The sequence below is a fragment of the Labrys sp. F242 genome, from assembly GCF_057813875.1.
In genome coordinates this window covers 729,781-845,123 of record NZ_JBVASG010000001.1, presented here as the reverse complement: position 1 = coordinate 845,123, position 115,343 = coordinate 729,781, and the positions used below count along the sequence as shown (strand labels likewise).

The following is a 115,343-nucleotide window of genomic DNA, read 5'->3' as shown; positions in this document are numbered from 1 at the left end:
GCCATCGGAAGCCTATTCGGTTTCGCCCAATGGCTTCAGCCTCCACCATCCGCCCGCCGAACCTTTCACGCTGGCCATCGAGACGCGCCTGGATCCGTCCGCCAATACCCAATTGATGGGGCTCTACCGATCCAATTCGGCCTATTGCACCCAATGCGAGGCCGAGGGCTTCCGGCGCATCACCTATTTCCTCGACAGGCCGGACGTATTGTCGGTCTACACCACAAGGATCGAGGCCTCGTTCCAGGAAGCGCCGGTACTGCTCGCCAACGGCAATCGGACCGAGCACGGCTCCTTGGCCGACGGCCGTCACTTTGCCGTCTGGCACGACCCCTTCCCCAAGCCCTCCTATCTCTTCGCCATGGTGGCGGGCGACCTTGCCATGGTGGCCGACAGCTTCACCACCCGTTCCGGACGGCAGGTCAGGCTGGAGATCTATGTCGAGCATGGCAAGGAGGATCGCTGCGCCTATGCCATGGATGCCCTCAAGCGCTCGATGCGCTGGGACGAAGAGGCCTTTGGCCGGGAATACGACCTCGACATCTTCATGGTCGTCGCCGTGTCCGACTTCAACATGGGCGCCATGGAGAACAAGGGCCTCAACATCTTCAACGACAAATATGTGCTGGCCCTGCCCCAGACGGCCACGGACGGCGACTTCGCGGCTGTCGAGGCCATCATCGCGCATGAATATTTCCACAACTGGACGGGCAATCGCATCACCTGCCGCGACTGGTTCCAGCTCTGCCTGAAGGAAGGCTTGACGGTCTTCCGCGACCAGGAATTCTCCTCCGACCAGCGCTCGCGGCCCGTCAAGCGCATCAATGACGTCAAGCTCCTTCGCAGCCAACAATTCTCCGAGGACGGCGGGCCGCTCGCCCATCCTGTCCGGCCTGAAATCTATAACGAGATCAATAATTTCTACACGGCCACGGTCTATGAGAAGGGTGCCGAGGTCGTGCGCATGCTCAAGACCCTGATCGGCGGGGAGGCCTTCGCCGCCGGCATGGATCTCTATTTCCAGCGCCATGACGGAGAGGCTGTCACCATCGAGGATTTCCTGACCTGTTTCGCCGAGGCAAGTCGGCGCGATCTCGGCCAGTTCATGCTCTGGTACAGGCAATCGGGTACACCGGAGATCCGCGCCGAAGGACGCTGGGACGAGCAGGCCGGCACCTATCACCTCAACCTGAAGCAGATCCTGCCGGCGACGCCGGGTCAGCCCAACAAGCAACCGATGCTGTTCCCGATCCGCCTCGGTCTGGTCGGCGAGGAGGGCGATCTTGCCGTCACGCTCGACGGCCAGCCTTTCGATGGCCTGGTGGCCCTGGCCGAATCCGAGCGCAATTTTGTGTTTGGCAATGTGCGCCAAGCGCCCGTCCCCTCGCTGCTGCGCGGCTTCTCGGCCCCGGTCAAGCTCACGGTCGCGCTCGACGAGGAAGCTCTGCTGACCCTGCTCAAGGCTGACAGCGACCCCTTCAACCGCTGGCAGGCGTCCCAGAGCTACGCACTCAAGCTGCTGTTGCGGCTGGTCAAGGATCCGGCGACCCCGGTCGATCCGCGCTTCGTCGCGGCTGTCCGTGGCCTCCTTGTCGAGGGGGCCGCCGATCCGGCCTTCACCGCGCTCTCCCTGGCCTTGCCCAGCGAAACGGATATCGCCCGTGAAATCGGCAATGACGTCGATCCGCAGGCGATTTATCAGGCCCGCTCGATTCTGCGGCAGACCTTGGCTCGGGAGTTGCAGGTCGACCTGCTGCGCACGATCGAGACCATGACGGTGGCGGGCCCCTATTCGCCCCAGGCCGCCGATGCCGGACGGCGTTCCCTGCGCAACGGCGCACTCGATCTGGCCTGTGCCGGAGGAACCGCACGAGCACTCGATGTCGCCGCGACGCAGTTCGACAAGGCCGACAACATGACCGACGAGATGGCGGCGCTCGCCACGCTAGCCCTGTCGGGCACGCCGGCCGGCGAACGAGCCTTGCGCAGCTTCCGGGAACGCTACGACAGCGATCCACTGGTCATCGACAAATGGATGGGCGTGCAGGCGATGCTGCCGCTTGAGGCCACGCTGGACCGCGTCAAGGAACTCATGCGCGATCCCGCTTTCTCCCTGCATAATCCCAACCGCGTCAGGGCCTTGATCGGCACCTTCTGTTCCGCCAACCAGACCCAGTTCAATCGCCCCGATGGCGAAGGCTACCGCTTCGTCGCCGACATCATCCTGGCGATCGACCCGAAGAATCCGCAATTGGCGGCCCGGCTCCTGGTCGCGTTCAAGACCTGGCGCTCGCTCGAGCCAGGCAGGCGCACCTTGGCGGCGGCGACGTTGCGCGATATCGCAAGGCGGCCGGGGTTATCGCGCGACGTTGCTGACATCGCGCAAAGATCGCTTGCATGAACCGGTTGTTGCAACTATGCGGTCATTTCTGGCGAGGCTGGCCATTGCAATCGAGAGTACTGGTGCCTCTAGGGAAGCATTCATAGGCTGCACCCGATGGAAAGCAGCCCCGCCCCACCACATCTTGTGGTATAGAGTTTTCAGCCCCATACATGTAGCCCAAGCATCAAGATTTCGTCTTGAATCGGGCGCGAATTCTTCGCTTTTCAGCCGCAAATGGACACAAATAATTAAAAAAGTGTTCACGCCGACTCTAGACAAATCACGTGAAGGTTGATTCTTATAGCCTTATCGATTCGGGGGCGGTGATGAACACCTGCTCTATCGCAAATTCTCAGATAAGGCTGGAAGGGCTTAGCAATGGCGCGTGCAAACGCGACACATGCGTCTTTGCGCGCGCCGGGCATCCGGGGCCTTGCCAAGACACTGGTCTGCCCAACCTATAGGCGACTGATCGGGCTTGAGCCGATCCTGCGCAAGGCCGTGCCCTTGCTGATCATTGCCTTCCTTGCCGTCATTGCACTCGCTGCCTTCATCCAGGCCCGCGACAGCCGCCAGCAAGCCATGCAGGATGCCGGCCGCAACCTCGATCTGATCGTCTCGGCCGCCGCCGCGCAACTGAGCGCGATCGTCGCCCAGAGCGGCCGCGTGCCGACCCGTGCCGCGATCACGGCTCCCGACCACGTCCTGCTTGCCGTGATCACGCCGCATGGCCGCCTGCTCAACGACAACGGCGACGTCGCCGGCCTGATCGGCGCGATCGGCGACCGCGTCAGCGGCCAGTTGACCGTCACGGTCGGTGGCACCGCCATGCTCGCTTCGATCGGCACCAGTGAGAGCCTGCGCATCGTCGCCGCCAAGCCCGTCGACGATATCCTGGAGGGCTGGTATGCCCTCAGCGGCCGTCTGCTCGTCTTCACCACCACCACCGGCGGCGTGCTGCTGATCCTGGGCTTTGCCTATTACTGGCAGGCTTCGCGGGCGCGCCGGGCCGACGATATCTACAACAATGTGCGCAACCGGCTGGAAACCGCGCTCAGCCGTGGGCGCTCCGGCCTGTGGGACTGGGATCTCGAGGCCGGACGGGTGTTCTGGTCGGATTCGATGTTCCATCTGCTCGGCTACGAGCCGCAGGATGATCTTCTGGTCCATAGCGACATCGATCGGCTGATCCATATCGACGACGGTGGCTTGCGCACCCTTTCCGCCGAACTGCTGGCCAAGGATCCGCCACTCGCAATCGACCGGCGTTTCCGCATGCGTTGCGCCAATGGCGAATGGATCTTCGTGCGCGTGCGCGGCGAACTGGTCTATGGCCCGCAAGGCAACAAGCGGCTGATCGGCATCGTCGTCGACGAAACCGAGGAGCGGCGCTTCGCCGAGCACACCAAGCGGGCCGATTTGCGCCTGCGCGACGCCATCGAGACCATCTCGGAGGCCTTCGTATTGTGGGACGCCGGCAACCGCCTAGTGATCTGCAATTCCAAGTTCCAGGCCTTGCACAATCTGCCGGATGGTCTCGTCCGCCCCGGCACCCATTACAGTGCCATCGTCGAGGCCGGCTCCCAGCCGGTGGTGCGCACCAACATGTCCGCCAACGCACCGATCGAGCGTGGCGCCCGCACCTTCGAGGCGCAGCTCCAGGACGGCCGCTGGCTCACCATCAACGAGCGGCGCACCAAGGATGGCGGCTATGTCTCCGTCGGCACCGACATCACCTCGCTGAAGGAGCAGCAGACCCGGCTGATGGACAGCGAGCGCAGCCTGATCGGCATGATCGCCGACCTCAAGCGTTCCCGGCAGGTGCTCGAACGCCAGACCCAGGAATTGGCCGAATTGGCTGAAAAATATGCCGAGGAGACGATCAAGGCCGAGTCCGCCAACCGGGCCAAGTCGGAATTCCTCGCCAATATGAGCCATGAGCTACGCACGCCGCTCAACGCCATCATCGGCTTTTCCGAATTGATGGAGAACGGCACCTTCGGCTCGCTCGGCCAGCCGCGCTATGTCGGCTATTGCAAGGACATCAACGACAGCGGGCGCTATCTCCTGAATTTCGTCGACGACATTCTCGAAATGTCGAAGATCGAAGCTGGCGAAGTCACGCTGCAACGCGAACTCGTGGCGGTCGACAGGCTGCTCGGCGACCTCCTGCGGTCGATCCGGCCCGAGACGGAAGCAAAGAAGCTCAGCCTCCACCCCTCCTGGAGCAATGGCGTGAACGTTCAGGCCGATCGCCGAGCCCTGCGCCTGATCATGAACAATCTTCTCTCCAATGCCATCAAGTTCACGCCGGAAGGCGGCAGGATCGGCGTGCGCATCCGCCAGCACGGCAACCGGGTTGCCCTCTATGTCGAGGATTCCGGCATCGGCATTCCGGCGGAAGCGATCGGCAAGCTCGGCCGCCCCTTCGAGCAGGTTCAGACCCAGTTCACCAAGACGCATAAAGGGTCGGGCCTCGGCCTTTCCATCGCCAAATCCCTGGCGGAATTGCATGGCGGCTCGATCCGTATCCGCTCCGCCGTGGGCGTCGGCACCGTCGTCATGGTGGTGCTGCCGGTCGAAGCCACGCGTCCGATGATCGAACCGGCCATCCCCGTCCTGATGCGCCCCGTGCCGAGACGGCCGGCATCGGCAGCCTTGCTGCACTGACGCCGGCGCAATCGCCTCGGCCACCTTTTGCGTGGTCAGGTTCGGCTCGTGCCCCCTTTACCGGTGTTTTCAGCACCATCCATCTGCTGTTGCAGCGCCGCCAGCCGCGCCTCCTGAGCGGCGATGCGGTCGGCCAGGAGGTCCTCGTTCGCGGCCCCGGAGGATGCCGCCGCCTGCTCCATCAATTGACGGATGTTCTCGCGAATGATCGCGATCTCGGCATCGTAGGATTGTATCGTGCGGGGCGTGTTCATTCTTCCGGCTCCGTGGTGAACAACAGGGGATAGCCCTGGCTGCGCGCCATCTCCGTCGCCCGCGTGGCCTTTGTCTCGGCGATGTCGTGCGCAAAGACAGCCACCACACAGACGCCTCTTTGATGGGCGGTAAGCATAACGCGATAGGCCTGTGACTCGTTCATACGGAATTCGGCCTTGAGCACCATCACCACGAATTCCCGGGGCGTATAGTCGTCATTGACCAGAATGACCTTGTGCAGCCGCGGCCGCTGGGTCTTGAGTTCGGTCTTGGTACGAGGGCGAAAGTCAGTGTCGCTCATTGGCAGAAATCTCCCAATGAAGGCTCCCGTCTGGAAGCGAGGATCAATCCCATTCTTCCACGTCCCGACGGCAAAATCGAGCCCGCTCGAAGGGTGTCGGCGAACGAGCGAGCCCGTCCCTGCGTGAGGCCTTACTTTCCGCCGACGATCTGCTTGAAGATATCCCGCACCTGGGTCTGCGTCACCCCGATGACGGCATTGAGCTCGTCGAAATCGCTGCATTCGGCCACATGGCTGAGCAGGATCTTGCCGGTCTCAGAGGTCTTGTCTGGATCGAGATTGCCGCCGACGCAAAAGCGGATCACCTGGGAAAGAGCGGTGTAGAGCCGCCAGGACTCGGTGAGGCGCCGATGCGCCGTCTTGGCCAGCACACCGGCCTCCATTGCCTTGTCGAGAGCCCGGCCGGTATTGACGTCGAGTATCGCCGGATGCTCGGCCGCATGCAGGAGCTGAAGCGTCTGGGCGATGAATTCGATGTCGACCAGGCCGCCCCGGGCATTCTTGAGGTCCCAGGACCCACGCCCACCTTTCTCGCTTTCGAGCAGGGCCCGCATTTCCGCGACATCCTTGAGTATCCTGCGGGGCTCGCGCTTCACGGTGAGGATCCCTGCGATCGTTTCCGCGACCAGCCGCCCGAACTCGGCATCTCCGGCGACGACGCGCGCGCGCGTCATCGCCATATGCTCCCAGGTCCAGGCTTCCTTGAGCTGATAGTCCCTGAACCCATCGATATGGATGGCGACCGGCCCCTTCTGACCGGAAGGGCGCAGCCGCATGTCGACGGAGAAGGCCGTCCCCTCCCCCGTCGGAGCCGAGAGGGCGGCGATCAGCCGCTGCGTCAGCCGGGCGAACCAGACCGAAGGCGCGATCGAACGTGGCCCGTCGGTTTCGACGGCATCGGGATCATGGTCATAGAGCACGATCAGGTCGAGGTCGGAGGAGGAGGTCAGTTCCCACCCGCCGAACTTGCCCATGGCGATGATGCCGACACGGGCGCCGGGGGGGCTGCCATGGGCCTGCTTCAACTCGGTGATGACGAGATCGAGCAAGGCCCTGACCACGGCCTGTGCCAAAACGGTGATCTGCTCGCCGACCAGCAGGGGATCGAGTTCCCCGGAAAGCAGGCGGGCGCCAAGCACGAAAATGCGTTCGCGCACGAAAATGCGCACGAGGTCGAGCTTGTCCTCGTAGCTCTCGCCCGTCGCGAGCGCGCCGGCGAGGCGACCGTCGATCCAGGCCTGTGCGTTGAACCCCTGAGCATCGCTTCCCTCCGTGCCATGATCGAGCAGGCCGTCGAGCGCATGAGGGCGCCGCACCAGCACCTCGGCCAGGCGCGGCGCTACGCCAACGATACGGGCGAGCACGGAAAACAGCTTGGCGTTGTTGCGCAGAATCGAGAAGAGCTGGTAGCCCGAGGGCATGCGGGCGAGCAGCCCGTCGAACACGAACAGGGCCTTGTCGGGCCTGCCCTCCTTGGCCAGTGCCTGCAGCAAGGCGGGCGTGAGCTCGGTAAGATCCTCGCGGGCCTTGGCCGAGCGCATGGCGGGGTAGCGCCCGTGATGCCAGCCGCGGATCATCTCCGCCACCTGCGAGGGCGAGGCATAGCCCAGGCGCTCCAATGTCTTCAGGGTCTCCGGGTCGTTCTCCTTGCCGGTGAAAACCAGGCTGCCGACGTCGCTGGCGAGCGGCGCCGATGCCTCGAACAAGCGGGCATAATGCTGCTGCACGGTTTCCAGGCGGGCGATCAGCGCCTTGGAAAAGGCGCCCACATCTGCATAGCCGGCAAAGCGGGCAAACTCCAGCAGAGCCGTCTTCTCCGTGGGCAGGCTGTGGGTCTGCTCGTCCGCCATCATCTGAAGACGATGTTCGAGCCCGCGCAGAAAATCATAGGCCTCGGTCAACTGGTCGCGCGCCTGCGGCGTGATCCAGCTGGCCTCCTGCAAGGCCGCAAGCATGGCAATGGTGCCGCGTCCCCGTAGATCGGGATTGCGGCCGCCGGCGATCAACTGCTGGGTCTGCACGAAGAACTCGATCTCGCGGATGCCACCGCGACCGAGCTTGAGATTATGCCCGGCCACGGCGATCGCCTCATGACCCTTATGGGCATGGATCTGCCGTTTCATGGCATGGACGTCGGCAATGGCGGCATAGTCGAGATGACGCCGCCAGATGAAGGGCACCAGCCCGGCGAGGAAGCGCTCACCCAGCGCGATGTCACCGGCGCAGGCGCGCGCCTTGATCATGGCCGCCCGTTCCCAGTTCTGCCCGACGCTTTCATAATAGCCATAGGCAGCGGGAAGCGAGATGGCGATCGCGGTGGCGCCCGGATCGGGGCGCAGGCGCAAGTCCACCCGGAAGACATAGCCGTCCGCCGTGCGTTCGGACAACAGCTTGACCAGCCCCTGGGTCAGACGCACGAAGAAGGGCGCCGGCTCCAGCCCTTCGCGCAAGGGCGCCGTTTCGGGATCGTAGAGGACGATCAGGTCGACATCGGATGAATAATTGAGTTCGAACGCCCCCTGCTTGCCCATAGCCAATGCCACCAGACCGCAATCCCTGTCCGGATTTTCAGGGTCGACGGGCAGGAAGCGGCCTGCGGCGGCCGCCTCGCGCAGCAGGAAACGCAAGGCCAGCGTCGCGCTTTCGTCGGCAACACGGGTCAAGGCCATCGTGACCTCGGCGAGACACCAGGCGCAACCGAGATCGGCGATGCCGATCAACAGGGCAGCCTCCTGCTTGAGCAGGCGCAACGCCCGCATGGCCTCGGCGATATCGGCCGCAGCGCTGCACTGGGCCCTGGCCCGCGCAATCGCCGCTTCGAGCACGGTCTCGGGTGCTCCGGCCAGGATACGCTCCAGCCGCACCGGATCAGCCAGAGCCAGCCCCCACAGGAAGGGCGAGGCCGTGGCAAGCCCGGCCAGCACGGCATGGTCCGGTCCGCCTTCCAGCGCCGCGGCCACGGCGGGCTGACCGACCGGATCCAGGGCCTCCGCCAGATCGGCGAAACGGGATTTGACACGACGTTTGTCTTCAATGGGAATCATGCCGCCGCCTCGCCACAATCTTTCGGTCTTTCTCGTTGTTCCTCGCGATAGCATTGACCCGGAAAAATCGCATGCGCAAATGGCTGGTATTGAGTGCTCTTGTCGTGGTTCTGTGCGGCACGGGCGCCTATGTCTTTCTGCGCGGCTTCGAATGGAAAGGCAGCCCTTGGGCGAACGGCACGGCGATCGCGAGCCTGGACGGTGTTGCCGTCTATGACAACGGCCCGATCTTCACCGTCTCCCATGGTCGCCATTATGCCGGCGACGGCACCTATTTTGGCCAGAAATGGCAGTGTGTCGAATTCATCAAGCGCTATCTCTACCAGGCTCGCGGCCATGTCATGCCCGATGGCATGGGCCACGCGATCAGTTTCTTCGACGAGGAGACCCCGCATGGGGCGCTCAATCTCAGGCGCGGCATGCTGCAGTTTCGCCAAGGCGAGACGGAGCCGCCGCGCAAGGGTGATCTGATCGTGTTTGCCGGCGCCAGCGGCTATGGCCATGTCGCCATCGTTGCCGCAACCGGCGACGATTTCGTCGAGATCGTGCAGCAGAATGCCAGCCCGGCCCGCCAGCGCCTGGTACTATCGCGCAGCAAGAATATCGGCGGCTTCCTGGTCGAGCACGCGTTGCCCACCCTGGGCTGGCTGCGCGTCCCTACCCTGCTTGCAGATGAGTTAGGGCCGCAGGCGAAGGCCGGGGCGGCGCAGGGCTAGCCTGGACTGAGCCGATTCTTCGGCGGGCTTGTCGGGCAATTCCAGCACCACACGTAGGCCTGGCTGATTGTCCTCCAGCCGGATACTGCCGCCATGCAGCTTCACCATGGCGGAGACGAGCGCCAGGCCAAGGCCGGAACCGGGACGCGTCCGGCTCGACTCCAGCCGGACAAAGCGTTCGAGCACCCTCTGCCGATCGGCCTGTGGAATGCCGGCGCCATGATCTGCCACACTGAGAATGATGCGGCCCTCCCGCTTCTCGGCCGCAATCGTCACGTCACCGGCTGGTCCGCCCTCCTCCTTGGGGCTGTATTTGAGGGCGTTGTCGATGAGATTGGCCAGCGCCTGGCTGACCAGTTCGCGATTGCCGCGCAGCGGTAGGGGCGACTGCGCCGCTACCACGATCCTGGCACCGCTCTCCTCGGCAACGGGTTCATAAAGTTCCGCCACCGCATGTACGGCCTCGGCGACGTCGAACTCGCTGAGCGCCCCGTCGATGCGGCCTCCTTCGGCCCGCGCGATCATCAAGAGCGCGTTGAAGGTACCGATCAGCTTGTCCGATTCCTCGATGGTACGATCGAGCGCGGTACGGTAGGCGTCCTCGTCCCTGGCCGTGCGCAAGGCTTCCTCGGCGTGGTTGCGCAGGCGCGTCAACGGCGTCTTGAGATCATGGGCGATGTTGTCGGAAACTTCCTTGAGGCCGGCCATCAACTCCTGGATGCGGTCCAGCATGGCGTTGGTCGTCGAAGCCAGCCTGTCGAATTCGTCATCCGTTCCCGCAACCTTGAGGCGCCGGGCAAGATCGCCATCGATGATGGAGCGGCTGGTGGCATTGATATCGTCGAGACGATGCAGAACGCGCCGCGCCACGAACCAGCCGCCCGCCACGCCAAGCAGCATGATCAGCCCGACCGACCACAGCGCCGCGTTGAACATGATCGCGCGCACGCGGCTCTGCTCGTCGAGATCGACGCCGACCAGCAGCTTGTAGCCGTCCTGCAGGGCGAAAACCCGCACCAAGGCCGTGCGGGGCCCGGCCTTGCCGCCATCGTCGCGACGATAGGGAATATTGCTGAGACCCGGCTTGTCGAGCACGCCGTCCGGCAGCTCGGTGACATTACCCGCAAGCGCTTCTCCCTGCGGCGTGGTGAGCAGATAAAGCAGCGACCCCGGCCTGCGGGTGCGAGCCTCGATGGTGGAGGCCAGCAGCATCACGCCGCCCTGGGCATATTCGTCGCTCAGACCGTTGATTTCGCTGTTGATCGAATTGCTGATCTGCGAGCCGAGCAGGCGCTGCGCATTCCAGAAGAAATAACCCAGCAGCGAGGCTGCAAACAGCGTGAACACCAGGAGATAGGCGGCCATCAGCTTGAAGGCCGTGGTTCGGATCAGTTTTCGCAGTCCGGTCACAGCCAGTCTTTCCGAGTCCGCCTCCGATGCGGTGTTCCTGGTGCTCACGCCTGAAAACTCTGCCGGGACAGCTTACTTGGCACTGTCGCGGATCATGTAGCCCGCCCCGCGGATGGTGTGCAGCAGAGGCTTCTCGAAACCCTTGTCGAGCTTGGAGCGCAGGCGCGAGACATGGACGTCGATGACGTTGGTACCGGGATCGAAGTGATAGTCCCAGACGTGCTCGAGCAGCATGGTGCGCGTCACCACCTGGCCGGCATTCTTCATGAGGTATTCCAGGAGCCGGAATTCGCGCGGCTGGAGGTCGATCTCTTCGCCTGCCCGCTTGACCACATGGGACAGACGGTCGAGCTCAAGATCGCCGACCCGATAGACCGTTTCCTCACCCTTGCCGGCCCGCCGGCGCGACAGCACCTCGACCCGGGCCAGAAGTTCCGAGAAGGCATAGGGCTTGGGCAGGTAGTCGTCCCCGCCAGCCCGCAGCCCCTTGACCCTGTCATCGACCTCACCGAGCGCCGACAGGATCAGGGCCGGCGTCTGCGTATCCTCGAGGCGCAGACGCGAGATCATGGAAAGACCGTCGAGCTTGGGCAGCATGCGATCGACGATCAGCACGTCATAGGGGCCATCCTTGGCCATCGCATAGCCGCTCAGACCATCCGCGGCATGGTCGGCAATATGTCCCGCTTCCGAGAAGGCCTTGACCAGGTAAGCAGCTGCGTCGCGGTCGTCCTCGACGATCAGAATACGCATTTTGGTTTCAGACTCAGTCACGTTTTGAGTTGAAGGCGTCTGAGACGAGCTTTGCCACATTTCCAGGTCACCTCATAGGGGCGCAATGACCTGCGCCCTGCAGCATTCACATTCATGTTCAAAAATGCAGCCCCCTCCTCACTCTCCTCCGACCGAAGGAGACGGGATGGGCCCCGCATGGGATCTGAACCGTAAATTGATCCGGTTGCCCATGCCGGGCAGCCGGATCAGTCTTCAGCGGTCGGATCAGACCTTGCCGATCGGCAGGGCGACGAAGTGCAGACCGTCATTGTTCTTCACGCGCAGCAGCACGGTGCGCTTGGAGTCGGCCTTGGCGCTCGAGAGGATCTCGCGAACCTCACGTACATTGCTCACCTGCTTGCCGGCAATGTCGAGAATGACATCACCCGGGCGCAGTGATTCGGAGGCAGGGCTGCCCGGATCGACGTCGGTCACCACCACGCCGGCCTTGCCGGCACCCGCCACGGCCGCGGCAGGAGCGAGTTCGACACCCAGACCGGCGAGCGAGCTCTTACCGCCTGTGTCGTCATCCTGCAGAGACCGCGCATCCGCCAACTGCTTGTCGCCCGGCAGCTTGCTGGTCTCGACCTTGATGCTCTGCTCCTTGCCATCACGCCAGACCGTCAGGTCGGCGGTCTCGCCGGGCTTCACATCGGCAATTGCACGGGCCAGCTCACGGGAATCGGCGATTTCCTTGCCGTTGACGGCCGTGATGGCGTCACCCGACTGCAGGCCGGCCTTGGCGGCGGGGCCATTCTTGGTCACGTCGGCGATCAGCGCACCCGCGGCCTTTTTCAGGCCGATCGAGTCGGCGATATCCTGGTTCACCGGCTGGATCTGCACCCCGATATAGCCGCGCGTCACCTGGCCGTCGGACTTCAGCTGCGAGACCACGCGAGAAACCGTCTCGGCGGGAATGGCGAAGCCGATACCGATCGAACCGCCGGACGGCGAGTAGATCGCGGTGTTCACACCGATCACGCGGCCGGAGAGGTCGAAGGTCGGCCCGCCCGAATTGCCGCGATTGACGGGAGCGTCGATCTGCAGGAAGTCGTTATAGGTCGAGTTGTTGAGGTCGCGGCCGCGGGCCGAGACGATGCCCGCCGTCACGGTGCCACCCAAGCCATAGGGATTGCCGACGGCCAGGACCCAGTCGCCCACGCGCGGCTCGTTCTGCATTTCGAGCTCGACAAAGGGGAATTTGACAGCGTCATCCTTGACCTTGAGCAGAGCCAGATCGGTCTTCGGATCGACGCCGATCACCTTGGCGGTATAGGTCTTGCCGGCATCGGTGACGACATCGACTTCCTTGGCATGGTCGACGACATGGTTGTTGGTCACGACATAGCCGTCAGCCGAAATGAAGAAACCGGACCCCAACGCCATGCCGAACTGCTTGCGAGGCCGGCCGGGCTGCATATTGCCGCCGCCACCCGGGCCATTGAAGAAGAACTCGAACGGATTGGGCGGCGCACCGTCATTCTCATCGTCCGAGACGTTGGCGTTGGTCTCGGTCTTCACCTTGATGGAAACGACGGCGGGACGCACCTTCTGCACGATGTCGGCAAAGCCGGGCTGGGCGACCTGGCTCTGGGTCTGCGCGAAAGCGGGTGTGACAGGCGGCATGACCACGAAGTTGCCGGCAACCGCGCCGGCGACGCCAAGGCCGAACACGGCAGCCATCAGGCGCGTGCGGCGCCGGGCGAGAATGCCGGATTTCGCCTGCACGTCCCTGGGCTTCATGTCATGATCAGATGAATTCATCGTGATAGGCTCCATAATGACTCGGCCTTCCGTTCGGAGAGGCCGGTCGCCTTTGCTTCAGCGCCCCCATTCAGCGCCGTTGCCGGTGACAATGCCCTGACCAACATTACGACTCTTTTTCCGTGGGATTACTCTTTAGTAAGTCGCCGCTTTTTTTCTTAAGGCGCCCATGGTGCCACGGGAGCACCCGTCTGCATCGCCTCCAAATGAACATGGATCATATGTCGCGCGAGTTCAGCGCCGCTTAGAACTCATCTAAATTATTGATGTTGCAGGGAAATTATTGATATAGTATCAGATCGCGACATCACTTGACGCGCATCGCTTGGATGAAGCGCGGCTTTCGCTTCCCTTCCCGATGCAGCGCCGATGACGACGATCACCTCGCCCGACACCCGTGACGACCTGATGTCGCTCTATCTACGCCAATGGAAGGCGTTGCGGGGCCTGTTGCGGAAGCGGAGCGGTTCCCACGATCTGGCCGAGGAGGCCGTGCAGGAGACCTGGCTGCGGCTGGCGGACATGAAAAATCCGCGTGCACCCATTCAGGATCCCCAGGCCTTCCTGCTGCGTGTCGCCGGCAACATTGCCATCGATCTCGCCCGCAAGGAGCGGCGGCACGCCGCCCACTGCATCAGCGACGAGATGATATTGGCGGCGGTCGCCGACAGCGCCCCCAGCCCCGAGACGATCACGATCGATTGCGATCAGTTGCGTTTCCTGGCGATCGGGCTATCGAAGCTGGCTCCCAAACCGCGGGCGGCGTTGCTGTTGAGCCGTTGCGAAGGGCTCTGCCATCGCGACATTGCAAGCCGTCTCGGTGTTTCCGAAAGCATGGTGGCGCGTTATCTGGTCCAGGCCTTGCGTAATTGCCGCGACCATTTCCGTGCCGCCATCTGAGCTTCCTCGTACGATGGCGTTGTAGAATGCGCCGCCGCGGAAAATCCCTAGAATCGCGACAGACAGATGGACCCAGGCACCACAAGACGGCAGGCGGATCTCGCGCTCAGCGATGCCGCGATAGATTGGCTGGTGAAGCTGCATTCCGGCCGGGCCGGCAAAGCCGACCATGAGGCTTTCGCGGCCTGGCGCAAGCAGAGCTCCGAGCACGAATTGGCCGCCCGCGAAGCCGAGACGATCTGGCATGGCATCGGCATTGCCGGGAAGAAGGTTCAGCGCAGTGCCCGCGCCAAACTGACAAGGCGGGCTGTGCTCGGCGGGGTGGCGATCGGCGGATTGGCCGTTGCCGGCTCCAGCCTTCTACGTCCGCATCTGTTCGCCGAACACAGCACCGGCGCCGGCGAGCGCTCAACCATAACGCTGCCGGACGGTTCCACCGCCCTTCTCAACGGCGACAGCGCACTGGACGTCGCCTTCGATGCCGGCCAGCGGCGCCTACAACTCCTCAATGGCCAGGCACTGTTTCAGGTCATGCCCGATGCCGGACGGCCTTTCATCGTGACCGCCAATGGCGGCCAGGCCCGGGCTGTCGGTACAGTCTTCGATGTCGACATCCGCTCGCACGAGGTGGTCGTCACCGTGGTGGAGGGACGGGTGGACGTGATGGCCGGCACCCGACCTGGCTCAGGCGTACTGGCGGCAGCCGATCAGCGGGTGCGTTATGGCGCCGACCGGCAGCCATCGCCAGCCGAGCCCGTCGACGCCGAATCCGAAACGGCCTGGCGCAGGGGCAAGCTCATCTTCAATCGGAGGCCCTTGGGGGATGTCGTGGTCGAGATTGAGCGCCAGCGCCGCGGCAGGATCATGATCGCCAGCGCCCGCTTGCAGTCTCTGGAGGTGACGGGAGTGTTCGATCTCGCCGATCCGGAGTCCATTCTCTCCACCATCGAGGCGACGCTTCCCGTCAAGGTCACGCGGCTGCCCTTCGTCACCATCCTGCATTGAGGCTGTCCAACGACGAGCGCCCGGAACGCCGCTTCGCCCGCCCTGCCGCATCATTTCGAAATTTTCTTCCCGATGCGGTGCAAGATCGCCTCGCTCGTTTCGTCCTCAAGATATGGGGTCTGGCAGGCGTTGCAGACAATGCACGCCCTCCTCCCTTTTGGTCAGCGGGACGGGATTGATGGGCGGCAGAAGATCAGGATATGACAAGGGGTGCGGCTTTGGCGGCTTCACCACAATTGCACTTTTGGGATCGGTATCGATCTGTCTGGTGCTGGGTTCGACGTTTGGTACAGGCGGCCACGCCTACGCCCAACCGTCGCAGCAGGGAAGCATTCGCCTCGACATCCCCCAACAGGGTCTCGGGTCGGCCCTCACCCGTTTCGCCGATCAAGCCGGACTGCGCCTGCTGTTCGCCTCGTCCCTGGTTGCCGACCGGACCAGTCCTGCCCTTTCCGGCAGCTACACCCGCGAACAGGCCCTTTCGCGCCTGCTCGCCGGCACGGGTCTCTCCTACAGTTTCACCAGCGTCAACACCGTGACCATCAGCGGGCGCGCCACCAGCACGGTGGGGCCCGTTGCCGATGACGGTTCGCTGGTGCTCGACGTCATCACCGTGACGGCCAGCAAGGGCGGCAATCCGCAGGAAGCTCCCTATGAGACGCCGGCACCCACCGCCTACATCTCGGAAAAGGCCATTGAGCGCTTCCGGGGGTCGAGTCCGGCCGACATATTCCGGGGCACGCCGGGCGTGACATCGGGCGAAGCGCGCAACGGCGCCGGCGCCATCGATGTGAATATCCGCGGCATGCAGGGCATGGGCCGCGTCGCGGTGACGGTCGACGGCGCCGAAAACGCGGTGACCGTCTATCAGGGCTATCAGGGCACCTCCAACCGCACCTTCGTGGATCCCGATCTTCTCGGTGGCATCGACATCACCAAGGGATCGGACGTCACCTCCAACGGCATTGCCGGCACCGTCGCCATGCGCACGCTGGACGCGGCCGACATCGTGGAGGACGGCAAGAATTACGGCGTGCGATTCCGCGGCGGGTTCGGCACTAACACCTCTTCGCCGAAGGCTGGCGCGGTCGCCGGCTACCAGTGGCCTTACGCCTCCTGGGCTCCGCCCGTCGCCACGCCTTCCCCGACCGGCATGAACAGCCCCGCCCTCCTGTCACCGACAAGCGGATCGGGCAGCGTCGTGGCAGCAGTCAAGCAAGAGAATTTCGACCTGCTCGCAGGCTATGCCTATCGCAAGCAGGGCAATTACCATGCGGGATCGAACGGCCCCTCGGCCTATCCCATCCATCTGGGGCCACGCCGCGTCTGTTCCAATCCCTCCTTCTGCGAGAACTACAAGGACTATATCGCGAATGGCGGCATCGCCAATTATCGCGCCGGCGAGGAGGTGCTGAACACCCAGCTGGAAACGCAATCATGGATCGTCAAGGGAACGATGCGTTTCGGCGACGGCCAGAGCATGGAGCTCGGCTATAACGGCTTTCGCAGCGAAGCTGGCGACCTCTTGGCATCGCGGCTTACCAATAACCGGGGACAGGCGGTCCAGCAGGCCCAGACCACCGGAACTTCGGTCGATACCGTCACGTTGCGCTACCGCTGGAAGCCCGAGGACAATGATCTCATCAATCTGAAGACCAATCTGTGGTGGAGCAAGCTGGAGATGCGCAATCCCCTGCGCGCCGGCTACAGGCCGCCCAAGCCGGGGGACTTCCGCTCCGGGTCCGACACGGACATGTGGGGCGCCGAGATCACCAACACCTCCAAGTTCCTGTTCGCCTATGGCTCGGCCGACCTGACCTATGGCGTCTCCTATCGGGGTGAGGACACCCGCCCTAGCCGCGGCACCAAGGAGGCGGAAACCTGGCTGGACCTGCGCGACGGCATCCGCCATGAAGCAGCCGGTTTCGCCAAGGTCGCCTGGAAGCCTGTCGACTGGCTCACCCTCAATGGGGGCCTGCGCTACCAGCATTTCTGGTCCGAGGACCGCAACGCCCCCGAGCAGGTGCGCCCCGACTACACCTACAATACCAGGCTGGCCAAGGGCGGCTTCAGCCCCTCGATCGGGGTAACGCTGGAGCCCATCGATGGCGCCCAGTTCTACGTCAACTATTCCAACGCAATGCGGCTGCCCAGCATCATGGAGTCGGTCTCGGCCTTCACCATGAACGTCAATTCCCAGCTGAAGCCCGAGCGTTCCAGCAATTGGGAGGTCGGCACCAATCTGCGCCGGGAAGGTCTTCTGTCGGCGCATGACAAAGGCATGCTGAAGCTGGGTTATTTCGACTGGACCGTCGACGACTACATCGCCCGCCAATGGTACGCATTCCCCAACGGCTCTTCGGGCATGCGCATCTTCAACATCGACCGCGCCCATTTTTCCGGCCTGGAACTGTCCGGACGCTATGAGCTCGGCGGCTTCACGGCGGACCTTGCGGCCAACTACTACACCAATGTCGAGTTCTGCCGCACCGCCGGAACCTGCGAGAACAAGTCGCTCTATGCCGACTATGCGACCAACCATATTCCGCCCCGCTATTCGCTGGCACTGACGTTGTCCCAGAAGCTGATGGACGACACGCTCACCATCGGCGGCCGGATTTCCCATGTCGGCGCCCGCGCCATCGGCCATGGCGACGTGACGGCGCAGGGCGCTTCCCAGTTCATCGCCCTGGTCGACTGGGAACGGCACACGCTGGTGGACGTGTTCGCCGAATACAAGTTCAGCAAGAACCTCACGGGCAGCGTCCGCGTCGAGAACCTGACCGACCAATATTACGTCGACCCCTTGAGCCTGGTGCAGCAACCGGGGCCCGGGCGCACCTTCTATGCCTCGCTGACCGCTAAATTCTGACGGCATCGGCCCGAACTCGGTTCGATCGACCGAGTTCGGGCCTTTTTCCAATGAGATGACCACACCTCCCAGCCTCGGAGCGGGCCCCGACATCCTGGCCGGGATGGGAGAGCAACAGGACGAAGATGTATCCCTACCTCCAGAACCGCTGCCGCCCATCCCTTGCCATCCGTCATAGCATCGTGGTGGCGTCGGTGCTGCTGCTCCCGCCAGGCGTTGCGCTGGCTCAGGCGCCGGCGTCAGCTCCCGGGTCTCCGGTCGAGCCCGGACAAGTGACACCGCCCGTGCCACCCCTTCCGGCATCCGCACCGGACGCGGCGCCGTCACCGGCGCCCGCCTTCCTCGAAGATCCGATCGGAGCCGTAGGTCACCTGTTCGAAGCGATGCCCGCATCGGGGCCAGGCCACGACCTCTCGCCCTGGGGCATGTTTCTGGCCGCCGATTGGGTGGTGAAGACAGTGATGCTCGGGCTTGCATTCGCCTCGCTGGTGACCTGGACGGTGTGGCTGGCCAAGACAGTCGAGATCGCCTGCGCCGCCGCTCGCGCCAAGCGAGCCCTTGCGGCAATCGCCGGATCGACGGACTTGTCGCAAGCCATGCACGCCCTCACCGGTCGTGGCGGGCCGGGAGCGGCCATGGTGCGCTCGGCGGAGGATGAATTGCGTCGGTCGCTGCCGGCCCTCGACCATGCCGGCAGCGACGGGGTGAAGGAGCGCGTCGCCTCCCGCCTCTCGCGCATCGAGGCGCAGGCGGGGCGCCGGCTGACCCGGGGCACCGGCATCCTGGCCACCATCGGCTCCACCGCACCCTTTGTCGGCCTGTTCGGCACGGTCTGGGGCATCATGAATGCCTTCATCGGCATCTCCCGCACCCAGACCACCAATCTCGCGGTGGTGGCGCCCGGCATTGCCGAGGCCCTGCTGGCGACCGCGATCGGCCTGGTTGCCGCCATACCCGCCGTCGTCATCTACAATCTCTTCGCTCGCGCCGTCGTCGGCTATCGGCAACGTCTGGCCGATGCCACGGCCGCGGTGGAGCGCCTGGTCAGCCTCGAACTGGACCTGCGCCGCATACCAATCCCCGACACCATGGCCGCAAGAGCCGCCATGGCGGCAGAGTGATCGCCATGGCGGGAGGATTGCGCGAAGACAGCGGAATTGAGCTTACCGAGAACCACGAGATCAACGTCACACCCTTTATCGACGTCATGCTGGTGCTATTGATCATCTTCATGGTGGCGGCACCCCTATCGACCGTGGATATCGCCGTCGACCTTCCGGTATCCACGGCCATGCCGGTGGAGCGCCCCGACAAACCGCTCTATCTGACGCTGAAATCCGACCTGTCGCTCGCACTCGGCAATGAGCCGGCCCAGCGCGAGACCCTCGCGGCCTCTCTCGACAATTTCACCGCCAATGACAGGCAGGCCCGCATCTTCCTGCGGGCCGACAAATCGGTGAGCTACGAGCAGCTGATGACTCTGATGAACCAGCTGCGCGAGGCCGGCTATCTCAAGATTGCGCTGGTCGGGCTGGAGAGTGTGCCGGAGGACGCGCGGCCGTGACCGATTGGGCCATTACGGATCATGGCAACCGCGCCGCCGATCTGGCGTTGTGGGTTGGCGCCGGCCTCCTCACGCTGGGAATCCATCTGGGGGCGGCGGTCTGGTACCTGCAGCCATCGCCAGCAGCGCCGGCAGCCGATGCGCCCCCGCCAGCGATCATGATCGAGTTCGCGCCGATGCCTGAGGCAAGGGAGACCCAGGCGAACGAGATTTCTCCCGATCTGCGCCCGGCGGAACCCCAGGCAGCAAGCGAGGCGGTCACGACACCCGAGGAAGCCGTGCCGCCCGAGCCCGTCAAGGAAGTCCCGGCTCCCGAACCGGTGACGGAGGCGGCCAAGCCCGAGCCGACGATGGAAACGACCCAGACGCCTGTCGAGCAGGCCGAGGTTGCGCTTCCCCAGGAGCGGCCCGTGCAAAAGCAGGCGAAGCAGGAGACCGCGCGCCGGGAAGAGCCAAAGAAGCCTCTCAAGCAAAAGCCGGCCAAGCCTCGTCGCCAACAGGCTCAGGAGGCCTCGAAAGCGGCCGTCGAGGCACAGGTCCAGGCCAGCCAGTCCAGCCGCAATGCCGCCCGGCAAACCAGCTCCAGCCAGGTGTCCGGCCCGGCGCCGGCGCAGTGGCGCTCACAGTTGATCGCGCATCTGGAACGGCGCAAGCGCTATCCCGCCGACGCCCGTTCGCGCGGAGAACGAGGCATCGCCTATGTACGCTTCCGGATCGATGATGCCGGCAACGTCCTCGCCGCCTCGCTCTACCGTTCCTCGGGTTTTGCGGAACTCGATCAGGAGGTGGTGTCCCTGGTCCGCCGCGCCTCGCCTGTTCCGCCTCCCCCAGCCGGCATGAACCGGACGATTACAGCGCCGGTTTTGTTTGATTCAAGATGAGATCGCGCACGAATAACCAAGCGGAGCAGAAAAGATGCCGGGCGGCACGATAGCCGACCAAGTCCGGTCCGCGATGAACCTTGTCGGCCAAGCGATGTTCTATGACGGCCGCCGCTTCCCGTCGCAGGATCCATTACGGATCGGCCGGAGGCGTAGCCACTTCATAGCAAGGGAAATTGCGTAATGGCCAAGGACAAGGCGAAAGCATTGAAGACGGCGGATCTGGGGGTCCCAACCGATCTAGGCTCCAATGCAACCAAGGACTTGTCAGGCGCGCTCACGACGCTGCTCGCCAACGTGTTCACCCTCTATCTGAAGACCAAGAACTTCCATTGGCATGTCTCGGGTCCACATTTTCGCGACTACCACCTGCTGCTGGACGAACAGGCCGAGCAGATCTTCGCCATGACCGACGAGATCGCGGAAAGGGTCCGCAAGATCGGCGATACCACGCTGCGTTCGGCCGGCCATATCGGACGGCTGCAGCGCCTGTCGGACAATGATGCCGATTTCGTCACGCCCGGCGACATGCTTGCCGAGTTGCTCGACGACAACAAACGCCTGATCGGCTTCCTGCGCGAGACCCACGATCTGTGCGACGAACACCGCGATGTCGCGACCGCCAGCCTGATCGAAAACTGTATCAGCGAGACCGAGCGCCGGACGTGGTTCCTGTTCGAGACCGGCCGATAGAGAATCCGCTCAGGCCGACGGACCCGCGATGGTCCCCGGCCTACCCTTCCCGCTTCAGGATATCGTCGATCCTGGCCTGCTCGTCCGGGCTGAGCGGCGCAGGAGCGGCAGCCTGCCGCCGCCGTGTCGACAGGAAGATGGCGATGCCGCCCAGCAGCAATAATATGGGCGGTCCCGACCACAGCGCCAAGGTGCGCCATTCCAGCGGCGGCTTCAGCAGGATGAAATCGCCATAGCGGGCAACCAGGAAGTCCTTGACCGCCGTGTCGCTGTCGCCGGCCTTCAAGCGCTCGCGCACAAGGATGCGCAGATCCTTGGCGAGCGAGGCATTCGAATCGTCGATCGATTCATTCTGGCAAACCATGCAGCGCAACTGCGCCGACAGCGCACGCGCGCGCGCCTCGAGGGCCGGATCAGGCAGAACCTCATCCGGTTGCACGGCCAGGGCCGGCAGCACCATGAGGCCGAGAAAGCAGGCAAGGAGGACGCGCTTCAACATCGTCTACTCGGCCGGCTGCATGGTCTGGGCGACACGACGCGCCGGCTTGGGAGCGCCGACGCGCAGGCGGCGGTCGGATAGCGACAGCAGGCCGCCAAACGCCATGATTAGGCAGCCCAGCCAGATCAGGGTGATCAGCGGTTTGTCATAGAGCCGCGCCGCAATGGCTCCGTCCGGCATGGTATCCCCGAGTCCGATATAGATCTGGTCGAAACCATGGGTACTGATGCCCGTTTCCGTCACCGGCATCTGGCGTGCCGGGTAGAAGCGCTTGGAAGAGGCGATCTGGCCAACCTCGACGCCATCGCGACGGATCACGAATCTCGCCTCGGTGGCTGTGTAGTTCGAGCCGCGCTTGGGCACCGAGCCGACATAGGTGGCCTGGAAGCGGCCGAAAGTGGCGGTATCGCCCGGCTTCATCGCCACGATGGTCTCCGACTGCCAGGCCGAGGCGGCGACGATGCCCATCAGCGTGACGCCGACGCCGAAATGGGCAAAGGCCGTACCGAAGGCCGAGCGTGGCAGGCCGGCCCCCCGGCGCAGGCTCGATCCCAGTGGTTCACGGAACAGCTTGATACGCCCGGCGATCTCGACCACCGCCCCTGCCATGATGAAGAAGGCGAGGCCTGCGCCGAGCGGTGCCAGCACCGGCCCGCCCTGCTTGAGCCACAGCGTCACCAACGCAGCCAGGATGGCGAGCCCGATCGCGGCGCCCAGGCGCTGCATGGCGCCCGCCAGATCACCGCGCTTCCAGGCAAGAAGCGGTCCGAACGGCATCACCATCAGCACCGCCAGCATCAGCGGCCCGAAGGTCAGGTCGAAAAAGGGCGGGCCGACCGACACCTTGCCGCCGGTCAGGGCTTCCAGCGCCAGGGGATAGAGCGTGCCGATGAACACGGCAAAGCAGCTTACCGTCAGCAGGAGATTGTTGAGGATCAGCGCGCCCTCGCGGGAGATCGGCGCGAAGATGCCGCCCTGCTTCAGGGCAGACGCACGCCAGGCGAACAGGCTGAGGCCGCCGCCGATGAACAGCACCAGGATCGCCAACATGAACACGCCGCGCTTGGGATCGGTGGCAAAGGCGTGCACGGAGGTGAGCACGCCCGAGCGCACCAGGAAGGTACCGAGCAATGAGAGAGAGAAGGTGAGGATGGCGAGCAGGATCGTCCACACCTTCAGGGCGTTGCGCTTTTCCATCACCAGCGCGGAGTGAAGAAGCGCGGTGCCGGCCAGCCAGGGCATCAGCGAGGCATTCTCGACCGGATCCCAGAACCACCAGCCGCCCCAGCCGAGCTCGTAATAGGCCCAGTAGGACCCCATGGCGATGCCCAGCGTCAGGAAGATCCAGGCCAGCAGGATCCAGGGCCGCACCCAGCGCGCCCAGGCGGCATCGATGCGCCCTTCGATCAGCGCGGCAGCCGCGAAGGCAAAGGCGATGGAGAAGCCGACATAGCCCAGGTAAAGCAGGGGCGGATGGATGGCGAGACCGACATCCTGCAGGATCGGATTGAGATCCTGTCCCTGCATCGGCGCCGGCGTGAGGCGGGTGAAGGGATTGGAGGTGAGCAGGATGAACAGCAGGAAGGCGGCACTGATCCAGGCCTGCACCGCCAGCACGGTCGCCTTCATGGTCGGCGGCAGGTTACGGCCGAAAGCCGCCACCAGTCCGCCGAAAAAGGCCAGGATGAGGACCCAGAGCAGCATCGAGCCCTCATGGTTCCCCCACACGCCGGAGATCTTGTAGATGAGCGGCTTGGCCGAATGGGAGTTCTCGAACACGTTGGTGAGCGAGAAATCCGAGCTGACATAGGCATAGGTCAGCACGCCAAACGCCATGGCGATGAAGAGAAGCTGGAACAGGGCCGAACTGGTACCGATGCGCATCAGGCCGAGATCGCCGGTGCGGGCGCCCCATAGCGGCAGTACCGATTGAATCGCGGCAAGCGTGAGCGCGAGAACAAGTGCGTAATGGCCGGCTTCGACGATCATGGCTTCTTCCCGTAGGCGCCGCCCTCTTCCCAATGGCCTTGCGCCTTCAGCGCATCCGCCACTTCCTTGGGCATGTATTTCTCGTCATGCTTGGCCAGCAGCGTATCGGCCTGGAAGACGCCGGCACTGTCGACCACGCCCTCCGCCACCACGCCCTGGCCCTCGCGGAACAGGTCGGGCACGATACCCGAATAGATGACTTTGATCGACTTGTTGGTATCGGTCACCATGAAGGCGATCTCAGACGCGCTACCGCGCTGCAGGGAGCCCTGCTCCACCAGGCCGCCCAACCGCCAGCGCTGACCCGGCGTGGTCTGCTTGCCGACGATGTCGCTCGGACCGGCGAAGTAGGACATGGTGCCGCCCAGGCTGAACAACACCAGGCCCACCGCAGCCGCGAGGACCACCCCGGCCGCTCCGATCATCGCCAGACGTCTGCCCTTACGCGTCATAGACCCAATGCCTTCGAAAGCTCGTCCATCTGCCTGACGGCATCGGGCGTGCTGGCCAGGGCCTTGCGGGCATCGGCAAGTGCATTGCGGGCATTGTCCGCCTGCCCAAGCACGCTATAAGCCTTGATCAGCTTCATCCATTCCTCCGGGCTGCCCCCTTGGGATTTTAACCGCTCAGCCAGCCCGGAGACCATGCCCTGGATCATTTTGCCGCGCTCCTCGGGCGTCATCGTCTGGGCGGCGACGGCATCGTCCTTCGAGGGACCCGGACCAACTGCATCGGGAGCGGTGCCATCGGGAGCAGATTTGGGCTGCCCGCCGACCCTGGTGATTTCCTGCCGCAGGAAGTCGGCAGCATCGGGATTGCCGGCAATCAGGGCCTGCCAGGCTTCGATTGCACCCTTCTTGTCGCCATCCTGCTCCTTGGCGAGGCCGAGGAAATAGGCCGCGCGGAATTCCGTGGGATTGAGCTTGAGTGCTCGCTGGAAAGCCGCCTTGGCATCGGCCGTCACCATGCGGTCGGCAGCGGCGACGACGGCGACACCGAAATTGGTCTCGCGCTCGGCCGTCGAGCCCAGCAGCCGCAACGCGTTGGCATAGGCCTGCTTGGCATCCTCGAAGCGTCCCTGGCGCAGATAGATCTGTGCCATCAATTCCCAGCCGCGACCATCCTCCGGATTCTCCGCCAACTTGGCTTCCACCCGCGCCACAAGTTCATCGAGCGAAGCGTTCTCGATATTGCTGTCCAGGCGGGCCGCAAGGGGCTGATCGGGGTTCGACGGCGAGCCGAGATAGGCATAGAGCCCGAGGCTGAGCAGTGGCACGGCGACAAGGACGATGCTCGCGGCAAGCCTGCGCCGCCCGATAGCCGCCTGTGCGGCGGGCTGCCGACCTTTCTCGAGCTTCTCTCCCTCGTCGGCCTCGATCAGCCGGCGCGAGACCTCGATGCGGGCGGCCTGTGCTTCGCTCTTGGCGATCAGCCCGCGCTCGAGATCGCGATCGATCTCGGCCAATTGGTCCTTGTAGATGGCTATGTCGGATGCCTGCGGCGTCAGGGCGCTACCGCGCCGCGCCAGCGGCCACAGCAACGCCAGAGCTGCGAGGCCGGTCATGGCGGCCAGGGCTATCCATAGGAGCATGCGAAATCTCTTGCGCTGGCCATAAGGCCTAATTTGGGCGCGTCACACGCGCAAACACGCAGTATCACGCAATGCAATTTGGTGGCGTGCGCGGCTACACGCCCCTTTACCCGACTATCGACGGAGCAAGCCGCGTCCATGGCTGAACACCTGTCTGCTCCAACTCCTTGACTTCAAGCCAATCCAACGGATTGGCTTGATGAGCATGTTCGCGGCTCTCAGCGCTTCCGTGCAATCGCAATACGCCTTAGCTGTTGACCCAGCCACCATCCGGCTGCCGGCACGCCGTCGAACGGGCGACGCTCGGCACGCCTTCCTTGTAGATGGTCTGGGAATATTGCCGGCACTGGGCTGCGCCCTGGTTCTGCAGAGGCCCGGCGACCGCGCTGCCATGCGTGGAGGCGTTGCTGTCGCTCTTCCAGTCGACGCTGACTTTCGCCTTGCCATCCAGGGCCGTGCGACGAGCCTGTTCGGCCCGGGCGCGGTCGGCAGGATCGAGACTGTCGAGGATCGGCGAATTGCTGGTGGTGGGCGTGGGTGGCGCAGCGGCGACATTTGGCTGGGTGGTCGAACCGGTAAGCCCACATCCTGCCAGCGGCAGCGCCACCAGAGCCAGGCCAAACAGCTTGACGATCGATTTTGTCATAGGACCCCTAACCCAGAGCAAAGGGCGTTCATGACTGAACACTCATCTGCTCCAACTCCCTTTTTCGACGCCTCTTGCGATTCGAGCTGATCCCATCAAATCGCAAAACGCCCTGAGCGGATACTGTCGGCAGCCTTACACGCAAAAACGCCCCGCGCCAACCGTCTCACGGTGTCGCAAGACCCTGCTGTTCCGAACGTTACGAGAAAGTGAACCGCTTCGGTGCCCGTGCGGGCCGCGGGGGGCTAGACTGTCGCCCCCTCGCCGCTCCGCGAGGAAGGCCGGGCGCCGGGTGGCGGCGCCGATCCCTGAAGGGCGGGAATATCGAGAATGGCCCGCAGACCGCCGATCGGTGCTTCGTCGAGATTGAAGCGACCGCCATAGAGCGAGACAAGATCCTGCACGATGGCAAGACCGAGGCCGGTACCCGGCTTGGTTTCGTCAAGCCGCTTGCCGCGCTGGCCGACCTCGGCGCGTTTCTCGGGAGACAGGCCCGGCCCGTCGTCGTCGATGACGATGCGGGCGAACAGGACGCCATCCAGGTGAAAGGCCTCGGCCTGGATCATGACCTCGCTGATCGCCCATTTGCAGGCATTGTCGATGAGATTGCCTGTCATCTCCTCGATGTCCTGCTTTTCGCCGCGGAAACGCAACGCTGGATCGACCTGCACCTTGATCTTCAGGCGCTTGACGGCATGGATTTTCTCCATGGCCCGGACCAGCCCCTCGATCACCGGCACGATCTCGGTCACCGTTCCGACCACGCTGACGGCTGCGGCGATACGCGCGCGCTGGAGATGATGATCGATCTGCTTGCGCATCACGCTGACCTGCCGGCCGACCTGTTCGGCCAGCGCGCCCGCCGGCGCCGCGCCCGCCTCATTGGCGATCACCGACAACGGCGTCTTCAAGGCATGGGCGAGATTGCCGACATGGGTACGCGCCCGTTCGACCACCTCGCGGTTGGCATCGACCAGGGCATCCAGCTCACGCGCGAGCGGCACGATCTCGTCGGGCAGGTCGGGTGGCAGCTTGGCCGCCTCGCCGGTACGCATGCGGGCCAGCGCACCGCTGATGCGCGAAAGCGGCCTGAGGCCGAAGCGCACCTGTAGCAAAATGGCGGCGAGCAGTCCGACCCCAAGTGCTGTGAAGGTCAGCAGCAGCGAATATTGAAAGTCGGAAATGGCACTGTCGATCTCGTCGGCAGGGCCCGCCAGGGTCACCCGGTAGCGGCCATCCTCGCCGAGATCGATGAGGCGCTCGACGGCGCGCAGCCGGCGATCGTCCGGGCCCTTGATGTAGCCCTCGCGGACACCGCTGGGCTCGTCGGGCGTATTCGGATCGTCCAGGCTGGGCAGAGTTGCCTCGAACAGCGATTTGGAGCCGTTGGAAGCCGGCTTGTCGAGGCGGTTGATCTGCCAGTACCAACCCGACAGCGGCAATTCGAAACGCGGCTCGCCCATGGCGCCGGGCGCCGTGCGGTCACCCACATCGGCGCCGGCGATGTCAGCCACCAGCGTCTTGAGATAGACATGCAGGCGTTCGTCGAAGGAACGCTCGGTCGCATGCTGGTAGACGGACGAGAGCACCACGCCCGCCACCACCAGCACCACCACCACCCAGGCCGCGGCGGCGACGAAGAGGCGGAAGGCCAGCGAACGCGTGGTCATACGCGCATGGCGTCCGGTGGTGTGAGTATATAGCCCATGCCCCGCACGGTCTGGATCACATCCACACCCAATTTCTTGCGCAGGCGACCGACGAACACTTCGATCGTATTGGAATCGCGGTCGAAATCCTGGTCGTAGAGATGTTCGACCAATTCGGTGCGCGAGACGACGCGCCCGGTATAGTGCATCAGATAGGCCAGCAGGCGATATTCGTGCGAGGTGAGCTTGATCGGATTGCCGTCGACCACGACACGGCCGGCGCGGGCATCGAGGCGGACGGGACCGCAGACCAGTTCGTTGGTGGCGTGGCCGGTGGTACGGCGGATGAGCGCCCGAAGACGGGCCAGGACCTCCTCCATGTGGAAGGGCTTGGCGACGTAATCATCCGCACCTGAATCGAAGCCCATCACCTTGTCGGACCAGCGATCCCGAGCGGTCAGGATCAGGACGGGCATCACCTTGCCGGCGCGGCGCCAGCGATCGAGCACTGTGATGCCATCGAGCTTGGGCAGGCCGACATCGAGCACCACGGCATCATAAGGTTCGGTATCACCGAGGAAATGGCCTTCCTCGCCATCGAAGGCCCGGTCAACGGCGTAGCCTGCCTCCTCAAGCGCCTTGACGAGTTGGCGGTTGAGATCCTGATCGTCCTCGACCACGAGAAGCCGCATCGGTATTCCTTTACTTCACACCCACGACTTCGCCGGTCTTGGCGTTGATCGTCGCTCTCATAACCCGCCCATCGGTCCCCAGAAATGTGACGACATAGCGGTAATTGCCAGGGTCTCCACATAAATTGCCGTCTATCATTTCCCCCTTTACAGCACGTCGAGCCGCCCCCAATGCCGAAAGAAGAGGCACGATCGTACCAGACTTCACGAGCGGGCGTGCCTCGCTGAGGCTGACGCAAGCGGCCATTGCCGGCTGCATCGCGCCAAACCACCCAAGTCCCAGAGCCAAGACCATCACCAAGGAAGATATCCGCCCCATCCTCATCCTTCTGCTATAGCGCTCTGCGATATGGTCGCCTCATGCGGATAAATACAAAAACGCGCCGAAACAAGGAGTTAGAACAAAGCAGCATTTCCGCTTGGCGCGCCTTGCTCTAGATTCTGCCGTGATTCCCCTCGATTCGAGCCATCATCATCATTCTGCAGGGCCTCTGAACACGGCATGAACGTAATGCTCAATTCCGCCTTCCGCCAGCAGGAGCGCCCTGTCAATCCACCGGGCGCAGACTGGTTCACGCGCGGGTCGGGTCGGTCACGCGTACTGATACCGATGTCGATCCTGGCCCTGCGCTCGCTCGCCGCGAGCCTTTTGGTCTTGGCCATGGCTCTCGCATCATCGCCACCGGCCTACGCCATCGTCGGCGGTACGCCAGCAGCGGCCGACATGGCCCGTCACGTCGTGATGATCGTCTCCGATCGCGGCAGTTTCTGCTCGGCCAGCGTCATCGCACCCGATCTCCTGCTGACGGCAGGCCATTGCGTGCGCAAGGGCGCCAATTACCGCTTGCTGACCTATCAGGCCGGCAAGCCGGTGCTCTCGCCGCTCGGCAATGTGGCTGTTCACCCTCAGTTCGATGCCAAGGCCTATGATAAGCGGCATTTCACCATCGATCTCGCTCTGGTGAAGCTTGACGCGCCCCTGGCCGGCTACGCCCCGCTTCCGCTTGCCGCCGAAGCGGGCATTGCGGGTGCGGTGTATCGCGTCGCCGGTTTCGGCCTGACCGCCCAGAATGCCGGCAAGAGCGGCGGCGTCCTGCGCGAGATCGCGCTGGAGGGAGCCCCGCCCATCTCCAGGGTGCAGTTGCGCCTGCGTGAGGGCAGCGGGCTCGGTGGCGCCTGCCAGGGCGATTCGGGCGGTCCGGTGTTGCGCGAGGGCATGCTTGTCGGCGTACTCGCTTCCGCCGTGGGCGCCAATAGCGGCCGGGGCTGCGGCGGCATGACGGGTGTAGCCCTGCTCGGCACCGCCCTGCCCTGGATACGAAGCAGTGCGGCGCGGATGGGGGCCTCCCTGCCGTGACCACGCGTTTGAGATCCTGCAGCTTCTTTGCGATCGAGCTTGAGGCTCGATTGGCAGGAAGCCGCTTGGGCGCGCAACAATTTGGTTTTGGTTGGAAATGCTCTACAGCTTAGCCATGATGAAAACCCGCCTCGCCGTCGCTGTCATGTCCCTTGTGGCCTTCACCATGCCAGCCCTGGCGATCAAAGGCGGTCGCGACGTCACCGATCCCACGGGCGTCCGCAGCCATGTCGTGCAAATCACGGGGCCGAGCGGCACCAAATGCAGCGGCACGGTGATCTCCCGCAAGCTGGTGCTGACGGCCGCTCATTGTTTTCTGAGCGGGCATGGCGACTATCGCATCCGTGCCCTCGATACCCAGTTCCGCTTCCGCTTCGCCGAGGCGACACAGGTGGCCATCCATCCTCAATTCGACGTCACGGCGCTCGGCACCTCGGCGGCCATCAACGACATCGCCCTGATCCGGGTCGACCATGAATTTCCCGATTGGCTGGTACCCGTGCCGCTGGCCTCGCGCATCGCCGATGATGGCAGCTTCGTCGACGTGCAGGTCGCCGGCTTCGGTATGAGCCGCGATCGCGTGGTCAGCAGCGCCGGCAAGCTGCGCGAACGGCGCTTCGACATGCTGGACCAGATCGACAGCAAATCCCACCAGCTCTTCCTGATCGATCACAAGGCGACCCGCCGCACCGTCAACAACAACGGCATCTGCCGGGGCGATTCGGGTGGGCCGGTGTTCCAGCGCCAGGGCACAAACTACGTGCTGGTCGGCGTGATCTCGGCCGTGATGGGCGGCAAGGGGCGCGATTGCGGCACGATCACCGCCGTTACCGCCGTCTCGGCCTATCGCTCCTTCATCGAGACCATGGCCGACAGGGCTGGCTCACCCGTGCGCTTCCAATAGCCGTGATGGCCATTGCGCGTGTTTGCCGGATAGCGATCTCAGATTCCGCCACCGTTCCTGCGCCTCCTCGCTGACCTTCATTCCTGCGTGCTGCTTTCCCAGGTCGCATGGGAAACCCCATGTTCGCGCTCGAGATGGGCAACGACACCGTCGAGCTCCTTGGGATCGACCGCCGTGCTGACGAGGGTAGCGACCACCTCGGCCATGTCGTCACCCCGATCGAACAGCTCGACATCACCGACGGGATATTGCGCGGCCTCCAGATGCTCCACCAAGAGTTCGCGGATGGCGGGAACCGAAGCCCGGCTGGTGGTCACCCGCACTTCATAGATTGCTTCGGAACGCTGCGCATTGATCGGGATGCGATTGATGGCATTGACCAGCGGGCGCAACAACGTATTGCCGGCAATGACGAAGAGCGTCAGCAGCACGCCCTCCGCCACCATGTCCGCCCCCGTGCAGGCTCCGACCGCAGCCGAGCACCACAGCGTCGCCGCCGTGTTCAGGCCGCGGACATTCATGCCCTCCTTCATGATCACGCCCGCGCCCAGGAAACCAATGCCGGACACGACATAGGAGATGACTTTGACGGCCTCTTGCGGGCCAGCGATGCGCATGGCCAGATCGACGAAAGCGGCCGCTCCCAACGCTACGAGCACATTGGTCCGCAAACCTGCCGTGCGCTGGCGATATTGGCGCTCCGCCCCGATGAGAGTGCCGAAAACGAAGGCGCTGAACAGACTCACCACCGTGTCGAGAAACGGATAGAGGGTAAAGGTTTCGACGAATTTCAAGACACGGACCTTCGGCTGATCGGGCAATAAGCTCGGAGGACGTGACCGGCACGCCCCGGCGCTGCATTGAGATGCCTCTCTCGGCGGTCAGCCGCAGCCATTCCCGACGCATAGGCTCAATACATGCGGGGAGCGATATGCCCTACCAGCATGTCACATTTAATACATATGATATGACCACGAGACCGGCTCTGGGGATCACCGAAACAGCAGCCCGGTAGCGAACGGGCGATCACCAGGCAAACGCTTTCTTCCCTGGGTCGCAATTCCAGGACCTAGGCTTGGAAGACGAAGTGACATGGGCTGCGCCTAGAAAAACGAGGCGAGGAACAACGCGGAAGCGGCGATCACGACGAAGGACAGGGTCGAAATCGCAAAACTCAGATGCCGTCCAGCCGCCGTAGGAGTCACCCGGCCGAAGCCCGACAGCCGCTCAGGACGATCCAGAACCAGTTGTGCGCGTGTCATCAATCTTCCCCCGAATCTGATGTTCATCACGCGCTATTTCGAACACCGCGCGCGCATTCGTTCCGTGCGAAAACGCACAAACTCCGCTTCCCGGCAAAACATGTTTACCAAAGAGTAAACTTAGTATTCGTGCGATCTCAAACCGGCATGGATAGGGCAACATGCAAGATCATGCCCGCCAAGATCATAAGAACGGCAGCAGAGCCGATGTCGACAAGCGTTTCCATCCCGCAACTCCTGTTGAATGACGCCAAGATAATCGTGCTGTGTTGCTGGAATGCTGCGCGAGTGGGGCAATTCCCAGGATCTCCGCGCACCCATGTTTGCCTACGCCGGGCCGGCAGAGTCCCTCGTCCGTGAGATCCCACGCATGTCGGCTCGCTTGAACGGGGTCCGCCACCTTCGCGGGAAGATAGGGCTGCAGGAGCTCCATCCTGACGAGTCTGGCTCTATGGCGTCGAAACGGCTTGCAGGACCGGCTTCAGCGCCTACGGGCGGCCTTGGGTACGCGCGCTGGCCAGCGCACCACATGCTCTTCCCACTCGCCCTCGCCCACCTGCTTGTCGTCGGCCTTGACCTTGCCGCGAACCGAGACCTTGGCCTGGTGCACGGTGTCGGGGTCGCCCGAAACCAGCGGATGCCACCAATAGAGATCCTCGCCATCAGCAACCAGCCGATAGGCACAGGTCGGCGGCAGCCAATCGATGGTGCGCACCAGTTCGGGCGTCAGCGTGACACAATCGGGAACATGGCGCTTGCGGTGCTCGTAATCCGAACATTGGCAGCTATGGCATTCGAGCATGAAGCAGGCGACATCGGTGAAATAGGTGTCGCCGGTTTCCTCTTCCTCCAGCTTGACCAGGCAGCAGCGGCCGCAGCCATCGCAAAGGCTCTCCCACTCCTCTGGCGAGAGCGCCTCCAGCGGCTTGGTTTTCCAGAAAGGCTTCGAAGGCTGTTCCATCGCCGTTGCCATAGCCGAACAGCCGGCCCGAGTCACCCTTCGAGGATAGCTGCTGGAGGCGCAAGGCGCTTCAGCAGGCCATCTTGCGCATGCCCTCCTCGATTTCCGCGGCGGTGAGATCGCGCTGATGGGTAGCGATCGACCAATGATGCCCGAAGGGATCCTTGATCACGCCGTAGCGGTCGCCCCAGAACATGTCCTGCACCGGCATCGCCACCTCGGCCCCCGCTTCGACCGCGCGGGCGACGAAGGCATCGACATCGGCGACGAAGAGATGGAGGGTCACCGGCGAGCCGTTGAGGGTCTTGGGCGAGAGCATGCCATAATTCTTGTTCTCATCGACCAGCATGACGGAGCAGCCGCAGACCTTGATCGAGGCATGCATCAGCTTACCGTCCGGTCCGGGCAGGCGGATCATCTCTTCGGCACCGAAGGCTTTCTTGTAGAACTCGATGGCATCGGCGGCGCCGTCACAGATGAGATGCGGTGACAGGACGTTCATGCCGTGCGGGGCGATCTCAGTCATGGTCTTCCCTCCTCATGGGCCAGGTTTTGATGGGCCAGGTTTTGCGGACTTGCCCCAAGGACGATGCAGCGCGGATGGTTCCGACAGCGATGAGAAATTAATTCTGCAGGCCATGTTGTTTGCCATGCCAGCGGAAAATCGCGGCGGTGAAATTGCAGGCCTTTCAGGATCGGCGACCGGGGGTTAGACTGGTTGTCCCGACGTCTTTCGCGTACCGGTTGGTTCCATCGTGCCTGAACGCAAGCCAGAGCCGTCCTTTCGAAAGCGCCTGAGCCGCGCCGCCCTTCGTCTGGACTCGTGGCTCGACAACGCCGTCTACGCGTCGTGGCAGAAAGTGCGGGCCGGGATCGAGCGCGGCTCCGACATCTCGAACAGATTTCAGGTCTCGGGCTGGCGCCGGCTGCTGGTGGAAGTCGGCTGCGAGGGGCTGACCCTCGGCACTGCCGGCCTGATTTTCGGCCTGATGCTGATGCAGCCGGCAATCCGCCAGATCGGCGACGACTGGCTGCGCCGCGCCGACATCGCCGTCACTTTCGAGGATCGCTACGGCACCATCGTCGGCCAGCGTGGCATCCGCAGCAATGACAGCGTGGCACTGGCCGATATGCCTGATTATGTCATCAAGGCCGTGCTCGCCACCGAGGATCGGCGCTTCTACGATCATTTCGGCATCGATGTCATCGGCACCATGCGCGCACTCACCGTCAACAGCCAGGCAAGCGGCGTGGTGCAGGGCGGTTCCTCGATCACCCAGCAGCTCGCCAAGAATCTCTTCCTGTCCAACCAGCGCACGCTGGAGCGCAAGATCCGCGAGGCCTATCTGGCGCTCTGGCTCGAGGGGCATCTGAGCAAGGACGAGATTCTCAAGCTCTATCTCGACCGCGCCTATATGGGCGGCGGCGCCTTCGGCATCGAGGCGGCCGCGCAATATTATTTCGGCAAGTCGGTGCGCGACGTCTCCCTTGCGGAAGCCGCCATGCTGGCGGGCTTGTTCAAGGCGCCGACCAAATACGCGCCGACCAACAATCTGGCGGCTGCCCGCGGGCGCGCCAATCAGGTGCTCTCCAATCTCGTGGATGCCGGCTTCATGACCGAGGGCCAGGTTTCCGGCGCCCGCCGCAATCCGGCGACGCCGGTCGACCGGGCGCGCGAGAAGGCCCCCGACTATTATCTCGATTGGGCCTATGGCGAAATCGCCGATCTCGCCGATGACGGCGCTTTGAGCAGCGAATCCGTCTTCGTCGTGCGCACCGCGCTGGATCCCGCCATTCAGGCCGCCGCGGAAAACGCCCTGGAATCGAACCTGCGCCAATATGGCAAGGACTATAACGTGCACCAGGGCGCCATCGTGATCATGGAGCCCGACGGGGCCGTCCGCGCGATGGTGGGCGGGCGCGATTACAGCCAGAGCCAGTTCAACCGCGCCACGGACGCGTTGCGCCAGCCCGGTTCCTCCTTCAAGCCTTTCGTCTATGCCACCGCCCTGATGAACGGCTTCACGCCCAAATCCATCGTGGTGGATTCGCCTGTCTGCATACGGAACTGGTGTCCCCAGAATTTCGGCCACAAATTCTCCGGCCCGATCACGCTGACGCAGGCCATTACCCGCTCGATCAACGTCATCCCGGTCAAGATTTCCCTGGCCCTCAGCAAGAGCGCCGCCGATGGCCGGCGCATGATCATCGAGACGGCGCGAACCATGGGCATCGAGACGGAGCTCAAGGAGTCCTGGGCCTTGCCCATCGGGGTCGAGGCCGTCAACCTTCTGGAGATGACCGGCGCCTACGGCGTTTTCTCCTCCGGCGGGCACAAGGCGCCTCCCCATGCCGCGCTGGAGATCCGCAATGCCAAGGGCGACCTTCTCCATAAGTTCGATCCCGCCCGCGAGGACCCGGTGGTGATCGATCCCAAAGTGATCGCCGACATGAACGGCATGCTCAACAGCGTGGTCGAAAACGGCACGGCCAAGCGGGCCCAGTTGCCTGGCATCAAGGTGGCCGGCAAAACCGGCACCACCAATTCCTACCGCGACGCCTGGTTCATGGGCTTTACCGGCAATTTCATTGGTGGAGTCTGGTTCGGCAATGACAATTTCCAGCCCATGGATGAGATGACCGGTGGCTCGCTCCCCGCAATGACCTGGCAGCAGGTGATGGCCGTGGCCCATCAAGGCGTGGATATCAGGCAAATACCCGGCGTTGCCCCGTTCCCGCCGGGGCAGCAACCCAGCAAGGCGGAGCAGCCAGCGCCCGATGCCACCGGCGCAGCCCAGGAGGCCCCCGCCGCGCCACCGGTTCTCACCCGCAACGCCACACAGATCTTGCGCGATGTCGCCGTCCTGATCGAGCAGGCCGACCGCGTCCCTGCCAAACAGGCGGCCCAGATGCGTCGCCCAGCGCCGGTGTCGGCGATCGAATGAAGGGCTTTGGCACGATCATAGGGCTGGTCTACGCCCTTGCCCTCGGTGGCGTCTTGGGCCTTGGCCTCACCTGGTGGGCAACCGGGTCCGATTTCCAGCTCGGCGCCATGCGTCTCGGTCCCTGGACCGCATGGCCCCTGACCGACCCACTCGGAGCAGATCGCTACAACCGGGCCCGCATCGCTCGCAGCGGGGACCTGCCGCTCGGCCCCGGCGAAGGCCTTGCCTTCACCGCGCGGGAAGATTCGGAGGGGCGGGCGCTTGACGGGGCCTGCCGCTATCGCCTTGCGGCCATGCTGCCCCAAGCGCGCTGGTGGACCATTACTCTCTATGACCGATCCGACAATCTCGCGCGCAATCCCAGCAACCGGGCTGGTTTCACCAGCGCTGCTGTCCTGCGCGACGAAGAAGGCAAGGTCACCGTCGCCGTGGCGCCCGATAGCCAGCCCGGCAACTGGTTGCCCAGCTCTCCCGGTCCGATGAGCCTGGTCCTTCGTCTTTACGACAGTCCCGTCTCGACGGGCCTCGCCACCGAATTCGGCGCGGGGAGAGCCGTTGCCGTTCCAGCGATCGAGCGGCTCGACTGCGCCACTGGAGACAAAACGTGATCCGCTGGCTGTTATGGACGCTTGCGGGGCTGCTCATCGGCGTCGTGGTGCATCTGACCACGATCGTCGCTTTGCCTCGCCTCAGCGGACAGACCGGCTTCCAACGCGCAGGCGCGATCGCCCCGCTCGGACGTTTCGTCGTACTGCCTCCCGATAAGACCCCGTTGCCACTGCCGGATCCGGCTATCGTGACGGCCTTCTGCCGCTATGACCTGGCCGATGGCCCAGTTCATGTGCATGTGCCGCTGAATGCCGGCTTCCTCTCGGTGTCGTTCTATACGCCGGCAGGCCTCAATTTCTACACGCTGACCGACCGGGCGGGCGCAAACGGCGCCCTCGACATGACCTTGTTCACGCTGGCCCAGCTTGCCGAGATCAGGGCCAAGCAAGGCCCCGACCTACCGGTCGCCTTGCGTCTTCAGGCGCCCGAACCGACGGGTCTGATCGTGGTGCGCGCGCTCGTCCCCGAACCGACGCAGCAGGCCGATGTGGAACGGGCACTGGAGCCGGCAAGCTGTCGCTGACCTTCCAGCATTCTGTCAGTCGAGCGCGAGGGAACGGGCAGTCACGATAATGCTGTCGCCCCACAAGACCTTGTGCTGCCAGGCAGGCGGGATGTTGCTGCGTCCCCGAAGAGCACCGGCCAGTTGGCCCGTCACGGCGCCGATCGTATCGGCATCGCCTCCCAGGTTGACCGCATGCACGACGGCCTCTCTGAAGCAGGTCGACTGACTGACGGCCCACAAGGCAGCCTCGAGCGTGTGCATGACATAGCCAGTGGAGGAAATCTCATCGCGTCCCACCAGCCGCCAATCCGTGCCGGCGCAACGCCGCAGCCGCTCGGGAAGCCCATCCGGCAAGCACCTCGGCCGCAGCACGATTGCCGGCTCGGCACCGTGCAGGGCCTCGAAGAGCAGATCCGCGAAATAGACACAGGCCTCGACTGCCTCCTCGGCACCGTGGGTCAGGCGAGACTGGTCGGCCGCATCCCGCAAGGCTCGCTGCCGATCCCCGCGGGCCGCGATGACCACGGGAACAAGCCTCATCAAGGGAACCATTGCCGGCGGTATCGGGGGCAGTCGGGCCAGCGAATGGGTTGCCGTTGGCCTCATATCTAGCCAGTGCGGACGTGGTCACGCCGCCAATATCGAAGCATTCGCCGATCGCGCTCAGATGGCCGTATCGCCACCAATTGACGAAACGGTTCATGCAGTCCCGCGGATCGAGTTGTTTATGCTGCTGAAGACTTGCCGCCAGACACAATGCCATGGAGGTGTCGTCGGTTCAGGCCCCTGCCGGAAGGGCGAACGGTCCACCGCCGACGATGTCGGTCAGGGGAGTTTGGCTGTCACGGGTTGAAAATTCCAGTGTGGTGCCCAGCGCATCGGCGATGGCGAGCCCGAGGAGAGTCCTCTCGGCTCGGTCGAGATGGTCGCTCGAACTCACGCCTTACGATGGCGCTTTCCGCCACCGGTGCCACGACGAGGCTGGGGCGACTGACGATCGTCTTCCACGTGGCGCTCGATGCGCACACCGGTGAAGAACAGGATTTCGGCACTATGCTCGCGTGCCTCGTGCTCGCTCGGTTGGCGCGGGGCTTGGGGGTGTTTGGGAAATGGCAGGACGATGCTCATGGCGGGACCTATCAGCAGATTGCACCAGAAATCGAGACTCCGTTCGCTTTGCGGCATTAGCAGATAAGGAAAGTTAACAGTCTGTGTACGTACGCACTAAACACCGCCCGCCGTCACTGCGGCGTGACTCCGATGTGCGATTTTGCACATCGGAGCGCGATATTAAGGCCAAATGGCCCTTTTCGGGCAAAACGCGCCCAACAAAATAGGCGTAGGCCTTTTGGGCATGATGTCCGGCAAGACGTCGTCGGCAGTTCGGCCGGACTATGCACCCAAAGCCGTCGGTTGCGGAATCACGTTTTGATACATTGCAGAATGGTAATCCGGGCGGGCCTGCCTCAGCTTTCCTCGGCAAGGTCGAGAAAATGCCGGCCCTGGCGATCTTCCGCTTCGATCACCCAGAGATCCGGATCGAAGCGGAACTCGCGCTGCAATCGGGTCTCGACATCCAGCGGCGTCGCACCTGCTTGGGTGAGACGGACGAAGCGGCGCACGCCGTCGTCCTCGGTGATGAGCGATTGCGGTGCCGGCCCGTAAAGCACTGCGGTGCCGTCGAGATGGTCGATCTTGACGAAGATCGCTCCGGCCTCCTCCGAACCGCGCTGACGTAGCGCGGCGAAGGCGCCTTCCACCATGGCGCGGCGAAGATAGGCGGCGACGAACAGGCTGGATTTGAGACGCGCGCTCATTCTACCTTGGTACCGGAACGGGCCAATTCCTGCAGCAGCCGTGCCGAGATCTGGCCGGTCACGGGGAGTCCGCGATCCTTCTCGAAACGAGAAATGGCATTGCGCGTATCAGTGGCCATGAAACCGTCGACCTTCAAAGGACCGTAACCCTGCTTGGCTAGGGCCTTTTCCACACCCAGCACGCGCTTGTCGGGCTGGGGACCAGCGGTTGCCGCAGGCTCGCCATTGATGAGCGCGGCGATCTGATCCACTGGCGGAGCCGGCGGTGCTTCGGTGGCCCCGGACTCCGTGGTCAACAAGGGGCTGGAACTGGCGATGATCCTGGTGAGCAGGGCAGGACTGGACTGGCCGTCGACCGGCATGCCGTTATGCTGCTGGAAGGAGCGGATCGCCGCAGTGGTCTTGGGGCCGAGAACGCCATCGGCCAAGCCGTCATAGAGTCCTCGTTCCGCCAGCGCGAGCTGGACGTCGCGCAGCACGGCGACAGCATCCTGGGCCGCGGCATCGGCGGAACTGCGCTCGCCTGCAGCGGGTGCCTGGGGCGGCACCGGCACGGAGGGCGCCGACGCGGCAGAGCCACGCTGAGCGATGAAGGGAGACGTATGCGTGCCGTTCTGCAGAGCCAGCGCATTGACCAGGATCGCCAGGCCGAGGCCGCCCATGACGACCAAACCCGCAACCTCGGCCGGACGCTGCAGGACCACCCGCATGACACCGACATAGCGCGAGGGGGTCTCTTCGACCTTATCCGACAGCAGAAAATCGCGATCGGAACGGGCTAACGCTTCACGCACGCTTCTTCCCCAATTCTTCTTCAACAAAATGATCTTGGGCCGCCGGACGTACCGGCAGCGTTTCAATGGTGGCGCCACTGGCGAAGGCGCGGCGGGAGGCCTCACTTTCACAATCGGAGGGCAGCGACACGGTCACGGTGGTGCCATGGCCGATCAGACTGTCGACCTCCATGCCCCCGCCATGCAACTGGGCGAGCCCCTTCACGACGGAGAGGCCGAGGCCCGTGCCTTCATAAGTACGTTCATAATCCTTGGATGGCTTGCCGGCGGTCGACTGGAAGAAAGCTTCGCCCAGCCGCGGCACATCCTCGCGCGCCACGCCCACTCCGTCATCGGCGACGAAGAGAGCCACGCCATATTTCTCCTGCCGCGCGCCGATGGTGACGTGGCCTCCACGCTTGGTGAACTTGAGCGCGTTGGACATCAGGTTGAGGTAGATCTGGCGGCAGGCGCGCTTGTCGGCAATGATCGGCGGCATGTCGGGCGCGATCGCCGTCTCCAGGGAGATGCCGAGTTCCTGCGCCTTCAGCAGCAGGATATTGCGGCAATTCTCGATGAGATCGCGGATCTGGAAGGATTCCGGCACCAGTTCGAAGCTGCCGCTCTCGATCTTCGACATATCGAGAATGCCGTTGACCATCGACAGCAGATGATGGCCGCTGTCGTGGATCAGACCGGCATATTCATGCCGCCGCTCCGCCGACAGCTTCATCATCTCCTCGTTCAGCATCAGCTCCGAAAAGCCGATGATGGCGTTGAGGGGCGTGCGCAGCTCGTGGCTCATCGTGGCCAGGAAACGGCTCTTGGCGGCGTTGGCCTTCTCGGCCTCGATCTTGGCGTCGATGAGCTGGTGCTCATAGGCCTTGCGATCGGTGATGTCCTGCATGACGGCAACGGTCTGGCGATCGTCGTCCTCGCCCAGCGGTCGGCAGCGCATCTCCACCCACAGGAAGACCGGCGCGCCCTCCCCCTTGCGGCGCAGGCGGAATTCGACCGTCGAGCCCAGACCGTCCATCTCGGCGCTGGAGAGCGCCGACAGATAGGCGGGACGGTCGGCAATATGCACATAGTCGAACAGGCCCTGGCCGAGCAGTTCGGACGGTTCGGCGCCAAACAGGGCCTGGGATGCCGGCGAGGCATAGACGACCTGGCCGCGCTTGCCATGCCGGGTCACGAGGTCACTGATATTCTCGGCCAGCAAGGTATAGCGGGCCTCGCCGGACTTCACGAGCTGGCGGTCGTAACGCCGCAGCCGCAATTCCATCAGCACGATGCCACCGACGGCCGCAAGGGCGAGCACGACACCCGATCCGTCGAAGAAGCGGGCCGCAAGAGCCGGCGGCGCTGCGTTCGTGGTTCCCGCCAGCGCTATTGCCATGGCCGTCAGGCCGGCAAGCACCATGGCACGAATGACGATATTGCGCGCACCCGTCAGCAGCGAAATGGCAGGCACAATGGCAAGAAGGGCGTAAGCGGTCGCGCTATGGCCTCCGCTGTGGCGGGCCACCACGCCGGCAAAGCCACACACGGCAAGCACGGTCAACAGCGCCGCGACGTCGAGACGGCCGGTGACCGACAGACGCCAGACGATGGCCAGAAAGGCAGCGACCAGCACCATGACGCCACCGACGCCGAGGCTGGGCCCCCCCGAGAAAGCCAGGAAAGGTGGCACCAGTGTCAGGCCGAACAGCGCCGCTCCCAACAACATGGCAACGAAGGCACCATGCCGGGCTGCTGTCAAGGGATCGTGTTTCGCCGATCCGTGGACCAAACGGTCGACGGATGCCTTGGCGGATATGAACCAATCAAACTGACGCAACGCCCCGGCACGGCACTGTGGCCGCGCTCCCTACATGACCCGTCGACCATGGCAGCGCGTCCTTTAAACGAACCCTAAGAGATCGGCCCTCCCAGGCCGTTCCTGTGCTTAGAAAGGCCTCCAGACGGGCCAAGTGCCAAACATGGTGAACAATTCCTCACCAAGGGCGGCCCGCGCGTTAACCATCCCTTCACTTTGCCGCCGCCCGTGCGGTCCGTCACGCCCGTGTCGATGGTGCTCATGCTAGAATTAGCCATCGATCGGGAGCCCATGACGTGTTCTTCATTCTGCGCATGATGTTCTGGCTTGCCGTGGTTGCCCTGCTGCTGCCGGCGTCGCCGGCCCCGCACGACAGGCAAGCCTCGGCAAAACTGTCGGCCAGTACCTTGGCCGACAAGGCTGTCAGCGCGGCATTGTCCTATTGCGCCACCAGTCCCCAGCAATGCGCCGCCGGCCTGGCCGGTGCCAGGCAGCTCGGTGGCTTGCTGGCCGGCCCGAGCGACGACGTCGCCACCGCCCCGGCCCCGGCTGCTCAGCGCTTTACCGCCCTGCCGCCACCGCGCCCGGCCATTCCCTGAGAAGGCTTTTTCTTCTCTGGCATCTCCCCTATATGAAGGAGATGAGCAGCCAGAACATCGACACCATCATCGAAAACTTCGAGCTCCTGGACGATTGGGAAGATCGCTATCGCTACCTGATCGAGCTCGGCAAGACGCTCGAACCCCTGCCGGACGAGGCGCGGACCGCGGCCAACAAGGTGCAGGGCTGTGTCAGCCAGGTCTGGCTCGTCACCCATTGGAAGGATGGGCGCGCAACCTTTCAGTGCGACAGCGACGCCTTTATCGTGCGCGGCCTGTTGGCAATCCTGGTCGCTGTCTATGCCGGCCACACGGCCTCGGAGATCCTGGCCATCGACGCGCTCGAAATCTTCCGCGACCTGCAGCTTCAGGAACATCTCACGCCGCAGCGTTCCAACGGGCTGAAATCATTCGTCGAACGCATTCGCAGCGATGCCCGGCAGGTGCTGGTCACGACCTGACCGCTTCCGCATCGAACATCTTGCTAGAGCATCGTGCCAAAAAGTGGACGCCGGCTTTCGGGACGATGCTGTAGATACTTCAAACAACAAGAGCCGGATGCGTGGCATCCGGCTCTTGTTGTCGTTCCGGCATCGCCGTAGCGAAATTACCGTCCCTTGCGGCGACGCTGCTGCCCCAGGCCCATCTGCTTGGCCAGGTTGGAGCGGGCCTGAGCATAGTTGGGGGCGACCATCGGATAGTCAGCCGGCAGAGCCCACTTCTCGCGGTATTCTTCCGGCGAGATATTGTACTGCGTGCGCAGATGACGCTTCAGGGACTTGAACTTCTTACCGTCCTCGAGGCAGATGATGTAGTCAGCCGTCACCGACTTCTTGATCGGAACAGCCGGCTTGGGAGCCTCGGCCGGCACTTCCTGCACGCCGCTGGTGATACGCTGAAGAGCACCATGGACCTCATTGATCAAGCCAGGCAGGTCCGATGCAGCAACCGAATTGTTGCTCACATAGGCCGAGACGATATCCGCCGCTAGCTCGATGAAGTTGGTGTTGTTGGATCCGTCGCTCATGGTAAATCGACTTTCTTTTTTTGGTCTGATTTAACTAAATGTTCACCACCGGCTACACTGCCGCGCCATTCATTAACAGCAGTGCAGGCCATACATCCGCTTCGCAACTTTGGAATCGCGAATTTCGAATTGCGCACTGATGTAAACTCTCAAATCTTATCAATCAAGATCTTTTGCAAGACAAGCATGAATTTTGCACTACGCCGCTTCTGATTACTGCCATGAAAACATGCAACCGCCTACGTAAGACGCGCCCCTATCACAAATGGGTACTGGAACACCCGATCGGACTATCTGATCTGCACTGACAACCGGATAGGTCGCCTCTGGCATCACCACAGACAGCAATTGTAAAAAGGCGCACATGACCAGCGCATTACGCAGCATCGCCGCGACTGCCGCCAATCAGACGCCGATGAGAAAGCTCCGGAGTTAGACCGACTTCCCTTGCGACAATTGCCATCCCGGCAAACAGCAAACGCAAATTTGCAAGCTTGCCTCCGAATTCAACATGACACTGAATTGCGAACTGTCGTCCCACTCCCTATTTACGACGAACTGAATAGTCTTCAAACGCTCGGCTCGTCGAATCAGCCGCAAAGTATGTCTATCGTTTCGATAGCATCCCTTTGCGGCAAAATATTGGGAGACACTTGTGCCAAACAAGAAAGTTAACAAAACAGACACGGAATGGCGGACGCTTCTTTCTCCAGAACAATACCACATTACCCGCGAGCGCGGCACGGAGCGTGCTTTTACCGGGCCGTTCTGGAACTCCAAAGAAAAGGGCACCTATTCCTGCGTCTGCTGCGGCGAGGAATTGTTCCGATCCGATACCAAGTTCGACTCGGGCTGCGGCTGGCCGAGTTACTTCGAACCCGTGCATGCGAATGCGGTAGTCGAGTTGGAGGACAGATCCTACGGCATGCGCCGCGTCGAGATCCGTTGCGCGGCTTGTGATGCCCATCTCGGCCATGTCTTCCCGGATGGTCCGCCTCCCACCGGCCTGCGCTACTGCATCAATGGCCATTCCATGAATTTCACGCCCGACCAGAAGGCATGAGATGACGATTTCTTCCCCTATTCTGCCGCCTATCGCCGAAAAACGGCCAAGCAAGCGCATCGTTCACGGTATTACATTACAGGACGACTATGCTTGGCTGCGGGCCGACAACTGGCAAGAAGTGCTGCGTGACGGTTCGACGCTGCCCGCCGACATCAAGGCCCATCTCGAGCAGGAAAATCGCTATGCCGACGCCCAGCTTGCGGGTGGCGAGCATTTGCGGAGCGTGCTGTTCGAAGAGCTCAAGGGGAGAATCAAGGCCGACGATTCCTCGGTACCCTCGCCGGACGGGCCGTTCGACTACTATTCGCGTTTTCGGCAGGGCGGACAGCATCGTCTGTTCTGCCGGCGTTCGCGCGATGGCGGCGAGGAAACGATACTGCTGGACGGCGACGCTCTGGCAAAGGGCAAGAGCTTCTTCGCCTTTGGCGGCTTTGCCCCTTCGCCCGACCACCGGCTGATCGCCTGGAGTTGCGATGAGAACGGTTCGGAGTTTCATACGATACGCCTGCTCGATACTTCGAAAGACGTAATGCTGGCGGACAATACTCCCGATACGGAGGGTGAGGCTGTCTGGCTCGCCGATGGATCTGGCTTCTACTATGTGCGGCTCGACGAAAACCATCGTGCCTCTAGCGTGTGGCTGCATCGTCTGGGAACCCCGACCGGCACCGACCGCCTGGTCTACGAAGAGGCCGATGCCGGCATGTTCGTCGGCCTGTCGCAGACCCAGTCGCGCCGCCTGGCGACCATCGACATCCACGACCATGAAACCTCGGAAGTTCGGATCATCCGCCTCGACGATGCCGACGGCACGGTGCATCTGATCGCCGCGCGTCAGGAAGGCGTCCAATATGAGATCGAGCATCGCCCCCTGCCCGGCGGGACGGACCAGTTGCTGATCCTGACCAATCTCGACGACGCCGAGGACTTTCGTATCATGACTGCGCCTCTGGCGAAGCCGGATCAGGTGACTTCGGCGCAAGCGACTTCGGCCCAAACGTCCTGGCGCGACCTCATCCCGCATAAGCCGGGCCGCTATATTCTCGATATCGTGCTGCTGGCGGATTGGCTGGTTCGGCTCGAACGTGAAGACGGCCTGCCTCGCATCGTGATCCGGTCCTTGTCGAGTGGCGAGGAACACGCCATCGATTTTGCCGAGGAAGCCTATTCCCTGTCACTCGACGGCGGCATGGAATTTACGACCGACCAGATCCGCTTCGTCTATTCCTCGATGACCACGCCGGCCGAGACCTATGACTACGACATGCGCTCGCGCGAACGCATCCTGCGCAAACGGCAGGAGGTTCCGTCCGGGCACGATCCCCAGCTTTATGTCACGCGCCGGGTCTTCGCCCCAACGGCGGATGGCGAAAGCGTGCCGATCAGCCTGCTCTATCGCAAGGAAACGGCGCTGGATGGCTCGGCACCGCTCCTACTTTACGGTTATGGCGCCTATGGCCTGTCCATGCCGGCCCAGTTTTCCACCAATGCCCTATCGCTGGTCGACCGCGGCTTCGTCTATGCCATCGCTCATATCCGCGGCGGCACGGAGAAAGGCTGGCGCTGGTATCGCGAGGGCAAGCTCGCAAAGAAGCCGAACACCTTCCAGGATTTCGTCGCGGCCGGCAGTTATCTGGCCGAGCGCGGTTTTACGGCCCGCAAGAGAATCATCGCTCATGGCGGTTCGGCCGGCGGCATGCTGATGGGGGCGATCGCCAATCTCGCCCCCGATCTGTTCGGCGCCATCGTAGCGGAAGTGCCGTTTGTCGATGTGCTTACCACCATGCTCGACGACAGCCTGCCCCTCACTCCGCCGGAATGGCCCGAATGGGGCAATCCGATCGAAGACGAGGCAGCTTTCCGCACAATTCTCTCCTACAGCCCGGTCGACAACGTGACCGCACGCCCCTATCCGCCGATTCTGGCGCTCGCCGGCCTGACCGATCCGCGCGTGACCTATTGGGAACCGGCCAAATGGGTGGCAAGGCTGCGAGAGAAGAACCCGCACGGCAATCCGGTGATCTTCAAGGTGAACATGGATTCAGGCCATGGCGGGGCTTCCGGGCGTTTCGAACGGCTGAAGGAAGTGGCTCTGGTCCAGGCCTTCGCCCTGCAGACGATGGGCGCGGCATGACTTGACGCCCGCCCGGCAGGCACAGTTTTGTCCGGCCGGGCGGGCTCGAACAGGCTTGCATAAAATCATGCCAATCATTCTACCAAATCTGTTCCCTTCCAGGACCATCCCGCTTAAGTTTGCCCGCCGACGGTGCATCGGCCTTTCCGTCCGCTCCGGCGGGCGGCGGGCTTGTGACCGCCACCCATTCATTCGGCTCCCGCCCGGATGACTGCGAGGTCTTCGATCTCGTGGCAACCGTTGGGAACACAAGAGGGGCGGGCTGCGTTTTGTAGCCATGCCCGTCGCCATCATGCCACTTCATGAGGAACACCATGTCCTTCACGCTTCCCGAACTGACCTACTCCTATGATGCCCTCGCGCCCTATATGTCGCGCGAAACGCTGGAGTTCCATCACGACAAGCATCACCTTGCCTATGTGAACAATGGCAACAACCTGCTCAAGGGCACGGAGTGGGAAGGCAAGAGCCTCGAGGACATCGTCAAGGGGTCCTTCGGCAAGAATGCCGGCCTGTTCAACAATGCCGGCCAGCACTACAACCATCTACACTTCTGGAAGTGGCTGAAGCCGAATGGCGGCGGTGCGATCCCGGGCAATCTCGAAAAGGCCATCGTCGACGGCCTCGGCTCGGTGGACAAGGCCAAGGAAGAGTTCATCCAGGCCGGCGTCACCCAGTTCGGCTCTGGCTGGGCCTGGCTCGCCGTCAAGGACGGCAAGGTCGTCATCGCCAAGACACCGAACGGCGAGAGCCCGCTGGTACATGGCGCCACCCCGATCCTCGGCGTCGACGTCTGGGAACATTCCTATTACATCGACTACCGCAACCGCCGCCCCGATTATCTCAAAGCCTTCGTCGACAGCCTGGTGAACTGGGAATATGTCGCCGAGCTCTATGAAGCAGCGGTGAAGTAAGCAGTTCCGGAGCGCCAATCGGATCGATTGACGCTCCGCCCCTGGCAGAGATCGTGCTGCGCTTCCCGGCAATCCATCGGGTCGCAAGGCGTCTTCCGGCAGATCTGTCGAGAATCCGAGGGCGGAGTTTTCTCCGCCCTTTCGTATTTTTGGAGATTTCGCTGCCAACCGGCCTCATCCGGCGATCAGCCCTGCCCTATTTTTTGCACAAAGTCTGAATGCCAAATCTAGGGGGTATCCAGTAATCATCTGATATCGTTTGGCTTTCCAAAAATTTGGTATCGGGACACCTGCCATCGCCACGCATGGCTCGCTTAGCAGCCATGCAAACTCAGCAATTGTTTATTGTGCGGCGCACACTAAACTAATCCTCATCAGACGGCGCGGAACTTGTTCCCCGTTTGATAGCCCTCCTTGGGCGTTTCCTCCCTAGACTTGGGCCGCAGCGCAAGCTGCGGCCTCTTTCTTTTCAGGGCCCTTTGCACTTTGATGCAATTGGCGAGAATCACAAGTCAGGCCGAAACAAACGGGAGATCGAACCAGCGTCCATCTCGGAACATACTCGGCACACACGGTGGCTTCTCCACCGAAAATCCATCCCGCCATCACCCGCTAGCAACCTTTTCAAGGCGATAGTGCCTGTTCCCGCCGTTCAAAGCCGCGTATAGGGCGGAGCGGTTGTCACGATAGGCCCTCTCCTTGCTGAAGAACATTCTTTCCATCGGCGCCTGGACCATGGTGTCGCGCGTGACCGGTTTTGTCCGGGACGCCATGATGGCCGCCCTGATGGGAAGCGGCCCCGCGGCGGAGGCCTTCATCGTCGCCTTTCGCCTGCCGAATAATTTCCGCGCCATCTTCGGCGAAGGGGCCTTCAACGCCTCCTTCGTGCCGGCCTACACCAGGGTCCACCAGCAGGACGGCGACGACGCCGCGCGGCTGTTCCAGGGGCGGATCGTCTCGATATTGTTGATCTCGCAGGTGATTCTGCTGGGATTGGTGCTGATCTTCACACCTCAATTCGTCGGCTTGAATGCGCCGGGCTTCGAGGGCGAACGCTTCGATCTCGCCGTCACGCTCACCCGCATCACCTTTCCCTATCTCATCCTGATCACCCTCGCCACGCTCTATGGTGGCGTGCTCAATGCCGTCGGGCGCTTCACAGCCGCCGCGGCAGCGCCAATCCTGCTCAATGTAGCGATGATCGCCACCCTCCTCGCGCATCACTGGTTTCCGACCACCGCCCACGCCGCGGCCTGGGGCCTCACCGTCTCCGGTGTTCTGCAGCTCGGCTTCATGCTGTGGGCAGCGCACCGGGCTCGTGTCCTTGCCAAGCCGGAGCCGATACGGCTCGACGCGCCGGTGAAAGCCTTCTTCAAGGCGCTGGGGCCGGCCACCATCGGCTCGATGGGTACGCAAATCGCCATCTTCGCCGACACCATCATCGCTTCGCTGCTGTCGGCCGGTGCGGTGGCGGCGCTTTATTATGCCGATCGCATCAATCAATTGCCGCTCGGCATCATCGGCATCGCGGCCGGCACGGTGATCCTGCCGCAGATGAGCCGGCTTCTGGCGGCCGGACAGGTCGAGGAAGCGCACGCCGCGCAACGGCGCACCATCTTCCTGACCTGGCTGCTGGCCGCGCCTTTTCTCGCCGGTTTTCTTGCCGTTCCCGATCTGATCATGCGCGCGCTGTTCATGCGCGGCGCTTTCACGGCCGCCGATGCCGAGGCGGCCTCCAGTGCCCTTCTCGCCTATGGCGCGGGCCTGCCGGCCGTGGTGCTGATCCGGTCGGCCGTGGCCAGCTTCTACGCCCGCGGCGATACGGCGACGCCGCTCTGGGCCTCCCTCACCGGCATCGGCGTCAACATCCTTCTGAAGATCATCCTGATGGGACCGCTGCAGCAGGCGGGCCTTGCCCTGGCGACCTCGCTCGGCGCCTGGGTTAATCTCGGCATCCTGGCTGCCCTGGCTAGCCGCCGCCACTTCATGCATCTCGACCGCCGCCTCTATGCCATGCTGGCCTGCGTCGCCCTGGCGACCGTTACCGCCGGCTTGGCGATGTATGCGGCGGCCACAGGCCTGGTGCCGCTCCTGGCCGGGCTTTCGCATGTCGGCGACATCGTCAGCCTCGCGCTTGTCGGCATCGTCGGGGCCGCTTTCTACGGCGCCACGGTCTACTTCGCCTTCGGTACGGCGGGCATGAATTTCAAAAGCGCGTTACGACGCTGATGCCGATGCCGTCGAAGCGGTCCATGCGCATCAGGGCTTCGGGTGCCTCGTCGAGGCCGATGCGGCTGCCGACCAGCTTCTGAGGCGCCAACTTGCCAGCGGCGATCATGTCGAACATCGCCTGGTAGCGAAAAGCCTGCATGCCATGGCTGCCGAGGATCTCGAGTTCATAGGCGATCACCCGATCCATCGGAATGGCCGGCCTGGCATGGTCGCCCAGCATCAGGCCGACCTGAATGTGACGACCGCGCCGACGCAGATTACCAATCGAATTGACGCTGGTGACGGGATGGCCGAGCGCGTCCAGAGAGACTTGCGCGCCGCCTCCCGTAAGATCGCGGACCGCGGCTACGACATCTTTGGTCTGCGCCGCATTGATCGTCGCCACCGCACCTAGTTGGCGGGCGAAATCCAGCTTTTCCTCGGTCAGGTCGATGGCCACGACATTGGCGCCGACGGCGCTGGCGATCATGATCGCCGACAACCCGACGCCGCCACAGCCATGCACGGCGACCCAGTCGCCTGGCCGGACCCGGCCCTGGTCGACCACCGCCCTGAAGGAAGTGGCAAAGCGGCAGCCCAGGCTCGCCGCCGTCGCCGAATCGAGGGTTTCGGGCAGCTCGACCAGATTGGCGTCGGCGAAATCGAGCGCAACGAATTCCGCGAAAGACCCCCAGCCCGTGAAGCCGGGCTGGAACTGCTGTTCGCAAACCTGCTGGTTGCCGCCGGCGCATTCGCGGCAACGGCCACAGCCCGCAACGAAAGGCACGGTAACGCGCTGCCCCGCGCGCCAGCGCCCGACCCGGCTGCCCACCGCCACGATCGTGCCCGCCAGTTCATGGCCGGGCACATGGGGCAACACGATATCGGGGTCGTGCCCCATCCAGCCATGCCAGTCGCTGCGGCACAGGCCGCTAGCCTCGACCTTGACGACGACGCCTTCCGGCGCCGGGGTCGGATCGGGCACGGTCTGTACTCTCGGCGGCTGCCCGAATTGTTCGAAGACGACGGCTTTCATGATCGACCCGCATCACATGTCGCGAAAGGGCGACAGGGCCGGCCTCGGGCCGGCCCTGATCAAGATGACCCTTATTTGGCGAGTGCGTCGAGAATGCGCACCCAGGAGCGAATGCCCTTGTGGAAGCTGCGCACGTCGTATTTCTCGTTCGGCGAGTGGATCTGGTCGTCCTCCAGGGCAAAGCCGATCAGGAGCGAATCGATGCCGAGGATGCGCTGCATGTCGCCGACCACCGGGATCGACCCGCCCGACCCGATCATCGGCGCCGTGCGGCCCCATTCTTCCGCCAGTGCCGCACGCGCCTTGGCCAGCGGTTCGCTGTCCGTCGGTACGGCGATCGCCGGTCCCATGCCATGCGACTGGAATTCGGCCTTGCAGTCCGCCGGCAGGCGATCGGTCACGAACTTGCGGAAGGCAGCCTGCACCTTTTCGGGTTCCTGGCCCGCCACGAGGCGGAACGACACCTTGGCGAAAGCCTGCGCCGCGATCACCGTCTTGGCGCCCTCGCCCTCATAGCCGCCACTGATGCCGTTGACGTCACAGGTCGGACGCACGGTGATCTGCTCGAGCACCGTCCGGTCCTTCTCTCCCGCCGGCACCTTCAGGCCGACTTCGGCCAGATAGGCCTTGCCATCGAAATCGAGGGCAGCCCACTCGGCCTTCACCGCGTCCGGCAATTCCTTCACGCCGTCATAGAAACCCGGCACGGTGACGCTGCCATTATCGTCATGCAGGGCGGCCAGAATCTTCGACAGCACCCGGATAGGGTTCTGGGCAGCACCGCCATACATGCCAGAATGCAGGTCGCGGCTGGCCGCCTTGATGGTGACTTCCTCATAGACCATGCCGCGCAGCATGGTGGTGATGGCAGGGGTATCGCGGTCCCACAGGTCGGTATCGCAAACCAGGCAGAAATCGGCCTTCAACTCGTCCCTATTCTCCTTGAGGAACGGCACGAGGCTGCGCGAGGACGATTCTTCTTCGCCCTCCAGGAAGACCGTCACGTCGACGGGCAGTTCTCCCTCGGTCTCGATCAAGGCGCGACAGGCCTCGATGAAGGTCATCACCTGGCCCTTGTCGTCGGAAGCGCCCCTGGCGACGATGATGTCGCCATGCGGGCCGGGCTTGCGTACCGGCTCGAACGGCTTGGTGTGCCACAGATCGAGCGGATCCGGCGGCTGCACGTCATAATGGCCATAGAACAGCACATGCGGCACGCCGGCCTTGCCGGTGCGGCGATGTCCCACCACCATGGGATGGCCGATCGTCTTGCGAGGCGAGGCGTCGAAGCCGACGTCCCTCAGCACCGCGGCTGCCCATTCGGCAGCTTTCTGGCAATCGCCGGCATAGGCGCTGTCGGCGGAGATCGAGGGGATGCGGAGAAATTCGAACAGCCGGTCGAGGCTGGCATCGAGTGCCTTGTCGGCAGCATCGAGCGCTTTATTGATGTCAGACATGGGCCTTAACGATGCGGGTGAGAAAGCGCCAAGCTAGCGCGCCTTGCCCACTCTGGGTAGGGCCGACTTGCCTCTCAACGTCGTTTTCGGCCTATAACTTTGCCCTCCCCTCGTAAGGGGAGGGCAACCGCATGGTCAGCTCGCAAGGCTCCGCATCCGAGCGGTGAGCCGCGTACGCTGAATCATCGATCCCACCCGCCGATAGATCTGCCGCGGCGACACCGGCTCGGTCAGCACGGCATCGAAACCAGCCTGAGTGGCGGTAAGAAGCGCGGAACGGTTGGGCTGGTTTGCGATCAGCAGAATCGGCACTTCGCGCAACTCGCCCCCTTCATCCTGGCTGAGTGCCCCCAACAACGCAAAGGCATCGGCAAGCACCGGCAGTGCGATCACCACACCCAGTGGCGGATCCCGGCGCGCCATCTCCAAAGCATCCACGATGCCCGAAGCAAGTCTGACTTTGGTCATACCGAAATCCAGGAGGTTCTCACGCCAAAACTCGGCAACCTCCTGGTTTGGATTGACCACCAAAACATCAGCAGATTGTATTACTTTTCTATTCGAACGATCATTCAGTATAGATGCGCCATCCATCGCCCAAGAGCCTCCAGCAATCGCGCTTCAAAAGCTCATACGCCAAGGGTACCCAAACGTATATGCTGATCCAATACCTCACCAGGAAGGCTAGGAATGCAATACGGGAAATTTGACGTAGGCGACCCGAATAACGGTGTACCGGTAGTACTTATATACTGACTCTTCAGCTATGACGTTGCGACGACAGGCCCTAGCGCCGCGAACGCCCGCCAAGAACGCCCCTAAGAATCGCCTGGGTAATCTCACGACCGGCCGTGGTAGCGATGGTGCGCGTGACGGAGCGGACCACAGCCTGCGACGTCGTCATACGACCGGACGAGCGCCCGCCACCACTACCCGAACCGAACACGCTTCCCAAGACGCTGCCGAGAAAACCGCCCCCCTCCTCCGCCGGCTCGGCAGGCGCAGCCTCCTCGGTCACGCGACGCTGCAGCATTTCGAAGGCGGATTCGCGATCGACCACGGTTTCATATTTGCCGCGCAGCGAAGAGGCCTGCTGGATCGCCTGGCGTTCGGCTGGCGAGATGGCGCCCACCCGTGCCGCCGGAGGCAGGATGAGGGCCCGCTGCACGATCGATGGCACGCCATTGCCTTCGAGGAAGGACACGAGGGCCTCGCCCTTGCCGAGCTCCGAGATGACCTTGGCGGTATCGAGGTCGGGATTGGGGCGGAAGGTCTCCGCGGCGGCCTTGACCGCCTTCTGATCACGCGGTGTGAAGGCGCGCAGGGCATGCTGCACGCGATTGCCGAGCTGGCCGAGCACGGTGTCGGGCACATCGAGCGGATTTTGGGTGACGAAATAGATGCCGATGCCCTTGGAGCGGATCAGGCGCACGACCTGCTCGATCTTCTGCAGCAGCGCCGGCGGCGCATCGGTGAACAGGAGATGCGCTTCGTCGAAGAAGAACACCAGCTTGGGCTTGTCGAGATCACCGACCTCGGGCAATTGCTCGAAGAGTTCGGACAAGAGCCAAAGCAGGAAGGTGGCGTAGAGCTGGGGCGCCATCATCAACTTGTCGGCCGCCAGGATGTTGATGGTGCCACGTCCCCTGGCATCGAGCAGGCCGATATCGGCGAGCGACAGAGCAGGCTCGCCGAAGAATTTATCGCCTCCCTGTTGCTCCAATGCCAGAAGCTGACGCTGGATCGCTCCCACCGTCGTCTTGGAGACATTGCCATAGGTCTTGATCAGTTCGGCCGCCCTGTCGGCCATATCAGCCAGCAGCGCCTGAAGATCCTTGAGATCGAGCAGCAGCAAGCCCTGGTCGTCGGCAAGCTTGAAGGCGGCGTTGAGCACCCCCTCCTGGACGTCGTTGAGTTGCAGCATCCGGGCGAGCAGGAGCGGCCCGACATCGGAGACGGTCGCGCGGATCGGCATGCCCTGCTCACCGAAGACGTCCCAGAACTGTACGGGAAACTGGTCGGGCTCATAGGTGACGCCGACATCGGCGGCGCGTTTGACGATGAAGTCCTTGGCTTCGCCGCGCTGGGACACGCCGGACAGGTCCCCCTTGATGTCGGCGGCGAAGACGGGCACGCCGCGTGCCGAAAACCCTTCGGCCAGAACCTGCAGGGTCACCGTCTTGCCGGTTCCTGTCGCCCCGGTGATCAACCCATGGCGGTTGCCGAAGGCCAGCGCGAGATATTGGGGCTCTGCGCTCTTGGCAACGAAAATCCGGCTCTGATCGGTCATCTCTTCCTGTCCTGAACGGTCAAATCGCGAGGCGAACCATACCCGCCCACGCCACATATCGCTACGGGCAACGGCTTGAGGAAGTGTTACAAGTATTTAAAGCCACGGCCTTGATCTCCATGGCAAAATGCGAAACAGAGAAGAGCGGTTTGCCTATCGTGAATCCTTGGTGGCATCCGCGTCACGTCAGGGAGAAGAAAGATGGAAGAGCTGGTCGCCCAACTGGGTGCTAAAATTGGCGTGAGCCCCGAAGTTGCGACGCAGGCTATCGGCGCCGTGCTTGCCTTCCTGGAGCGGGAAGGACCTGCCGACGCGGTATCGAAGCTGGTCGATTCGATCCGTGGCGCGCGTGAAGTCACCAACGAGGCCATGAACGCCCAGAGCGGCGGTTTCATGGGCATGCTGGCCGGCATGGTCGGCCATGTTGGTGGCGGCATCGCCGGCCTCGGCGGCCAGCTGATGGCCCTCGGCCTCGACCTCAACCAGATCCAGACAATCGGCAAGGAACTCTTCGCCTATGCCGAGAAGGAAGCCGGCCCCGAAGTGGTCGGCAAGATCGTCGCTGAGATTCCCGAACTCGGGCAGTTCGTCTGAACCATGGCAGAGGCGGGTGCGGACGAGGCCCGTTGGCGCGAAGCCGTCGCCGGTGTGCTCAAGGGAGCCTCCTTCGAGGACAGACTGACGAGCCTGCTGCCAGACGGCGCACGCCTGCAGCCCCTCTATGCCCGCATGGCCGGCGCCCTGCCCATTCCCGGGCGGCCGCCGGCTGCACCCTGGACCGTGGTTCAGCGAGCCGACCATCCGGACGTCGCTGCAGCCAACACCCAGCTTCTCGAGGATCTGGAAGGTGGCGCCGGCGGGATCGTGCTGGTGACAGCCCATAGTCCGTTCGCGCGCGGCTTCGGCGTCGCGGTCAATGCCATGAACGCCTTGGACGGCCTGCTGGCGGGCGTCCTGCGCAATGCAATCGAGATTCGCATCGAAGCCGGCCCGCAAATGCTCGAGATTGCGCGCTGGCTCAGCGAAATCGAAGGTGGCACCGTCCATTACGGCTACGATCCGATCGGCCTGCTCGCGACCACAGGCACCTTGCCGACGGCATGGCCTTCCACCGCTTCGGTTCTCGCCAATCATCGGCAGGGCGGCACGGTGCTGACAGCCGATGGCCGACCCTTCCATGAGGCGGGCGCAACCCCGGGGCTCGAGCTCGCCAGCTTGCTGAGTTCGGCCCTGTCCTATCTGCGCGTGCTGGAAGCGACCGGGCTACGCCTCGAAGAAGCACGTCACTGCATCGGCTTTACCATTGCTGCCGACCAGGAAGCCTTCACCACCATCGCCAAGCTTCGGGCCTTGCGTTTGCTCTGGCAGCAGATCGAGGAAGCCTGCGACCTCGCTCCAAACCCCATCCATATCCACGCGGAAACCGCCTGGCGCATGCTGAGCCGGCGTGATCCGGCCACCAACATGCTGCGCAACGGGCTGGCCACGGCGGCCGCTGGGCTCGGCGGTGCGGACAGCATCTCCACCCTGCCCTACACGGCCGCAAACGGCCTGGCCGATGCGCACACGCGGCGCATCGCCCGCAATTGCCAGCACGTCCTCATCAGCGAAGCCAATCTGCACCGCATCGCCGATCCGGCCGCCGGTTCCGGCGGGCTGGAAGCGCTGACACAGGCGCTGTGCGAGGCCGGCTGGTCCCAGTTCCAGGCCATCGAACACCAGGGCGGCATCATCAATGTGATCCAGTCGGGCTGGCTGCAGGAGGAGATCGAGAGGCTACGTCCCCCGATCAGCACCATCATCGGCGCCAGCAAATATACCTTGGCCGAAGAACCCGCCATTCCCGTGTTGCGACCGTCTCCCGATCCAGCCACACCGCCTGCCCCGGCCTTGAACCGCCAGCGCGATGCCATGCCCTTCGAGGTCACGGCGGAGAGCACGGCAGGAGGCACCTTATGAGTCGCATCCCCGATTTCTCGACGCTCGCTTTCCGTCGCCCTGCGCCAGGACCGCTTCTCACCGGCGAAGTCTGGCAGACGCCCGAGGGCATCGACATCAGGGCCGTGCACGGAGAGAGCGACCTCATCGGGCTGCAGGCGGTCGAGTCCTGGCCGGGCCTGGCACCTTTCCTGCGTGGTCCCTATCCGACCATGTATGTCCAGCAGCCCTGGACCATCCGCCAATATGCCGGCTTCTCCACCGCCGAGGAATCCAACGCCTTCTATCGCCGCAACCTCGCTGCGGGCCAGAAGGGCCTCTCGATCGCCTTCGATCTCGCCACCCATCGCGGCTATGATTCCGACCATGCGCGCGTGACCGGCGATGTCGGCATGGCCGGCGTCGCGATCGATTCCATCATCGACATGCGCACTCTGTTCCAGGGCATTCCGCTCAACGAAATGTCGGTGTCGATGACCATGAACGGCGCCGTGCTGCCGATCTTGGCGCTCTATATCGTCGCGGCCGAGGAACAGGGTGTTTCGCCCGACAAGCTGGCGGGGACCATTCAGAACGATATTCTGAAGGAGTTCATGGTCCGCAACACCTATATCTACCCGCCCGGCCCCTCCATGCGCATCGTCGGCGATATCATCGCCTATACCGCGCAGAATATGCCGAAGTTCAACGCGATCTCGATCTCCGGCTACCACATGCAGGAAGCCGGCGCGACACAGGACCTGGAGCTCGGCTACACCCTGGCCGACGGTGTCGAATATATCAGGGCCGGGCTGAAGGCCGGACTCGACATCGACCATTTCGCCCCGCGCCTGTCCTTCTTCTTCGCCATCGGCATGAACTTCTACATGGAGGTGGCCAAGCTCCGTGCCGCCCGGTTGCTGTGGACGCGCCTGGTGCAGCAGTTCAATCCGAAGTCCCGGAAATCCCTCGCCTTGCGCACGCATTGCCAGACCTCCGGCTGGTCGCTGACGGCGCAGGATGTCTACAATAACGTCACCCGCACCCTGATCGAGGCGATGGCGGCCACGCAGGGCGGCACCCAGTCCCTGCATACCAATGCCCTCGACGAGGCCCTGGCGCTGCCGACGGATTTCTCGGCCCGCATCGCCCGCAATACCCAACTCGTGCTGCAGCAGGAGAGCGGCACCACGCGGCTGATTGATCCCTGGGGTGGTTCCCACGCCATCGAGAACCTCACCGCCGACCTCGCCGCCAAGGCCTGGCAGCATATCGAGGAGGTAGAGGCCATGGGCGGCATGGCCAAGGCGATCGAAGCCGGCCTGCCCAAGTTGCGCATCGAGGAAGCCGCCAGCCGGACCCAGGCCCGCATCGACGCCGGCGAGCAGGCCGTGATCGGCGTCAACGTCTACAAGCCGCAGTCGGAACCGGCGATCGAACTGCTCAAGGTCGACAACTCAGCCGTGCGAACAGCTCAGATCGCCAAGCTCGAGCAGTTGAAGGCCGAGCGCGATCCGGCGGCCTTGGAGCAGGCCCTGGACGCCCTGAGCAAGGGCGCGGAAGGCGATGCCAACCTCCTCGCGCTTGCGGTCGATGCGGCCCGGGCCAGGGCGACCGTCGGCGAGATCTCCTCGGCACTCGAAAAAGTGTTCAGCCGCCATAAGGCTGAGATCCGCGCCACCTCCGGCGTCTACAAGGCGGCGATGAGTGGTGGCGGCATCGAGAAGGTGCAGCAGAAGACTGCGGTCTTCCGCGAGGAAGAAGGCCGCCCGCCCAGGATCCTGGTCGCCAAGATGGGGCAGGACGGGCACGACCGCGGCCAGAAGGTGATCGCCTCGGCTTTCGGCGATCTCGGTTTCGAGGTCGATATCGGGGCCCTCTTCGCCACGCCTGAGGAAGTCGCCAGGCAGGCTGCCGACAGCGACGTCCATATCGTCGGCGTCTCCTCCCTTACCGCCGGGCATCTCACGCTGGTTCCGGCTTTGCGCAAGGCTCTGGTGGCCGAGGGCCGGCCGGATATCATGATCGTGGTGGGCGGCGTGGTACCCGAACATGATTTCGAGGCCCTCTATGCGGCGGGTGCCCAGGCAATCTTCCCACCTGGCACGGTCATCACCGAAGCCGCCAGCAGCTTGCTCGACGAATTGCTGAGCCAACTGCGCCATCGTCACCATAACAAACCGCGCGATGGCCGGTAGGTTCGGCCCGAAAGGACCGAGTGCCCCGTGCAGGTCGACGGCTCACAACCGCCCAAGCCCGCCCGCGGGCCCAACCTGCCGAGGCCGCAGCAGGATTTGGCCCGTCACGATTTTGCGGAAATCGCACTCAACTCTTCGAGGTCGAGGTCACGTTCCAGTTCGTGCAGCGTCTCGTTGTCGATCTTGCCAGCGCGGTGGAGACGTATGAGTTCGTTGCGCCCGGTGGCGATCGCGGCCAGCACGACATCGAAATGGGCATGCAGTCCCGGCGTAAAGTCTTCCGTGCGCTCGGCATAATCGACGATCATCGTCGCCCGGCGCTGGTAGCGTTCCAGCAACCGGGGATGAATGAGCGTACCCTCGCTGTCATAGGCAAGCTGCTGGATGGTGACCAATTGCTTCTGCGCCATGGCGGATTCGGCCTGGGCCATGGTAAGGCGCGCCCGTTCCGTCTCCGGCTCGACCGGCTTCACCCAGCCGATCACGCGCCCGAGGGTCGTGCCCTGCACGAGCACCGTTCCCAGGATGACGGCGAACGACGTCACCAGGATGAAATCACGACCGGGGAACCCTTCCGGCACGCTCAACGCCAGGGCCAAGGTGACGACGCCCCTCACACCCGCCCAGCTCAGCACGATGGCGCCGGGGATGCCAAGCGGCTTGTAGCGATCGACGCCCAACACCTCGCAAAGCCGGATCACCAGATCCGAACCGAACACCCAGGCAAATCGCGCCAGGGTGAGCGCCAGCAGGATCACGAGAATGGGCACGGCCATCGTTTCGAACACCACGCCGAAACCGCCGCCCCGTTCCACCACACCGCGCAGGGTGAAACCGATCAGGATGAAGACCGCCGCCTCCATCAGGAAAATCATCACGGACCAGAACGAGGTGCCGCGCATGCGTACCGAGGCCGAAAACACGGTGTGCTGATACCAGCCGGCAATCAGGCCCGTGGTGACCGTGGCGATGACGCCGGAGACATGGAACATCTCACCCAGCAGATAAGACGACCAGGACAACAGGCACGTGGCAGCGATGATCAGATATTCGTCACCGAGGCGGCGGGCGAGCAGCACCCATGCCGCGCCGGCGGCAATGCCGATAAGAACGCCTCCCAATGCCAACAGGAAGAACTCGCCGACCGCGTCCACCGCGCTGAAGGCACCCGTAACGCCGGCCGCGATGGCGAAGCGGAAAAGCACCAGGCCGCTCGCATCGTTGAACAGGCTTTCGCCCTCGAGCAGGATCTGCAGGCGCCGAGGCAGTTTCACCCGCTGCAGAATGGCACGAGCGGAGACGGCGTCGGGCGGCGAGACGATCGCTCCCAGTGCAGCGCAGGCCGCCCAGGGCAAGGACGGGAACACGAGATGGGTCACCACGGCCACGACGACGCAGGTGAAGACCACCGCCCCGACCGCAAGCGAGGCAATGCCGATCATGTGGCGTCGCAACCGCCCGAGCGCGATAAACCAGGCCCCGTCCATCAGGAGTGGCGGCAGGAAGATGACGAGCACCAGGTTGGGATCGAGCGCGATGGCGGGCAGGCCCGGCAGAAAGGCGAGCGATGCTCCTCCGGCAAGCAGCGCGACGGATGGCGGCAGCCCCAGCTTGTGCGCAGCAAAGTGCAGGACGATGATCGCCAGGAACATCGCGATCACCAGTTCGAACAGGTGAATAGGGTCCATCAGCCTTTGCCCCCATTTGGCTTTTCCAGACCCTATAACGTCATGTCAGAAATGAAAGCCGGCGTTTCAGCACAAATGCCGGGTTGATGAGACTGCTCCTATCTTTGCCTCTCATTCCGACGAGCACGGCCAGGACGAGCGAGACGCGCCAATCCTTCCCCGATTTCGGGGAAGGTGGCGATGCGAAGCATCGACGGAAGGGGGAGAGTGGTTCAAATCGAGCAATAAGAAGCTCTGTGGCGCCACTCTCCCCCACCCGGCCCTTCGGGCCACCCTCCCCGCAAACGGGGAGGGATTGGCGCGCTCAATTCTGAAATCGCGCCTTGTTCAGCCCGATGACGATATCGCTCCCCTCCCCGCTCAGCGCGGAGCGGTGACGATCACGTTCCAGGAACCCGGCATCAGCCTGGCCTGCAGGCGATCTCCCTCCAGGCTCACCTTCTCGATTGGAGCCGGTGCGACGGTGTCCTGGGCGTCCTTGGTATTGACAGCCTTCATGTTGGGATGGTGGATCTGCAGCGCCTCCACCACCTGGCGGTTGCCGCCGAAGCCTCGCAGCAGGACTTCGAGATCCATCGGCTCGCCGAGATGACGGTTCAGGGCGAAAATGGTGACCTGGCCGGTCGCCTCGTCCTCGGTGACGCAGGCATGGAGGTAGGGAATTTCCGGCGCTGTCTTGCCGGCATAGAAGGGTGAAGAGATCAGCGAGCGCAGCACGCGACCATGGGCATGGCGCGCCGTCAGCGCGAAGGGATGGAAGATGGTCTGGCGCCAGGCCGCTCCGCCCGGCTCCGTCATGATCGGGCCGATGATGTTCACGAGCTGGGCGATACAGGCGCATTTCACGCGGTCGGCATTGTTGAGCAGGGTGATCAACGCACCGCCCACCAGGAGCGCATCCTCGGTGTTGTAGACCTCCTCGATCAGCGCCGGGTGCTCGGGCCAGCCGGGCTTGCGCAGATGCTCATGCGTGCGCGCCTTGTACCAGACGTTCCACTCGTCGAGGGAAAGCATGATCCTCTTGGGCGAGCGGCGCGTGGCGGCCACGGCATCGGCAATCGCCACCACCTCGCGGATGAAGGCTTCCAGCAGCTCGATATTGCCGAGGAATTCCTCTGTGCTGTCATGCGGGTTCTGGAAATAGGTGTGCAGGGAGATGAAGTCGACATAGTCGAAGCAGTGGTCGAGAACCTCGTATTCCCAACGGGCATAGGTGGCCATGTCGCGGTTGGATGAACCGCAGGCCGCCAGCTCGATCGAGGGATCGACCCAGCGCATCACCTTGGCGGTCTCATGGGCGATGCGGCCATATTCGCCCGCTGTCTTGGCGCCGATCTGCCAGGGGCCGTCCATCTCGTTGCCGAGGCACCAGAACTTGATGTCGTGCGGCTTGTCATAGCCGTGGCTCTTGCGCAGTTCCGACAGCTCGGTACCGCCCGGATGGTTGCAATATTCGATGAAGCGCCGCGCCTCGTCATGGTCGCGGGTGCCGAGATTGACGCCGAACATCGGCTCCACCCCGACCTTTCGGGACCAGTCGACGAATTCGTTGGTGCCGAAGGCGTTGGTCTCGGTCGAGAACCAGGCGAGATCGAGCCGGCGCGGCCGCTGCTCGACCGGGCCGACGCCGTCCTCCCAATTGTAGCCGGACAGGAAATTGCCACCCGGATAGCGCACGATGGTGGTGCCGAGTTCGCGGGTCAGCTCGGCGACATCCTGGCGGAAACCCTGGTCATCCGCGGTGGGATGGCCAGGTTCGAAGATACCGGTGTAGACGCACCGTCCCATATGCTCGACGAACGTACCGAAAATGCGGCGGTCGAGATCGGAGATGATGAAATCGTGATCGACGATCAGGCGGGCGGACGGCATGGCGTAAACTGACCTTTGAACCTGGGAAATGTTTGGCGGGAAAGGGACCCACGGCGGGAGGAGAGCCGTGGGTCCTGGATGTGGCGAAACGCGGCGTTACTTCGCGTTCGCCAGCAATTCGTTGATGCGGGACTGCGCGTCGGCGAGCGCGGCGTCGATCTCCTTGTCGCCGGTCACGCCGGCGGTGACCTCGTCATTCTCGATCTCCTGGATCGCGAATTGGCGCTTCACCGCCGCCGGGCGGGCGGCGCCATTGCTGGTCAGCGGCGCAAGATCGGCCCGATGCGGCAGGGCTTTGAACTCGGCGCTGCCGGCCACGGATTTGCGGATGGGCAGATGGCCGGTGCGTGCCCACTGGAAATCATTGTCCCACAGGAATTTCAGGAACTCGTAGGCCGATTTGCGCTGAGCATCGGTGAGATCGGCCTTGAGGACCACCCAGCTATGCCCGTCGGCCCAGACGCGCGGGCTGCCGGGATAGAGCTGCGGGAAAGGCACCACCGCATAGCCACCGGACAAGGGAGCGCCACTCTTCTTGGATTCCTGGTCGTAGGTATCGACCAGCCAGGTACCGCAGATGAACACGCCCGCATCGCCGGCCGCAAAGCTGGCGACCGAGGCGGCATAGTCCTGCCCCTTGGTGGTGTCGCCGTTCTGGTAAAGCGTCTTCAGCAGCGTCGCGGCATTCTTGGCCTCAGGCGTCGAGAAATTGACCTTGGTCGGGTCGGCGAAGAAATCGGAATTCTGTTGATAGAGCAGCGTATCGAAGGTCCGGGTGAAGAAGGCTCGCTCATTGGCGATGGTCCAGACGAAATAAGGCTTGCCCGTCTTCTCCTTGAACTGCTTGGCCTGAGCCAGCAATTCCTCACCATTCTTGGGCAGGATCGGCTTGCCGGCAGCATCGACGAGCCCAGCCTGCTTGAACAGGTTCAGATTGATGTGCCAGAGCCAGGTATGGGTATCGAATGGCAAGGCATAGGTCTTGCCATCCTTGGTGACGCCGGCCTTGGCAGCGTCGGTGAAGTCGCCGGTATCGACGCCTGCCGTTTTCAAGCCCTCGTCCAGGGGCTCCAGCAGGCCGCGCGAGGAATAGTCGCTGATGACGGCCTCATGCATGACCGAGATGGTCGGCGGCTCGCCGGAACGGATGCGGGCAGTAAGCTGGTCGTAACCGGGCCATTCGACGATATCGACCTTGACGCGGGTAGCCTTGCTCTCGGCATTGAACTTGTTGATCAACGCCGTGATGATGCCGCACTCACCATTGGCCTTGGCAACATCCGTCACCGCGCCATAGTCGGCTTCGCAGGCACCGAAGAAGCGTGACACCGAGATCTCGGTCTTGTCCTGGGCGAGGCCGGCCTGCGACGACAGCAGCAAGAGGGCCCCGGCATAGAGCAATCGTTTCAAACCGATCATGCATTTCCTCCGTTTCGGCCGATTTTGTTCAAGGTCGAGCGCGCGGCCGGGACGCGGAACCAGGAGATCTCGTCGGGTTCAGCGGATCGCGGCGCCGGCCACGGCGCGGACGATGTATTTTTGGAAGAACAGGTAGACGATGAAGACGGGCAGCCCGGCGAAGACGGCTTGCGCCATCAGGAAGCCGAGCCCCTCGGATTGGGCGAAATTGGTCTGGGTCGAGGCCATGCCGACGGTGAGGGTGAACATGTCCGGCTTGGTCGCCGAGATCAGCGGCCACAGATAGTCGTTCCAGGCCGACAGGAAGGTGAAGATGCCGAGGGTGGCCTGAGCCGGGATGGTCAGCGGCAGCACCACCCTCCAGAAGATCTTGAAGCGCGAGGCGTTGTCGAGCATTGCCGCCTCGTCGATGTCGCGTGGGATGGCCTTGAAATATTGTGTCATCAGGAAGACGCCGAAGGCATGGGAGAGCCCCGGCAGGATCAGTGCCGGATAGCCATTGTGCATCTTCCAGTCGGTGAACATCTGATGGCGCGCGATGATCACCGCCTGCTCGGGAATGGCGAGACCCAGCAGCACCAGCACGAACAGGATGTTACGGCCCGGAAATTCGGTGCGGGCGAAGCCGTAGCCGGCCAGGGACGACAGCACCAAAGTGCCGATGGTCATGCCGCCGGCCACGATCATGCTGTTGAGCAGCCAGCGGAAGACGCCGGAGGAGGCGAGGATGTCGGTGTAGTTCTTCAACGTGTAGGGCGGATGCAGGACCGTGGCGGTCGAGAGCATCAGCTCCGCATTGGGCTTGAACGAGAGCACGATCACCCAGGCGACAGGAACCAACCAGGCGAAAGCCAGGAGCAGGACACAAGCCAGGATCACCCTGTCTCCAGCGGTGCGGCCGACGAATTGCTGCGCGCTCGCCATGGCCTAGCCCTCCGCGCGCCGCTGGGCGGCGACATATTGCAGGATCGCAGCGATGGCCATCAACAGGAACAGCACCTCGGAGGCCGCGGCTGCATAGCCGACGTTCCAGCGCTGGAAGCCTTCCTCGTAGATGAACTGCACGATGGGGCGCGATGCGTTGTTGGGTCCCCCCCTGGTGAGGAGCTGGGCCTGGCCGAACAGCTGGAACTGCGCGACGATCTCGTAGATCGCGACGACGACGACACTGCGCCGGATCGAAGGCAGCGTAATCGACCAGAAGGAGCGCCAACGCCCGGCATTGTCGAGCGCGGCCGCCTCATAGAGTTCGCCCGGTATCTGCTGCAAGGCGGCGAGGAAGAGCATCATCGGCAGGCCGATAACCCACCACAGCGTACACAGCGCGATGGCCGGCAAGGCGAGTTCCTGACTGGTGAGGAACTGGATGGGCGGCAGGTCGAAGATCGAGAGGATACCGGCGATCAAGCCCCGGTCCGGCAGATACATCATCTTCCAGATGATGGTGACGATGGTCACCGACAGCACGGAGGTGCCAAAGAAGATCGCCCGCAAGGCGGCACTGCCCTTGCTCTCCCGGTTGAGAGCAAGGGCGAGAGCAAGACCGATGGCGACGAAAACCGGCACGGTCATCAGCACGAAGACGAACGTATTGCTCACCGTGCCCAGGAAGATCTTGTCGGCGAACAGGCGCCGGAAATTCGCCAGGCCGGCAAAGGAGGCCGTCTGGTCGAACATGTCGTATTCCTGCAGGCTGATCCAGATGCCGCGAAACAGCGGATAGACCAAGAGGACGACATAGACGGCAAGAAAAGGCAGGACGAACAGAAGATTGCGCCAGCTCGGCCCGATCGAAGCGCCGGCATAGCGGGGGACGGGTATCACGGTCGCGGCGGAGGGAAGGCTCTGCGTGGACATCGCCCCCTCCTCACGCGGCATGGAAGGCACGGCCGCCATCGTCGAACAGATGTGCGGCCTGCGAATCCATCGAGAAACGGGCCTCGCTCCCTGCGACAGCGGTCGACGCGCCCTTGTCCTCAGCGACCAACGAGGTGCCATCGGGCAGGCGCACATAGAGATGCGTGCGATCGCCGAGGCGCTCGACCACTTCGATCCGGCCTGCAAGAGAGCCCGCCGGATCGACCCGGACGGCCTCCGCCCTGACGCCCAGGCGCAGACTGGCGCCCTGAGGCAGGACCGCGATGGGCACGCGGGTGGCGAAGCCGGTGCCATCCGCGAGCCTGGCGGCGGCAAGACCACCCTGCTCGGCGATGGTAACGGGCAGGAAGTTCATGGCGGGGGAGCCGACGAAACGCGCGACGAATTCCGTGGTCGGGCGGGAATAGACCTCCATCGGCGTGCCCACCTGCTCGATCTTGCGGGCATTCATCACCACGATGCGCTCGGCCAGCGTCATCGCCTCGACCTGGTCATGGGTGACGAAGATGGTGGTGGCCTGCACCTGCTGGTGCAGGCGCGCCAGCTCGACGCGGGTGCGCACGCGTAGTGCCGCATCGAGATTGGAAAGCGGCTCGTCGAACAGATAGGCCTTGGGGCTCTTCACCAGAGCGCGGCCGATGGCGACGCGCTGTCGCTGGCCGCCGGAAAGTTGGCCTGGCTTGCGGGCGAGCAGCGGCTCGATCTCCAGGATGCGCGCCGCTTCCTTCACCCGGCGATCGATCTCCTGGCTGGGCACGGCAATGTTGCGCAGGCCGAAAGCCATGTTCTCGTAGATCGTCATATGCGGATAGAGCGCATAATGCTGGAACACCATGGCGACACCGCGAGCGCCCGGGGGAAGCTGGTCGACCCTCTGGCCTCCGATCGAGATCGAGCCACCATCGACGCGCTCCAGCCCCGCGATCATGCGCAGCAAGGTGGATTTTCCGCAGCCTGACGGCCCCAGGAAGGCAATGAATTCGCCCGAGCGGATCTTCAAAGAAAGGTCCGCGATGACGTTCACGGCGCCAAAGGTCTTGGACACCTTGTCGATGTCGATGGCACTCAAGGCCTCTTCCTCCTACCATCTTTTCTTATTATCATCTGATGATAAGATATGAGTAATCGCGGCGCGGTGTCAATCCGTCGCCGAGCCGGATATCGGCAATTTGTAGGAGGATTCATAATTGGCAGGAGGGTTGTTGGGCGCTTTGTTCGCCCCCGATAGCGGTGATAAGAGGTGGAAGGCCTTCCCGGGCACGATCGAAGCTGCCCAAGCGAAGGGCGCCTTCCCGCCGGTGTACGGCCGCGGGCTGGTTTGGAGATGAGTATGTTCGAGCGGGATACCGCCATCAGCACGATGAGTGCGCAGGTCGCGCGCATCATCGGCACCCGCATCACCTCGGGAGAATTTCGTCCCGGTGACACCCTGCCCATCGAGAACGAACTCTGCCAGGCGTATGGCGTCAGCCGCTCGACGGTGCGCGAGGCCGTCAAGAACCTGGCGGCCAAAGGACTGGTCGAGGTTTCCCCCAAGACCGGCACGCGCGTGCTGCCTTTCGCCGACTGGAACCTGCTCGACCAGGACGTGCTGTCCTGGCGCCTCAATGCCCAGTTCGACGAGCGCATCATCGAGGATCTCTATGAAATGCGGAACTGCTTCGAGCCACGTGCCTGCTTCCTGGCGGCGCGGGACGGTTCGGCGGATGATCTGGAACGCATACGGATGCGCTTCTCGGATCTGGTATCCATGCTCGGGCAGCCAGCCTTGGCGGCGGGCGCCGAGACGGAATTCCACCTCGCCATCATGACGGCCACCCATAACGGCCTGTTCGTCACCATTGGGCGGGCGGTCAAGACGGCGCTGAAAGTCTCCTTCGGCCTGACCCAGCGCAGCACCAATGGGCAGGCGCTGGATCTGCAGCCCTATCAGGTCGTCGTCTCGGCCATTCTCGCCCGCAAGGCGGACGAGGCCTCGATGGCCATGAGCCAATTGCTGGAAATTTCGCGGGCCCGCATGCTGGAGGCCCTGCGCAATGCGCCGCGCGCCATCGAGAAGACCGCCGGGCAATAGACAGCCCCGTCCGACGGTCTGCGGGACAGCGCGCCAAACCTGTGCTTATCTTCCCGGTCGTAGCTGGACAGCGAGGTGAAGTCCGATGATCCGCAGCAAGGAGCTATTCGCCCGCTCCGGTGACGCCGAATGGCGGTTCACGCCCGATGGCAACCGGCGACGCATCCTGGCCTATACCGACGAACTGATGATGGTCGAATTCGCCTTCGAGAAGGATGGCGTGGGCTGGTTGCATTCGCATCCCCACATACAGTCCAGCTATGTCGCCGAGGGACGGTTCGAGGTCACCATTGGAGGAAGAACCGAAACGCTCGCCACCGGCGACAGCTTCATCGTGCCATCCGGCCTCGAACATGGCGTCAAAGCACTCGAGAAGGGCCGCCTAGTGGACTGTTTCACCCCGCACCGCGCCGATTTCCTGGCATGATCCCGTTTTGGCGCGGTTCTGCAACCAGCGCAGAAGACTACTGATCCGCGTTCTCGATCGCGCGGGCGACCACGGCCCGTACTTCCTCGCGGCTCATGAAGATGTCGTGGTTGATGAAGCCGGAGCCGAAATCGGAGGCATCGACCACCTTCACGCCGGTCTTCTGCAACTCCTCGCTGTCGCCGGAGCCGACGCGCGGCACGCCGCCCGCGAGCTTGGTCGAGATTTCCAGGGCGCGGTCGTTCTTGGAGACGATCACCGTCATCTTCGACGACAGCGACGACAGGCGCTTCATCTGGCGACGGAAGAGGTCGAGGTCGACATCCGGATTGGCCAGCACGATGGCGCCGAAATGATTGGGGAGAGAAGCCCCCATGCGATCGGACATCGAGCGCAGGGCTTCCATCATCACCATGCTGCCCATGGAATGGGCGATCAAGTTGATGCGACCGACCTTGGGATCGTTGGCGAGCGCGGTGAGCGTGTCCTCCAAGGCGTCGCGCGACCACATCGCGCTGTCCTTGTCGGTCACGTAGTCCAGCAGCGCCGCACGAGAGGGCCAGGAGAACAGCACCGGTACGCCCGAGAACTTGATGCCATCGACCAGCTTAGCATAGCTCGTCGCCGCGCTGTCGAAGGTCTCGTTATAACCGTGGACATAGACGATGACGTCGCGCCCTTCGGCCTGTGCCGCAAGGGCCGTGGCGGGCTGGTCGCCCGGCAGGGCGCTCACCCCGGCCACAGACCAGCCCGGTGTGGAAACCGGATTGACGGCGGCCAGCAGCGACTTCGACGGCGGATACATCACGAGGCGAGCTGCGGTCGGATCGGAAGCGCGCTTGGCGCCGAACCAAGGCTCCTTGCTGCCGGTCGAATTGCGCGTGGTCATCATCAGCATGGTCATGCCGCCGCGCCAAATGCCGAGCGGGGCGGCGTTGGCCGCCTGATCGTTGGAAGCCGTGTTGGTGAGCACCGGCTTCAAGGACGAGGTTGCGTCGCCGGAATCGTCATCGATCCCGACGCAGCCCGTCAGAACCAAAGCCGAAGCAACCAAAGCGAAGAGCGAGGCGACCCGCATCGAAACCCAATCCCGTTTGCCGAGCTGCTTTCAATGCAGCGCAAGGGGTGAATAGTCAGTGAACAGGCGAAATTGAGGCGACAGCGCCCTCCAGGCAAAAATTTCCCGATTTCATGGCGCTTTCTGCTCAATAGAGGCAAAAATGTCACGCAATCGGCCTATCCGAGAGGTGCCGAACCTTGTGCCCCGCGATGACATCGCGGAGGTTGTGTCGGTGCATTCTAGAGCAAAGCGCGTTTTGGCAGAAACGCCCTCGGCGCGTCTTTGCGATTTGGAGTGAAGCCGTCAAATCGCAAAACGCCATAGGGAAGTTCGTCCAGCCATGTCGGGAAGTGAGAATATCGCCGTAGCCAGATCGGCCGCGCATCATTTTGGTCTCGGCCTGGTATTGCGCGTAAGCTGGGCCGTCTACCGCAGCCAATTCCTGCGGCTCACGCTGCTGGCCCTGGTTGCGGTGCTGCCTCCCCCGTTGATCCTGACTTTCTTCCCGATACCGCAGGATCGCCTCCTCACCTCGGTCGAGTATTGGTCGACCCTGCTGCTCAGCCTTGCACTCAGTGCAACGGCCGGAGCGATAACTTGTCTGGGCGTCCAGCAGATGCTGAGCCATCAACCCTTCTCGTTTGGAGCGGCTTTTACGCACGCCCGCCGCAGTTTTCTTGCCCTTTTTGCGACCACGATCATCTTCCTCGGGGCCTTCTATCTCGGGCTCGTCGTCCTGATCATCCCCGGGCTGATGGTGCTCTGCCGTTACTTCGTGGCAGTCCCCGTCTGCGTGGTCGAGCGAACCGGGCCCCTCCAAGCGCTGAAAAGAAGTGCAGAACTGACGAGAGGCTACCGATGGAAATTGCTGATCCTCGGCCTGCTTCTCCTGCTTCTTCAAATTGCACCGAGACTGGCCATCAATTTCGAGGAAATCATCGCTGCCTTCCAAGATCCGGGTGCAGCGCCGGATCAAGTCAATTACCTGAAATATGTCGCAACCATCGGCGTCGATGCCTTGTCGACCAGCTTTGCCTTCGTTGCGTCGGCGATGGCCTATTTCCAGCTCCTCCGCGTGAAAGAAGGCGCCGACGTCAGGCAACTGACAACCGTATTCGACTGACCCAAACAAAAAAGGGCCGGCGTGGTGCCGGCCCTTCCCGATTCAGCTGTCAGCAGGCGAGCAAGCCTTAGTCGAGGCCACCGAGGCAGACATATTTGGCGTCGATGTAATCCTCGATGCCGTATTTGGAGCCTTCCTTGCCCATGCCGGATTCCTTGACGCCACCGAAGGGAGCGACTTCGGTGGTGATCAGGCCCTCATTGACGCCGACCATGCCGTATTTCAGCGCTTCGGCGACCCGGAAGGCGCGGCCGAGATCCTTGGTGTAGAAATAGGAGGCCAGGCCGAATTCGGTATCGTTGGCCATCCGGACGGCCTCTTCCTCGGTCTCGAACTTGAACACCGGGGCCAGCGGCCCGAAGGTCTCGTCGCGCGCCACCAGCATGTCCGGGGTCACCCCGGTCACCACCGTCGGCTCGAAGAAGGTGTGGCCGAGCGCATGGCGCTTGCCGCCCGCCACCACCTTGCCGCCCTTGGCAACGGCGTCGCTGATATGCTCCTCGACCTTCTCCACCGCCTTCTCGTCGATCAGGGGGCCCTGCTGCACGCCAGCCTCCAGGCCGTTACCGACCTTGAGCGCATTGGAAGCGGCGATCAGCTTCTCGACGAACTTGTCGTGGATGCCTGATTGCACCAGGAAGCGATTGGTGCACACGCAGGTCTGACCGGAATTGCGGTACTTGGCGATCATCGCGCCCTCGATCGCCCGATCGACATCGGCATCGTCGAACACGATGAAGGGAGCGTTGCCGCCGAGCTCCATCGAGACCTTCTTGAGTGTCTTGGCCGATTGCTCGACCAGCAGCTTGCCGATCGGCGTGGAGCCAGTGAAGGTGATCTTGCGCACCAGCGGATTGGAGGTGAGCTCGCCGCCGATGGCGCTCGCCGAACCGGTGAGGACGTTGACGACGCCGGCGGGAACGCCGGCCATCTCGGCCAGCACGCCCCAGGCAAGGCCCGAATAGGGTGTCTGCAGGGCCGGCTTGATCACGATGGTGCAGCCGGCGGCCAAAGCCGGGCCGAGCTTGCGTGCGATCATCGAAGAGGGGAAATTCCAGGGCGTGATGGCGCCGACGACACCGACCGGCTCCTTGGTGACCAGGATGCGGCGTCCCGGCCAGGGAGAAGGAATCACATCGCCATAGACGCGCTGGGCTTCCTCGGCGAACCAGCGCACATAGGCGGCCGAGAACACCACTTCGCCGCGCGCTTCGGCGAGCGACTTGCCCTGCTCGACCGTGAGCAGCACGCCGAGTGCGTCGGCATTAGCCTCGACCAGGTCGGCAAGCTTGTGCAGGATCTTGGCCCGCTCCTTGGCGGTCTTGGCGCGCCAGGCCGGGAAAGCGGCATCGGCGGCGGCAATGGCGCGCGCCGTCTCGTCCTTGCCGCAATTGGGCACGCTGCCGATGAGTTCGCCCGTGGCGGGATTGGTGACCGGCAAGGTCTTGCCGCTATCGGAAGCGATCCATTGACCGTTGACGTAGGCGGCTTCACGCTTGAATTCGAGTGTCTGCGCCAGCTTTTCCAACATGCGCCTTCCTCCGTTATGTCTCTCGCTGGCGCTTAGATAGGCGTTCGGCGCGCGCGGATCAATGTAGAAATGTGATCACATATTCGGGTGTTGCCTCTCCTCGCGAAGCCTGCGATGGAGGCCAAGCAGAATATCCCGATATCGTCGATCCGTGGACGGTATCGGGATATTCTGCAAGCGTTTTAGATCCTGCCTATTCCTCCTCATCCTCCCTGGTCGATCAGGAGGAATAGGCTTGCTGCACATAAAGAAAGCAAGTCGCGATGTCCAATCCCGTCCTGGCCGAACTCATACGCGGCGGTATGGTCGAAAGCCGGCATAGCGGCGCCGTTGCCGTCAGCGATCCCGAAGGCCGCCTTGTGCTTTCACTTGGCGACGTCACCAGGCCCATCTTTCCCCGCTCGGCCGTGAAGGCGTTCCAGGCCCTGCCCTTGCTGGAATCCGGAGCCGCCGACAAGCTCGGCCTCACCGACGCCGACATCGCCCTCGCCGTCTCCTCCCATGGCGGCGAACAGCGCCATGTCGAGACGGCCGCCGCCATGCTGGCCAAGGCCGGCCGCGATGCCGGCGCGCTCGAATGCGGCGTTCATGCGCCGAGTTTCCGCCCGGCCGCCTGGGCCCTGCTGCGTGCCGGCGAGGAGCCTTCGGCCCTGCACAACAACTGTTCGGGCAAGCACGCCGGCTTCATCTGCCTTGCCTGCGCCGGAGATCGCGATCCGCATGGCTACGTCGAAGCCGGGCATCCGGTGATGCGCGAGGTGATGGGGGCGGTGAACGAGATGAGCGGCGCCGCCCTCACCGGCGATGGCGTCGGCATCGACGGCTGCTCCATTCCCACCCAGGCCGCGCCGCTGGCCGGCGTGGCACGGGGCTTTGCCCGCTTCGGCACCGGCGCCCATCTCGGCCCCGAGCGAGGGAAGGCCGCGACCCGCATCCGCCGCGCCGCGGCGGCCGAACCATTCCTGATTGCCGGCACCAAGCGCTTCTGTACCGAGATCATGACGATCTTCGGCGAGCGCGTCTTCGTGAAGACCGGCGCCGAGGGCGTATTCTGCGCCGCCTTTCCCGAACTCGGTTACGGCATCGCCCTCAAATGCGATGATGGCGGCACCAGAGCCGCCGAGTTGATGATGGCCGGCGTGATCGCCAAGCTGCTGCCCTTGTCCGAAAACGAGGCCGAGGCGTTGAAACGCTTCCTCGAACCCGTACAGAAGAACTGGAACGGCATCGAGGTGGGCAGGCTCCGCCTGGCGGGGGCATTGGCCTGAAGCGGCGCCCTGTCGCTCTTCCTCAGGTCGAGGCCGCTTTCTTCCAATCACCCGTGCTGTTCCACCAGCGATTGGGATTCTTGCTGTCATCAAGCCCTTTGGAACGGCTGGACAGGATGGTCTGCAGCCTGATCACCGGCTCCTGGTAGGAATGGGCCTGGAAGATCGCCTCGATCACCCTCTCCGTAATCTCCTGCACATCTGGAAGCTCGAAACAGACTTCCACCACGCCGGGGCGCTGGCGAAGCTTACTTTCGGCGCCGGCCGCCGCCCCTTCCAATGGGCGATAGCGCTCGGTCCCGGGCGCGGATTGATAGGCATTGCTGTCATAGGCCCCCATCGTGAGCGGAGTGATGGCAATGACCGCCGCCATGATACGATCGACATCCTCCACCGGAGCCTGAAACGTCAGAAGGCGCATGGGCACCATCGAAACCGACAATGTCTCGAAACCTGTCATGGCCATCTGCCCTTCCGGCTGGTTGAAGCCGGGACCTTAGTCCGCCGCTGCTGACAACTGCCTGTCAGCATTCTCGGCAGAGAAGGCCCCATGCAAGTCGCTCCCTGGACGGCACTCGCCACGCGTCAGATATCCCGCAAATCAGCACTTGATCTAGAGTGCACTCCAGCAAGTAGCCTCGACGACAGTTCAGGAGTGCGATGAAGACAGATGAAAATCGGAGAACTGGCGCGTCGCTCGGGATTGTCGGTGCACACGCTTCGCTACTACGAGAAAGCCGGCCTGCTTCCGCCAGCCTTTCGGAACCGTTCGGGCCAGCGGGACTATGACGCCGCCATCCTCGGCTGGATCGAATTCCTCGGCCGCATGAAGGCTGCGGGCATGCCGATCCGGGACATCGCGGCCTATGCGCTCTTGTGGAAGCAGGGCGCCGGTACCGAGGCCGCGCGCCGCGACATGCTTGAGAAGCAAGGCCGGCGGGTGGCAGCCCAGATCGAGGACCTTCAATCCTGTCTCGTCGTCATCCAGCAGAAGATCCTGGACCTGGCTGAACTGGAAAAAGGACGAAAATCATGAGTGCCTATGTCATTTCCGACGTGGTTCCGCAGGACGTGGAAGCCTGGAACGCCTATGTGTGGCTGGCCCCCGCGACGATCGAAAAATATGGCGGCCGCTATCTGGCACGCGGCGGATCGGTGCAAAACATGGAGGGAAACTGGTCGCCTCGCCTGATCGTCCTGGTAGAATTTCCCGACCGGGAGGCCGTCGAGGCCTGGTATGCCTCCCCTGAATATGCCGAGGCCCTGAATTTTCGTGGCAAGGCCCTGAGCAGAAACCTGATCCGGGTGGACGGCGTCGATTGAGCATGCTTCGACGCAAGTCGAAACACTGCCCGACACGGCCCGCTAGAACGGGGCGACAAGTCCACGCAACTGGCGGGCCGCCCTGATGACAAGAAAATTCGCCTATTTCACCGACGCCCATCTCGGTCAGAGGCTCGTCATGGGCGGTGCGATGGACAGCGACAAGATGCGCTATGCCAACGAGCCTGCCGAACACTGGGATCACCTGCGCCAAGTCCTCGACGACATTGCGGCAAGAGACATATCGGACGTGGTCTTCGGCGGCGATATCGGAGCACGCGGCGCCGTCCCCGATTTCTTCGAGATTCTGGGATCCTACGATTTCAATTCGAAAATAGTGCTGGGCAACCACGACGACTATGACGCGGTTTCACCCTTCCTTTCCGATCAGACCCATGCCGTTCAGGGCAAGGCCTGCTTTTCCGAAGGCGATCCGGCGCTGAAATGGCTGTTTCTCGATTCATCAACCAACCGGGTGGACGAGGACCAGCTCGGCTGGCTCGCGCGGGAACTGCAAGGCACGCGCCAGCTCCTGCTGTTCCTGCATCATCCCATCCTGCCGATCGACACGCCGGTGGAGCATGCCGGAGCCTCCTTGAAGGAACGCGACGCTCTCAAGGCGCTTCTGATCGGCAGCCAGTGCGGCATATCGGTGTTTTCAGGCCATTATCACATGGCGGATGAACGGCACGAGGCGAACATCCGACAGTTCTGCACCCCCGCCGTCTCCTACCAGATCGTCAAGGAGGCCGATCGGCTTGAAGTCGATGCGACGCGATGCGGCTATCGCATCGTGGAGACCAACGACGGGGAGATTGAAACCGAGATCGTCTATCTGAGCGAGATTTAGGCCAGGGTGGCTGCTTGCTGTTGGGCTGATGCCCTCCATCACGACCCATTGCAGATCGGGCAGCCATGGACATGCTTGATCAGGCCGTGCACCTGGCAACGGTCGAACTCGGGAGCCGACCACCGATTCCTGTCATTCTGCGCCTCGGCGCGAATATCCGCCGGCGCGAACGCCGCCAGCAGCACCTGGAATTTATCCAGGCATGGCATGAGCCATTCTTCCTTCGGCTCATAGCCGAGCCCGTGCCAGCCCTCTTTCGCTTTCGCAGTAGCAATCGTGCGCAGGAGGAAGGAGCGGTCTTCGACGAAACTCTCGATTTCCCAGGGCATCTCCGAAACATCGAAGCCCACGGTTCCGAGGCCATAGACGCCCTGGTCCCTTGCGGCGATCCAGGATGCAAGCTGGCAATGCCGACAGGTCGCAGCCAATGACGAGGCAGCCAACGCCAATACGCCGATGAACACCGACGTCAGTGAATTGTTCATCTGCAGAAATGGCAGATCAGGCCGCGCCTCATAGGTGATCGAATTCGCCATCGGGTAAGATCCGACTTGCTCCTGCGGTGCAGAAAGTACCAGACAGATCAACCATGGCGCAGCTCCGTCCCGGATGCGAAGCCACTATGCCCGCGCACCCGAACGAGAACCGGATTATCCCGCTCACACCTGTCCGAAGCGATATTGCGTCTCTTGATCGTAGACCTGGCCCGGCCGGATGATCGAGGATGGGAAATGCGCCTTGTTCACGGCATCCGGCAAGTTCTGGGTCTCCAGGCAGAAGCCGGCGAAGGCCCCATATTTGGCGCCGCCCAGGCCCGGCACCGCGATATCCAGCTTGGCGGCATCATAAAGCTGGACGCCGGGCTGGGTCGTCCAGGTCTCGAGGCTGACGCCGCTTTTGGGCGACCAAGCATGCGCAGCCCGCGTCAGCGTGCCGGCACTGCGCAGCACGAAATTGATGTCGTATTTGAAGGGGCCCTCCGGCGTATCGAAACGCAGCGGACGCGGCGCGCGAAAATCATAGGGCGTACCCGCCACCGAAAGGATCTCGCCGGTGGGGATGAGATCGGTATCGGTGGGCGTGTAGAAATCGGCGTCGATCTCAATGCGATGGTCGAGCACGTCGGCAGAACCATCGAGATTGAAATAGGAATGCTGGGCGAGATTGATCGGCGTCGCCTTGTCGGCGGTGGCGGTGAAGATCACCTGCAGCGTCGCCGGCTCCAGCAGCCGGTAGGTACAGGTCGTCACCACGCGGCCGGGGAAGCCCATGTCGCCATCTTCGGAGACCAGCACCAAAGTGGCCGAGCGCTGGTCCGATTGCACCAGCGACCAGACGCGCTTACCGAAGCCGGTGGCGCCGCCATGCAGCGTGTGCGGCCCGCCATGGCTCTTGGAGAGGTCGTAGGTCACGCCATCCAGGGTGAAACGGCCGAAGCCGATGCGATTGGCGACCCGGCCGGGAACGGCGCCGAAATGCGGGGAATATTTGGGATAGTCCTCGAATTTCTCGAAGCCGAGCACCACACGCTGCGGCCCATTCTTCGAGGGCACCAGGAGATCGCGCACCACGCCGCCATAGGTGATGATCCGGGCCTCGGCACCGGCATCGGAGCGCAGGGTGACCTCGAGCACATCGGCGCCGTTGAAGGTTCCGAACAGGACAGGCTTGGACATGGGATTTCCTTGGTAGGGATGAGACGTGAAGCTGGGCCAGCACCGCCAAGGCAGCGGCGACTCGTTTCTACACAGTCCACCAATAACGGACCACATGGAAGAAGATCGGCGCGGCGAATACAACGGAATCGAGCCGGTCGAGCATGCCGCCATGCCCCTCGATCAGATGCCCCCAATCCTTGACGCCGCGATCGCGCTTGATCGCCGACATCACCAGCCCGCCGAAGAAACCCATCAAGGTGACCACCAGCGCCACCAGCCCGGCCTGCCAGAAGGAGAACGGGGTGATCCACCACAGGCCGGCGCCGAGCAGCGTGGCACTCGCCACCCCGCCGATCAGGCCTTCCCAGGTCTTGGAGGGCGACAGTTTCGGCGCCACCTTGTGCCGGCCGAGGAGCTTGCCCCAGACATATTGCAGCACGTCGCTCATCTGCACCACGATGACCAGGAAGGCGATGAGAAGCAGCTTGCGACCCTCGAAACCTGGAATGTCCAGCGTCAGCAGCGCCGGCACATGAGAGAGGCAGAAGATGGCGATCATCATGCCCCACTGCATCTCGGCGATGCGGGTCATGAATTTGGCCGTGTCGCCCCTGAGCGCGATCAGGATCGGCAGGAGCAGGAAGACATAGACGGGAATGAAGATCGAGTAGAGCCCGTACCACTCGATCCAGATCAAGTAATATTGCACCGGCAGCACCACGAAGAACATGGCGAACAGGGTGCGATGATCCGCCCGGCGCGTCGGCGTCAGTGTCAGGAATTCGCGCAGGGCGGCAAAGGAAGCAAAGGCGAAGAGGGCGACTACTCCGGCCTTGCCGAGGAGGAAAGCGCCTCCCATCAGCGCTACCATCACCCACCAGGCGCGGATGCGCGCATTGAGATTGTCGATGGCGGCATGGCCCTGCGGCCCGGCCCGGCGATCGAGCTGCCAGCCGATCAGGGAGGCGAGGACCAGGAAGGCGACGATGCCGCCAAACAGGGTCAGGGTATGGTTCTCGAACATCAGCCCTCGTCCCCCTCATGCGGCTTGAGGGCCAGCAGGGCATTCCGGCTGCGATCGAGGAAGGCCTGCTTCTCCTCGCCAGGCCGCAGGCGCAACGGTGCTCCGAAGGTCACGGTGCACAGGAAGGGAACCGGCAGGAACTCGCCCTTGGGCATCACGCGGTTGAGGTTTTCGATCCAGACCGGCACCATCTCCACCTCCGGCTGGCGCTTGGCGAGCCAGAACAGGCCGGACTTGAAGGGAAGCAGCGGCTCCTCCCCCATGTTGCGCGTTCCCTCCGGAAACAGGATCAGCGAGGATCCCGCTTCCAGGGCCGAGGCCATCTGGCCGATCGGATCGACACTGCGGGTGGCGCTTTCACGATCGATCAGCACGGCGTCGAAGACATTATGGGCGAGGAAACGCCGCAGCGCTCCGGCATTCCAATAATCGCGCGCCGCCACTGGCCGCGCCGCCGAGCGCAGGACACCCGGGAAGACCGTCCAGACCAGGATGAAATCGCCATGGCTGGCATGGTTGGCAAAATAGATGCGCGGCTTGCGCACCGGCAGGCAGCCTTGCCAATTGCCACGCACACCGGTGACGAGCCGGGCAAAACCGATGGTGGCGGTCCCCACCAGCCGGCCGAGCAGAGACCGGCCATCCCGCACCACGATGTCACTCACAACACGATCCCGAGCAATGGCAAGGCCAACAAGCACAAAACCTGCAAGGCCAGGAAAATGGCCTGCCGACGGACCAGGGCCATGGCGCCGCGTGCCCGCTCGGACATCGGGCGTGAGGCGCGGTCCTGCGCGAACAGCCCGAGACGCTTCATTGCCCCGTCGAAATTGGTGGTGCTGAAGGCATTGCCGGCAAGATGGCCGAATATCTCGGCATCGAAGCCCGCGCGAAAGGCGAAATAGCTCTGCACGAGCCCGAAGACCAGCGCAAGCAGCACAGGAGCGCTGACCAACAGGGGCGCCGAGGCATAGGTAGCGGCGAGAAGACCGCCGACACCGAGCAAGGTGAGCCCGCGCGAAATCCGGTCGAGCGCCCTGCCCTGCCGCAGATAGGCTGCGGCGATGGCAGCAATCACCGCTGGATTTTCCTGTGCCTCAGCCATCGACGCTATCAATCCTTCCAGCCGCCGCAATGGCGGCACGTGCCTCCAACCCCAGCACGATTCGAGGGCGGATAGCACCTATGATCGCAATCGCCTCGTCCACCGTCTTCGCCTCGCCATTGGCAAGCAGCCAGGTCGCCAGCGCGGCGGCGCTGCGCGAATAGCCGAGCGCACAGCACACCAGTACCGTACCTTGTCCACGCGCGGCTTCAATCGCTTGGGACGCCGCCATCAGCTTCGCCGCCTGCGGCGCAATCAGGTCGAGCATCGGCACGGCCTGTGTCAGGGACCCCGGCCAGGCAGGCAGTTCGGCGGCAAGATCGACAACGCTGCCATACTTCCCCGGCGCCCGATCGAAGCGCGAGGGGATACGGCCGAGATAGACCCCCGGACGGACCTCGCCGGCCGATGGCTCATGGCGCGTCCACCAGCGCGAATTGAGGAAGGCGCCGAGCTGATAGGGAGCGAACAGAAGCCGGACTGCTACCGGCATCGAGCCGTCGGCGCGCTTCTGGAAACCAGCAGCGCCGCGCCAGAGATAATTGGACGCGACCAGGCCGAGAGATACCGCCGGATAGCAGAGCCAGAGCGCCCAGCCGTCAATCCCGATGCCGACAACGGCAAGAACCAGCGCGCCAAGACCGTAACAGGTGGCGAGTTTTCGACGTTTGCCCGCTTCACTTTCCTCCTCCAGGGACGGGGATGAATCCGGCCACAACCACAGGCAGAACAGGCCGAGCAAGGCACCGCTCGGAATGTCGAAGAAATGATGCTGATAGGTGGTGAGGACGGAAAGGCCGATCAGGGCGAACCAGGGATGGAGTAACCATCGAGCCCATGTCGGCAGATGACTGAGGTAATGCACCCACAGGATCACCAGGAGCGCGATGTGCAAAGAAGGCGCCTGATTATAGGGCTTGTCGAAGCTCAGCAGGGCATCGAACATGAAGCCTGGCAGCCCGGCGCCGATCTCCGGCTTGGCGAAGCTGAAGCGCAGCGGAAAGACGAGGAAGCAGGCGACGGCGATGACCTGCGCCGTGAGCAGCCGGCGGCCCAGCGTGTCCAACTCCGTCCGGCTGGTACAGACGAACAGCGAAGCGGCATAGAACAGGTTGACCGACCAATAGGGAATGATCGTCCAGGGCAGGAACGGCATATCCCGTTCCCAGCCGAACACGATGGACGGCACGAAGGCACGCTGGTCGGCCAGATAATTGGCGAGGCCATAGCTCGAATAGAAGAAGATGCCGAGGCCTGCGAGCCAGACAAGCGCCCTGCCCCAGGGACGCCCATCGGCGGGCCTTGCCGGTACCGCCATGCTCATGACGATACCGGAGCGCGGACATCACAGCGCCATGCTCGCATGGCGTGATGTCCGCTCTTGGAACCGCCGCACCACCGGGCAAGGAAGAAGCGGAAATCGCGACATGCAAGCATGTCGCTGAGAAGTCCGCGGTCCAAAACAAGGGTCATGATGCGGCCTTGCGCCGGGCAAGCGAGACCGAGAAGATGCCCCATTCGTCGATGCGCTGCTCGAGCTTCTCGAAGCCGGCCGCCTCGACGAGTTGGTCCATCTCCGCCTGCGTGCGCCGGCGCATCACCCAGGCCTGACCTTGGCGGTGGCTGGTCAAAGCGCGGGCGATGAATTCGAGCTGCGGGTGCCAGGGCTGGCCGGTATAGATCAGATAGCCTCCTGCCGGGATGGCGGCGGCAAGCCCACCCAGCGACCATTTGATCAGGTTGTTGTCGGCAAACAGCTCATAAAGGCCAGAGACCAGGCCCAGAGTGGGCTTGGGCTCGATGCCGGCAAGGCTTGCGGCATCGAAGGCATCGCCCTTGACGAAGCGGGCGATGTCGGCGAGGCCCTTCTCGGCGATCAGCCGGCCACCCGCCTCGACGTTGATGTCGCTGTAGTCGCGCAGCAGGATCGAATCCGGCCGCGACACGCCTTCCGCTTCCAGGGCCTCGAGCACATAGCGGCCATGGCCGGCGGCAATATCGACGATGGAGACCGGTTTGCCTTCCGCCCGCAGCCGGGCGATGGCAATGCGCAGCAATTCCTCGACATGAAGCTTGCGCTGGCGGATGCCGCGCCAGCCGATGGCATCGAGATAGTTCCTGTCGGCCAGCCGCCCGAAAGCCGAACGCCCCGACGGCGTGTTGCGGTAGACATAATCGAGGGTTGAGCCGGAATCGAAGCCGGTCTCATGGCCAAGCTTGATGCCGTCCGAGATCAGCCCCGTCGCCTTCAGCCCGAGCCTGGTGCCCGCCCAGTAGAGTCCCCTCGGCGAGACGAGCGGCAAGGGCGAAGCGAGCCTGTCGGCCTCGTCGCGCGTGAAGCCCTGCCGATCGGCCTCGGTCAGGACCGTCCGCTCCAGCGGCGCCGCGAAGCGTTCGCCGAGGAAGCGCCGGACATGGCCTGTTGCCACTGCCCTGTCCTTCTCCCCCAGCGTGTCATGATAGAAGCCGGGCAGCACATGCCGTTCCTTGATTGCCGATCCCAGATTTTCGTAGAAGCGGTGCTGGGGCCCGTGATGCACCACCCAGTCGGCGCCGGAGACGAGGAGTTGCGTCGGCACCGTGATGGCGCGGGCGTCTTCCACCACCCGCTGCGCGGCATCGTAGAGCCCGAGCAGGATGCGCACCGAGATCGCCCTTGTGATCTTGGGATCGGCGTCGAAGGTAGCCTGACGCTCGTGATCATGGGTGAGGAACTTGGCCTTCACATAGGATTGGACGAAGAAATTCCCCTTGAAGGCCTGCCAGAGCTTCAGGCCCGGCCGGGCAAAGGGCACGTAGAGCTTCACCTTGAAGGCCGGCGAGGCGACCACCAGAGCGCGGATCTTGGGGGCATAGTCATGCACCCAGGCCGAGACGACGACGGCCCCGACGCTCTGAGCGATCACTGCGATATCGGCGGGCGCGAGGCCATGCGCAGTGCCGATATGGTCGATGAAGCTCTGCACGTCGCGTACCAGGGCACCGAAACTCGGGGCATCGCCGCGTTCGCCGGGCGAATCGCCGTGGCCACGGGCATCCCAGGCGAAGAACTCATAATCGGGCATCGCCAGCTCATCGGGCAGATGCGCCATGCGTCCCGAATGCTCATGCCCGCGATGGAACAGCACCACCGCGCCCTTGGCTGATCCGTTGACCGCCGGCCAATGGCGGTAGAACAGCTCGACGCCGTCATGGCTGCGGAAAAAACTGGTGTTGGAGGGACGCATCATGACTCCTGCAAGGCGCGCGCTTCGCGCAGGCCCTTATGCACACGATTGGCGATGGTCAGTGTGAGAAAAAGCACGGCAAGCGGCATGATCCAGCCAAACCAGCCGGGTAGCGGCAGGCCGAGGCCGATCCATAGGCCGAGTGCGCCGAACAGGAAGGCCCGGTCGCTCTTGCCGAGCGGGCCGTCATAACGCCGCGAGGCCCCCACCATCGGCCCCATCACACCGGCGAATTCGCTGATCACCGCGAGCACGATCACCGCCCCGGTCCAGAACGGGCCGAAGACCGGCAGGGTGGCAAAGGGCAGGATCAGCGCCGCATCGGAGACGACGTCGGCGATCTCGTTGAGATAGGCGCCGAGCTGGCTTTTCTGGCCGAATTCGCGCGCCAGCATGCCGTCAACCGCGTTGAGAGCCATGCGGATGGCGAGCCAGACCGGCAAGAGCAGGAAGAGAATGCGCAGGTCCGAAAGCCAGGTTACGCCGAAGCCGACGGCAAGTGAGCCCGCCGCCGCCGCCAGCGTCACCTGGTTTGCGGTGGTGCCCCGCTCGGCCAACCGCGTGACGCGCGGGCGCAAAAGGGCCTGAAAACGGGGCTTGAGGGCATAGAGACTCACGGGACTGTCCAGATTCGCGATGTAGCCCGCGATCATGGCTCAGTCGGCGAGCCTCGCGCAACCCGACGGATAGGCCGGCAGGTACTGGTGCATCGGATCTTCGGCATGCTTGACGGTGTCAAGGGGGGACAAGACGTCCGCCTCTCCGACCTGGCAAGCACGGCGCCACCATCGGAAACACCGATGGCGCTATCGGTTTCTTCCGTTTTCCCGGCCATCGCCGATCTGCGATCCCGATGTCAGTTCCATCGGGATCGAAAGGAAACGCATCATCATGGACCTTGGACAATCGAGAATTCTTATCGCCGGCGGCAGTTCCGGCATGGGTCTGGCGCTGGCGCGGCGCTGTCTCAATGCCGGCGCGCGTGTCAGCATCGCCGGGCGCAGCGAAGGCAGGCTGGCCCAGGCCCGTACGAGCCTAGGGGAATCCACCGCCCTCGACACCATCGCCGTCGACATCACGCAGGAACGGCAGGTCGCGTCCTTGTTCGAGCGGATCGGCCCGCTCGATCACATCGTCAGCACCGCCGCGGACATCGAGGGCGCCTATGAGCTTCTGCCCTCACTCGATCTGAAGGCCGTCCAGAAGGCCGTGGAAAGCAAGGTCTACGGCCCCCTCCTCCTGGCCAAGCACGGTGCGGGCAAGCTTGCCCCGACCGGCTCCCTGACCTTCGTCTCCGGCATCGCGGCCTACCGCCCCCTGCCAAGGTGCGCGGCGGTCGCCGCCGTCAATGCCGCCTTGGAAGGGCTGGTCAAGGCCCTGGCGGTCGAGCTCGCGCCGCTAAGAGTCAACGCCGTCTCGCCGGGCTGGGTCGACACCCCGATCTGGACCTTCGTCGCCGGCGACAGGAAGGACGAGACCCTCGGTGCTATGGCCAGGAAATTGCCGGTCGGCCGGGTCGGCCGGCCCGAGGACATCGCCGATGCCCTCGCCTTCGTGATGGGCAACGGCTTCACGACGGGCTCGGTGCTGCATGTCGAAGGCGGGCATCGCCTGGTCTGAGCGCGTCGAGCCCAGTACTCGCCGAGGCCAGCAACTGCTTCAGGGCCGGCGGCTGCACCCGCCGCCGGCGCCAGATCATCACCAGATCCGCGGACTGGGCAGGCCCCGACCAGGGGAGTTCGGTCACCTCGCCCCGCTCCAATGCCTCGGCAACCGCCAGACGCGGCACCAGACCGAGCCCCGTTCCCGCTGCCACCAATCGGGCGATCGCACCGATGCTGCCGACTTCGGCCGCGAGCTTTGGCGCCGCAAGTCCCGCGGCGGCGAAAGCCACGTCGAACAAGTGACGGTAGACGCAGCCCGCCTCCGTCGCCACGAACCGCCTTGCGGCCAGAGCAGACAGCCCCTCGCCAACCGGCAGGGACGGCTCGCCGGCCGGTGCGATCAGGATCAGCGGCTCCCTGGAAATGCTGCGCCTGGCAAAACGTTCGTCGGCCTCGCCCTTGTCGAAACAGAAGGCGACGTCCACCTCGCCATCTTCCAGCTTGCGCAGGAGGTCATTCGTGCCCGCCACCGACAAGCGAAGCGCGATTTCAGGATGGACCTGCCCGAAGCGCGAGAGCCAGGCCGGCAGGCGGGTCGCCGCAATCGTCTCCAGAGCGCCGATCGACACCGCTCCCCGCTCCCGGCCACTGGTCAAAGCCACGGCGCTGTGCGCCTCGTCCGTCAGCATCAGGATCTCTTCGGCAAAGGGCTGCAGCGCCGCCCCGGCCGCCGTCAACTGCAAGCCTGAGCGCGAACGCGTGAACAAGGGCGTGCCGAGTTCGGCTTCGAGCGCCTGGATCTGGTCGCTCACGCTCGACTGGGCCAGATGCACCGCCTCCGCCGCCCGCGTGACATTGCGATGACGGGTGACGGCGAGAAAGGTCTTGAGCAATCTGGGATGCATGGCGTTCACAAGAGCAAAGTACGAGTTCTCCGAACCGCACTTTTACTCCAACTGATTGTCTCGACGCATCTTTGCGATTCCAGATGATTCCGTGAAATCACAAAATGCTTCAGGCTCTGTCTCGATCCGGCAGAAACCCTAACATAGGCAAGCCCCCCTGTTGCCTGTCGGTTCAGCGGGCGAAAAGCCGGATACCAGAGGCTAGACAGAAAACGATACCGGACGCCAGTCCATAACTTGCCGACAACAAGATACCGTCGAGCTCGATGATTTTCGCAGGTTGACCGCGCAGCAACCAAGCATAGGCATACATCGTCGTCGGTCCCAACAACGTGCACCACGAACATAGCCTCACGGCAGACAGTGCCTGCCAACGCCGCAGCCATACTGCCATCGGAACAACCAGAACCAAGGTTACAGCATAGGTGAAAGGCAGGCCGAACAGGAGAAAGGCGGCAAAAACACCGGCTATCTGCGAGCCCGGGATACCGTTGTACCCACCGACCACAAGCTCAAGCGCGATGAACAGGAGGGGAAGACCGCCAGGAACTGTCCAGGGACTGATCATGGCTCCCAGCGCCAGGCTTCTCTCATGCCGCTTGCCGGCCTGCGTCATGACTACGCTGCCCGCCCCGCCTGCCGCATCGCCTCGAATACCGTCTTGGCCTCGTCGGTATCCAGCATGGCGTGGACATCGAGGTCGAGGCGGCGGCGCCAATTGGGATATTCGCGATTGGTCCCCGGCACGTTGACCGGCTCTGCCTCCCCGGCGAGATCCTCGACCTGCGCAGCGACAAGCCCCGAGGAAGCAGAGGCCAGGAAGCCGTGGATGGCGCCGACGAGCGCAGGCGTCAAGGTGCTCTCCTCGGTGCCGACGGCCTGCATTAGCGCCTGCCTGTCCTCGGCGCGTGCCGCCTCGGCATCATCGGCAACGGGCCGGCCGAGCGAGCGCTCCAACGCGATGTCCGCGCCGCTCCACCAGCCGCGCAAAGTCGGCAGGTCATGCGTGGCGACGCAGGCCAGCGACGCGGCCGGATAGACGTCGGGGCGACGGAAGACCGCGCCGTCGCGCTCGAAGAACAGCACTCGGTAGGAATAGAGCTCGGCTTCGGCGAGCCGCTCGCGCAGGCCTTCCGGCACGGTGCCGAGATCTTCGCCCACCACCATGCAGCGATGGCGCTGGCTCTCCTCGGCCAGCACCTCCAGCATGCCTTCGAGCGGATAGGTCAGATAGGCGCCCTCACTGGCCGGTGCGCCGTCGGGCACCACGAAGAGGCGCGTCAGCGCCATGACGTGGTCGATGCGGAGCGCTCCGGCATGGCGCATATTGGCGGCGAGCAGCTCGCGATAATGGGCAAAGCCGCTCTGGCGCAGAGCCACCGGATCAAGCGGCGGAATATGCCAGACCTGGCCGCTGGCCGAGAAGGGATCGGGTGGTGCCCCGGCCGAAACCCCCTTGAGGAAGGCCTCGGGCGCCGTCCAGACCTCGGCGCCATCGGGCGCAGCGCCGACGGCCAGGTCTCGGCAAAAGCCGATGGCAAGACCGTTGCGGCTGGCAGCGGCAAGCTGCTCCTCCGCCAGGAATTGCAGGTAGCCGGCGAAGTCGGCGGACTGCCTCAGTTCCGGGGACAAGGCCGCCGTCGACATCGTCGGGATAGCCGTCGAGCCGACCTGCTCTTCCAGCGCCTGGAACAGGGAGAAACGGGCCAAAGCCTCGCCTCCCGCGGCCTGGAAGGCTCGAAAGGTAGCCAGACGTGAAGGCCGTTCGGACAGGATGGCGAAGGCCTCCACCAGCGCAGCGCGCTTGTGGCGCCAGACCTCGGGCCAGTCGACCAGACGCCCAGTGGGCGGTGGGACCGTGAGCCGGCCTTCGAGCTCGGGCACGGCATCAAGGGCAATCAGGGCCGGATCGAGGAAGCGGCGGTCGGAGGGTTGATAGGGACTGGCCCGCTGCCGGTCGGACGGGAACATGGCATGGAAGGGATTGAGCGCGATCAGGCTGGCGCCTTTGCCGGCCGCGTCCTTCGCAAAGCTCTCCAGGGTACGGAAATCGCCGACACCCTGGTCTCCCTGCCGTCGCAGCGTATAGAGCTGGGCGGAAAGGCCGAAGCGCTTGCCGCCCTCGGCGAGCGCCGGTGGCAGATGGGCCCTGGCTTGCCCGTTCCCGATGGGAGCGCCGAGCGAGCGCAGATGGTCCAGGCTCTCGCGCGCCTGGGCGAGCGAATGGTGAGGCAGGCCCATGGCGGTGAGCAGAGCGCGCTTGGTGTCCTGGGAGACCAAAGTGTGGCGGCCGGAAACCTCCCACCATTCCGGCGCGATGCCCGCCGCCTTGGCCAGGAGTTCGATCACTTCTGGCGGTGCATCCCCGTCCCGCCGCGGCGCGCGGCCAGGCCCGGCGATGAACACGCCGACCGAGCGCGGCGCGAGTTCCATGATGTCGAAGGCACCGTAGAGCACCGGCGGTGCGAAGGCCTGATATTCGTCGCTGACATGCGCCAGCCGCCAAACTTGCCCGGGTGCAAGGTCGGGCAGGCGGGCATGAAGCGGTTCGGCGCCGGCATGGAACCAGATCAGCGCTTTCGTGCCCTCTGGCCCCGTCAGGGCCATGCCGAGGCTGCGCAAAGCCGGATTGCCCCATTCATTATCCTGCAAAGGCTGGCCGCTCGGCCCGAGCCAGGTCACGTCGGGCTTTCCCTCAGCCCCGTTGTCGGGATAGGGCTTGCCGGTCAGGAACGTGTTCACTTTCACCAGAGGCAGCGACTTGCGCAGGCGCGTCAGGCTTGCGACGAACTGGATCAGCGAACGATCGGCATTGGCCCAATCGATCCAGGTAATCGCATTGTCCTGCGCATAGGCATTGTTGTTGCCGCGCTGGCTGCGGCCGAGCTCGTCGCCCATGGCGATCATTGGCGTGCCACGCGATAGCAGGAGGCTCGCCAGCATGGCCCGGACATGGCTGCGCCTGAGCGATACGATCTCCGGCGCCGTGCTCAGCCCTTCGGCGCCATTGTTCCAACTTATCTCGCCCGCATGCCCGTCGCGATTGCCTTCGCCATTGGCTTCGTTGTGCTTGCCGGCGAAGCTCACCGTATCGGCCAGTGTGAAGCCGTCATGGGCCGCGACGAAATTGATACTGTCGGTGGGGCGGCGACTGCCGGGATCGAACAGATCCGAGGAGCCGGCCAGGCGCGTCGCCAGTGTGCCGATGCCGCCATCGCCGCGCCAGAACCGCCGGACATCGTCGCGGTAGCGATCATTCCATTCCGCCCACCCTTGCGGAAAATGGCCAAGCTGATAGCCCCCGAGACCGATATCCCAGGGCTCGGCGATCATCAGCCGGTTGCTGAGGACGGGATCGGCCGCAATGGCGGCGAACAAGGGCGCCTCTCGATCGAAGCCATCAGGCCGGCGCCCCAGCACCGGGGCGAGATCGAAGCGAAAGCCGTCAAAGCCGCCAGCCTCGGCCCAATGCCTGAGGGCGGCGAGAGTGAGGCCGAGGCCCGGCTCGCGATCGAGCGCCAGCGTGTTTCCGCAGCCGGTATCGTTGGCGTAGAAGCGCGGATTGTCGGCAAGCCGGTAATAAGACCGATTGTCGAGCCCGCGCAACGAATGGGTGCCGCCACGCTCGTCGCTTTCGGACGTGTGGTTGTAGACGACATCGAGCAGCACTTCGAAACCGGCCTCGTGCAGCCGGTCCACCGTCTGCGCGATCTCGGCCATGCCGCCGGGAGCAAGGCGCGGATCGGGCGCCAGGAAGCAGGCGGGATTGTAACCCCAGTAGTTCCTCAGTCCGAGCGGCTCGAGATGCCGCTCGTCTATGGCGCCGGCGAGCGGCATCAGTTCGAGCGTGGTGATGCCGATTTCGGTGAAATGCGCGATCGCCGCCGGATGGGCCAGGGCCGCGACGGTGCCGCGCAGATCGGCCGGGATGCCGGGATGGGCCTGGCTGAAGCCCTTCACATGGACTTCATAGATGATGCGGGTTTCGGGCTTCACGCCGGAAGGACGGGCCTTGTCCGGCACTATCCGCTCCAGCACGGCTTTCGGCATGATCGCGGCAGTGTCGGTCTCGTCAAGGACGAGATCGTCCACGCCCTGTGCTCCCTTCACCGGCAAGGCGGAGGTCATGCTCTCGGGCAGGACGAGTCTCGTCGCATGGGGATCGATCAGGAGGCGCGCCGGGTTGAAGCGCAGTCCTTCCTCCGGGCGCCAGGGACCGTGAGCCCGCAGCCCATAGAGCTGCCCCTCCGCGAGGCCGCCGATGCGGCCATGATGCACAGCACCGCTGCGGCCGGAGAGCACGATCCTCTGGCTCTCGGTACCGTCGGCATCGAACAGGCAAAGCTCGATCCGCTCGGCTTCGGCGGCGTGAACGGCGAAATTGACCTCTTCCCCGATCCAGCTCGCTCCAAGCGGAGCTTCCGTGCCGGGGTTCGCCATGCTTGAACGTGCCATACGGTCCTTGCCTCGATTGTCGAATGCCTGTCGTACTTTCCTGACATCTTGGACGATCAAAACGCAAAGGCTAGATGACAGGCCTCCGCTAAATTCTTGCCGTAGCGCCAGTTGCGCGTGGATCGAAGCCTGCCAATGTCCTTGCCGTGCGTTTTGCTATAGGAACATCCCGGCGCGATGGAGCGCCCTGAGGAAACCCATGGTTCGCGACAATGCCCACCCCGCCGGGGCCGAAGCCGTCCAGTTCACCTATGCGGACCCGACCTTTTCCAAGCCGAAACGCGCCCTGATCCGCGCCATCGAAAAGGTGACGGGGCAACCTCGGCTGAAGCGGCTCTATCTGGAGAACCAGCGCAACCCCGTGGCCGGCGAGACCTTCTTCGCCGCCGCGGTTCGCCAACTCCGGCTCGACGTCCAATTCGACAGAGCCCAACTCGACAAGATTCCGAAGACGGGCCCCTGCGTCATCGTGGCCAACCATCCTTATGGCGTTCTCGACGGCGTCACCATCGCCTGGTTGATCGGCCTCGTTCGCCAGGACTTCGTCATCCTCACCAACGCCGTGCTGCTGCATGCGCCGGAAACGCAGGCTTTTCTGCTCCCGGTCGATTTCGCGGAGACCGAGGAGGCGATGCAGACCAATCTGCGCACGAGGGCCGAAGCGCGCCGGCTGCTCGACCGCGGCGGCTGCGTGATCGTCTTCCCGGCCGGCGGCGTCTCGACCTCGCCCGACAAACTCGGCCGGCGTCCCGCCATGGATGCGCCCTGGCAACCCTTCACGGTACAGCTTATCCAGCGCTCCAAGGCCACTGTGGTGCCGATCTTCTTCGGCGGCCAGAACAGCCGCCTCTTCCAGATCGCCAGCCACCTCAACCAAACCCTGCGCCTGTCGCTGATCTTCAAGGAGGTGCGCGATCGCATCGGCACGATCCTGCCGATCGCCATCGGCGATCCCATTGACGGGGCGGCCTTCGCGGCCGCCAGCGATCGCAAGGCGGTCGCTATGGAGCTGATGCGCCGCACCTATGCCCTGGCGGGCCAGCTGACCGATGACCGCACCGCCAAGCGCATCGCCGCCGGTCTTCTCGAGCCGGTGGTGCTGGACCAGCCGAAGCTCTGCGCACCGCGAGGGTAGGACTACCTTCTCCCCTTGTGGGAGAAGGTAAATCACCCTCCTCAGGTCACCACGCTCGGCTCCGCCATGCCCGTCTTCTCGGCGATGCCGCTGAGCTGGCGCGCGACGGCGATGACATCGGCGAGGGCTGCCTGCGTCTCGATGCCGTGATGGGCGGGATCGGCTTCGTAGCGCTCGAGATAGACACGCAGCGTCGCGCCTTCCGTACCCGTCCCGGACAGACGGTAGACGATGCGCGAGCCGTTCTCGAACAGGACGCGCAGGCCCTGGTTCTTCGAATCCGAGCCGTCGACGGGATCGTGATAGGCGAAATCGTCGGCCGAAATGACCTTGAGCGCACCGAAGCTCTTGCCGGGCAGGCTGGGGATCTGCGAGCGGACTGCTTCCATCACCGCATTGGCGGCCTCTGTGGGCACGGCTTCATAGTCGTGGCGCGAATAATAGTTCCGGCCATATTTGGCCCAATGCTCGCGGACGATGTCGAGCGTGGGCTGGCGGCGCTTGGCCAGCAAGGTGAGCCAGAGCAGCACCGCCCACAGGCCATCCTTCTCGCGAACATGGTTCGAGCCGGTGCCGGCGCTTTCCTCGCCGCAGATGGTGACGCGGTCGGCATCGAGCAGGTTGCCGAAGAACTTCCAGCCGGTCGGCGTCTCGTAGATGCCCACCCCCATCGCCTTGGCGACCTGGTCCGCCGCAAGGCTCGTGGGCATCGAGCGGGCGATGCCGGAGATGCCCTTGGCATAGCCCGGCGCCAGATGAGCATGGGCGGCCAGGATGGCGAGGCTGTCCGAGGGCGTGACGAAGATGCCGCGGCCAATGATCAGGTTGCGGTCGCCGTCGCCATCGGAAGCCGCCCCGAAATCGGGAGCATTAGGCCCCATCATGAGATCGTAGAGATCCTTGGCGTTGACCGGGTTGGGGTCGGGATGATGGCCGCCGAAATCGGGTAGCGGCGTCGAGTTCACTACGCTACCTGGCGCTGCGCCAAGGAGATCCTCGATGATGCGGCGAGCATAGGGGCCGGTGATGGCCGACATCGCGTCGAAGCGCATGGTAAAGCCGGACTTGAACAGCTCCCGGATGGCATCGAAGTCGAACAGCTTGCCCATCAGCTCGGCATAGTCGTCGACGGGATCGACGACCTCGACGACGGTGTCACCGATCGCAGTCTCGCCAAGCTGGTCGATGTCGAGATCCGGCACATCCGCGATCTTGAACTCGCTGATCGATTTGGTGCGGGCAAAGACGGCGTCGGTGATCTTCTCGGGCGCCGGACCGCCATTGCCGATATTGTACTTGATGCCGAAATCCCCGTCCGGCCCGCCGGGATTGTGGGAGGCAGAAAGCACGATGCCGCCGAAGGCCCCATATTTACGGATGACGGCCGAGACGGCTGGAGTCGACATCAGGCCGCCCTGTCCCACCTTGATGCGGCCGAAGCCCGCCGCTGCCGCCATCTTGAGGATGGTCTGCACGACTTCGCGGTTGTAATAGCGCCCGTCGCCTCCCACGATCAATGTTTTGCCGGCAAATCCTTCCAAAGTGTCGAAAATCGATTGCACGAAATTCTCGACGTAATGCGGCTGCTGGAACACCGGCACCTTCTTGCGCAAGCCGGACGTACCGGGCTTCTGGCCATCGAAGGGTTGGGTCGGGACAGTGCGGATCATAGTGAGGTTCCGGTTCTGGTTTATACGAAGTTCGGTCGATCAAAGGCAAAGGCGCGATGCCCCTCACCTTACCTCTCCCCGTAAGAACGGGGCGAGGGGCGCCAAACGCGGCGTCTCGATACGAGACGTCTCGCCTGCTGGACAAGTCGCGACGTCGAAGTCCCCCTCGCCCCGTTTTCACGGGTGTCGTCCACTCCACTTGGAGTGGACTGGGGTAAGGGTGAGGGGCAGCGCTACCCTTGAAAAGCTGCCGACAAGCCCCCTCACCCCAAGAGCTCGCGATAAAGCTTGGCATAGCCGGCGGCCCTGAGATCCCAGGACTGGTCCAGCCCCATGCCACGGCGCTGCATCGCCTGCCATACGGGCTTGTCGTTGTAGAGAGCGATAGCCCTGGAAATGGCGTCGCGCAGCATGTCCGGCGTGATCGGCTGGAACTGTACGCCCGTGGCGGCCTTGAGCGTCAATGCGGCATCGTTGGCATCGACGATGGTGTCGGAGAGCCCCCCGACACGCGCAACCACGGGAACGCAGCCATAGCGCAGGCCATAGAGCTGGGTGAGGCCACAGGGCTCGAAGCGGGACGGCACCAAGGTCATGTCCGAGCCACCGAACATCAGATGCGAGAGCGCCTCGTCGAAGCCCAACACCGCGCCGACACGTCCCGGATGCTGGAGGCTGGCCTGGCGGAAGATGCCCTCCAACTCCCTGTCACCCGAACCGAGCAAAGCGAACCGCGCCCCCGAGGCGACCAGATGCGGCAGCGCCTCTGCGAGAATGTCGATGCCCTTCTGCCAGGTCAGGCGGCTGACCAGGCAGAACAGCGGGGAGTCGTCGTGATCGAGGCCGAAACGCTCTTCGAGCGCCTTGCGATTGCCCGCGCGCTTGGCGAGGGATTTGGTGTCGTAATTGACAGCGAGATTCGGATCGGTCTGGGGATTCCAGACCCGTTCATCGATGCCGTTGACGATACCGGAGAGCACGTCGGCGCGGCCGGCCAACAGGCCTTCCAGCCCCATGCCGGCTTCCGCCGTCTTGATCTCGGCAGCATAGCGCGGCGAGACGGTGGTAATGCGGTCGGCAAAATGCAGCCCGGCCTTCAGGAAGCCGATCATGCCGTAATACTCGACACCGTCCAGGGCGAAGGCCCGCTGCGGCAGGCCCAGGCTGCCGAGGATCGAGCGAGGATATTGGCCCTGGAAGGCAAGATTATGCACCGTAATCACCGATTTCGGCCTGACGGCCTCGGTGTAGTTGAGATAGGCCAGCGTCATCGCCGCCTGCCAGTCATGCACATGCACGATGTCGGGCCTGTAAGTCTTGACCAGCCCCTGGCAGATCTCGGCGGCGGCGCTCGACAAAGCGCAGTAGCGCTGGGGATTGTCGAGCCAATCGCGCCCATCCGCGTCGACATAGGGATTGCCCGGCCGGTCGAACAGATGCGGCGCGTCCACGGCCAGAAGATCGAGCTCGCCGATCGACGCCCGCTTGATGGTCGTGCGACCGCCGAAGAAGCCCGGCAGCTTGGCCACCGTTTCCCATTTGTCGGCCGCGGCCATCACGGCCGGATAGCCCGGGATCACGGTCGTCACCACCACGTCATGGCCTTTCAAGGCGGCAGGCAGCGCGCCGACGACGTCGGCGAGCCCCCCCGTCTTGACCAGCGGATGGATTTCGGACGCAACGGCAAGAACTTTGATCATCGAGAGACTTTGATCATCGAGAAATTTCGGTCATCGAAAAACTGGGCCTGTCTTCACAGGTTCAGCTTGTCGATCATGGGCTGGGTGATCAGGCAGATACCCTTGTCGGTCCGCCGGAAACGCTTGGCGTCGAGTATGGGATCCTCACCCACCACCAAGCCTTCCGGAATCACCACGCCGCGATCGATCACCACATTCTTGAGGTGGGCCGAGCGGCCGATCTCGACATAGGGCAGGATCACGGCGCTTTCGACACTGGAAAAGGAGTTGATGCGCACGCCGGTGTAAAGCAGCGAGTGCTTGCATAGTGCCCCGGAGACGACACAGCCGCCCGAGACCAGCGAGGAGATCGCCGTGCCACGCCGTCCTTCGGCGTCATGCACGAACTTAGCCGGCGGCGTAATTTCGGCGAAGGTCCAGATCGGCCATTCCTGGTCGTAAAGGTCGAGCGCCGGGACGACGTCGGTGAGGTCGATATTGGCTTCCCAATAGGCATCCACCGTGCCGACATCGCGCCAATAGGACTCCTTTTCGTGCTCGGAACGCACACAGCTCGCCGGGAAACGGTGCGCCACCGCCTTGCCGTTCTTGACGATGTGGGGAATGATGTCCTTGCCGAAGTCGCGGCTCGAATTGGGATCATTGGCATCCCGGTTCAGCTCCTCCGTCAGGAACTTCATCGAGAACACATAGATACCCATAGAGGCCAGAGCCATCTCCGGATTGCCGGGAATGCCGGGCGGATCCTTGGGTTTTTCGACAAAGGCGACGATGCGATCCTTTTCGTCGACATGCATGACGCCGAAGCCGGTGGCCTCCATGCGCGGCACTTCGAGGCAGCCGATGGTGACGTCGGCGTTCTGCTCGACATGCTGCTTGAGCATCAGCTCATAGTCCATCTTGTAGATGTGGTCACCCGCGAGGATGACCATATATTCGACCCCTGTACCGTCGATGATGTCCAGGTTCTGGTAGACCGCATCGGAGGTGCCTCGATACCACATGTCCTCCGAAATGCGCTGGCTGGCTGGCAGAATGTCGAAGCTTTCGTTGCGCTCCGGCCGCAGGAAGTTCCAGCCTCGACTGAGGTGGCGGATCAGCGAGTGAGCCTTGTATTGCGTGGCCACGCCGATCCGACGGATACCCGAATTGATCGCGTTCGAAAGGGCGAAATCGATGATGCGACTCTTACCTCCGAAATAGACCGCGGGCTTGGCGCGCCGGTCGGTCAGTTCCATCAGGCGGCTGCCGCGGCCTCCGGCCAGCACATAAGCCATGGCCGAACGTGCCAACGGCCCACCCTTCGAATGCCTCGGTTCCGTCATACAGTTCCTCCCACTTGATAATCCCTGGCGCAAAGCGCGTTCCTGACTAAACGCTTTTTTTGCTCCAACTCCCTGTTTCCTGGCCAATCCAACGGATTGGCCAGTGCGTCTTTGCGATTCTTGGCGATTCCGCCAAATCGCAAAACGCTTTGGACGCTGCTGCCTTCTTCTTCAGTCGCGGCGTCGACTCTCCAAAGACATGCAACGCCAACTTCCCGGTCTAGTTCCCCGCCCATTCCAGCATGATGGCCGTCAGGGGCGGTAAATTGATCCGCGCAGCCGCCGATTTTCCCTTCCAATCGCTAGCATATGCATAGGCTCCACCGGCATTGCCGCGATTGAGCCCGAAATAACGCTCGGAGTCGGTATTGAGAATTTCCCACCACTGCCCCGCCAGCGGCAGGGGCAGCAGATAGTCGTCGCGCGCGACGGGCGTCAGATTGGCCACCACCACGATCGGCATCGCATCGGTGGCATAGCGCGCCCAGGCGAACACCGAGTTCGCATTATCGTCGACGACCATCCATTCGAAGCCGTCACCTTCGCAATCACGCTGATGCAGTGCTGCGCGGCCGCAATAGAGATGGTTGAGGTCGCGGACGAGGTCGCTCAGCCCCTTGTGCGGGCCATATTGCATCAGGTCCCAGTCCAGCCCGACATTCTCGTTCCATTCGCGGCGCTGGCCGAAATCCTGTCCCATGAACAACAGCTTCTTGCCGGGATAGGCCCACATCAGCGCGTAGTAAGCCCGAAGGGTCGCGAATTTGTCGCCGTCCATACCGGACATCTTGTTGACGATGGAATTCTTGCCGTGGACCACTTCGTCATGCGAGAGCGGCAGCACGAAATTCTCGGCAAAGGCGTAGATAAGACCGAAGGTCAGATCGTCATGGTGATATTGGCGGTAGACCGGCTCTCGCTGCATGTAGCTGAGCGTGTCGTGCATGAAGCCCATGTTCCACTTGAAACCGAAGCCGAGCCCGCCATCATGCACCGGTTTCGACACGCCGGGCCAGGCGGTGGATTCCTCGGCGATGGTCATGACGCCGGGATGGGCCGCATAGACCTCCGTGTTCATGCGCTGCAGGAAGGCGATGGCATCGAGATTCTCGCGCCCGCCATGGATGTTGGGAAGCCATTCCCCGTCCCGGCGCGAATAATCGAGATAGAGCATGGAGGCGACGGCATCCACGCGCAGCGCGTCGATATGGTAGCGCTCCAGCCAGAACAGGGCGTTGGCGATCAGGAAATTGGCGACTTCGCGCCGGCCGAAATCGTAGATCGCCGTGTTCCAATCGGGATGAAAGCCGCGCCGTGGATCGGGATGTTCATAGAGCGCGCTGCCATCGAACCAGGCAAGGCCATGCGAGTCGGTCGGGAAATGCGCGGGCACCCAGTCGAGGATCACGCCGATCCCGGCGGCATGGGCACGGTCGACGAAACGGGCGAACCCCTCGGGCGAACCGAAACGGCTTGATGGCGCGAACATGCCCGTCGGCTGATAACCCCAGGAGGCATCGAGGGGATGCTCCGTCACCGGCAGCAATTCGATATGGGTGTAGCCCATGTGCACGGCATAGGCGATCAGTTCGTCGGCAAGCTGGTCGTAGCTGAGGAAGCGCTGTTGCTCGCCCCGCTTCCAGGAACCGAGATGCACCTCATAGATCGACATCGGCGCCCGCCTGGCATCGCGATGCGCACGCTCTTCGAGCCATTGCTGATCCGTCCAGACGAAAGGCTCCGATGAGACGACCCGCGAGGCCGTGCCCGGGCGCAATTCGCTGGCAAAGGCGAAGGGATCGCTCTTCAGCGGCAGCAGTGCACCGTTCGGCCCGATAATCTCGTATTTGTAGTAGGCGCCGACGCCGACGCCCGGCAGGAAGATTTCCCACACGCCAGTGTCAACGCGCTTGCGCATGGGATGGCGGCGACCGTCCCAATCGTTGAAATCGCCGACGATCGATACCCGCCTGGCATGCGGCGCCCAGACGGCGAAATGCGCACCCTCCATATCGCCATGGCGAAGGGGGCGGGCACCGAGCTTGTCCCACAGCCGCAGATGCGTGCCTTCCGTCAGCAGATAGTCGTCGACCTGTCCCAGCAGCGGCCCGAAGCGATAGGGATCTTCGACCTCCCACTGCCCGCCAGCATTGACGGCACGCAAGTGATAGATCCCGACGCTGTCGGGCACCAGGCCTTCGAAGACGCCATCGCCATGCCGCCGCTCCAGGGCGACAGGCCCGACCAGATTGGGTGCAAGCACCGACAGCGTCTCGGCATTGGGGATGAAGGCACGAATGACCAGACCAGCCGGCGTCTCATGAGGACCGAGCACTGCGAATGGATCGGCATGGCGTCCCGCCGCGAGCGCCGCGACTTCCACGTCCGACAAACGCCAATCCGCTGTCTTGCCGCGGCTGGCCGGCCGCCTGGCCAAGGGCGCCGGCTTTACGGCTCTGGCAGTGGGAGCGTTCGTCTTCGTTGTTTTTGCCAAGCGCCGCGACCCCTTTTCGGACTGGATCGAAACGCCTGTCTTGCCGGGGATCAGGCGTCTTCCTGTGATCCTCTCGAACACAAGCTAGGGCTTTTGCTACACCGGTCAACGATTAAACGCAGCCTGCCCAAATGGGTTATGCCGGGAACCCCGCAGGGTGAAAAATTTGGTTGTTCCGCCTCAAAGCAATCCGTCGGCGGACTTCGTACAACCGCCGGCGCGGCTGCCTCAGGAAGGACCAGCCGAAAATCCATGGGGAGATTTGACATCTTCGCAAACATGCGTTCTAGATATGGGATCGATCCCATAATGAAGCTGCGGAGCCTTCGTGGCCACGATCAGAGATGTATCCAAGCGCGCCGGTGTTTCGCGATCGACGGTATCGCGGATCATCGCCGGCAATGGTTATGTCTCGGACAATGCCCGGCAGGCGGTGGAAGCGGCCATCGCGGAACTGGGCTACCGGCCCAACACCATGGCGCGGGGGCTGCGCTCCAATCGCTCGGAGATCATCGGCGCGGTCGTCGTCAACGTCGCCAGCCCCTTCTACGCTCAGATGGTCGGTGGCATGCAGAGCGTATGCCGGGCTGCCGACAAGTCGATCCTGCTCGCCAGCGGTTATGCCCAGGCGCATGAGGAATCGCGGGCGATCCTGGAATTGATCGACCGTTCCTGCGACGGCCTGATCCTCTATCTCGAAAATGCCGTGAGCGACGAGGTCAAGGACGTGGTGGCCAAGGCCGATATTCCAATCGTGGCGATCGGCGGAGAGCCGACCTCGCTCGCCTGGGCGAGAGTGGGCATCGACAACTACAATGGCGCTCTCGATGGCATGCGCTACCTGCTGACCATGGGTCACCGCGACATCGCCTATTTCGCCGGCACGCCCACCTATTTCGACACGCGCGAGCGTCTGCGCGGCATCGACACCGCCCTGGCGGAAGTCGGCATGAGCCGGGCCGACATCTATCTGGAAGCCGGCGATTACAAGGAACGCTTCGGCTACGAAGCGACGGAACGGCTGCTGGCGTCGGGCCGGAAGGTCAGCGCCATCTTTGCCGGCGACGACGATATTGGCGCCGGCGTCCTGCTGGCGCTGCGGCACCATGGCGTCAAGGCGCCGGAACAGATCTCCCTCCTCGGCTTCGACGACAATTTCCACGCGAGGCATCTCACCCCGTCGCTGACGACCATACGCCAGCCGACGGACATAGCCGGTCAGACGGCTGCAAGACTCCTGCTCGGCATGATTGCCGACAGGAACTTCGTTCCGGATGACGTCGTCATTCCCGCCGAACTGATCGTCAGGGAAAGCGTCGTCCATCCTTCGGCAAGACATCAGACGGACCACGCCGCGGAGGCAGCAAGAGTGTAGGAAAGCTCATCCCGGTCTGTGCAGAGCGCCGGCCGGGATGAGTTCTGTCAATGACCATAAATAAATGTGGGATCGATCCCATAACAGAGGTGGAACATGAGACGCATCCTGATTGCTTTATGTGCGAGCAGCATCATCGGCAGTGCCTCGGCGGAGGCATTGCTCACCATGCATATCGAGGAGCAGACCAGCTGGGTGCGCAATTTCAACCCGTTCGACGCAGCCGGGCGCCGGCAGAGCACGCTCGACTTCATCTACGAGCCCCTGGTCATCTTCAACGCCTATGACAATGGCAAGCCGATCTATCGCCTGGCCACCGGCTACAAATTCTCCGATGACCTGAAGTCCGTCACCTACACCATCCGCGACGGCGTCAAATGGTCGGACGGGCAGCCGTTGACCGGCAAGGACGTCAAATTCACCTTCGACCTGATGATGAAGAACCCTTCCATCGACATCGTCGGAGTCGGCGCCGCGGTACAGTCGGTGGAGCTGCCGGCGCCCAACCAGGTCAAGGTCAATCTCAAGGACATCGATTCCCAGTTTCCCGAGTCTCTCGCCGATTTCACAGTCGTGCCCGAGCATGTCTGGAAGGATGTGGGCGATCCCTTCGCCTACAAGAACGAGAACCCCGTCGGCTCCGGCCCGATGACCGAAATCCGCCGCTTCACCCCGCAGGTCTACGAGCAATGCCGCAATCCCAATTACTGGGATGCCGGACATCTGAAGGTGGATTGCCTGAAGCTGCCGCAGATCAGCGGCAACGACCAGATGCTCGCGACCTTGCCGGAGGGAAACATCGACTGGTTCGGCTCGTTCCTGCCGGAAATCGACAAGACCTATGTCTCGCTCGATCCCAAGCATAATGGCTACTGGCAGCCCTCGGCCAATACCGTTTCCTTCGAGATGAACCTCAAGACCACCAATCCAGGCAACAAGGCGGCCTTCGACGACATCAAGTTCCGCCAGGCCGTCAGCCTGCTGATGGACCGCAAATCGATGGTCGATATCGCCGGCTTCGGCTATCCGAAGGTCAATCCCCACGCCACCGGCTTGCCGCTGCATTTCGACAATTGGGCCAATCCACAGGCCCAGCAGGGCCAGGACGCCTGGATGGCCTATGACATCGACAAGGCCGGCAAGCTCCTCGATGAAGCGGGCTACGCGAAGGGATCGGATGGCTTCCGCAAGACCCCGAAGGGCGAGCCGATCGCCTTCACCGTCGCCGTGCCGAATGGCTGGACGGACTGGATCGACGCAGTGCAGATCGGCGTGGAGGGCCTGCGCAAAGCCGGCATCAACGCCTCCGTGGCCACGCCCGAATACGAGCAGTGGAACAAGCAGATCGTCGAAGGCAATTACGATACGGTATTCCAGTCCCGGCCCGATGGCCCGACACCGTTCCGTGCCTATTACCAGACCCTTGCCACCCCCTATGTCGGCCGGTCGTCCTTCGCCGCCTCGCGCTATACCAATACCGAGCTCGACAAACTGTTCGAGGACTATAAGCGCGCCTCCAAGGAAGCGGATTTCAGGGCAATCTTCGACAAGATCCAGCTCCACATCGCCGACAACTTCCCCATGGTGCCGCTGTTCAACGGCCCGACCTGGTATCAGTACAGCTCGAAGCGTTTCACCGGCTGGGTAACCAAGGATGATCCTGCGATGAATCCCGAGAACCATGATGACAACCGCATCAGGCTCATGCATCTGCTGCGCCTGCAGCCGGTCGCGAACGCCAACTGATGCGGCTCTCATCCCGCCGGCTGGCGGTCTATGGCACCGCTTTCGTCTTCGCCATCCTGGTCAACTTCCTGATACCGCGGCTGATGCCCGGCAGCCCGGTCGACGGGATGATCGCCCAGCTCGGCCCGCGCGCCACGCCCGCGGCCGTCGACGCCATCCGCGCCCGCTTCGGCGCCGTGGATCAATCCTATTGGCATCAGTTCATCGACTATATCAAAGGCTTGGCTACGTTCGATCTGGGGGTATCGGTCAAATATTATCCCCAGACCGTCACCGAAGTCCTTGCCCGCTCCGCCGGCTGGACCGCCTTCCTGGTCTTGGGTGCCATCACCTTCTCGCTCATCGTCGGCGTCCTGCTCGGTGCACTGGCGGCCTGGCGGCGCGGCGGGCGCTTCGACACCATCGTCTCGCCGCTGGCCATCGTGATGAAATCGGTACCGCCGGTGGTGATCTGCCTGTCGATCCTGTTCGTCTTCGGCGTGTCCCTGCGCTGGCTGCCGGTGGGTTATGCCTATGATCCGTCCCTCGATCCGTCCTTCTCGCCCAGCTTCATCGGCAGCGTCCTCCTCCATGCGGCCATGCCGGTGCTCGCCCTTTCCCCTGCGCTCATCGGCGAATTCTTGACCACCATGCGCACCAGCATGATCTCGGTTCTGGGGGAGGATTACGTCACCATGGGACGGGCCAAGGGCCTGAGGGAAATGGCGGTGATGTTCAATTATGCCGCCCGCAACGCCCTGCTGCCCGTGCTCACCAACCTCGCGCTGATCCTGGGCGCGGTCTTCGGTGGCTCCATCGTCACCGAGATTGTCTTCAACTATCCGGGCCTGGGCCTGACGCTCTACACGGCCAGCGTGGCGCGCGACTATCCAGTCATCCAGGGTCAGCTCCTGCTGATGACGCTGGCGACGCTCGGCGCCAATCTCCTGGTCGACCTCATCTACGGCGCGATCGATCCGCGCATCGAGGAGGCCCGGGCATGACGGCCGTCCTGAAACAGAAGAAAGCCGTCTTCGGCCTCGTCATCGTGGTGCTGTTGTGCCTGATGGCCCTCCTGGCGCCGGTTCTGGCCCCCAACGATCCGGCGGCCCGTGTCGGCCGCCCTCACCAGCCGCCCAGCGCCGAACACGTGCTCGGCACCACCAAGATGGGGCGGGACGTCTTCAGCCAGTTTGTCTGGGGCGCGCGCTCCTCCCTGACGGTGGGGTTTGCCACAGGCCTTGCCATCACGGCGCTGGGTACGCTGCTCGGCCTGATCGGCGGCTATGCCGGTGGACGTACCGACAACGCCCTCGACCTCCTCACCAATGCGGTGCTGGTCATACCCAACATACCGCTCCTGATCCTGCTCGCTTCCTTCGCCGGCAAGGTCGGCCCCGTCGCCATCATGAGCATCATCGCCCTGACGTCCTGGCCGTGGGGCGCTCGCATGACGCGCTCCCAGATGCTGGCGCTGCGCAACCGTGAATTCGTGGTTGCCGCGCGCATGATCGGCGAACCGAGCTGGCGCATCGTCTTCGTCGAGATCCTGCCCAACCTTCTGCCGTTGCTGGCCCTCAATTTCGTCGGCAGCGTCATCTACGCCATCGTCGCCCAGACCACGCTTGAATATCTCGGCTTCGGCGACCCGCTGAACGTCAGCTGGGGCACCACGCTCTACAATGCGCAGAACTCCTCTGCCATCATCGTTGGCGCCTGGTGGGACATCGCCACGCCCTGCATCGGCATCATGCTGGTCGGATTCGGCCTGTCGCTGCTCAACTTCACCTTCGACGAGATCGCCAATCCGCAATTGCGATCGGGCCCCGCCCTGACCCGCTGGCTGCAGCTCAGCAACCGGCGCAAACGCCTGTCGAGGAGCCGATCATGAGCGAGGTACTTCTCGACATCCAGAATCTGAGCGTCGACTATCTGCTCGACAAGGGAGCCTTCCATGCGGTCAGGCAAGTCTCCTTCCAGATCCGGCGCGGCGAACTCTTCGGGCTTGCCGGCGAATCAGGCTGCGGCAAGAGCACGATCGCCTATGCCATCACCCGCCTGGCCAAGCCCCCGGCCCTGACCACGGGCGGCCGCATCCTGCTGAACGGCCAGGACATCCTGGCCTTGCCGGAGGACGAGCTCAGACGCATCCGCTGGCGCAAGATCGGCATGGTCTTCCAGAGCGCCATGAACTCCCTCAACCCGCTCTTGCGCGTGGAGGCGCAGTTCCACGACGTGCTGCGGCTTCACAAGGGCTATTCGCGGGAACAGTCGCGCGCCAGGGCGGAGGACATGTTTCGCCTGGTCGGCATTCCCGTCGATCGCCTGGGCCATTATCCGCACCAGTTCAGCGGCGGTATGCGTCAGCGCATCGTCATCGCGATCTGCCTCGCCCTCCATCCCGAACTGATCATCATGGACGAGCCGACCACCGCGCTCGACGTCGTGGTGCAGCGGGAAATCCTGGAACAAATGGTGGATTTGCAGCAAAGCCAGGGCTTTTCGGTACTCTTCATCACCCATGACCTGCATCTGATGGCGCAGATCTGCCACCGCATCGGCGTGATGCTGAAGGGCGAACTCGTGGAGGTCGGCGATACCAGCCAGATCAGCATGGCCCCCAGGCACGACTATACCCGCAAATTGTGGAGCGCCATCCCGGCCCTGCCGGTGGCCCGCCATCTCGAGGGGAGCCTTTGATGAACATGCTGGCTTCCCCGACCCGTTTGCAGCCGGCGACTGCCCCGATCATCCGGCTGGAGAACATCACCCGCTCCTACGGGATCGTGCAGGCCCTGCGCGGCATCACCCTGTCGCTTGTCCCCGGAAAGGCGCTGGCTCTGGTCGGCGAATCCGGCTGCGGCAAGACCACCTGCGCCCGCATCATCGCCCGCATGGACCGGCCGAGCGGGGGAACGCTGCACTTCCACGACCGGAACGTCACGCAACCCGGCACCCACGAGGAAGAAAAAGCCTATCGGCGCGCGGTGCAGATGGTGTTCCAGGATCCCTTCGCCTCGCTCAACCCGGTCTTTTCCATCGGTCACCACCTCATCCGGCCCCTGCTGCTGCATGGCCATGCCAAAGGACGTGCCGAGGGCCAGGCGCGGGTGAAGCAGCTTTTGGAAAGCGTCGGCCTCGATCCCGAGGTGACGATCGGCAAGTTTCCGCACCAGCTCTCCGGCGGGCAGCGCCAGCGGGTCAACATCGCCCGCGCCATTGCGGTTCACCCACAGGTCCTGCTGGCGGACGAGCCCACCTCGATGCTCGACGTCTCGATCCGGCAGGGCATCCTCGACCTGCTTGCCGGCATCAAGCGGGAGCACAATCTGGCTGTGCTCTACATCACCCATGACATCGCCACCGCCGCCCATGTGGCCGAGGAGATCGTCGTGATGTTCGCCGGGCAGATGGTGGAATGGGGCGATGCCCTGGCGGTGATCACCAATCCGCGCCACCCCTACACCAAGCTGCTGCTCTCCGCGGTTCCCGATCCGAGCCGCCCGTTCATCCCGGGCCAAAGCAGCGCCTTTCTCAGCCGAGCCGAAGACATTCGCCGCATTTCGCGCCCCGCCTCGAACACGGTCGAGCAGGCGGGCCCGAACCATTTCGTCCGGATAGCCGGATCTCCAGAACAGAACGCTTCAGACTGAACAGGACTTTGCATGGACCTTCTCGTCAAACTCTACGACCTCGCGCCGAACAAGGCGTTGGACACCCGCCTCGGCGACGCGGGCATCACGCTCCGGCGTGCCCTCCCCCCGGAGCTTGCCGCAATAACGGAGTGGATCCGCCGGCATTTCACCGCCGGCTGGGCCAGCGAGGCGACCGTGGCTCTCTGCCGCCAGCCGGTCTCATGCTTCATTGCGGTCAGGCAGGGACAATTGCTCGGTTTCGCCTGCTACGACGCCACCGCCCGGGGGTTCTTCGGCCCCACCGGCGTGGACGAGGCCGAACGCGGCCGCGGCATTGGCCATGCCCTGCTCCTCGCCTGCCTCAATGACATGCGTGCGCAGGGCTATGCCTATGCCGCCATCGGCGATGTCGGGCCGGTGGAATTCTATGCCCGCACGGTCGGCGCGACACCGATCGCCGATTCCACGCCCGGCATCTTCGCCGGCCTCCTCAAAGCTTCCAGTTGATCTTTGCCCTTCGAGAGACTTTCATGACGATATCCGTGCGCAATCTTCTCCGCCTCGAAACTCATTGGACGCCATCCAGCGAGGATCGGCAGCTCGCTTATGCCCTGACCCTGACCAATACGTCCGACAGGGCCATATCGGGATTCCGGCTCTGCATCAGCGGGCCGGGACGCATCGACCCTGCCGCCACGATCGAAGGTGGCTCGCTTCGAACCCGCCTGTCGAACTACGCCGAGTTCGCACCACCCGAAGGATTCGTCCTGCATCCGAACACGGCCTGGACCGTCACCGCCCGGGGCCTCAGCTATCCGCTGCGGCATTGGACCGATGGAACCAACACCGCCTATGTCGTTTTCGACGACGGAACCAATCTGCCGGTCGCGGTCATGCCCAGCCGGTCCAGCGGCGACAACGCCTCGCCCAAGCGGGGCGCGGACGTCTATCCCGTGCCGGATATCGCGCCCGTGGCCGTCTCCATCGTTCCCTGGCCGAACGAAGTTTCAGTCACCGGCCGGCGCGGTGTGCCATTGGGGCTTGCCCCCCAGGCCAGCTCCGGTGAGGCCGGCCAGGCCATCGCCGCCTTTGGTGAGCTGACGACCAGCCTGTTCCCGGTGGAAGGCATCGTCCGGCCCGAGGCCGAAGGCGGACTTGCCGTTACCCTGCAGCATCAGGACGGCGTGGCAGCCGAAGCCTACCGGATATTTTTCGCCGAAGAGGGCGTAACGCTCACGGCCGCAAGCCGCGCCGGCTTCCTCTACGGTCTGATCACGCTTGGACAGATACTGCGCGGCGCTCGCCTGCATCCGCAGACCTTCCTGTTCCCTCTGGAGGGCGAGATCCGGGACGAACCCTGGGCTCGCTGGCGCGGCACCCATCTCGACGTCGCCCGCCAGTTCTACGGCTCGGCCGAGATCGCGCAATTCCTGCGCGTCCTTGCCTGGAACAGGCTGAACCGCTTCCACTGGCACCTGTCCGACGACGAGGCCTGGCGCGTGGAGATCGAGGCCTATCCGGAACTGGTCGCCACCGGCGCCTGGCGCGGCCATGGCCTGGCCATCCCCCCGCTGCTCGGCTCCGGAGCGGCACCTACGGGCGGCTACTATACCAAGACAGCGATCCGGCAGATCGTGGATCTCGCAACGCGCCTCGGCATCGACGTCGTGCCGGAGATCGACATGCCGGGCCATTGCTACTCGGTGCTGCAATCCCTGCCCTCGCTGCGCGATCCAGATGAACAGGGCGAATATTTCTCCATCCAGGGCTTTCCGAACAACTGCCTGAATCCCGCCCGTGAGGAGACCTATGCCTTCGTGGAGAAGCTCCTGGACGAATTGCTCGAGCTCTTTCCCTCCCGCACCATCCATGTCGGCGCAGACGAGGTCCCGGCGGGTGCCTGGGAAGGCTCTCCTCAGGCCATGACGCATCTCAAGACTTTGGGCGGCGGCGGCACGGCCGAATTGCAGGCCCACTTCCTGCAACGCGTCCAGGCCTCGCTCACCGCCAGGGGCCGCATCACGGGCGCCTGGGAAGAGGCGGCGCATGGCGGCGGCATCGACAAGGCCAATTGCTACCTGAATGGCTGGCACACGGTAGAGATCAGCGCCAGGCTGGCGTCCGAAGGCTATGACATCGTCGTCTGCCCCGGACAGGTCTACTATCTGGACATGGCCAACAGTCCGGCCTGGTCAGAGCCGGGCGCCGGCTGGGCCGGCTGGTCCGACGCCGAAAAGATCTACCGTTTCGATCCAGTGGAAGGCTGGTCGGATATCCAGAGGCAACATTTCCTGGGCGTGCAGACCTGCATCTGGTCCGAACCGATGACCGACCGCGGCGTGTTCGACCGCCTGATCTTTCCCCGCATTTCGGCCCTGGCGGAAACCGGATGGACGGCCCCGCCCAGAAAATCCTGGGACCGCTTCAGGGCCATGGTCGGCTTGATGCCACTGCTCTATGGGATCAAGGCCTGAGACACTGGTCTCCAGACAAACAAAATCCCGCGAAGCTGTGTTTCATGCCTCGCGGGACGCAAGTCTTATCGAGATTGCCGGAATAGCAGCGTCTACTCCACCGGCGTCGTCTGCACGCCCCAAATCTCGTCGGCATATTCGCGGATGGTGCGGTCCGAGGAGAACCAGCCCATGCGTGCGACGTTGAGGATCGACTTCTCGCGCCAGGCCGATTTGTTGGCCCACAGCGTATCGACATTGCGCTGTGCGGCGGCATAGGCGTCGAAATCGTCGGTGACGAAGAACCAGTCGCTGGAGCGCAGCGACTGCACCGTGCCGCGATGGCGTTCGCGGTCGGTCGGCGAGAACACGCCGCTTTCCACCGCATCGAGCACCTCGGCCAAGGCCTGCGAGGCCGCGATGGCGTCGGCCGGATTGCGGCCCTGGCGCTTCTTCTCCTCGACCTCATGTGCCTTCAGGCCGAAAATGAAGATGTTGTCGTCGCCGACATGCTCCTTCATCTCGACATTGGCGCCGTCGAGCGTGCCGATGGTGAGCGCGCCGTTGAGGCCGAACTTCATGTTGCCGGTGCCCGAGGCTTCCAGGCCCGCGGTCGAGATCTGCTCGGACAGGTCCGCGGCCGGAATGATCACCTCGGCGAGGCTGACATTGTAGTTCGGCATGAACACGACCTTGAGCAGGTTGCGCACGGCCGGATCCGAGTTCACCACCTTGGCGACGTCGTTGATCAGCTTGATCACATATTTGGCCGCCGTGTAGCTCGCCGCCGCTTTACCAGCAAAAATCTTCACGCGCGGCGCCCAGTCGCGCTCGGGATGGGCGCGGATGGCATTGTAGAGCGCGATGGTCTCGAGGATGTTGAGAAGCTGCCGCTTATATTCGTGGATGCGCTTGATCTGGACGTCGAACATCGCGGAAGGATCGACACGCAGGCCCACCGTCTGCTGAAGCACCTTGGCCAGGCGCGCCTTGTTGGCATGCTTGACGGCCGCGAAGGCCTCCTGGAAGGAGGCATCCGTGGCGTAGGGTTCCAGCGCCACCAGCTTTTCGGCATCGTCGAGATAGCCATCGCCGATGGTCTCGCGCAGCAGCGTGGTCAGCCCCGGATTGGCGGTCATCAGCCAGCGCCGCGGCGTGATGCCGTTGGTCTTGTTGGTGATGCGCCCGGGGAACAGCGTGTTGAGGTCGCGGAACACCGTCTCCTTCATCAGCTCCGAATGCAGGGCCGACACGCCATTGACCTTGTGCGAGCCGACGAAGGCCAGATTGCCCATGCGAACGCGCCGGCCATGGCTCTCGTCGATGATCGAGACGGTGGCGATCATGGCATCGGAGGCGCCGCTCTCGCGCGCCTCGGTCAGCACGCGGGCATTGATGGCGTAGATGATCTGCATGTGCCGCGGCAGCAAGCGCTCGATCAGCGGCACAGGCCAGGTTTCCAGCGCCTCAGGCAGCAGCGTATGGTTGGTGTAGGAGATCGTCTCGCGGGTGATGGCGAAGGCGTCGGCCCAGTTCAGCCCGTGAATGTCGATCAGGATACGCATCAGCTCGGCCACGGCGATGGCCGGATGAGTGTCGTTGAGCTGGACGGCCGCCTTGGAAGGCAGGGTCTTGATGTCGCGATGCTGCTGCAGGTGGCGGCGGACGATGTCCTGCAGCGACGAGGCGGTGAAGAAATACTCCTGGCGCAGGCGCAATTCCTGGCCGGCCGGCGTGGAATCGGCCGGATAGAGCACGCGCGAGATCGATTCCGCCTTGGTGCGGTCATTCAGGGCGCCGATATGGTCGCCGGCATTGAAGGCGTCGAGCGAGATCGGATCGAGCGAGCGGGCCGACCACAGGCGCAGCGTGTTGACGCGGTTGCCGCGCCAGCCGACGGCCGGCGTGTCATGGGCGACGGCGAGCACGGTTTCTGCCGGCTTCCAGCTATGCACGGCCGAGCCATCCCAGCCGTCCGTCGCTTCGACGGCACCGCCGAAGCCCACTTCATAGGCGACTTCACGGCGCGGGAATTCCCAGGGATTGCCGTTCTGCAGCCAGTTCTCGGGCGATTCCGTCTGCCAGCCATCGACGATGTTCTGGCGGAACAGGCCGTTCTCATAGCGGATGCCGTAGCCATAGGCGGCAATGCCGACGGTGGCCATGCTCTCCATGAAGCAGGCGGCGAGGCGGCCGAGGCCGCCATTCCCGAGGGCGGCATCGGGCTCCATCTCGGCGATCATGTCGAGATCGACGCCGACGGAAGCCAGAGCCTCGCGCGCCGTGGCGACGAGGCCGAGATTGTTGAGGCCATCCTTGAGCAGGCGGCCGATCAGGAATTCGAGCGAGAGATAATAGACACGCTTGCCGCCCATGCGGTAGACGCCGCGCGTCGTCGCCATCCAGCGGTCGACGATGTGGTCGCGCAACGCCAGGCTCACGGCCCGCAGCCAGTCATGGTCGCGCGCCACGATCGGGTCCTTGCCGACGGCATAGGTCAGCTTGGCGAGGATCAGGTCACGGAAGGCCCGCGCCTCGCCGGTCGCCTCGGGCAGCTTGGCCGCCTCATCACCGACAGCCATCGCCGCTTCGGCCGAATAGAGCTTGTCGTGCAACGTTGAAGTCATGTGTCACTTCTCGATCGTTGATCCCAGGACGGTGCTCCTTAACCCAAGTGCCGCCTGGTTACGAGTGCCCCTTTTGCATAAGATGTAGGCAAAAACACTGATATCTTGTGATTATGGCCGGATACGCTGCCATGATCACCTCATATGTCTGTTCTGCATGGCTCGTCCACCTTGTGCGTCGCCTGCACAAAGCGGCCCTATGCTGTTGCTCACGACCGTGGAGAGTATGCGCCTGCGGCGGAATCCTAGCTGAATTCCGCGGGCGATGATGATATGCCACGGCCATGGGGCCATGCGATTTCGCGGGATCGTCAAGAATCGCAAAGACGCGTCGGAACAAGGAGTTAGGGCAAGCAGCGTTCAGGCGCCTTGCCTTGGGAGACAGGCATGACGGCTATCTATTATCTCGCGGTCGACGGCGGTGGCACCAATACACGCGCCCGCCTCTATGGCGAGAGCGGCAAGCTGATCGGCGAAGGCCTGTCGGGCTCCTCCAACCTGACTCTCGGCACCGATATTGCAGGCCCGGCCATCGCCGCAGCCGGCGATGCCGCACTTGCCGCTGCCGGATTGGACCCCGGAGCCAAGACCCGGATCCGGGCCGGCCTCGGTCTTTCCGGCGGCAATATTCCCGCCCTTGCCGACAGTATCGCTGCCTTTCCCTTCGGTTATGGCGCCCTCACCGTCACCTCGGACGCGGTCACGGCCTGCCTCGGTGCCCATGCCGGCCAGGATGGCGGCATCTTCATTCTCGGCACGGGTTCGCAGGGCCTCGCCCTGGTGGGAGGCAGGGAGACCTCGGTCGGTGGCTGGGGGTTCGCCCTTGGCGACGACGCCTCCGGCGCCGTGCTCGGACGGGCCGCACTCAGGGCCGCCCTGCTCAGCGTCGACCTGCTCGGCCCCATGAGCGATCTGACCCGCCGCCTGCTGGCGCATTTCCACGACGATCCGAACGAGGCAGTGATCTGGGCCAGGACCGCAACGCCGAGGGATTATGGCCGCTTCGCTCCCCTGGTGTTCGAGGCCGCCGGGGGGGATGTGGTGGCGGACCGTCTGATTGCCGGAGCCACCGGCGCCATCGTCGCCATGCTCGACCGCCTGAAAGACCTTGGCGCCCCCAGGATCGCCCTGATGGGAGGGCTCGCCGAACCCTATCGGCCCTATCTGCCGGTGCGCTATGATGAGATCCTGGTTCCGCCCAAGGGAGATGCCCTGGCCGGAGCCCTGACCCTGGCGAAAAGGGGCCGCTGACGATGTCTCTAAACGCTCTCACCGCCCCCCGCCTGTTCAACGGCGAAACCTTCATCGAGGGCCACGCCGTCCTGGTGGAGGCCGATGTGATCGTCGGCCTGGTGCCGCGGTTCGACATTCCTTCCCATGCCGCCGTGACCACCCTGCCCTCCGGGCTGCTGGCACCCGGTTTCGTCGACGCCCAGGTCAATGGCGGCGGCGGCTTCCTGTTCAACCAGACACCCGACGTGGCGACGCTTGCGGGCATGGTCGCAGCGCATCGGCGCCATGGCAGCACCGCCCTGCTGCCGACCTATATCACCGACACGGCCGATGGAATGAAGAGCGCCATCACCGCCGCCCGCCAGGCGATCGCCGATGGGGTGCCGGGCATGGCCGGCATTCATCTGGAGGGCCCCTTCCTTTCGGTGCCGCGCAAGGGCGCCCATGACCCGGCCCTGATCCGGCCGCTGACGGAAGCCGATGTCGAGCTCATTCTCGGCAGCGGCATCGAGACCATCCTGCTCACCGTGGCGCCGGAGAATGCGCCGCTTCACCTGATCCGGCGCCTGGCGGATGGGGGCGTGATCGTCAGCCTCGGCCATACCGATACCAGCTATGAGGCAGTGATGGCGGCGGCGGATGCCGGCGCCACCGGCATCACCCATCTCTTCAACGCGATGTCGCCCTTGCAGGGTCGTCACCCCGGCGTCACCGGCGCCGCGCTCGACCATGGCGGGTTGTGGGTCGGCATCATCGCCGACGGTCTCCATGTGCATCCAGGCTCGCTCTCGCTCGCCTTGCGCGCGAAAAAGGCACCGGGGCGGCTCTTCCTCGTCACCGACGCCATGCCCACTGCTGGCGATGCCAACGACGTCTTCTATCTCAATGGACGCAAGGTGACGCGGCGCAACGGCGCCCTGACGCTGGAAGACGGCACGCTGGCCGGCTCCGACCTCACCATGGACGCGGCGCTGCGCTACAGCGTCGGCCATCTTGGCGTCGATCTCGGGGAGGCCCTGCGCATGGCCAGCCTCTATCCCGCCCAGTTCCTCCGCCTCGACAGCCGCCGGGGACGGCTGGCTCCGCGCTATCGTGCCGATATCGTGCATCTCGACGAGCATCTGACCGCGCGCGGCGTGTGGGTGGGAGGTCGCCAACTGGCCGGGTGAAGCGGCCGCTTCAGGCGATGCGATGTGGTGCGAACAGGATGACGGCCATGCCGGCCAGGCACAGAACCCCTCCGATCAGATCCCAGTGATCGGGCCTGATCCCTTCGACGCCCCACAGCCAGAGCAGCGAGGCGGCGATATAGATCCCGCCATAGGCGGCATAGGCCCGCCCGGCCGCATCGGTTTCGACCCGCGAGAGCAGAAGGGCGAAGGCAATGAGGGCTGCCACGCCAGGCACCAGCCACCAGGCCGGTTTGCCGAGGCGCAGCCAGGCCCAGAAGGCGTAGCAGCCGGCAATCTCGCCGGCCGCCGCCAGGACATAGAACAGAATCGATTTCATGCAGGCCGTCCGTCTCCCATCGGCGTCAGCTTAGCGGGCTGGTACCGGAGGCGGAAGGTAGCGAAAGGGCGACGCGGGGGCTGTCTCGCCCCTGCTCAGACGACTCAGAATTTGTAGCTGACGCCGACCATGGCAACGGTCTCATGAAAGCCGGCCTTGAAGCGGGTGTCGGGCGCTACGCGGAAGCGCGACTTGCCGAAATCGGTGTAGCGGACCTCGACGCGTCCGATCCAGTTGTCGGTAAAGGCATATTCCACTCCGGCGCCGGCGGTCCAGCCCACCTTGGTCTTGGTGGAGGAACCCACGACGTCACCATCGAAGAGGTTCCAGCGTTCACGGATATCGCCGAAGGCGACGCCGCCGGTGGCATAGACGAGAATACGGTCGAAGGCATAGCCCAGACGTGCGCGGACCGATCCCTGCCAGCGATTGGTCATATGCAGCCGGCTGTTGCCGTTCTGGGCGTCGATGACCGTATGGCTGCCCTTGATACTGCTGAGGTCGATGTCGCCTTCCAGACCGACGACGATATTGTTGGAGAATTGTTCGTTGTAGCCGGCGTGCAGGCCGCCGAGCACACCATTGACGTTGAAGTTATCGGCCGGCACGGGCGTCGACCTGCTCAAATCGTCCTTTTCCCGTCCCCAGCCATAGCCGATATGGGCACCGACATAAAAGCCGGTCCAGCTAAAGGGCGTCACAGGCACAATAGGTTCCACAGGCGCCGGCGCAAGGTCTGCTGAAAGTGCCGGCATTGGCGCAAGAAAGAGTGCCGCTAAAACGATTTTCTTCATGATCCCCACCTTATCACGACGTTGATCGGCAAGAAATCACTGCCACAATTTCTACATATTGTCCATATTTTCAGATAATTGCCACCTCTGAAGGCAATAGAACGCTAATCATCGATATACTATTGACTGAAGAAAACAGGATTATTGCTTTATTTTCCGACCGCGAATACCCTGTTCGGGACATTAGGGAAGCAAATTCGTATTTCCTTGGTAAACCATCGCAACATAACGGGCCACAAAGTGGCCCGTTGCAGGTCGATCGTCGCCAGGTCGGGGATCAGCTCTTGCTCGATGCCGCCCAGAGATTGACGTTGCCTTCCTCGGCATAGTGGTCGATCTCCGCCAGCTCCTCGGCGGAGAAAGCGAGATTCTTCAAGGCGCCGACGCAGTCCTCGATCTGCCCCGGGCGGCTGGCCCCGATCAGCGCCGAGGTCATGCGGCCATCCCTGAGGACCCAGGCGATCGCCATCTGGGCCAGGGTCTGGCCGCGGCGACGAGCTATCGTATCGAGGGCCCGCAGCCTGGTCAGATTCGTCTCGGTGAGTTGATCGGGCGAGAGCGACTTGCCGGCCGCAGCGCGGCTGTCGGCGGGAATGCCGGTCGCGCTGAGATATTTGTTGGTGAGCAAGCCCTGCGCCAGCGGCGTGAAGGCGATGCAGCCAGCGCCGTCCGCTTCGAGCTGGTCGAGCAGGCTGTCCTTCTCGACCCAGCGATTGAGCATCGAATAACTCGGCTGATGGATAAGCAGCGGCGTGCCCAGACGGCGCAGGATCGCAGCCGCCTCCCTGGTCCTCTCGGCACTATAGGACGAGATACCGGCATAATGGGCCTTGCCCTGGCGCACCGCGTCATGCAGCGCGGTCATGGTCTCTTCCAGAGGCGTGTTCGGATCGAAGCGGTGGGAATAGAAGATGTCGACCGTCTCGATACCCATGCGCTTGAGGCTGGCGTCCAGGCTGGAGAGCAGATATTTGCGGCTGCCCCACTCGCCATAGGGGCCGGGCCACATGCGATAGCCGGCCTTGGTGGAGATCACCAGTTCGTCGCGATGATGGGCGAAGTCCGTCCTGAGGATGCGCCCGAAGGTCTCTTCGGCCGAGCCGGGCGGCGGCCCGTAATTATTGGCTAGGTCGAAATGGGTAATGCCGAGGTCGAAGGCCCTGCGGCAGAGCGCCCTGGCATTCTCGAAAGGGATGTCGCCACCGAAATTATGCCACAGGCCCAGCGAAAGAGCCGGAAGCTGCAGGCCCGAGCGGCCGGACCGGCGATATTGCATGGCGTCGTAACGCGCCTCATCCGCGACATAAGTCATAGGTGGCTCCAATACTGAGGAAAAGCGAATCCGCAATCATTCATCAGACAAACTGCCCGGCCCGGGCCAATTGTTCAACCACCATACACCCGGCGGACATGAAAAGGCCGGCGTCACCGCCGGCCTCTCCCGCCTCGATTGCGACCCCTGTCAGGGCGTCGTGACGGCGTCCTCATAGTCCGCCGCCGTCGTCTCGTCCTGCGCCGAGGAGCCCAGCACCATGGTCAGCACCACGGAGACGACGAAATTCAGCACCACGGCGATCACACCGATATAGAAGGAGGTGCCGAACAGGGTGTAGGTCGAGACCACGGAGGTTGGGCCCCAGGCCATATAGCTGCCGGCCAGCATGCCCACCGCCCAGCCGATCAGCAAGGCCCAGCCGTTGAACCAGCGCGTATAAAGGCCTGCCACCAAGGCGGGGAAGATCTGGATCATCCAAACACCGCCGAGCAATTGCAGATCGATGGCGAATTTGGTCGGCAGGAACACGATCACCACCAGGGCGCCGACCTTGACGATCAGGCTCATCAGCTTGGCAAGGTAGGATTCCTTCTGCGACGACATATCCGGCTCGATGAAGGGCTTCCAGACATTGCGCGTGAAGGTATTGGCAGCCCCGATCGACATCACCGCCGCCGGCACCAGGGCACCGATGGCGATAGCCGCAAAGCAGAAGCCGGCGAACCAATCGGGGAACATTTTGTTGACCAGCAGCGGGATCGCCGCCTGGGCATCGTCGGTCTTGATGTCGGCGGCGACTGCCATCACGCCCAGAAGCGCGATGAGGCCGAGCACCAGCGAATAGGCCGGCAGCGACACCGCATTGCGACGGATGGCGTTCGGTCCTGTGGCCGACAGCGTGCCCGTAAGGGCGTGCGGATACATGAACAGCGCCATGGCCGAGCCGATCGACAGCGTGATGAAGGGCCAGATCTGCGAAGGCGCCAGGGTGAGACCCACGGCTGCCGGCTTGCCGGCAGCAACGGCGGCGGCTGCCTTAGCGTCATAGACGAGTTTCGCCTTCTCGAAGATCGAACCGAAACCGCCGAGCTGGTAGGGGATGACGATGACCGCGGCGATCACGAAGATATAGATCATGATGTCCTTGACGAAGGCGATCATCGCCGGCGCACGCAACCCGCTCTTATAGGTGTAGAGCGCCAGGATGATGAAGGCGATCGTCAGGGGAAGGTGCGAGGCCATGCCCGTTGCCGAGAAGCCGAGGGCCTGGATCACCTTCTCCATGCCGACGAGCTGAAGGGCGATATAAGGCATGGTCGCGAGGATACCGGTGAAGGCTACCGCCAGTTCCAGCCAGCGATTGCCGTAGCGCCCGGCGATGAAATCGGCGCCGGTGAGATAGCCATGCTTGTGCGTGGCGTTCCACAGCCGCGGCATGATCAGGAAGATCAGCGGATAGATCAGAATGGTGTAGGGTACGGCGAAGAAGCCATAGGCGCCGAGCGCGTACATCAAGCCCGGCACGGCGATGACGGTGTAGGCCGTATAGAGATCGCCACCCAGCAGGAACCAGGTGATCCAGGCACCGAAGCGCCGGCCGCCGAGGCCCCATTCGTGCAACTGATCGAGATCCCCCGCCTTCCAGCGTGCCGCCACGAAGCCAACCACGGTCACGACAGCGAAGAAGAAGACGAACACCATCGCCGCCGTCCAATTGAGATTGTCCAGCATCAGCGTTCAACCTTCCAGGCGAGGTAGACGAACAGCGACGAAATCGGCACCAGGACGAGGAGGTAGAAATA

General features: G+C 63.4%; 101 protein-coding genes and 1 pseudogene (2 of these 102 only partly in view). 43 read left to right on the top strand and 59 right to left on the bottom strand.

What is annotated here, in order from left to right; all coding sequences use genetic code 11:
* Nucleotides 1-2,401, top strand: the 3' portion of a protein-coding gene (pepN, locus tag ACZYTC_RS03960) for an aminopeptidase N (RefSeq protein WP_488988956.1). Its footprint begins 221 nt before the window's first position; only the last 2,401 of its 2,622 coding nucleotides appear in the window; its start codon lies beyond the left edge, outside the window; the stop codon is at nt 2,399-2,401.
* Nucleotides 2,402-2,761: 360 nt separating this feature from the next.
* A complete protein-coding gene (locus ACZYTC_RS03955; protein ID WP_434957303.1) occupies nt 2,762-5,053 on the top strand; it encodes a sensor histidine kinase in 2,292 nt (763 codons plus the stop codon).
* A gap of 35 nt (nt 5,054-5,088) precedes the next feature.
* Here ACZYTC_RS03955 and ACZYTC_RS03950 read toward each other — a convergent pair whose 3' ends face one another.
* The 3 genes from ACZYTC_RS03950 to ACZYTC_RS03940 form a co-directional block, all read right to left on the bottom strand.
* Nucleotides 5,089-5,307 carry a DUF3450 domain-containing protein gene (locus ACZYTC_RS03950; RefSeq protein ID WP_434957304.1) on the bottom strand — a complete coding sequence of 73 codons (219 nt, stop codon included), beginning with the start codon at nt 5,305-5,307 and terminating at the stop codon, nt 5,089-5,091.
* The gene (gene clpS, locus ACZYTC_RS03945) at nt 5,304-5,609 is read right to left on the bottom strand and encodes an ATP-dependent Clp protease adapter ClpS (RefSeq protein WP_434957305.1); all 306 of its coding nucleotides are present in this window, start codon (nt 5,607-5,609) and stop codon (nt 5,304-5,306) included. Before clpS ends, ACZYTC_RS03950 begins: the two co-directional genes overlap by 4 nt.
* A gap of 131 nt (nt 5,610-5,740) precedes the next feature.
* On the bottom strand, nt 5,741-8,653 hold the full coding sequence (locus ACZYTC_RS03940) for a bifunctional [glutamine synthetase] adenylyltransferase/[glutamine synthetase]-adenylyl-L-tyrosine phosphorylase (RefSeq protein WP_488988955.1): 2,913 nt from the start codon (nt 8,651-8,653) through the stop codon (nt 5,741-5,743).
* 71 nt (nt 8,654-8,724) lie between these two features.
* On the opposite strand from ACZYTC_RS03940, the gene ACZYTC_RS03935 reads away from it, so the two are divergent.
* On the top strand, nt 8,725-9,369 hold the full coding sequence (locus ACZYTC_RS03935) for a CHAP domain-containing protein (RefSeq protein ID WP_488988954.1): 645 nt from the start codon (nt 8,725-8,727) through the stop codon (nt 9,367-9,369).
* On the opposite strand, the gene ACZYTC_RS03930 is transcribed toward ACZYTC_RS03935, so the two are convergent.
* The 3 genes from ACZYTC_RS03930 to ACZYTC_RS03920 all read right to left on the bottom strand — a co-directional run bounded on the left by ACZYTC_RS03930 (nt 9,331) and on the right by ACZYTC_RS03920 (nt 13,317).
* Nucleotides 9,331-10,779, bottom strand: a complete 1,449-nt coding sequence (locus ACZYTC_RS03930) for a sensor histidine kinase (RefSeq protein ID WP_434957308.1) — start codon at nt 10,777-10,779, stop codon at nt 9,331-9,333. The two genes, ACZYTC_RS03935 and ACZYTC_RS03930, sit on opposite strands and share 39 nt — an antisense overlap.
* Before the next feature lie 72 nt (nt 10,780-10,851).
* Entirely contained in the window at nt 10,852-11,532 is a 681-nt protein-coding gene (locus ACZYTC_RS03925; RefSeq protein WP_434957309.1) for a response regulator transcription factor, read from the bottom strand.
* A 246-nt stretch (nt 11,533-11,778) separates the two neighbouring features.
* Nucleotides 11,779-13,317, bottom strand: coding sequence for a Do family serine endopeptidase (locus tag ACZYTC_RS03920; protein ID WP_488988953.1), 1,539 nt, complete (start codon nt 13,315-13,317; stop codon nt 11,779-11,781).
* 369 nt (nt 13,318-13,686) lie between these two features.
* Here ACZYTC_RS03920 and ACZYTC_RS03915 point away from each other — a divergent pair, with 369 nt between their 5' ends.
* The 7 genes from ACZYTC_RS03915 (at nt 13,687) to ACZYTC_RS03885 (ending at nt 21,232) form a co-directional block, all read left to right on the top strand.
* Nucleotides 13,687-14,217 (top strand): RNA polymerase sigma factor, encoded by a 531-nt coding sequence (locus tag ACZYTC_RS03915; RefSeq protein ID WP_488988952.1) that lies wholly within the window; start codon nt 13,687-13,689, stop codon nt 14,215-14,217.
* 66 nt (nt 14,218-14,283) lie between these two features.
* Nucleotides 14,284-15,222 carry a FecR family protein gene (locus tag ACZYTC_RS03910; protein ID WP_434957312.1) on the top strand — a complete coding sequence of 313 codons (939 nt, stop codon included), beginning with the start codon at nt 14,284-14,286 and terminating at the stop codon, nt 15,220-15,222.
* Nucleotides 15,223-15,490: 268 nt separating this feature from the next.
* Nucleotides 15,491-18,094 (top strand): TonB-dependent receptor, encoded by a 2,604-nt coding sequence (locus ACZYTC_RS03905; protein ID WP_488988951.1) that lies wholly within the window; start codon nt 15,491-15,493, stop codon nt 18,092-18,094.
* 125 nt (nt 18,095-18,219) lie between these two features.
* Nucleotides 18,220-19,215, top strand: coding sequence for a tonB-system energizer ExbB (gene exbB / locus ACZYTC_RS03900; protein WP_488988950.1), 996 nt, complete (start codon nt 18,220-18,222; stop codon nt 19,213-19,215).
* Between the two features lie 5 nt (nt 19,216-19,220).
* Nucleotides 19,221-19,658: a TonB system transport protein ExbD gene (gene exbD, locus ACZYTC_RS03895; RefSeq protein ID WP_434957315.1), complete on the top strand. Its 438-nt coding sequence runs from the start codon at nt 19,221-19,223 to the stop codon at nt 19,656-19,658.
* Complete coding sequence (locus tag ACZYTC_RS03890) at nt 19,655-20,539, top strand: TonB family protein (RefSeq protein WP_434957316.1); 885 nt, start codon at nt 19,655-19,657, stop codon at nt 20,537-20,539. The genes exbD and ACZYTC_RS03890 overlap by 4 nt, the downstream gene beginning before the upstream one ends.
* Nucleotides 20,540-20,722: 183 nt before the next feature.
* Complete coding sequence (locus ACZYTC_RS03885; protein ID WP_434957317.1) at nt 20,723-21,232, top strand: Dps family protein; 510 nt, start codon at nt 20,723-20,725, stop codon at nt 21,230-21,232.
* A gap of 40 nt (nt 21,233-21,272) precedes the next feature.
* Here the strand turns inward: ACZYTC_RS03885 and ACZYTC_RS03880 are convergent, their stop codons facing one another.
* From ACZYTC_RS03880 to ACZYTC_RS03845, 8 genes are all read right to left on the bottom strand, one after another.
* A complete protein-coding gene (locus ACZYTC_RS03880; protein ID WP_434957318.1) occupies nt 21,273-21,731 on the bottom strand; it encodes a cytochrome c-type biogenesis protein in 459 nt (152 codons plus the stop codon).
* Nucleotides 21,732-21,734: 3 nt separating this feature from the next.
* Nucleotides 21,735-23,720 (bottom strand): heme lyase CcmF/NrfE family subunit, encoded by a 1,986-nt coding sequence (locus tag ACZYTC_RS03875; protein WP_488988949.1) that lies wholly within the window; start codon nt 23,718-23,720, stop codon nt 21,735-21,737.
* On the bottom strand, nt 23,717-24,172 hold the full coding sequence (gene ccmE, locus ACZYTC_RS03870) for a cytochrome c maturation protein CcmE (protein ID WP_441772037.1): 456 nt from the start codon (nt 24,170-24,172) through the stop codon (nt 23,717-23,719). Before ccmE ends, ACZYTC_RS03875 begins: the two co-directional genes overlap by 4 nt.
* Nucleotides 24,169-25,311, bottom strand: a complete 1,143-nt coding sequence (gene ccmI / locus ACZYTC_RS03865) for a c-type cytochrome biogenesis protein CcmI (RefSeq protein ID WP_488988948.1) — start codon at nt 25,309-25,311, stop codon at nt 24,169-24,171. The genes ccmE and ccmI overlap by 4 nt, the downstream gene beginning before the upstream one ends.
* A gap of 247 nt (nt 25,312-25,558) precedes the next feature.
* Nucleotides 25,559-25,957 carry a hypothetical protein gene (locus ACZYTC_RS03860; protein WP_488988947.1) on the bottom strand — a complete coding sequence of 133 codons (399 nt, stop codon included), beginning with the start codon at nt 25,955-25,957 and terminating at the stop codon, nt 25,559-25,561.
* A 245-nt stretch (nt 25,958-26,202) separates the two neighbouring features.
* Nucleotides 26,203-27,627, bottom strand: coding sequence for a sensor histidine kinase (locus ACZYTC_RS03855; protein ID WP_454814913.1), 1,425 nt, complete (start codon nt 27,625-27,627; stop codon nt 26,203-26,205).
* The gene (locus ACZYTC_RS03850) at nt 27,624-28,298 is read right to left on the bottom strand and encodes a response regulator transcription factor (RefSeq protein ID WP_068296769.1); all 675 of its coding nucleotides are present in this window, start codon (nt 28,296-28,298) and stop codon (nt 27,624-27,626) included. The genes ACZYTC_RS03855 and ACZYTC_RS03850 overlap by 4 nt, the downstream gene beginning before the upstream one ends.
* 10 nt (nt 28,299-28,308) lie before the next feature.
* Nucleotides 28,309-28,599 carry a PepSY domain-containing protein gene (locus ACZYTC_RS03845; RefSeq protein ID WP_488988946.1) on the bottom strand — a complete coding sequence of 97 codons (291 nt, stop codon included), beginning with the start codon at nt 28,597-28,599 and terminating at the stop codon, nt 28,309-28,311.
* Between the two features lie 201 nt (nt 28,600-28,800).
* Here ACZYTC_RS03845 and ACZYTC_RS03840 point away from each other — a divergent pair, with 201 nt between their 5' ends.
* Both ACZYTC_RS03840 and ACZYTC_RS03835 read left to right on the top strand, forming a co-directional pair.
* Nucleotides 28,801-29,655, top strand: a complete 855-nt coding sequence (locus ACZYTC_RS03840) for a S1 family peptidase (RefSeq protein ID WP_488988945.1) — start codon at nt 28,801-28,803, stop codon at nt 29,653-29,655.
* Nucleotides 29,656-29,770: 115 nt separating this feature from the next.
* Entirely contained in the window at nt 29,771-30,559 is a 789-nt protein-coding gene (locus ACZYTC_RS03835; RefSeq protein WP_434957325.1) for a S1 family peptidase, read from the top strand.
* A gap of 77 nt (nt 30,560-30,636) precedes the next feature.
* Here ACZYTC_RS03835 and ACZYTC_RS03830 read toward each other — a convergent pair whose 3' ends face one another.
* From ACZYTC_RS03830 to ACZYTC_RS03815, 4 genes are all read right to left on the bottom strand, one after another.
* Nucleotides 30,637-31,353 carry an MgtC/SapB family protein gene (locus ACZYTC_RS03830; protein ID WP_488988944.1) on the bottom strand — a complete coding sequence of 239 codons (717 nt, stop codon included), beginning with the start codon at nt 31,351-31,353 and terminating at the stop codon, nt 30,637-30,639.
* Nucleotides 31,354-31,662: 309 nt separating this feature from the next.
* Nucleotides 31,663-31,821 carry a hypothetical protein gene (locus tag ACZYTC_RS03825; RefSeq protein WP_434957327.1) on the bottom strand — a complete coding sequence of 53 codons (159 nt, stop codon included), beginning with the start codon at nt 31,819-31,821 and terminating at the stop codon, nt 31,663-31,665.
* 481 nt (nt 31,822-32,302) lie between these two features.
* A complete protein-coding gene (locus tag ACZYTC_RS03820) occupies nt 32,303-32,794 on the bottom strand; it encodes a YcgN family cysteine cluster protein (protein WP_441772042.1) in 492 nt (163 codons plus the stop codon).
* Between the two features lie 58 nt (nt 32,795-32,852).
* Nucleotides 32,853-33,308: a VOC family protein gene (locus ACZYTC_RS03815; protein WP_434957329.1), complete on the bottom strand. Its 456-nt coding sequence runs from the start codon at nt 33,306-33,308 to the stop codon at nt 32,853-32,855.
* Nucleotides 33,309-33,537: 229 nt separating this feature from the next.
* On the opposite strand from ACZYTC_RS03815, the gene ACZYTC_RS03810 reads away from it, so the two are divergent.
* The 3 genes from ACZYTC_RS03810 to ACZYTC_RS03800 are packed head-to-tail and all read left to right on the top strand — an operon-like array spanning nt 33,538 to nt 36,859.
* The gene (locus ACZYTC_RS03810) at nt 33,538-35,727 is read left to right on the top strand and encodes a transglycosylase domain-containing protein (RefSeq protein WP_441772043.1); all 2,190 of its coding nucleotides are present in this window, start codon (nt 33,538-33,540) and stop codon (nt 35,725-35,727) included.
* On the top strand, nt 35,724-36,335 hold the full coding sequence (locus ACZYTC_RS03805; RefSeq protein ID WP_441772044.1) for a DUF1214 domain-containing protein: 612 nt from the start codon (nt 35,724-35,726) through the stop codon (nt 36,333-36,335). Before ACZYTC_RS03810 ends, ACZYTC_RS03805 begins: the two co-directional genes overlap by 4 nt.
* Complete coding sequence (locus ACZYTC_RS03800) at nt 36,332-36,859, top strand: DUF1254 domain-containing protein (RefSeq protein ID WP_441772045.1); 528 nt, start codon at nt 36,332-36,334, stop codon at nt 36,857-36,859. The genes ACZYTC_RS03805 and ACZYTC_RS03800 overlap by 4 nt, the downstream gene beginning before the upstream one ends.
* 15 nt (nt 36,860-36,874) lie before the next feature.
* Here ACZYTC_RS03800 and ACZYTC_RS03795 read toward each other — a convergent pair whose 3' ends face one another.
* The 6 genes and pseudogenes from ACZYTC_RS03795 to ACZYTC_RS03770 form a co-directional block, all read right to left on the bottom strand.
* Complete coding sequence (locus tag ACZYTC_RS03795; RefSeq protein WP_488988943.1) at nt 36,875-37,381, bottom strand: ADP-ribosylglycohydrolase family protein; 507 nt, start codon at nt 37,379-37,381, stop codon at nt 36,875-36,877.
* Nucleotides 37,382-37,457: 76 nt separating this feature from the next.
* Nucleotides 37,458-37,781, bottom strand: a pseudogene (locus ACZYTC_RS03790) (ADP-ribosylglycohydrolase family protein); the annotation flags it as partial.
* Nucleotides 37,778-37,969, bottom strand: a complete 192-nt coding sequence (locus tag ACZYTC_RS03785) for a hypothetical protein (RefSeq protein ID WP_434957336.1) — start codon at nt 37,967-37,969, stop codon at nt 37,778-37,780. The gene ACZYTC_RS03785 and the pseudogene ACZYTC_RS03790, both read right to left, overlap by 4 nt.
* A gap of 338 nt (nt 37,970-38,307) precedes the next feature.
* Nucleotides 38,308-38,658 (bottom strand): DUF1491 family protein, encoded by a 351-nt coding sequence (locus ACZYTC_RS03780; RefSeq protein ID WP_434957337.1) that lies wholly within the window; start codon nt 38,656-38,658, stop codon nt 38,308-38,310.
* Nucleotides 38,655-39,452 carry a peptidoglycan-binding domain-containing protein gene (locus ACZYTC_RS03775; RefSeq protein WP_488988942.1) on the bottom strand — a complete coding sequence of 266 codons (798 nt, stop codon included), beginning with the start codon at nt 39,450-39,452 and terminating at the stop codon, nt 38,655-38,657. The genes ACZYTC_RS03780 and ACZYTC_RS03775 overlap by 4 nt, the downstream gene beginning before the upstream one ends.
* The gene (locus ACZYTC_RS03770; RefSeq protein ID WP_488988941.1) at nt 39,445-41,193 is read right to left on the bottom strand and encodes a PAS domain-containing sensor histidine kinase; all 1,749 of its coding nucleotides are present in this window, start codon (nt 41,191-41,193) and stop codon (nt 39,445-39,447) included. Before ACZYTC_RS03770 ends, ACZYTC_RS03775 begins: the two co-directional genes overlap by 8 nt.
* Before the next feature lie 353 nt (nt 41,194-41,546).
* Between ACZYTC_RS03770 and ACZYTC_RS03765 the strand changes: the two genes are divergently transcribed.
* Together ACZYTC_RS03765 and ACZYTC_RS03760 are read left to right on the top strand one after the other, a co-directional pair.
* Nucleotides 41,547-41,849 carry a hypothetical protein gene (locus ACZYTC_RS03765; protein ID WP_488988940.1) on the top strand — a complete coding sequence of 101 codons (303 nt, stop codon included), beginning with the start codon at nt 41,547-41,549 and terminating at the stop codon, nt 41,847-41,849.
* Nucleotides 41,850-41,890: 41 nt separating this feature from the next.
* Nucleotides 41,891-42,310, top strand: a complete 420-nt coding sequence (locus ACZYTC_RS03760) for a SufE family protein (RefSeq protein ID WP_488988939.1) — start codon at nt 41,891-41,893, stop codon at nt 42,308-42,310.
* A gap of 146 nt (nt 42,311-42,456) precedes the next feature.
* On the opposite strand, the gene ACZYTC_RS03755 is transcribed toward ACZYTC_RS03760, so the two are convergent.
* Nucleotides 42,457-42,876 (bottom strand): Ros/MucR family transcriptional regulator, encoded by a 420-nt coding sequence (locus ACZYTC_RS03755; protein WP_068288823.1) that lies wholly within the window; start codon nt 42,874-42,876, stop codon nt 42,457-42,459.
* Between the two features lie 655 nt (nt 42,877-43,531).
* On the opposite strand from ACZYTC_RS03755, the gene msrB reads away from it, so the two are divergent.
* The 4 genes from msrB (at nt 43,532) to murJ (ending at nt 49,219) form a co-directional block, all read left to right on the top strand.
* Nucleotides 43,532-43,939 (top strand): peptide-methionine (R)-S-oxide reductase MsrB, encoded by a 408-nt coding sequence (msrB, locus tag ACZYTC_RS03750; protein WP_434957342.1) that lies wholly within the window; start codon nt 43,532-43,534, stop codon nt 43,937-43,939.
* Nucleotide 43,940: 1 nt separating this feature from the next.
* Nucleotides 43,941-46,076, top strand: coding sequence for a S9 family peptidase (locus ACZYTC_RS03745; protein ID WP_488988938.1), 2,136 nt, complete (start codon nt 43,941-43,943; stop codon nt 46,074-46,076).
* A gap of 314 nt (nt 46,077-46,390) precedes the next feature.
* The gene (locus tag ACZYTC_RS03740; protein WP_434957344.1) at nt 46,391-46,990 is read left to right on the top strand and encodes a superoxide dismutase; all 600 of its coding nucleotides are present in this window, start codon (nt 46,391-46,393) and stop codon (nt 46,988-46,990) included.
* A gap of 699 nt (nt 46,991-47,689) precedes the next feature.
* The gene (murJ, locus tag ACZYTC_RS03735) at nt 47,690-49,219 is read left to right on the top strand and encodes a murein biosynthesis integral membrane protein MurJ (protein WP_488988937.1); all 1,530 of its coding nucleotides are present in this window, start codon (nt 47,690-47,692) and stop codon (nt 49,217-49,219) included.
* On the opposite strand, the gene ACZYTC_RS03730 is transcribed toward murJ, so the two are convergent.
* The 4 genes from ACZYTC_RS03730 to ACZYTC_RS03715 form a co-directional block, all read right to left on the bottom strand.
* Nucleotides 49,197-50,237 carry a zinc-dependent alcohol dehydrogenase family protein gene (locus tag ACZYTC_RS03730; protein ID WP_441772052.1) on the bottom strand — a complete coding sequence of 347 codons (1,041 nt, stop codon included), beginning with the start codon at nt 50,235-50,237 and terminating at the stop codon, nt 49,197-49,199. The genes murJ and ACZYTC_RS03730 overlap by 23 nt on opposite strands.
* Nucleotides 50,238-50,308: 71 nt before the next feature.
* Entirely contained in the window at nt 50,309-51,694 is a 1,386-nt protein-coding gene (locus ACZYTC_RS03725) for a M20/M25/M40 family metallo-hydrolase (protein ID WP_488988936.1), read from the bottom strand.
* A gap of 135 nt (nt 51,695-51,829) precedes the next feature.
* Nucleotides 51,830-52,288: a response regulator gene (locus tag ACZYTC_RS03720; RefSeq protein WP_434957348.1), complete on the bottom strand. Its 459-nt coding sequence runs from the start codon at nt 52,286-52,288 to the stop codon at nt 51,830-51,832.
* 193 nt (nt 52,289-52,481) lie between these two features.
* Nucleotides 52,482-53,984 (bottom strand): helicase HerA-like domain-containing protein, encoded by a 1,503-nt coding sequence (locus ACZYTC_RS03715; protein ID WP_488988935.1) that lies wholly within the window; start codon nt 53,982-53,984, stop codon nt 52,482-52,484.
* A gap of 201 nt (nt 53,985-54,185) precedes the next feature.
* Between ACZYTC_RS03715 and ACZYTC_RS03710 the strand changes: the two genes are divergently transcribed.
* From ACZYTC_RS03710 to scpA, 3 genes are read left to right on the top strand one after another with little or no spacing between them, the layout of a single operon-like run.
* Entirely contained in the window at nt 54,186-54,578 is a 393-nt protein-coding gene (locus tag ACZYTC_RS03710; protein WP_434957350.1) for a DUF2780 domain-containing protein, read from the top strand.
* A 3-nt stretch (nt 54,579-54,581) separates the two neighbouring features.
* Nucleotides 54,582-55,943 carry a methylmalonyl-CoA mutase family protein gene (locus ACZYTC_RS03705; protein WP_488988934.1) on the top strand — a complete coding sequence of 454 codons (1,362 nt, stop codon included), beginning with the start codon at nt 54,582-54,584 and terminating at the stop codon, nt 55,941-55,943.
* Nucleotides 55,940-58,099 carry a methylmalonyl-CoA mutase gene (scpA, locus tag ACZYTC_RS03700; RefSeq protein WP_488988933.1) on the top strand — a complete coding sequence of 720 codons (2,160 nt, stop codon included), beginning with the start codon at nt 55,940-55,942 and terminating at the stop codon, nt 58,097-58,099. The genes ACZYTC_RS03705 and scpA overlap by 4 nt, the downstream gene beginning before the upstream one ends.
* A 104-nt stretch (nt 58,100-58,203) precedes the next feature.
* Here scpA and ACZYTC_RS03695 read toward each other — a convergent pair whose 3' ends face one another.
* The 6 genes from ACZYTC_RS03695 to ACZYTC_RS03670 form a co-directional block, all read right to left on the bottom strand.
* Nucleotides 58,204-59,787 carry a Na+/H+ antiporter gene (locus ACZYTC_RS03695; RefSeq protein WP_488988932.1) on the bottom strand — a complete coding sequence of 528 codons (1,584 nt, stop codon included), beginning with the start codon at nt 59,785-59,787 and terminating at the stop codon, nt 58,204-58,206.
* A 360-nt stretch (nt 59,788-60,147) separates the two neighbouring features.
* A complete protein-coding gene (gene arfA, locus ACZYTC_RS03690) occupies nt 60,148-61,659 on the bottom strand; it encodes an arabinosylfuranosidase ArfA (RefSeq protein WP_488988931.1) in 1,512 nt (503 codons plus the stop codon).
* Nucleotides 61,660-61,755: 96 nt separating this feature from the next.
* The gene (locus ACZYTC_RS03685; protein WP_434957355.1) at nt 61,756-63,078 is read right to left on the bottom strand and encodes an extracellular solute-binding protein; all 1,323 of its coding nucleotides are present in this window, start codon (nt 63,076-63,078) and stop codon (nt 61,756-61,758) included.
* Nucleotides 63,079-63,156: 78 nt separating this feature from the next.
* Entirely contained in the window at nt 63,157-64,002 is an 846-nt protein-coding gene (locus tag ACZYTC_RS03680; RefSeq protein ID WP_434957356.1) for a carbohydrate ABC transporter permease, read from the bottom strand.
* A gap of 3 nt (nt 64,003-64,005) precedes the next feature.
* On the bottom strand, nt 64,006-64,935 hold the full coding sequence (locus ACZYTC_RS03675; protein WP_434957357.1) for a carbohydrate ABC transporter permease: 930 nt from the start codon (nt 64,933-64,935) through the stop codon (nt 64,006-64,008).
* 10 nt (nt 64,936-64,945) lie between these two features.
* Complete coding sequence (locus tag ACZYTC_RS03670) at nt 64,946-66,025, bottom strand: ABC transporter ATP-binding protein (RefSeq protein ID WP_434957358.1); 1,080 nt, start codon at nt 66,023-66,025, stop codon at nt 64,946-64,948.
* Nucleotides 66,026-66,286: 261 nt separating this feature from the next.
* Between ACZYTC_RS03670 and ACZYTC_RS03665 the strand changes: the two genes are divergently transcribed.
* Both ACZYTC_RS03665 and ACZYTC_RS03660 read left to right on the top strand, forming a co-directional pair.
* On the top strand, nt 66,287-67,030 hold the full coding sequence (locus ACZYTC_RS03665; protein WP_488988930.1) for a FadR/GntR family transcriptional regulator: 744 nt from the start codon (nt 66,287-66,289) through the stop codon (nt 67,028-67,030).
* A gap of 85 nt (nt 67,031-67,115) precedes the next feature.
* Nucleotides 67,116-67,457: a cupin domain-containing protein gene (locus ACZYTC_RS03660; RefSeq protein WP_434957360.1), complete on the top strand. Its 342-nt coding sequence runs from the start codon at nt 67,116-67,118 to the stop codon at nt 67,455-67,457.
* Between the two features lie 37 nt (nt 67,458-67,494).
* Here the strand turns inward: ACZYTC_RS03660 and ACZYTC_RS03655 are convergent, their stop codons facing one another.
* Complete coding sequence (locus tag ACZYTC_RS03655) at nt 67,495-68,535, bottom strand: alpha/beta hydrolase (protein WP_434957361.1); 1,041 nt, start codon at nt 68,533-68,535, stop codon at nt 67,495-67,497.
* 469 nt (nt 68,536-69,004) lie between these two features.
* Between ACZYTC_RS03655 and ACZYTC_RS03650 the strand changes: the two genes are divergently transcribed.
* Nucleotides 69,005-69,640, top strand: a complete 636-nt coding sequence (locus ACZYTC_RS03650) for a DUF7847 domain-containing protein (protein ID WP_488988929.1) — start codon at nt 69,005-69,007, stop codon at nt 69,638-69,640.
* A gap of 67 nt (nt 69,641-69,707) precedes the next feature.
* On the opposite strand, the gene ACZYTC_RS03645 is transcribed toward ACZYTC_RS03650, so the two are convergent.
* The gene (locus ACZYTC_RS03645; protein ID WP_488988928.1) at nt 69,708-71,171 is read right to left on the bottom strand and encodes an NAD-dependent succinate-semialdehyde dehydrogenase; all 1,464 of its coding nucleotides are present in this window, start codon (nt 71,169-71,171) and stop codon (nt 69,708-69,710) included.
* 263 nt (nt 71,172-71,434) lie between these two features.
* On the opposite strand from ACZYTC_RS03645, the gene ACZYTC_RS03640 reads away from it, so the two are divergent.
* On the top strand, nt 71,435-72,439 hold the full coding sequence (locus tag ACZYTC_RS03640; protein ID WP_434957364.1) for an asparaginase: 1,005 nt from the start codon (nt 71,435-71,437) through the stop codon (nt 72,437-72,439).
* Nucleotides 72,440-72,461: 22 nt separating this feature from the next.
* On the opposite strand, the gene ACZYTC_RS03635 is transcribed toward ACZYTC_RS03640, so the two are convergent.
* A complete protein-coding gene (locus ACZYTC_RS03635) occupies nt 72,462-72,905 on the bottom strand; it encodes a YqfO family protein (RefSeq protein WP_434957365.1) in 444 nt (147 codons plus the stop codon).
* 204 nt (nt 72,906-73,109) lie between these two features.
* Between ACZYTC_RS03635 and ACZYTC_RS03630 the strand changes: the two genes are divergently transcribed.
* The 3 genes from ACZYTC_RS03630 to ACZYTC_RS03620 all read left to right on the top strand — a co-directional run bounded on the left by ACZYTC_RS03630 (nt 73,110) and on the right by ACZYTC_RS03620 (nt 74,612).
* A complete protein-coding gene (locus ACZYTC_RS03630) occupies nt 73,110-73,475 on the top strand; it encodes a MerR family transcriptional regulator (protein ID WP_434957366.1) in 366 nt (121 codons plus the stop codon).
* Complete coding sequence (locus ACZYTC_RS03625) at nt 73,472-73,762, top strand: DUF1330 domain-containing protein (protein ID WP_454814962.1); 291 nt, start codon at nt 73,472-73,474, stop codon at nt 73,760-73,762. Before ACZYTC_RS03630 ends, ACZYTC_RS03625 begins: the two co-directional genes overlap by 4 nt.
* An 85-nt stretch (nt 73,763-73,847) precedes the next feature.
* On the top strand, nt 73,848-74,612 hold the full coding sequence (locus ACZYTC_RS03620; RefSeq protein ID WP_434957368.1) for a metallophosphoesterase family protein: 765 nt from the start codon (nt 73,848-73,850) through the stop codon (nt 74,610-74,612).
* A gap of 38 nt (nt 74,613-74,650) precedes the next feature.
* On the opposite strand, the gene ACZYTC_RS03615 is transcribed toward ACZYTC_RS03620, so the two are convergent.
* The 8 genes from ACZYTC_RS03615 to ACZYTC_RS03580 all read right to left on the bottom strand — a co-directional run bounded on the left by ACZYTC_RS03615 (nt 74,651) and on the right by ACZYTC_RS03580 (nt 82,243).
* Complete coding sequence (locus ACZYTC_RS03615; protein WP_454814964.1) at nt 74,651-75,148, bottom strand: hypothetical protein; 498 nt, start codon at nt 75,146-75,148, stop codon at nt 74,651-74,653.
* A 123-nt stretch (nt 75,149-75,271) separates the two neighbouring features.
* A complete protein-coding gene (locus tag ACZYTC_RS03610) occupies nt 75,272-76,288 on the bottom strand; it encodes an aldose epimerase family protein (RefSeq protein WP_454814965.1) in 1,017 nt (338 codons plus the stop codon).
* A gap of 67 nt (nt 76,289-76,355) precedes the next feature.
* Complete coding sequence (locus ACZYTC_RS03605; RefSeq protein ID WP_481272649.1) at nt 76,356-77,294, bottom strand: phosphatidate cytidylyltransferase; 939 nt, start codon at nt 77,292-77,294, stop codon at nt 76,356-76,358.
* Nucleotides 77,294-77,959 carry a lysophospholipid acyltransferase family protein gene (locus tag ACZYTC_RS03600; protein WP_434957372.1) on the bottom strand — a complete coding sequence of 222 codons (666 nt, stop codon included), beginning with the start codon at nt 77,957-77,959 and terminating at the stop codon, nt 77,294-77,296. Before ACZYTC_RS03600 ends, ACZYTC_RS03605 begins: the two co-directional genes overlap by 1 nt.
* Nucleotides 77,956-78,399 carry a hypothetical protein gene (locus ACZYTC_RS03595; RefSeq protein WP_434957373.1) on the bottom strand — a complete coding sequence of 148 codons (444 nt, stop codon included), beginning with the start codon at nt 78,397-78,399 and terminating at the stop codon, nt 77,956-77,958. The genes ACZYTC_RS03600 and ACZYTC_RS03595 overlap by 4 nt, the downstream gene beginning before the upstream one ends.
* On the bottom strand, nt 78,392-79,723 hold the full coding sequence (locus ACZYTC_RS03590) for a phosphatase PAP2/dual specificity phosphatase family protein (RefSeq protein ID WP_488988927.1): 1,332 nt from the start codon (nt 79,721-79,723) through the stop codon (nt 78,392-78,394). Before ACZYTC_RS03590 ends, ACZYTC_RS03595 begins: the two co-directional genes overlap by 8 nt.
* A gap of 145 nt (nt 79,724-79,868) precedes the next feature.
* On the bottom strand, nt 79,869-81,629 hold the full coding sequence (locus ACZYTC_RS03585) for a bifunctional alpha/beta hydrolase/class I SAM-dependent methyltransferase (RefSeq protein ID WP_488988926.1): 1,761 nt from the start codon (nt 81,627-81,629) through the stop codon (nt 79,869-79,871).
* The gene (locus ACZYTC_RS03580; protein ID WP_434957376.1) at nt 81,626-82,243 is read right to left on the bottom strand and encodes a CDP-alcohol phosphatidyltransferase family protein; all 618 of its coding nucleotides are present in this window, start codon (nt 82,241-82,243) and stop codon (nt 81,626-81,628) included. The genes ACZYTC_RS03585 and ACZYTC_RS03580 overlap by 4 nt, the downstream gene beginning before the upstream one ends.
* Before the next feature lie 274 nt (nt 82,244-82,517).
* On the opposite strand from ACZYTC_RS03580, the gene ACZYTC_RS03575 reads away from it, so the two are divergent.
* On the top strand, nt 82,518-83,246 hold the full coding sequence (locus ACZYTC_RS03575; protein WP_488988925.1) for an SDR family oxidoreductase: 729 nt from the start codon (nt 82,518-82,520) through the stop codon (nt 83,244-83,246).
* Here ACZYTC_RS03575 and ACZYTC_RS03570 read toward each other — a convergent pair.
* From ACZYTC_RS03570 to glgX, 3 genes are all read right to left on the bottom strand, one after another.
* Nucleotides 83,197-84,135 carry a LysR family transcriptional regulator gene (locus ACZYTC_RS03570; protein ID WP_488988924.1) on the bottom strand — a complete coding sequence of 313 codons (939 nt, stop codon included), beginning with the start codon at nt 84,133-84,135 and terminating at the stop codon, nt 83,197-83,199. The genes ACZYTC_RS03575 and ACZYTC_RS03570 overlap by 50 nt on opposite strands.
* A 172-nt stretch (nt 84,136-84,307) precedes the next feature.
* A complete protein-coding gene (locus tag ACZYTC_RS03565) occupies nt 84,308-84,751 on the bottom strand; it encodes a hypothetical protein (protein ID WP_488988923.1) in 444 nt (147 codons plus the stop codon).
* A gap of 2 nt (nt 84,752-84,753) precedes the next feature.
* Nucleotides 84,754-88,590 carry a glycogen debranching protein GlgX gene (gene glgX / locus ACZYTC_RS03560; RefSeq protein WP_488988922.1) on the bottom strand — a complete coding sequence of 1,279 codons (3,837 nt, stop codon included), beginning with the start codon at nt 88,588-88,590 and terminating at the stop codon, nt 84,754-84,756.
* Nucleotides 88,591-88,789: 199 nt separating this feature from the next.
* Between glgX and ACZYTC_RS03555 the strand changes: the two genes are divergently transcribed.
* On the top strand, nt 88,790-89,725 hold the full coding sequence (locus ACZYTC_RS03555; RefSeq protein WP_441772077.1) for a lysophospholipid acyltransferase family protein: 936 nt from the start codon (nt 88,790-88,792) through the stop codon (nt 89,723-89,725).
* Nucleotides 89,726-89,766: 41 nt separating this feature from the next.
* Here the strand turns inward: ACZYTC_RS03555 and ACZYTC_RS03550 are convergent, their stop codons facing one another.
* The 4 genes from ACZYTC_RS03550 to glgB all read right to left on the bottom strand — a co-directional run bounded on the left by ACZYTC_RS03550 (nt 89,767) and on the right by glgB (nt 96,857).
* The gene (locus ACZYTC_RS03550; protein ID WP_454814982.1) at nt 89,767-91,395 is read right to left on the bottom strand and encodes an alpha-D-glucose phosphate-specific phosphoglucomutase; all 1,629 of its coding nucleotides are present in this window, start codon (nt 91,393-91,395) and stop codon (nt 89,767-89,769) included.
* 263 nt (nt 91,396-91,658) lie between these two features.
* The gene (gene glgA / locus ACZYTC_RS03545) at nt 91,659-93,092 is read right to left on the bottom strand and encodes a glycogen synthase GlgA (protein ID WP_488989976.1); all 1,434 of its coding nucleotides are present in this window, start codon (nt 93,090-93,092) and stop codon (nt 91,659-91,661) included.
* A gap of 56 nt (nt 93,093-93,148) precedes the next feature.
* The gene (gene glgC / locus ACZYTC_RS03540) at nt 93,149-94,420 is read right to left on the bottom strand and encodes a glucose-1-phosphate adenylyltransferase (RefSeq protein ID WP_434957383.1); all 1,272 of its coding nucleotides are present in this window, start codon (nt 94,418-94,420) and stop codon (nt 93,149-93,151) included.
* A gap of 220 nt (nt 94,421-94,640) precedes the next feature.
* Nucleotides 94,641-96,857, bottom strand: coding sequence for a 1,4-alpha-glucan branching protein GlgB (gene glgB / locus ACZYTC_RS03535; protein WP_488989975.1), 2,217 nt, complete (start codon nt 96,855-96,857; stop codon nt 94,641-94,643).
* Between the two features lie 385 nt (nt 96,858-97,242).
* Here glgB and ACZYTC_RS03530 point away from each other — a divergent pair, with 385 nt between their 5' ends.
* The 8 genes from ACZYTC_RS03530 to ACZYTC_RS03495 all read left to right on the top strand — a co-directional run bounded on the left by ACZYTC_RS03530 (nt 97,243) and on the right by ACZYTC_RS03495 (nt 106,123).
* A complete protein-coding gene (locus ACZYTC_RS03530) occupies nt 97,243-98,289 on the top strand; it encodes a LacI family DNA-binding transcriptional regulator (RefSeq protein ID WP_488988921.1) in 1,047 nt (348 codons plus the stop codon).
* Nucleotides 98,290-98,385: 96 nt separating this feature from the next.
* Nucleotides 98,386-100,035 (top strand): ABC transporter substrate-binding protein, encoded by a 1,650-nt coding sequence (locus ACZYTC_RS03525; RefSeq protein WP_434957386.1) that lies wholly within the window; start codon nt 98,386-98,388, stop codon nt 100,033-100,035.
* The gene (locus ACZYTC_RS03520; protein WP_488988920.1) at nt 100,035-101,018 is read left to right on the top strand and encodes an ABC transporter permease; all 984 of its coding nucleotides are present in this window, start codon (nt 100,035-100,037) and stop codon (nt 101,016-101,018) included. The genes ACZYTC_RS03525 and ACZYTC_RS03520 overlap by 1 nt, the downstream gene beginning before the upstream one ends.
* Nucleotides 101,015-101,905: an ABC transporter permease gene (locus tag ACZYTC_RS03515; RefSeq protein ID WP_488988919.1), complete on the top strand. Its 891-nt coding sequence runs from the start codon at nt 101,015-101,017 to the stop codon at nt 101,903-101,905. The genes ACZYTC_RS03520 and ACZYTC_RS03515 overlap by 4 nt, the downstream gene beginning before the upstream one ends.
* A complete protein-coding gene (locus ACZYTC_RS03510) occupies nt 101,902-102,714 on the top strand; it encodes an ABC transporter ATP-binding protein (RefSeq protein ID WP_488988918.1) in 813 nt (270 codons plus the stop codon). The genes ACZYTC_RS03515 and ACZYTC_RS03510 overlap by 4 nt, the downstream gene beginning before the upstream one ends.
* Nucleotides 102,715-102,719: 5 nt before the next feature.
* On the top strand, nt 102,720-103,667 hold the full coding sequence (locus ACZYTC_RS03505; RefSeq protein WP_488989974.1) for an ABC transporter ATP-binding protein: 948 nt from the start codon (nt 102,720-102,722) through the stop codon (nt 103,665-103,667).
* A 12-nt stretch (nt 103,668-103,679) separates the two neighbouring features.
* Nucleotides 103,680-104,156 (top strand): GNAT family N-acetyltransferase, encoded by a 477-nt coding sequence (locus ACZYTC_RS03500; protein ID WP_488988917.1) that lies wholly within the window; start codon nt 103,680-103,682, stop codon nt 104,154-104,156.
* A gap of 23 nt (nt 104,157-104,179) precedes the next feature.
* Entirely contained in the window at nt 104,180-106,123 is a 1,944-nt protein-coding gene (locus ACZYTC_RS03495; protein ID WP_488988916.1) for a beta-N-acetylhexosaminidase, read from the top strand.
* Nucleotides 106,124-106,215: 92 nt separating this feature from the next.
* On the opposite strand, the gene ACZYTC_RS03490 is transcribed toward ACZYTC_RS03495, so the two are convergent.
* Complete coding sequence (locus ACZYTC_RS03490; protein WP_454814997.1) at nt 106,216-108,729, bottom strand: glycogen/starch/alpha-glucan phosphorylase; 2,514 nt, start codon at nt 108,727-108,729, stop codon at nt 106,216-106,218.
* A gap of 387 nt (nt 108,730-109,116) precedes the next feature.
* Between ACZYTC_RS03490 and ACZYTC_RS03485 the strand changes: the two genes are divergently transcribed.
* Together ACZYTC_RS03485 and nagA are read left to right on the top strand one after the other, a co-directional pair.
* The gene (locus ACZYTC_RS03485) at nt 109,117-109,980 is read left to right on the top strand and encodes a glucosamine kinase nucleotide-binding domain-containing protein (protein WP_488988915.1); all 864 of its coding nucleotides are present in this window, start codon (nt 109,117-109,119) and stop codon (nt 109,978-109,980) included.
* Between the two features lie 2 nt (nt 109,981-109,982).
* Nucleotides 109,983-111,131, top strand: coding sequence for an N-acetylglucosamine-6-phosphate deacetylase (gene nagA / locus ACZYTC_RS03480; protein ID WP_488988914.1), 1,149 nt, complete (start codon nt 109,983-109,985; stop codon nt 111,129-111,131).
* 10 nt (nt 111,132-111,141) lie between these two features.
* On the opposite strand, the gene ACZYTC_RS03475 is transcribed toward nagA, so the two are convergent.
* The 5 genes from ACZYTC_RS03475 to ACZYTC_RS03455 form a co-directional block, all read right to left on the bottom strand.
* On the bottom strand, nt 111,142-111,471 hold the full coding sequence (locus tag ACZYTC_RS03475; RefSeq protein WP_488988913.1) for a YnfA family protein: 330 nt from the start codon (nt 111,469-111,471) through the stop codon (nt 111,142-111,144).
* Nucleotides 111,472-111,575: 104 nt separating this feature from the next.
* On the bottom strand, nt 111,576-112,178 hold the full coding sequence (locus ACZYTC_RS03470) for an outer membrane protein (RefSeq protein ID WP_475422023.1): 603 nt from the start codon (nt 112,176-112,178) through the stop codon (nt 111,576-111,578).
* Between the two features lie 364 nt (nt 112,179-112,542).
* Nucleotides 112,543-113,577: an L-glyceraldehyde 3-phosphate reductase gene (gene mgrA, locus ACZYTC_RS03465; RefSeq protein ID WP_441772090.1), complete on the bottom strand. Its 1,035-nt coding sequence runs from the start codon at nt 113,575-113,577 to the stop codon at nt 112,543-112,545.
* Nucleotides 113,578-113,727: 150 nt separating this feature from the next.
* A complete protein-coding gene (gene mctP / locus ACZYTC_RS03460; RefSeq protein WP_441772091.1) occupies nt 113,728-115,272 on the bottom strand; it encodes a monocarboxylate uptake permease MctP in 1,545 nt (514 codons plus the stop codon).
* Nucleotides 115,272-115,343: the 3' end of a DUF3311 domain-containing protein gene (locus tag ACZYTC_RS03455; protein ID WP_434957399.1), read on the bottom strand. The gene runs 96 nt beyond the window's last position; only the last 72 of its 168 coding nucleotides appear in the window; its start codon lies off the right edge, out of view; its stop codon occupies nt 115,272-115,274. The genes mctP and ACZYTC_RS03455 overlap by 1 nt, the downstream gene beginning before the upstream one ends.

Coding starts and splice junctions, on each gene's coding strand:
- ACZYTC_RS03550 (WP_454814982.1), bottom strand. CDS start 91,395: ATGATCCGCACTGTCCCGACCCAACCCTTCGATGGCCAGAAGCCCGGT.
- ACZYTC_RS03840 (WP_488988945.1), top strand. CDS start 28,801: ATGAACGTAATGCTCAATTCCGCCTTCCGCCAGCAGGAGCGCCCTGTC.
- ACZYTC_RS03745 (WP_488988938.1), top strand. CDS start 43,941: ATGACGATTTCTTCCCCTATTCTGCCGCCTATCGCCGAAAAACGGCCA.
- arfA (WP_488988931.1), bottom strand. CDS start 61,659: ATGCCGTCCGCCCGCCTGATCGTCGATCACGATTTCATCATCTCCGAT.
- ACZYTC_RS03620 (WP_434957368.1), top strand. CDS start 73,848: ATGACAAGAAAATTCGCCTATTTCACCGACGCCCATCTCGGTCAGAGG.
- ACZYTC_RS03910 (WP_434957312.1), top strand. CDS start 14,284: ATGGACCCAGGCACCACAAGACGGCAGGCGGATCTCGCGCTCAGCGAT.
- ACZYTC_RS03850 (WP_068296769.1), bottom strand. CDS start 28,298: ATGCGGCTTCTCGTGGTCGAGGACGATCAGGATCTCAACCGCCAACTC.
- ACZYTC_RS03720 (WP_434957348.1), bottom strand. CDS start 52,288: ATGGATGGCGCATCTATACTGAATGATCGTTCGAATAGAAAAGTAATA.
- ACZYTC_RS03885 (WP_434957317.1), top strand. CDS start 20,723: ATGGCCAAGGACAAGGCGAAAGCATTGAAGACGGCGGATCTGGGGGTC.
- ACZYTC_RS03815 (WP_434957329.1), bottom strand. CDS start 33,308: ATGACTGAGATCGCCCCGCACGGCATGAACGTCCTGTCACCGCATCTC.
- ACZYTC_RS03610 (WP_454814965.1), bottom strand. CDS start 76,288: ATGTCCAAGCCTGTCCTGTTCGGAACCTTCAACGGCGCCGATGTGCTC.
- ACZYTC_RS03475 (WP_488988913.1), bottom strand. CDS start 111,471: ATGAAATCGATTCTGTTCTATGTCCTGGCGGCGGCCGGCGAGATTGCC.
- ACZYTC_RS03820 (WP_441772042.1), bottom strand. CDS start 32,794: ATGGCAACGGCGATGGAACAGCCTTCGAAGCCTTTCTGGAAAACCAAG.
- ACZYTC_RS03695 (WP_488988932.1), bottom strand. CDS start 59,787: ATGGACCCTATTCACCTGTTCGAACTGGTGATCGCGATGTTCCTGGCG.
- ACZYTC_RS03500 (WP_488988917.1), top strand. CDS start 103,680: ATGGACCTTCTCGTCAAACTCTACGACCTCGCGCCGAACAAGGCGTTG.
- ACZYTC_RS03630 (WP_434957366.1), top strand. CDS start 73,110: ATGAAAATCGGAGAACTGGCGCGTCGCTCGGGATTGTCGGTGCACACG.
- ACZYTC_RS03525 (WP_434957386.1), top strand. CDS start 98,386: ATGAGACGCATCCTGATTGCTTTATGTGCGAGCAGCATCATCGGCAGT.
- scpA (WP_488988933.1), top strand. CDS start 55,940: ATGAGTCGCATCCCCGATTTCTCGACGCTCGCTTTCCGTCGCCCTGCG.
- ACZYTC_RS03955 (WP_434957303.1), top strand. CDS start 2,762: ATGGCGCGTGCAAACGCGACACATGCGTCTTTGCGCGCGCCGGGCATC.
- glgX (WP_488988922.1), bottom strand. CDS start 88,590: ATGGCACGTTCAAGCATGGCGAACCCCGGCACGGAAGCTCCGCTTGGA.
- ccmI (WP_488988948.1), bottom strand. CDS start 25,311: ATGCTCCTATGGATAGCCCTGGCCGCCATGACCGGCCTCGCAGCTCTG.
- ACZYTC_RS03925 (WP_434957309.1), bottom strand. CDS start 11,532: ATGCGTATTCTGATCGTCGAGGACGACCGCGACGCAGCTGCTTACCTG.
- ACZYTC_RS03575 (WP_488988925.1), top strand. CDS start 82,518: ATGGACCTTGGACAATCGAGAATTCTTATCGCCGGCGGCAGTTCCGGC.
- ACZYTC_RS03935 (WP_488988954.1), top strand. CDS start 8,725: ATGCGCAAATGGCTGGTATTGAGTGCTCTTGTCGTGGTTCTGTGCGGC.
- ACZYTC_RS03645 (WP_488988928.1), bottom strand. CDS start 71,171: ATGTTGGAAAAGCTGGCGCAGACACTCGAATTCAAGCGTGAAGCCGCC.
- ACZYTC_RS03715 (WP_488988935.1), bottom strand. CDS start 53,984: ATGACCGATCAGAGCCGGATTTTCGTTGCCAAGAGCGCAGAGCCCCAA.
- nagA (WP_488988914.1), top strand. CDS start 109,983: ATGTCTCTAAACGCTCTCACCGCCCCCCGCCTGTTCAACGGCGAAACC.
- ACZYTC_RS03880 (WP_434957318.1), bottom strand. CDS start 21,731: ATGTTGAAGCGCGTCCTCCTTGCCTGCTTTCTCGGCCTCATGGTGCTG.
- ACZYTC_RS03625 (WP_454814962.1), top strand. CDS start 73,472: ATGAGTGCCTATGTCATTTCCGACGTGGTTCCGCAGGACGTGGAAGCC.
- ACZYTC_RS03590 (WP_488988927.1), bottom strand. CDS start 79,723: ATGAGCATGGCGGTACCGGCAAGGCCCGCCGATGGGCGTCCCTGGGGC.
- ACZYTC_RS03520 (WP_488988920.1), top strand. CDS start 100,035: ATGCGGCTCTCATCCCGCCGGCTGGCGGTCTATGGCACCGCTTTCGTC.
- ACZYTC_RS03490 (WP_454814997.1), bottom strand. CDS start 108,729: ATGACTTCAACGTTGCACGACAAGCTCTATTCGGCCGAAGCGGCGATG.
- ACZYTC_RS03660 (WP_434957360.1), top strand. CDS start 67,116: ATGATCCGCAGCAAGGAGCTATTCGCCCGCTCCGGTGACGCCGAATGG.
- ACZYTC_RS03725 (WP_488988936.1), bottom strand. CDS start 51,694: ATGTCTGACATCAATAAAGCGCTCGATGCTGCCGACAAGGCACTCGAT.
- ACZYTC_RS03655 (WP_434957361.1), bottom strand. CDS start 68,535: ATGCGGGTCGCCTCGCTCTTCGCTTTGGTTGCTTCGGCTTTGGTTCTG.
- ACZYTC_RS03950 (WP_434957304.1), bottom strand. CDS start 5,307: ATGAACACGCCCCGCACGATACAATCCTACGATGCCGAGATCGCGATC.
- ACZYTC_RS03505 (WP_488989974.1), top strand. CDS start 102,720: ATGCTGGCTTCCCCGACCCGTTTGCAGCCGGCGACTGCCCCGATCATC.
- ccmE (WP_441772037.1), bottom strand. CDS start 24,172: ATGACGCGTAAGGGCAGACGTCTGGCGATGATCGGAGCGGCCGGGGTG.
- ACZYTC_RS03920 (WP_488988953.1), bottom strand. CDS start 13,317: ATGAATTCATCTGATCATGACATGAAGCCCAGGGACGTGCAGGCGAAA.
- ACZYTC_RS03685 (WP_434957355.1), bottom strand. CDS start 63,078: ATGATCGGTTTGAAACGATTGCTCTATGCCGGGGCCCTCTTGCTGCTG.
- ACZYTC_RS03585 (WP_488988926.1), bottom strand. CDS start 81,629: ATGATGCGTCCCTCCAACACCAGTTTTTTCCGCAGCCATGACGGCGTC.
- ACZYTC_RS03940 (WP_488988955.1), bottom strand. CDS start 8,653: ATGATTCCCATTGAAGACAAACGTCGTGTCAAATCCCGTTTCGCCGAT.
- ACZYTC_RS03665 (WP_488988930.1), top strand. CDS start 66,287: ATGTTCGAGCGGGATACCGCCATCAGCACGATGAGTGCGCAGGTCGCG.
- ACZYTC_RS03835 (WP_434957325.1), top strand. CDS start 29,771: ATGATGAAAACCCGCCTCGCCGTCGCTGTCATGTCCCTTGTGGCCTTC.
- ACZYTC_RS03730 (WP_441772052.1), bottom strand. CDS start 50,237: ATGAAAGCCGTCGTCTTCGAACAATTCGGGCAGCCGCCGAGAGTACAG.
- ACZYTC_RS03710 (WP_434957350.1), top strand. CDS start 54,186: ATGGAAGAGCTGGTCGCCCAACTGGGTGCTAAAATTGGCGTGAGCCCC.
- clpS (WP_434957305.1), bottom strand. CDS start 5,609: ATGAGCGACACTGACTTTCGCCCTCGTACCAAGACCGAACTCAAGACC.
- ACZYTC_RS03875 (WP_488988949.1), bottom strand. CDS start 23,720: ATGATCGTCGAAGCCGGCCATTACGCACTTGTTCTCGCGCTCACGCTT.
- exbD (WP_434957315.1), top strand. CDS start 19,221: ATGGCGGGAGGATTGCGCGAAGACAGCGGAATTGAGCTTACCGAGAAC.
- ACZYTC_RS03915 (WP_488988952.1), top strand. CDS start 13,687: ATGACGACGATCACCTCGCCCGACACCCGTGACGACCTGATGTCGCTC.
- ACZYTC_RS03595 (WP_434957373.1), bottom strand. CDS start 78,399: ATGGCTGAGGCACAGGAAAATCCAGCGGTGATTGCTGCCATCGCCGCA.
- ACZYTC_RS03740 (WP_434957344.1), top strand. CDS start 46,391: ATGTCCTTCACGCTTCCCGAACTGACCTACTCCTATGATGCCCTCGCG.
- ACZYTC_RS03785 (WP_434957336.1), bottom strand. CDS start 37,969: ATGAGCATCGTCCTGCCATTTCCCAAACACCCCCAAGCCCCGCGCCAA.
- ACZYTC_RS03805 (WP_441772044.1), top strand. CDS start 35,724: ATGAAGGGCTTTGGCACGATCATAGGGCTGGTCTACGCCCTTGCCCTC.
- ACZYTC_RS03565 (WP_488988923.1), bottom strand. CDS start 84,751: ATGACGCAGGCCGGCAAGCGGCATGAGAGAAGCCTGGCGCTGGGAGCC.
- ACZYTC_RS03495 (WP_488988916.1), top strand. CDS start 104,180: ATGACGATATCCGTGCGCAATCTTCTCCGCCTCGAAACTCATTGGACG.
- ACZYTC_RS03510 (WP_488988918.1), top strand. CDS start 101,902: ATGAGCGAGGTACTTCTCGACATCCAGAATCTGAGCGTCGACTATCTG.
- ACZYTC_RS03485 (WP_488988915.1), top strand. CDS start 109,117: ATGACGGCTATCTATTATCTCGCGGTCGACGGCGGTGGCACCAATACA.
- ACZYTC_RS03755 (WP_068288823.1), bottom strand. CDS start 42,876: ATGAGCGACGGATCCAACAACACCAACTTCATCGAGCTAGCGGCGGAT.
- ACZYTC_RS03515 (WP_488988919.1), top strand. CDS start 101,015: ATGACGGCCGTCCTGAAACAGAAGAAAGCCGTCTTCGGCCTCGTCATC.
- mctP (WP_441772091.1), bottom strand. CDS start 115,272: ATGCTGGACAATCTCAATTGGACGGCGGCGATGGTGTTCGTCTTCTTC.
- ACZYTC_RS03855 (WP_454814913.1), bottom strand. CDS start 27,627: ATGACCACGCGTTCGCTGGCCTTCCGCCTCTTCGTCGCCGCCGCGGCC.
- ACZYTC_RS03825 (WP_434957327.1), bottom strand. CDS start 31,821: ATGACACGCGCACAACTGGTTCTGGATCGTCCTGAGCGGCTGTCGGGC.
- ACZYTC_RS03635 (WP_434957365.1), bottom strand. CDS start 72,905: ATGGCCATGACAGGTTTCGAGACATTGTCGGTTTCGATGGTGCCCATG.
- ACZYTC_RS03605 (WP_481272649.1), bottom strand. CDS start 77,294: ATGTTCGAGAACCATACCCTGACCCTGTTTGGCGGCATCGTCGCCTTC.
- ACZYTC_RS03780 (WP_434957337.1), bottom strand. CDS start 38,658: ATGAGCGCGCGTCTCAAATCCAGCCTGTTCGTCGCCGCCTATCTTCGC.
- glgC (WP_434957383.1), bottom strand. CDS start 94,420: ATGACGGAACCGAGGCATTCGAAGGGTGGGCCGTTGGCACGTTCGGCC.
- ACZYTC_RS03760 (WP_488988939.1), top strand. CDS start 41,891: ATGAGCAGCCAGAACATCGACACCATCATCGAAAACTTCGAGCTCCTG.
- ACZYTC_RS03705 (WP_488988934.1), top strand. CDS start 54,582: ATGGCAGAGGCGGGTGCGGACGAGGCCCGTTGGCGCGAAGCCGTCGCC.
- exbB (WP_488988950.1), top strand. CDS start 18,220: ATGTATCCCTACCTCCAGAACCGCTGCCGCCCATCCCTTGCCATCCGT.
- ACZYTC_RS03570 (WP_488988924.1), bottom strand. CDS start 84,135: ATGCATCCCAGATTGCTCAAGACCTTTCTCGCCGTCACCCGTCATCGC.
- ACZYTC_RS03675 (WP_434957357.1), bottom strand. CDS start 64,935: ATGTCCACGCAGAGCCTTCCCTCCGCCGCGACCGTGATACCCGTCCCC.
- ACZYTC_RS03795 (WP_488988943.1), bottom strand. CDS start 37,381: ATGAGGCTTGTTCCCGTGGTCATCGCGGCCCGCGGGGATCGGCAGCGA.
- mgrA (WP_441772090.1), bottom strand. CDS start 113,577: ATGACTTATGTCGCGGATGAGGCGCGTTACGACGCCATGCAATATCGC.
- ACZYTC_RS03615 (WP_454814964.1), bottom strand. CDS start 75,148: ATGGCGAATTCGATCACCTATGAGGCGCGGCCTGATCTGCCATTTCTG.
- ACZYTC_RS03555 (WP_441772077.1), top strand. CDS start 88,790: ATGGTTCGCGACAATGCCCACCCCGCCGGGGCCGAAGCCGTCCAGTTC.
- ACZYTC_RS03680 (WP_434957356.1), bottom strand. CDS start 64,002: ATGGCGAGCGCGCAGCAATTCGTCGGCCGCACCGCTGGAGACAGGGTG.
- ACZYTC_RS03640 (WP_434957364.1), top strand. CDS start 71,435: ATGTCCAATCCCGTCCTGGCCGAACTCATACGCGGCGGTATGGTCGAA.
- ACZYTC_RS03860 (WP_488988947.1), bottom strand. CDS start 25,957: ATGACAAAATCGATCGTCAAGCTGTTTGGCCTGGCTCTGGTGGCGCTG.